Raw genomic sequence first — 114,814 nt, 5'->3', positions numbered from 1 at the left:
GCGAAGCCGGCATGGGGCATGTCGCGATCGTGTCGAAGGAACCCGAAGCGCTGCGGGGCTACTACCAGACGGTCTTCGACTCCCGGCTCAGCGACTACATCGACGAGAACGTCTCCGGCCTCACCCTCAAGATCCGGTTCCTGCGGGTGAACGAGCGGCACCACTCGATCGCCATCGCCAATATCCGCGGCGTCAAGATCGATCCCATCCGAACTCGGGTGCAGCACATCAACATCCAGTCGGGCACGCTCGACGACGTGCTGGCCGCGTACGGACGTGTCACCGATCTCGGTTTCCGGATGGCCTGGTCGGTCGGCCAGCACACCAATGATCGGGAGCTGTCCTTCTACTGCGTCACCCCGTCGGGCTTCGAACTCGAGGTCGGCTGGAACCCGATCGTGTTCGGTCCGGAACGCGAATCCACCTGGGAGCCGACCACTTACCAGGGCATCAGCATCTGGGGCCACACCCCGGTCGGCGAGACCGTGCTGGACAAGTTCGCTCAGTTCCGGCAGGTCGTCCGGACCTTGCGGACACCCGAGATCACTGTTCCCCAACTCACCGGAGGCATGGCGCGATGACATCGTTCGACTACGACGTGGTAGTCGTCGGGCTGGGGCCCACCGGCCTGACGTTGGCGAATCTGCTCGGCCGTCGCGGCGTGCGGGTACTGGTGCTCGAGCGTGAGCCGGAGTTCTACGGCCTGGCGCGGGCGGTCTACACCGACGACGAAGGCATGCGGATCTTCCAGACCGCCGGCGTCGCCGACGAAGCCTCGGCCCAGATGAACCTCGACTGCACCGTGCAGTGGGTACGCAGCGACGGCTCGGTGCTCGCCCAGTTCAACCAGGCCTCGCGCCCGCTGGGGTGGCCGGTGGCCAACTTCCTGTACCAGCCCTACCTGGAGAACACGCTCGAAAACGCCCTGGAGCGCTATGCGCACGTGACGGTGCGCCGCGGGCGGGAGGTCCTCAGCTTCGACCAGGACGCCGACGGTGTCCTCGTCCGGCATGCCGAATGCCGCGGCACCGGGTACGGCAAACACGACGTCGACACCGACCCGGCGACCGCCGAGGAGGTGCGCGCGAAGTTCCTCGTCGGCTGCGACGGCGGCCGCAGCGTGGTGCGCACGCAGCTGGGCATCGACATGACCGGCACCAGCTTCCCCGAACGCTGGCTCGTGGTCGACCTGCTCGCCAACGACGGCGTCGACGCCTTCCGGCATCTGCCGTACTTCAACTTCGTCTGTGATCCCGAGCTGCCGACGGTGTCGTGTCCGCAACCCGGTGGACACCACCGGTTCGAGTTCATGCTCAACGACGAGCAGAGCAAAGAAGAGATGGAGGACCCCGACCGGGTCCGCGATCTCATCGGCCGCTACGTCGACCCCGACGAAGTGACGGTGCTGCGCAAACTGGTCTACACCTTCAATGCCGTGGTCGCCGACCGGTGGCGAGCGGGACGCATCCTGCTCGCCGGTGACGCCGCGCACATGACCCCGCAATTCATCGGCCAGGGCATGAACTCCGGTGTTCGCGACGCCGACAACCTCTCCTGGAAGCTCGGCGCGATCATCCAGCACGGCGCCGATCTCGACCTTCTCGACACCTACGAGACCGAGCGACGGCCGCACGCGAAGGCGATGATCGATCTGTCGGTTTTCAACAAGAGCCTCGTCTCGATCGACAACCGGTTCGCCGCGGGCGCTCGCGACGTCGCCTTGGCCACCGCGCTGAAGGTTCCCGGGCTGAACACCTGGATCCGGGAAGCCAAGATGAAGCCGTCCCCGCGGTTCAAGCGTGGTGCGTACTTCGGGCTCCCCCGCAATGTGTTGCGCGGGGTGGAAGGCACCCTGGCACCGCAGCCCGACGTCCGCACCTTCGACGGACGCCACCAGCGCCTCGACGACGCGCTCGGCCTCGGCTTCGCTGTCGTCGGTTACGGTGTCGATCCGCGCGACGGTCTCAGCGTCGCCCAGCGCAACGCCTTGCAGATCCTCGGTACGCGGTTCGTCACCGTGTATCCGACCGGTGGCCGCCCGCAGGGTGAGCCGGGCGACGCGCGCGTTCCCGCCACCGACTACGCCGACGTCGAGGACCACACCGGCGAACTGGCCCGCTGGTTCGCCAAAGCCGGTGTCGCCCAAGGTGGCACGGTGCTGCTCCGCCCGGACAGGTACGTGTTCGGCACCAGCGCGAAATCCGGCGCCACCGAACTGGTCACCGCGCTGCTCGTCCGCCTCGCCGTCACCCCCGCGATGCTGACCGCCGATCACAACCCCCTGCGCGTCGTGGCGTCCGCAGCGCCGAACACCCTGGAGGAAGCACGATGACCACGACCATCGAAGGACGGTCCGCCGTCCGCGCCGCGGCCGACCGCCTCGCGACCGCCACCGACTTGGGCGTGCCCGTGGCAGCGGTGCGCGACCTCATCGGCGCCGACGACGTGGACCTGGCGTACGCGGTGCAGAGCTTGGGCACTCGTCGGCGCCTCGACACGGGCGCTCGCATCGTCGGGCACAAGATCGGGTTGACCTCCACGGCCGTGCAGCGGCAACTCGGTGTCGACCAGCCCGATTTCGGTGTGCTCTTCCACGACATGGACGCCGGTGCGACGCCGCGGTCCGAGCGGCCCCGGCTGCTGCAGCCCAAGATCGAGGCCGAACTCGCCTTCGTCCTCGGCGCCGACCTGACCGGCGACGACCTCGACCCCATCACCGTGCGCGGCGCGGTCGACTACGCCGCCCCCGCGCTCGAGATCGTGGACAGCCGCATCGCGGGCTGGGACATCACCTTCGGCGACACCGTCGCCGACAACGCTTCGAGTGGCTGGTTCGTACTGGGCGAACAGCGGCTCTCGCTCGATGATTTCGAGCCGCGGGAGATCACGATGGCCATGCGTGTCGACGGCGAGATCGTCTCGCGCGGAAAGGGCGTGGACTGCCTCGGCGACCCGCTGCTGGCACTGGCCTGGCTGGCCCGCACCGCCCAGGCCCTGGGCGACCCGCTGCGCGCGGGCGAGATCGTGCTCTCCGGCGCGCTGGGGCCGATGGCACCACTGGCGCCCGGCGCGCGGGTGCACGCCGAACTGTCACAGCGCTCGGGGCCGCTCGGCACCGTCGACTTCACCCTGGAGGAGGAGCAATGAGCCGCACCAAAGTCGCCGTCATCGGCTCGGGCAACATCGGCACCGACCTGATGATCAAGGTGTTGCGCCTGTCCGACACCCTCGAGATGGCCGCCATGGTCGGTATCGACCCGGAGTCCGACGGGCTCGCCCGGGCCGGCCGGCTCGGGGTGCAAACCACCGCCCGCGGTGTCGCCGGTCTGATCGCCCTGCCGGATTTCGACGACATCGACATCGTCTTCGACGCCACCTCGGCCGGCGCGCACAAGGCCAATGCCGCCGCTCTCGCGCCCTACGGCAAACGCCTGATCGACCTGACCCCCGCCGCGGTCGGCCCGTTCGTCGTTCCGGCGGTGAACCTGGAACAGCACCTGGCGGCCGACAACGTCAACATGGTCACCTGCGGTGGCCAGGCGACGATCCCGGTGGTCGCGGCCATCGCGCGGGTCACCGCGGTGCCCTATGCCGAGATCGTCGCGTCGATCGCGTCGAAATCGGCGGGCCCCGGCACCCGCGCCAATATCGACGAGTTCACCGAGACCACGTCGAACGCGATCGCCGCGGTGGGCGGCGCTCAGCGCGGCCGGGCGATCATCGTGCTCAACCCCGCCGAGCCGCCGCTGATCATGCGCGACACCGTGCTGGCGCTCATCGATTCCGCCGACGCGGAGGTCCACGCGCGGATCAAGGAATCGATCCTGGCCATGGTGGCCGATGTCGCCGCCTACGTGCCGGGCTACCGGTTGAAGCAGGACGTGCAGATCACGCCGGTCGAGGCCGGAGCTCCGCTGCGCACACTCGTCGGCGACGCCCCGGTCACCCACCAGGTCAGCGTCTTCCTCGAGGTGGAAGGCGCCGCGCACTACCTGCCCGCCTACGCGGGCAACCTCGACATCATGACCTCGGCCGCGGTGCAGGTCGCCGAACGGATCGCCGCAGCCACCAAGGAGAGCGTCCGATGACCACCGAAGTCTTCCTGCAGGACGTCACCCTGCGCGACGGCATGCATGCCCTGCGGCACCGCATCGAACCCGACACGGTCGCCCGGATCGCCGCCGCGCTCGACGCCGCCGGCGTGGACGCGATCGAGGTCGCCCACGGCGACGGGCTGCACGGTGGCAGCCTCAACTACGGACCGGGCAGCCACACCGACTGGGAATGGATCGAAGCCGCCGCGGGCGCGCTGCAATTCGCCCGGCTGACGACCCTGCTGCTGCCCGGCATCGGCACCATCGAGGACCTGCGCCGCGCGTTCGACCTCGGCGTCCGCTCGGTCCGGGTGGCCACCCACTGCACCGAGGCCGACATCGCCGCCCAGCACATCTCCTACGCGCGCGAACTCGGCATGGACGTGTCCGGCTTCTTGATGATGAGCCACATGAACAGCCCGGAAGGTCTCGCCGGCCAGGCGAAACTCATGGAAAGCTATGGCGCGCACTGCGTCTACGTCACCGACTCCGGCGGGCGGCTCACCATGAACGGTGTCCGAGAACGCGTCCGCGCCTACCGTGACGTGCTCGAACCGGGCACCGAGATCGGCATCCACGCCCACCAGAACCTCTCGCTGTCCGTCGCGAACAGTGTGGTCGCGGTGGAGGAGGGCGTGACCCGCGTCGACGCCTCCCTGGCCGGCCTCGGCGCCGGCGCGGGCAACACGCCACTCGAAGCGTTCGTCGCGGTCGCCGACCTGACCGGCTGGGAACACGGAGCGAATCTCGACCAGCTGACCGACGCCGCCGACGACCTGATCCGGCCGTTGATGGATCGTCCCGTCCAGGTCGACCGCGAGACGCTGACCCTCGGCTACGCCGGCGTCTACTCGAGCTTCCTGCGCCACGCCGAGAACGCCTCGGCCACCTACGGTGTCGACGTGCGCACGTTGCTCACCGCCGCCGGTCGGCGCGGTCTGGTGGGCGGACAGGAAGACATGATCGCCGATATCGCGCTCGACCTGGTCGGCGATCACTGAGACTTCCGGCCTGCGCGGGCCGGAAGGTGACGCGGTCCCAGCCTTTGTCACAGGAGGCTGGGGCCGCCGTCCCGACGAGCCGGAGGACGGTGCGCGATGATCGCCGGTGCCAGGCGGTACGCAGGCCAGAGTGTCGCGCAGCGCAAAGCGCGCCGGCGACAGCAGTTCCTGGACGCCGCGACCCGGATCTGCGCCGAGCGCGGCCACCTCGCCTGCTCGCTCCTCGACCTCTGCGAATCCGCGTCCCTGTCGAAGCGGCAGTTCTACGAGGAATTCCGAACCCTCGACGAAGCACTCGTCACGGCCTATTTCCAGGTCCAGGACGACGCGGCCGTCGCGGTGGCCCGCGCACTGGCCGACCCGACTGTTCGCACCGACCCACATATGGCGGTGCGCGCGGCCCTGACCGCCTATTTCGTGTCGATCGACAGCGCGCCCCATCGCGCAGCCTTTGCCGTACTCCCAGTGAGCGGTGCCGGTGGACTCGTCGAACGGCAGTGCGGGGCCCGCGCCCAGCAATGGGCGGGCCACATCCAGAGTTTCCTGGAGACGGAAGGCACGCGCCTGGACGGCGACACCGCCCGGCTGCTCACCGCGGCGGTCAACGCACTCGCACGCGAATGGATGACCCGCGAGCCCGAGCTCCCTTTGTCGAGCTCGGTCGAGTTGCTGGCAGACATTGCGATGCTGTTGGTGACGCGAGGGGTTTCGTCGGATTGCGTGGCAGCGAATCAGCGTGCGTAGTGCGACTTCGCAGAGAATCCCGATGTCTCGGGCAGGTGGATGTGCCGGTCGATATCGGCGCGGCACGACCGATCAGGCTGTGGGTTTGTCCCGGCACAGCTCCGAACTCGGAGGATCGGTGGAAACCCAATCCTTCCAGTCCTCGTCGCTGGGGTTCGAGGTGAGTTTGTCGCAGATCGCGTCCCGCCACGCGGCGGGTCCCGGTATCTGCCAGATCCCGCCGCCTTCGAATGCAGAGGTTTTGTTCAAGGCGATCTTCTGGGAAAGGACGAAGACGCGACGCCCATCCGTGCTGAAGTCCAGAAGTGGGGTCGGGCCGAGCCGGGCGGTGACGATCGGTTCGCCGATCTGACGTCCGGTGTCGGCATCCCAGAACCGCACTGTGTAGTCCGAGGACGTGGAGACCAGGTACCGGCCGTCGGGACTGTAGTTGACGGATTCGAGAGGCTCGTCGTGGCCCTCGAGAGGCTCGCCGACGGCCTCGCCGCTTTCGGCGTCCCATTGGCGGATCGTGACACCGTCAGCGACCGCGATGCGCCGGTTGTCGTCTCGGAGCTCCATTGCCGTGGCGAAGCCCTCGATGATCTTGCCGACCGGTTGCCATGTCTTCCCATCCCAGATCCGCACGGAATCGTAGCTGCGGGAATAGAGCCGTTGCCCATCCTCGCTGAATACGAGCTCTTCCACGCCGTTCGTGTGTCCTGTCAACGGCTCCCTGATCTGATGCCCCGATGCCCAGTCCCAGAGCCTGATCGTCTTGTCACCACTTCCCGTCGCGAGTGTCGTCCCATCCGGGCTGAACGCCACCGCGCTCAGCGTACCGATGTGCCCCTTCATCGGTGCGCCGCGCTGCCGACCGTCCTGCAGATCGAGGACGCGAACGTCGTTGTCTCGGCCCACGACTGCGAGCCAGCGACCATCCGGGCTGAAAGAGATCTGCATTGCGCCGCGGAGCGCCTCGGAAACGAGAACCGCCCCAATCCGTTCTCCGGTGTCGGCATCCAACCGTTGCAGCTCACCGTCGCGGTAGATGACGATCTGGGGGCGCTCGGTTTCGGTGTCTATCGACAGGCGGGTATCCGTCATCGCCTGTTCGACCACCCGGCTACTGCCTACCTTGGCGGGCAACCCCATGGTGGGATCGGCGTGGAATATCTGGCCGGTATCGTCGGCAACCGCAACGATCCGATTGCCGTCGGGGGTGAAAGCGACGTCCTGGACAGCAGCATTGAGGCTGAGTGGATCGCCCACCTGCCGACCGGTGTCCGGGTCCCACAGGCGCACAGTCTTGTCGTCGCCGCCGGTGACGATACGGCCCCCGTCCGGGCTGAAGGCCACCGATACGACGGCACCGAAGTTGCCGGTCTCGGGGTCGGGGATTGCTGTGCCGGTCTCGGTGTTCCAGATTCGCAGTGGTGTACCCGCGTTCGCCAAAGGGCCGACGCCGACGGTATTGCCACCGGCGGCGACGAGACGGCCGTCGGGACTGAAGCTCAGACTCCATATCGCTTCGGCCTCGCCGATGCGCGGGTCGCCGGAAGGTACCGTTTCGCCGAGTGCCGCGCCGCTGTGGGCGTCCCAGAGCTCGACAGTCTTCGTGGAACCGGCTGAAGCCAGGCGATTGCCATCCGGACTGAACGCCAGCGCACGCACCTGTGTATCAGCCGCGCCCATCGCAGGCCCGATCTGCCGCCCGGTCCGGGCGTCCCACAACCGTGTGTGATCCCCGTAGCTCGCGGCGACCCGGTTACCATCCGGACTGACGACAACGGCTGTCGTCCGGCCCGCACTGTCCGTCAGCGGCTGCCCGATCGGCTTGCCCGTCGCCGAGTCCCACACCCGAATGATTCTGTCGGGGTCGCTCAATACCAGATACCGTCCGTCCGCGCTCACCGCCTCGACTGTGCCGTCGACGACCAACGGCTCTCCGATCGGTTTTCCCGCCTCCGTGTCCACCAGCACGATTCCGGACGGTGCGCGAGTGACGATCCGCCGACCGTCGGTACTGAGCACACCACCCTCCGCGTCCAGGCCGATGATCTTGTGTAAACGGGCTTCGTTCCGCAAGGTGGTCAAGAGCGCACCGAGGTCGGGAGTCGTCGAGATATCCTGTGCGGCGAGCAGTTTGTTGAGAGCCGCCAACTCGCTGCCGGGCTGGCCGCCGGCCAGCATCGACTGCGCCTGCGAGGTCAGACGACCAGCGAGCGCTTCTTTGCTGCGATCAGCCGCGTCGTTGCGGGCATCGGTGGCTGACCGCCAATTGATCACGGCCAGGACAGCCAGGACGACCGAGACCACGCACACAACGGCCAGCACAGCGGACAGCCGCCGGAATCGCCGTCCGGCCCGCCGCTCACCCTCCAGTTCGACCTCGCGTCGGGCGGCAGCGTCCAGGAGGGCCTGCTTCTCCCGTTCCACCCGGGCCGCGTGCGCCGTGCGCTCTGTTTCCGAGCGTCGCCGGTCGCGATGTTCCCGCACGACGCCGGTGAGCACATCGTGGGTCAGTTCTATCCGTTGCGCTCCGTGGTATTCCTCCAGTCGCACCAGGCGTGAGCGGATCAGCCGATCGAGTTCGTCGCCGGTCAGCCGCGACGGCACCGCGTCCTCACGGGGGTAGCTGTCGCGAAAGCCCTTCTCGGTGATCAGTTCCGACTCGATGAATTCGGCGACCTGCGGTGACAGATCACGCACACACGACAGGTAGTAGTTCGACAGAATGTCGCGCTGGGCCTCCTTCACCAGCTGTTCGTCGAAGTGCGCCCGTCCACTCCGCTTCCGCTCTTCGTTGAGTTCGCGACAGAACAGGCTCAACAGCGCAGGTTCCACATCTGAAGCCGCGAGGTCGTCGGCCTCGGCTGCCGGCACCTCCCGGCCGAGGTGCAGATCCTCACCGGCGATGATGCCGACAACCCGGTGCGCGAGAGCATCGGTGATCAGGTGACCGGACGGTTTGCGGACCGCCTCGAACGCCGCGTCGGCGCGAAAGGGAAGCAGCCGCATCCGGGACCGTCCCAGCGCGGGGATCAACGGGCACCACTCTTCGAGGTTGGGAAGGAAATCCTCCCGCAAGGTGATCAGTAGCTTGAAGTTCTGCGCCCGTAGCCGGAACCGGCCTGCCTCGGCTTCATCACTGTCGATCCGGGCGGCCACTTCGTCGGAAATCCGGTTCTCGGCGAGGTCGCCGAGGTCGTGCATGAATTCCCGCACGGCTTCGGGAACACGCTCACCGCGGGTGAACAGCTCCTCGAACTGGTCGAGAACGATCACCGGCGTGAGCGGATAATTCTGCGCACTCCAGAGTTCGAAGTCTGTGCGATGCAGGTACTCCCAGAGTGACTCGTCATCGCGAGGTAGCACCGCATCGGGTGCGTGGGCCCGGATCGAACCGCGCACCGCTCGGTGCAGCTGGCGAGACAGCGCCGCCGCGTTCCGGGTGAGATCCAATCGGATGTAGATCGGCAGGTAGTTCTCGTCGCGGAGGGCGGGAAACAGGCCGGCGCGCAGCAGCGACGTCTTCCCGAGTCCGGATCGCCCGTACAGGACCGTCACCGGAGCATCGCGGACGTGCCTGAGCAAGGACGCTGCTTCGCGGTCGCGCCCGAAGAAGAACGCCTGCCCGTTCTCCTCGAACGACGCCAGCCCCGGCCACGGGTTCTCGTCGTCGAGTTGTCCGTCTCTCGTTCCGGGAGTCATGCCGCTGCCCGTCGCATCGCGCGAATCTCGTCCTGCAGCATGGCGATGAGCCCCGCGTCCGGCTCGCCGCCGGGCGCGCTACCGAAGTGCAGGCGCCCGAAGGAATCCGGTACCTGCCGGTAGTGGCTCGGGTCGTTGTCGTAGTTGTCGTCGATGATCACGGGCACGATGAAGCGGCGGCTCGGAATGGAGCGTGCACGGTCTGCCGCCTCGTACCATTCTCTGAACACGTACCCCTCGTCCGCGTGCTCGGTGTTCGCCGAGATGATCGGGACGAACAGCCGGACCGATCGGCGGATACGGCTCAGCACCTCGTGTTCCCACGCATCTCCTGGACTGATCCGGCGCTCGTCGAACCACACATCCCCGCCCAGGTTCGTGATGGCGTCGCACACCCGCCGGGCCGCGTCCGCATCCTCCCGCATGTAACTGATGAAGATCGTGGGTGCGTCCGGAAGCGAAGAATCGGCAGAACCGACCGCGTCGCGTTGCCTCGTCGTGGTCTGCCGGAGCCAGCGCGCGTGTAATTCGTCGACGAATTCCGCCGGTTCGATGTCCAGCTGCTGGACCAGCGTCTTACGGCAATACGTGGTGAAGAAGCTCGACAGCGTAGGTTCCCGGGACGCCGAGCAGCCGGCGAGAAAGAACGGAATGCGTTCCAGGGACAGCCGGGTGCTGGAGGACATCCGCAGGAGGAAACGCCCGAGCCAGTCGGGGATCTCACAGCCGATGAAAAGCAGGGGATGCTCCTTCAGCTGAAAGCTGACCCAGTCGGGCAGGCTCGCCTTTTCGCTGAGCAATGCGTGCAGCCACTCGAGCCGATCCTCTTCGTGGATCGCGAATTGCGGCGTCGAAGCGGCTTGACCGTACAGATTCACGACGACGGTGTCGGTGGCCGCGGCCGGTTGCGCGTTGCGCGATTGTTCGTTGGTGGACTGATTAGGGGAGAAGGAGATCTCCCGTGCGCTCGGCCTACCTTGGTACCGGACCGAGTTCACGGCCTTCGCGAGCACCCGGTCGGGCGTCGTGCTCACGAACAGGCGCAGATCATCGATCGCGGCGAGGTTGCGCAGCGCGTCACCGGGCTCGGGATCGACCTCGACGATGATGTCGTTGATGACTCGATACAGCCGCTCGATCTCGTCTTGGCCCCGCTCGCGCACGAACGCCGCCACCGCGTCATCCATGCTGGTCGGTCCGGGCGGCACGGTGAGGTTCCAGCGTCGCGCGAGTCGTCGGCCGATGAGCGAGGAGAACGATTGATCGACATCGTCGATACGGACCCTGGTCGCGTGCGGCCCCACGACCGGAACCAGAACTCGCTGCCGGATATGCGCGAGAAGGTCATCCCAGAAATCGTCGTTCATGCCCACAACACTCGATCCGGATTCCGCCGTCAACACCTGGCACGCCGGGGCTCGAAACCGCCGTGACCAGCATCAGAACGCGTCTAGCAGCGAATTCAGAATAGGGTTCGGGTGGTGCCGCGGCGTAGAGTAGCCGGCTACTCGAACTTTCCCCCGCATCGTTTTCGGCGCTCAGGTTGTGCCGCACCCACAGGATTCGCCTCGTTGCACGGTGACGGGCATCGGGGTCGGGATATCGGTTTCCGCCGGATCGGGGGCGGTGAGAAGAAGACGGTCCAGTGCCAGCTGGGTGATCGCATCGATCGGTTGCTGCACCGCGGTCAGTGTGATCTGGCCGAAGAGCTGGGCAGGGCTGGCGTCGAATCCCACCACGCGGATCCGGTCCGGGACGTCGAGCCCCGCGTCCGTGATCGCGCGGAGGGCGGCGGCGGCCTGAGCGTTGGTCGCGACGACCATGCCGTGCGGAGGCTCGTCACAGGTTCGCAGGTACTCGGTGACCCGGCGATACGCGCCGTCGGCGGTGAGGTCGGTGCGGATGAGCGGCGCGGATTCGCCCGCGACGCCGGTGAATCCGCGATACCGCTGAATGACGGTCTCCCGGTCGCCATAGCGGACGTCTTCGGCGGTCGTCCCGCCGACGAACGCGATGTCGCGGCAGCCGTGCACCTCGGTGAGATGCTCGGCGGCCAGCCTTCCCGCCGCCACGTGGTCGGCGCCGACGATGGGGGAATCGACGGCGTTGCGGGTGTTGTGCACCCAGACCACCGGCATCCGCGCGCGGGCGCAGATCGCGCTGGTCGCGCTCGGATCCACCGCGCCGACGACGATCAGCCCGTCGATACCGACGTCGGCGAACGCCGTCACGAACTCGCGCTCGCGTTCGGGGTCGTATCCGGTGTTGCCGATCATGGTGAGGTGGTCGCGAGCCCTGGCATGGATCTCCGTCCGGCCGACCAGTGCCGCGTAGAGCGGCATCGTCAGATCCGGAACCAGCAGGCCGACCTGACGCCAGCGGCGGGGTCGCCGCAGGGCTCGGGCCAGTCGGTCGGGGCGATACTGCAATTCGTCCGCCGCTTCGATCACCTTGGCGCGTGAGGCTTCCGAGACCGGGCGTGGACCGTCGTTCAGGACATAGCTCACGACGGCGGTGGAGACGCCCGCGCGGGCGGCCACGTCGGCGAGCGTGGGACGTTTAGCGGTCACGATCGGGCCCACTCTGCCGGGCCGCGCGGCCGGATCGAAGGTTTTCGTTCATGGCGATTCCTACCCTGTGCTGTGCCGTGATCATCCCTACGCTAATCGATTAGACCGTTACCGGTACGACCCACACCCGCAACAACCGACAGGTGAAGTAGACGACATGTCCTACGCACGACTCACGGGAGTCACCCATTACGAGCCCGGCTCGGCGCACGACAGCCTGGTGCTGTTCACCGGCGCCGATTCGATCACCCGCCTCGTCGACCTGAACGGCTCGGTCGTCAACGAATGGCCCTACGCCGGCGTGCCGCCCCGGATCCTCGATCCCGCGCTCACCGGCGGCAGGCTCGGCGACATCGGGGTGCAACTGAGCGAAAGCGGCGACGGCCGCGGCGGGATCTACGCCAACGGCACTGTCGGACAGCTCGATTGGGAGGGTGCGCCGGTGTGGGAATGGGGCCGCCAGGCGCCCGGTGGCGCGGCCCGCCAGAACCACGACTGGCAGCTGCTGCCCAACGGCAACCGGCTGTTGCTGGTCACCGTCCCGCGTGTGGTGGCGCAGCTCGGCATCGCGGACGTGGTCGGTGACCAAGGCCTGTACGAGGTGGCACCGGACGGCGAGATCGTGTGGCAATGGCTGGCCGGCGATCACCTCGACGAATTCGGTTTCTCCGAGCCAGGCCGGACGGCGCTGCGTGACACCGCCGCGCGGGATCCCGAGGACCCGTGGGGCTACCTCGAGATGAACAGCGCGACCCCACTCGGCCCGAACAAATGGTTCGACCAGGACCCGGGCAGCGTGTTCCATCCCGACAACATCCTGGTCAGCTTCCGCAAGGCGAACGTGATCGCGGTGGTCGACAGAGCCACCGGCGCCGTGGTGTGGCGATTGGGCCCGTACTTCGACGAGGCGCCCGGGTCCCAGCACCAGCGCATCAACGCGCATTCCGTGCCCCGGCCGGTCGACCAGATCTCCGGACAGCACAATCCGCACCTGATCGCCGCCGGCCTGCCCGGCGCGGGCAACATCCTCGTCTTCGACAATCAGGGCGGTGCGGGTTACCCGCCGGCGCCGCTGGGCATCTACGCGGGCTCGCGGGTGCTCGAGATCGATCCCACCACCCGCCAGATCGTCTGGCAGTACACCGCGGAGGATTCGGGCCGGCCGTCGTGGACGTTCTTCAGTTCCTTCGTCAGCAACGCCCAGCGGCTGCCGAACGGCAACACCCTGGTCACCGAGGGCATGCGAGGCCGGATCTTCCAGGTCACGGCGCACGGTGCGGTGGTCTGGGAGTACCACAGCCCGTACGAGGGCTACGGCGTCGCGGGTGAGCCCGAGGTGCGCGAGCCCCGGGTGCCCGGTGTCGACCGGCTCACGCTGACACCGCTGATCTACCGCGCGCAGGCGGTGCCCCACGACTGGGTCCCCACCCGCGCGGTTTCGGCGTCCGGCACGGAAGGCGCGGGCTCGTGACGAGTACCGTGCGCACCACCGACCCGCCGGCGAGCACGGTGGCCCGGCGGCGACAACCGGTGGCGCGGCGGCTGCAGTCCTGGATCACGCGCGCGAGCCCGGTCGGCTGGACGATCGCCGGGCTCACACTCGCCGCGCTGGCCTGGACCCTGCTCGTGGCGTCGAATCGGTTCCCTGACGAACTGCTGCCCAGCGTGTCCGAAATTATCGGCGCCGCCGACGATCTCCGGCGAACGGGGCTGCTCGCCGACGACATTCTGGCCAGCCTGCGGCGGGCGCTGGGCGGGTTCGCGCTCGGCGCGCTGACCGGGGTCGGCGCCGCGATCGTCACCGCGAGCACCATGCTCGGCCGACGCCTGCTGCAACCGGTCCTTCGCCTGCTCGCGCCGATCCCGACAATCGGGCTGGTCCCGCTGGCCATCCTGTGGTTCGGACTCGGGGAGGAGAGCAAGGCGCTGGTTGTCGCGCTCGGCGTGTTCGTGCCGGTCTGGATCAACAGCCACGCCGGGTTGTCGACCACGCCCAGCGACTACCTGCAGGCCGCACGCTGCCTGGGGGCCGGGCGATGGCAGACGCTGCGCGAGATCGTGCTTCCGGAAGCCGCGCCCGACATCGTCGCGGGGCTGCGGGTAGGTGCCGCCATGGCGTTCGTTCTCATCGTCGTCGCCGAAATGTCGGGCACCACAGCGGGTATCGGCTATCGGCTCTATCAGGCGCAGCTCTTCTCCCAGGCCGACCGGCTGATCGCCTGCTTGATTCTGCTCGGCGTCATCGGCGCGCTCGTGGACTGGGTCCTGGCCGCGGTCACCGCGCCGTTGACCCGCTGGGCCGTGAAGGAACACTGACATGACCATTCGGACCGACAACCTCGTCGTGCACTACCCGGGAAACCCGGCCGCGACTTTGCGCGGGATCAGCCTCACCATCCCGGACGGGGCGTTCACCGTCCTCGTCGGCGCGTCGGGATCGGGGAAGTCGACGCTGCTGCACTGCCTGGCCGGACTGATCACCCCGACGGCGGGAACAGTGACCGACAACGGCGTCCCGGTGCTGGCGCCCGAACCGCGCCGCGGCGTCGCCTTCCAGCGCGATGTCCTGTTTCCCTGGATGAGCGTGACCGACAACATCGGCTTCGCGCTGCGCGCACGCGGGGTCGCACCCGCCGAGCGGTCATCGCGGATCGCCGCACTCCTCGACGACGTGGAACTGTCCCGTGCGGTCGGCGCCCGGCGGCCCGGCGAACTCTCGGGTGGAATGCGGCAACGCGTGAGTATCGCGCGGCTCCTGGCGGGCGAACCCGCCGTGATGCTGATGGACGAGCCCTTCGCCGCCCTCGACGCGCTGACACGATTGAAGATGCAGGATCTGCTCACCGACCTCTGGGCGCGATCGCGCCGCACGATCGTGTTCGTCACCCACGATGTCGACGAGGCGATTCGGCTCGCCGACACCGTCGAAGTCCTCGACGACGGCCTGCTCGCCGATCGCCTCACGAACCCGCTCGAACGTCCCCGCCACGCGGACGACCTCGCCGACCGGCCCGGTTACAGCGACCTGCGCAAACAGCTGCATCAGCGGCTCGGAATCACCCACACCACCGTCTGACCCACCAGAGCTCTAGGACCACTTCATGCGAACATCACTCACCCGAATCGCCGTCGCGGCGATCACCGCGACCGTTCTGGCGATCACCGGCGCGGCCTGCGGTGACGCCGAATCCACCGATTCCACCACGCTCACTGTCGGTTTCGTGGTCGACCCGTCCTGGGCGCAGATCCCGGTCGCGGAAGCGGCAGGCTACTTCGGCAAACACAATGTCACGGTCAAGGTGGTGAACTTCCCCTCGGGAATCGAGGCGTTGCAGGCAGTCGCGGCCGGCCAGCTCGACGTGGCGACCGCGGCCGATGTACCCAGCGCCGCGGTGCTGACCAGGTCACCGACGCTGCGCGTGGTCGGTGACGGCGCGCGCTGGGAAGGCTCGCGCATCATCGCGCGCCGTAGCGCGGGCATCAGCTCCGTGGGCGATCTGGCCGGCAAGGCCATCGGCACGCCGATCGGTACGAGCGCCGCCTACTTCGCCGCGAATACATTGGCGCACAATAATATCCAAGCCGAGCTCGTTCAGGTGGCGCCGTCCGCGACGGTGACGGCGGCGACCCAGGGCAATGTCGACGCCGTCTCGATCTTCCAGCCGTATCAGGCTCAGGTTGTCCGGGCACTCGGCGCCGACGCGGTGGAGCTCACCGGCGGCACGTATCACCAGCACAGCCTGTACCTGGCCTCTCAGCACGCTGTCACCGCGAAATCCGCGGCGCTGTCGGGATTCTTCGCGGCGCTGGAGGACGCCGGACTGGACCTGCGGAATCTCGCGGACCCGGCGCTGCGGTCGGTGGCGAAAGCCACCCAGTTGGAGCCCGATCTGCTGCGGACGGTGCTGCCGCAGTTCGACTTCACCCTGCAGCTCACCCCCGACCTCGCCACCAAACTCGGCGAGCTCGGCGCCTGGGGCAAGGCGCAGGGCAAGATCAGCGCCGGCACCGAACTCCCGCCCTACGCATCGTTCCTCGACACCCGATTCCTGCCACCGACTCCTTGACGCGCAGCGATCTCCGGCCCCGGACTCGCGAGATGCCGGTACTCAGAGTAGTTCTGGTGGGAGGGCCAACGACGGTACCAGTGTGGACAGATCGACGATTGAATTCGGCTATCCGGCGGTCTGTTTCGAGGTCGAGCGGCCGTGAGGGGTTGTGCGCTGCGCCGAGTGAAGGCCGTCATACGACGCGTTCTCCGGGTTCGACGATGACGGGCAGGACGCGCGTGATGACTGTCGCATCGATGACGTCGTTGAGGCGGCCGATGTCTTCGGCCGAAGCAAGGTGCGGTGTGAGGTCGCGGTCGGTCAGGAACCGGACGAGGGTCGCGAAAGACTCGGTGAGCGAATCGGGTTGGCCGGGCGCATCGGGATCGTCCGCGGTGGCACCGGAGGAGCGTGGTGGTGTGTAGGCGCTTGTCTTCAGTCCCAATTTCCGTAGTTCGGTGAGAGCTCGGTGTGATGTCGAGCGTCGTTACCGGCATCGTTGCCTGCGGGTCCATGTCCGGTACTTGCGGGATTATTGCGAGGCTGACTGCTGATGATGGAACGAAGCCTCGGTCACATCTACCCGATCGGTCATCGTCCCAGTTTGACCGATATGCGGGCGCGCCATGCCGGTGGACCGGGAATCGATTAGCTGAAAGTGTGCTGTGTGTACTGTTTGCCCGTCCTGGTCGACAGAGGCGAGCGCGTGGTCGTTCGCCTCATGAGGGTCGGAGGTTTGTGCACACATGGTTCGGCATGGCTCGGTTCCGCGTCCGGCGGTACTCACACCCGACGCTGCGACATCGCAGTTCTGTCCCGTGCTTCTCGATGCGTCGAGCCCGGAAGGCTTGCGCGATCTGCAAGCGCTGGCGGCGTCGAGATCCGTCACTGCCGTGTACGACACGATCGAGGATCAGCTCGACGAACTGATCCGCAGCGAAGATCCCGCCGTCTCGCATACCGCGGACACCCTGGCGGCGTCCCGACGCCGGATCTGCGGCGAGACCGCGATGTGGCGGTGGGGAACGTGGGTGTTCTATCCGTGGAGCGGCCGGCTGGTGCATGTGCTGCCACGCGAGGAATTCCAGCGGGTGCGCACCGATCGGAACCGCAACAAGATCGATCGCGCGCAGCAGCGGGCACTGCGCGCGCGGCGGGTCGGTGTGATCGGGCTGTCGGTGGGCAGTAGCGCGGCGGTGACGCTGGCGATGGAAGGGGTCGGCGGATCGTTCCGGCTGGCCGACTTCGACACCGTCGGGCTGTCGAACCTGAACCGGCTGCGGGCAGGGGTAGCCGACCTCGGGGTGTCCAAGGCGGTGCTGGCGGCGCGCCAGATGTTCGAGATCGACCCCTATCTCGACATCGAGGTGTTCACCGACGGGTTGACCGAGGAGTCGATCGAGTCGTTCTTCGGCGGAACGGGCACGACGCTCGACCTTCTGGTGGAGGAATGCGACACGGTGTGGGCGAAAGTCGTCGCCCGGGAGTACGCGCGGCGCCGCGGCATCCCCGTCCTGATGGACACCAACGACCGTGGCCTGCTGGATGTGGAACGGTTCGACCTCGAACCCCATCGCCCGCTGTTCCACGGCCGCACCGGCGAGTCGACCGCCTCCGATGTCGCGACGATGGACCGGGGTGAGCAGCTGTCGTATCTCATGACGGTGGTCGACGAGCCGCGGCTGAGCCCGGCGATGCGCGACGCTGTCGGTGAGATCGGCCGGACCCTGTCCAGCTGGCCGCAGCTGGCCTCCGGGGTGATGCTCGGCGGCGCTCTGGTGGCGGACACGGCCCGCCGGATCCTGCTCGGAGAGCTGATCCCGTCGGGGCGCAGCTATATCGACCTCGACGAGCTCATCCCCGCGGTGGGTCCACAGCTCGACGCGGAGCTCGCGCTGGTGATGGAGGCGGTCCGTTGACGATCGACCTGGCCGATGTGGAACTGGTCGGCGCGCGCCTGCGGCTGCGGGATCTGCGTGCCGGTGATCTGGGCGTCTACCAGCGGATCTTCACCGACCCGCACCTGACCCGGTACATGGGCACCGACAGCATGGGAGTCCCCGCCGCCGCGACGGCGTTCGAATCCGCCCTGCGCGCCCGGGGCGAGAGCCCGCGGCGCAAGTACACGCTGGCGATCACGGCGCCGGGGGAGGACACGATGGTCGGCACGATCGGGTTGCTGGTCGAGGATTTCGGCAGCAACGCGATGATCGGCGGATTGGTCGTGATCCCGGAAGGGGCGCTGCGCGCGGGCGGAATCGAGGCGGGTCGGCTCGTGGCGGCCTTCGCCTTCGGGCCGCTCGGGATTCACCGGGTCTGGGCGGGGCACCGGCACGATCATCCGGTGATGGACACGGTGATGGCGGGAGTGGGCTTGACACCGGAAGCGCGGCTGCGGCAGCTGTACCGAACCCAGGGCCGGTGGCGCGACGTGTGCACCTACGCGGCGTTGCGGCCGGAATGGGCTGCGACGGCGACCGCCGCCGAACGCCGGATCCTCGCGTTACGGCCAACCGCGACAAGGGAACACGCCACCGCGGGCCGGTGAAGCCGGGGCACAACCCTGCCGAATCGGGCTCCCGGCGCGCCACCGCGCGATAGCATCGCCGACTACAGGCCCCCGTGCAATCACCCTTTGCTCGAATCGCCACCCCCGAAACGCGCAGTGGCCGGCGACGGGAGGGACTCCACCGCCGGCGAACATCCGAAGTGGAGATCACCGATGGCAGTGCTGATCGACTCCGACTACTTCACGCCGGCCGACCGCCGGGAGGCGGTCACCGCGATCCTGCAGGAGGCCGACATCGGCGCGAACCTGCAGATGTGGGACGCGCCGGCGGAAGTGGTCAGCAGGCATCAGGCCTGGATGCTGGGTCCGATCGCGCTCACCCGCTCGGAGGTGTCCGGGCATCAGGTCTGGCGAACCAGACGCCACGAGCGGACCACGCCCAGCGACACCCTGACGGTCACCGTGCAGAACGGCCAGGTCCGCAGGCACGAACAGTTCGGTGGGCAGACCCTGATCGAACCGGGTGCCTGCGAGGTGATCGACCTGGCCACCACCTTCGCCTCCGGCTGGCACGGTCTCGGCGGAACGCTGTGCGTGCAGCTGTCCAGGGAGCGCCTCGGTATCTCGGCGGAAACGGTCGTCGCGGCGCACGGGCGGCTGGCGGCGTCGCCGCTGTATCCGATGGTCACGGCCCAGATCCAGCATCTCGTCCGGATCGCCGACCAGCTCGAAGCCGATCCAGCAGCCGCGTCGGTGGGCGAGTCGTGCCTGGAAATGGTTCGGGCGCTGCTGATCTCGGCGGCGGGCCGCGGACCCGGTGACGGCGCCGCCATCCCGGACCAGCTGCTGATCGAGCAGATCCTCGGGTATGTGCGGACACACCTGTCGGATTCGGCCTTGAAGATCCCCGGGATCGCCGCCGCCAACAACATCTCCGTGCGGCACCTGTACAAGGTGTGCGCGCAGTCGGGGATCAGTCTCGAGCAGTGGATCATCGAACAGCGCCTGGTCCGGGCTCGCGACATGCTGATCGACCGCGGCTACGCGCACCGATCCATCGCCGCTGTGGCCGGTGCCGTGGGTTTCCGCGACGCCGCCCACTTCGCCCGGCGATTCCGCGAGGCGTTCGGTATGACACCCCGCGACTGGCGCCGCAGCGCCGCCGATGCGGACAACTCTCCGTCGTAGCCGGGAGTCCACGCAGCGGTGCGAGTGCACGTTCATTTGTGCGTGCACAGTCAGTTGCCGTGCAGCCACAGCCTCCTTCGAAGGCGAATTCGCCCTTATCGTTCGAATGTGGCTGCGCGAGATCGCTTCAGGGGTGTGAGTGTTCGCCGACGGGCACCCGCGCCGATGCAGTCCACGCCGAGGGCATCGAGAGAGAGGGGAGACCATGTCCACGATCGGCAAAGCCATTCGGGCGGCGAGGATGGCCTCCGGATTCACGCAGGCGGAGTTGGCCGACTGGATCGGAATCAGGGACGGAAATCAGATCAGCCGTTGGGAGCGTGATGTGGTGACACCGAGTCCAGACAGTGTCGGCGAGTTGAAGAGGGTGTTGGGGGTGCGCCTCGACAACACGTCCGGAGGCGTGATGTCGTGCTGAGTTGAATGCCGCGTCTCCCAGGGGCTGCCGCCGGATCCATCGACATCTGGTCCGTGAAAGTCCTTGGGAGACTGAGCATTTGCCCCGGCGACCCGCAATCGGTCGAGCAGGCGGGTGATGCAGCGGCAGGGTGGCTGATCGGGGAACTGGTGACGAACCCGGTGACGGAACTCGTGCCGCGGCTGATTTGCTCCGGAGTGAGTGGGTACCCCGTGGTCGTGGGCGATTCGGCGTCCACGCGAACGGGCGGTCGACGAAAGCGATCGCTGCGGGAGGTTTCTCATGGTCACCACGACGATCGACAGGCGTTCCGAAGAGATCGCCGTCCACGGCACTGTGCCGTCGTGGCGGCTAGGCGCCGAGGGGGCCGAAGAAGGCGAGCTGGCGCCCCTGGGAGTCCCGGCGGTGGTGCTGTCCGGCCTGCTGGTCCTGGGTGGTGCGGCGGCGCTGCCCTGGCTGCCGGCGTTGGCCGCCGATTACGGTGGCTGGGTCCCGGTTGCCAGCATCGTGGCGGTCTACTTGACGCTGTCGGTGGCTCTGGGCTCGTGGGGCCTCGGCCAGCGCCGACGCTCCTGACCTGGACATGAGGGGGCCAAGCGGTCCCGACGGGTTGTCGCGCCGGGCGGGCCGGTCCGCAGGCACTCGGCGTCGCTGCGGTCCACGTCAGGGCGGGCGCGCGAGCAGGCAGATCCGTATGCCGCTACCGATTGCGCGTGTTCCGGCGGAGTGTCAGAGCTCGGACCAGGGGACCTCGGACCAAGGTGAGGTCCGGCCGGCCAGCAGTTGGAGGTGGAAGTCGGGGCCGTCGTGGGTGCGATCTTCTTCGGGGTCGGTGAGTTGACTGACGGTGCAGGTGTAGTCGCCGTTCGGGAGTTCGATCCGCGACCCGTAGATGTCCTTGTCGTCGTCCACGGCGGAATCCGCGTACTGGGCGGCCATGGTGATCGTGTCGAGGTTGACGACGATCAACTCACCACGGGTCACGGTGATGGGGCCGGTGATTCGCCGGAAGATCGGCAGTTGCGGATCGACCGGCGAATCCGAAAGGTCGATCCGCCATTGCTCCTCACCGCCCGTTCCCCACAGCAGGATCGATCGCTGCCGCATCTCTGCTTCGATGTGTGCGAGCAGTGATTCCAGGGTCCAGTCCTCGCCCACGAACGATGTGTATGCGTGTGGGTCGACGAGTCCGAGAAACCCTGAGTCATCGGTCATTTCGTCGATGCGATGTAGCAGCGGCGCCGTCAAATCATCCTCCCCGGAGTGCTCACCGCACCCTACCCTCTCCGTGCGCGCCGGCTGTCAGCGAAGGGCGCCGCCGATGCCCCTGGCATCAGGGTGCCGCGACGTCCGAGACGGCCCACAGAACCTCGTGCAATTCTCGGCGCGACCGGCTCGTACTCGTCCCGGTCGTCTCGGTGGGCGCGTGCGCCGGAAGGCCGACCGCGGCCAGCGTCGCGATCTCCCAATGGTCCGGGACCGCGAATTCGCGGTGCAGGCCGTCTCGATCGAAGGCGCGGAACTGGTGGACCTGCAGGCCGAGCTCATGGGCTTGGACGGTCAGGTGCGCGACCGCCTGGCCTAGGTCGTAATGGGCGAATTCGGAGTACTCGAAGTCGCTGTCCTCGATACGCCGCTGGACGAGGTTGGCCACGAGCAGACTCGCCTGCGGTGCCCAGGTGCCGGAGCTGCGCGCCAGGTGGCCGACCATGCGCCGGTGCACCGCGTCGCCCCGAGCGGCGACGAGGAAACTCCACGGCTGCGAATTGCCCGCCGAGGGCGCGCGACGGGCTGCCTCGATCAGCGTGGTGATCTCGGCGGGCGTGATCCGGTGATCGGGCTGGAAACGGGTGGGGCTGAAGCGCTCGACGACGAACGGGTGCAGCGTGGGGGCATGGGTGCTCACAGGGAAGGCAACCGCGCGCGGTCGGCGGGGATTCCTCCCGGCACTACCACCGGAAACGAGCCCGAAGGCCTCCATCATCCCCGGTGAAGGCCTTCGGCTCCGTCCGGCCGCGGGACACCTTGCCCGCTGTCGGACGGGAAGCGAGCGTGCGGGCTACACCTCCTGAACCGGCGCGCTCTGGGGTCACCGAGGCTGCCCGGGCGCCAGGTGACCCTGTCCCTGGCCCTACCCGCAGCCTCGGTGGGTAAACAGCCCGAGATCACGATCCCGGACTTATTTCGGTCCCTGACCGGCCGCGGCAGGACCAATAGGGTCACGTTCGATGACAGAACCGGTTCGACGTGATGAGATGGAGGTATCAGTTGGCCTTGAGGACCATCAGGTCCGGCTGTGCACTTGTCGAGGCGTGCCCCACTGCTTCGAGAATGCCGAGCCTTCGATGAAGCCTCGTTCCCGCCGCAACGAGCTGTTCGGTCCGGTCGCCGGTGAACCCGCCGAACTCTGCGAACGTCTACAAGCCGAGCTAGAACCCCGCGCCGAAGCGGTGATCCTGCACGTCTACGGCGAGGCCGACGCCTACACCCAGCCCCGCTGGCGCCGCGTCCTCGACACCGCACTGGCCGAAGCCGGCCCCAACCGCCGCTTGGTGGTTGACCTGTCCGGCATCCAGTTCCTCGGCTGCCGCCCGATCCTGGACCTGGCCGAACGCGCCCAACAAGGGGCCGCCCGTGGCGTGCAGATCTCGGTGTTCAACCCGCTGCCCGGCGTGGTGGACCGGGTCGTCGGCATCGCCGGGCTCAGCGCCTGGCTGCCGGTACACGCCACCCTGACCGAAGCGCTGGCCGTCTCGTCGGCGGTCGCGCCGACCCGAACGGTCGTGCCGGTCCCGGGAGCTCGTTGACGGTTCCTCGAACGTGCCGCGTCATCCTGCCGGAGTTCACACGCTTTCGAGGTAACCGCTCATGTATCACGATCTCGACCCACGAATCACCGAACTGACCGAGATGGACACCGCCCCCGTGCGCTGGCCGGATCCCAGTCCGCTGCAAGCCTGGTGGAACGACATCATGGCAGGCACCGGCACGGACCTGGCCGCCCGCCGTGCCGGGCACCGGGCGCCGCGACTGCGCCCGGCCTGAGCGCCCGACGCCCGAAGATCCGGCGGACAGCCGGCCCCGCGCGCTCGGATCGCGGGCGAGCGGCCGAGGCGCCGATGGCCGGCTACACGAGACCGCGCACGTCCCACACCCACACGCCGCCCACCTGCTCGGCCGGAATGCCGAACAGATCGTCCACGGTGCGACGCAGCGTATCGCTGGTCTCGGACGGCGGCAGTACCACCACGTCGGCGCCCCAGAAGCGCAGGTCCGCGATGGCTTGCTCACGCACGGCACGGTCGATGACCGGCATCGTGTCGAGCCACCGGACCAGCATGAGCAGCACCGCGGTGGGCCGAGGGTCGGCGCCGTAGCCGGAACCGTGGTCCGCGCCGCTCGGGCCGACGAAATAGCCGCCGACGAGCGGGAAGGCGAAGTCGGCGTCGATCTGCCACCGTAGCGCGATGGCGTCGCCCGAGGTCGGCGGCGGCACGATCACCACCGACCCGTCCGAAACGTAGTGCCGCACAGTGCCGTCGGCGAAGAACGCGGGAGTCGCGGGGCGTTCGGTGACAGGCAGCATCGTCGGCGCGATGGGCAGCAGTGCCACGGCCAGAGCGCCGAACCAGGCGACCGGCCGACGGCGCAGGGCCGCCGAGGAGCGCCACGCTTCGATCGCGCGCTGGGTGCCCAGCGCCAGGACGATCGCGATGGCCGGTACGGCCACCATGGCGAACCGCGATTCGATGATGCCGTTCAGCGGCGGAATCCACCCGAGGGCCATCCACGGCATCGGCACCATGGCCCAACCGCCCTCACCGAAACGCACGACGCCGTCGAAGGACAGCACGATGCCGAGCGACAGCGTCGTGAACAGCACACCGGCGATCACGGCGGCGCGCACGATACGCTCGCGCCGCAGGAAATACACGGACACGGCGACCAGCAGCAGCAGCGGCCACCCGAAATAGGTGTTCTCCTCGGTCGGATTGATCGCCACATCGGGGCCGAAGGAAAACATGCTGCCCGCCGCTTCCGGCGAGAACTGGACCAGCGACAGAATATCGTTGCCGACCCGGCCGACTCCCAGGAAGCTGTACGACTGGGGCCCGGTGAACTGCCACCACAGCCCGAAACCGGTGAGGGTCAGCGTGACCAGCGCCGCGAGCAGGATCGACGGGGCGGTCGCGCGCACCGTGCGAACGATCTCGCGCCAGTTTCCCAGGTAGGCGAGGGCGAAGACCGCGAAACCGAGCGCGAAGATCAGCAGCGGTTCCTCACCCAGCGTGAGCTGCGCCGCGACCATCAAGCCGAGTACGACGGCGGCACGGGGTTGCCACACCGGGCGCGTCCCGTCGCCGTTCTCCGCGCGCCGCGCCATCTTGACGACCTGCAACGCGATGAACGGAAGCAATACGAGGAAGACGAAATTCGCGTGCCCGTTGGTGTGGGCGATCATCGCCGGCGCGAAGCCGCAGAACAATCCGCCGATGGCGGCGGCGAATTTCTCGGTGACCAGCTCACGCGAAAACACCCAGTACCAGGCGAACGCCGTGCCGAACAGGCCGAAGGTCAGTGCCGACACGAATGTGACGGTCGGCCCGAACAGCAGGGTGACGGGCGCGAACGGTACACCCCAGCCGTACATGAGGGTGTTGGCCATCATGTTCATGCCATCGGGGTAGTTCTGCAACTGGGTGCTGAGCGGGCTCGCCAGGTGGGTGATGTTGTGCGCGGTGACGGCGTAGAACCACTCGTACAGCGTCTGGTCCTGATCGCTCTTGCTCAGGTAGCCGCTCTCGAGGTTCGACCACAGCCCGGCGAGGACGAAGAACGCGAGCGACAGATAACATCCGGCGACCAGCAGATCGGTGCGCGCCGAGCGCAGCCAGCGCGCCGGACCGCGGCGAGATTCGGCCGTTTCCGGCGCGGTTCGATCGATTGCTTCTACTGCGGATCGGCCCTCATCGGCCCGGTCCGTTCCCCACCCTGATACCACGCGTAAATCTCTCTAACCCTCAGAGCCACAATCGGCTTCGCTCACGATAGTCGAGCGCGCGACCGATACCGAACCAGACCGGTATCCGCCGGCAAACCCCTGGCGTCTGGACCGATCCAGCCCTCCGTCCGGATCGAGTCCGGGATGGCTACAGTCGGTGCCGGTGTCCCGAGAAACCGAAAGGTACGGCGCATGGCGGACTTCGACGCGAAACTCGACGTCTTCCGGCAATGGCAGGCCACCCCGTGGGGTCGCCTGCGCTATGCCGTCGCGGCCGCCAACCTGGCCCGCCACCTGCCGACCGGATCATCGTTGCGGGTACTCGACGTCGGGGGAGGGAACGGCCTCGACGCGCTCGGACTCGCCGCCCAAGGGCATCACGTCACGATCGCCGACATCTCCGAGCCCGCGTTGCGCGCGGCCCGTGCCCTCGCGCGTGAGCACGATGTCGCCGACCGGATCCTCACTCGGCAGGTCGCCGCCGACGCGTTGGTGGACGCGTTCGGTGCGGGCACCTTCGATGTGGTGCTCTGCCACAATGTGGTCCAGTACGTCGCGGAACCTGGGGCACTGCTCCGGAATTCGAGGGGCGTCGTGTCCCGGGCGGGCATCGTCTCGGTGATCGCGCCCAATGCCGACGCCGACCCCTTGATCACGGCGGTCCGCAGCCACAACCTGGATCTGGCACTCGATCAGCTCGGCAGCCCGACTCGCCATACGGCCACCTACGACACCCTCGTCCGCGCCTGCTACGCCGATCGCACCGAAGACGACATGCGCGAAGCAGGGCTGAAGAATTTGGCGCACTATGGGATTCGCAGTGTGTGCGATCTGATCGTCGAAGACGAGCTCAAAGCCGACCCCCGGTTCTACGACCGGCTCGAGCGGCTCGAAACGGTGCTGGCCGTGCGGCCGGCGTACCGGGCCACCGCTCGGTTCTTCCACCTCATCGCCGTACCTGCTCGGGGTGAGCCGGCTGCCGGGTGATCAGGACGACGGCCGGCCCCGATTCAGGTGCCGGGACCCGGACGACACCTCGTCGGTGACGACGGGTGGCAGTAGGTCGCTCACGCTGACGGTGTAGGTCAGAGGAGGGTAGCGGAAGTCCGATTCGTCGTTCTCGCGTCGTCGGAGCCGGTAGAACTCGGCGCGCTGGTCGTCGTCGGCCAGGGTGAGGCGTGAGCCGGGGCCGAGGTGCGGGTGTCCGTCGCGGAATCGGATGAGAGTCTTCGAGGTCCGGAATGTGACGCCGAGCCACTCGTTGTCTGTACCCCGGGCCGCCCCGTCCAGAACGATCTTGTGTTTGAGCAGCCGATTCGTGGCGACGGAGAACACGACGACGCTGTGATGATTCAGCGGAATGTCGAACTTCGCGCCGGACGCTTTCGCTTCGAAGATCAGCCTGCGGGGTGAATCGGCTACCGGGTCTCGATAGCAGGAATACACGGCGATGGACGATTCCTCGGACAGGTCGAGGGCCTGATCGGAATGGGCGCCCATCGTGGCGTAGGCGTTGGTGTAGCGCTCGATGAGCGCAGTGTTGAAGCCGACCGCGAGTCCCGCTCGCTCCTGAATCCGCTGGGAGAGATTCTCGTGCACCGGCTGGAAGAGCTGCGCCGGGTGGCCGTATCGGGTCGTGGTGCGGACGAGCGGCACCCCGCCCGTCTCGTCGGGCTTGGTGAGTGTGGCGCCGCGCCTGCCCTTTCCCAGCTCCTCCCAGCGGACCGACGTGGAGAGTTCCGCGAAAAAGTCCCCCGTCCCGGGCAGCGCGAAAACCCTAGGGACGGGGCGCACGGTAATCTCCGGCGTTCATGCTGAAACGGAATCGATCGCCGTAGTCGATGAAGGCCGCGGTCTTGTTCTCCTCGGCATAGAGGCTGCGCAGCTCGGCCATACCCGCCGGTGTCGGCGGCTCCAGCTGGGTCAGATTCCCGTTCTTGGCCAGGAAAGTCCGGCCGTCTCTGTGCACGGCTTCGGTATTCGAGCAGCGCACCACGTAACCCAGCCGGGTCGGCAGCACCGCGGCGTCCAGGGAAGAGGGCCGGATCTCGTGGGTGTAGCGACGGTTGGTGGACAAGGGCATGAAGAAGACGGAGCCGGGATACAGGGTGACGCTGAATGCGGCCGGGGATACGTCCCGGTTCTGTTCGTCGACCGAATCCTTCAGGCGAAAGCGCAGACTGGTCGATCCGCTCGTGCGTTGCACGCCGAAGTCGAAGGCGTCGTCGGGCAGGGGCTGAAGGTCGTCGAGCCCGTCGTAGAAGGTGCAGAAGGCCATGATGCCGTTGACGGGCATGTCCTTGGTCTTGTCGGCATGGGCCGAGATCTTGGCCTTGGACTGCTTGCGCTCGGCAGTGGCGGGGGTGTTGTGATAGATCTGGGCGAGCACGTGGTTGAGTGGGGCCTGGGCCCGGAAGATGGTGTCGGCCTCGCGATTCAGTGCCGACACGATGCTCGTGTCGGTCGGGCCGAAACCCTCGGTCGGGCCCGAGAGGTTCGTGGAGCACCGCAGCAGCCGGAAGTGCAGTTCTTCGCCGTGTCGGGTGACCGGCGTCAGATAGATTCCGCTGCGATGAGCGGTGCCGGCCTTGGTGGACTCGGTCAGGGACTGGAACGTGTGTTCGGCGCGAATCTTGGCGAAATGGCCGGCGGCGGGTTCGAAGAAGCGGCGATACAGCACACCCGCGTCGTGCACACGGACAGGAACGCGGCCGAGGCCGACCTCGCGCCACTGCTCGTTTCCGCGGAAACCGTGCGACAGCTCCCGCACGACGAACACGCGTCCGGCCGACCGCAACGATGGACCGCTGATCACCGACAGATCGCCACAGAGGTAGACGTTCTTACCGGTGATATCGGCAGACCCGGACGCCAGGTCAGGCACGGTGCGCGTGGTGCCGAAGAAGTCCCTGATCAGGCTGTTGTCACGCAGGTCCGCTGAGGTGACCAGCACGTTGCCCGTATCGTCGAGGTGAGCCTCGGCGGGAGCGGTCGGCTCGATCGTCTGTTCGGTCGCCACACAATCCCCTCGCGCACAGCCTTTCCCGGCAAGGCCAACCATAGCGGTCCGCACGAGCTCGGCGCTCCTGTCGTGGCTACCGGGGCTTCATCCGGATCGAGCGGTGTGGCGACCCGGGTGATGAAGGAATTCCCAGTGTGCGGGATTGCGTCGGTCAATTGTCCAATTCCGCGGGTGGCGGGACCGCGCGGCAACTACGGTGCCGCGCATGTCTCGCACACACCGCATCGTCGCGGCCGCCGTCCTGGCCGCTGCCCCACTCGCCGCAGCGGCGCCGGCGCCGGCGGCCCCGGTTGTGAACAAGGTCGTGGTCATCGGCATCGATGGCACGCTGTGGAGTGAGGTGGCGGCGGCCGATGCGCCGAACCTCGACCGCTTGGCCGCGGAGGGCACCCTGTCCCGCACTTCCATCGCCCCGCACACCACGATGTCGTGCGTGTCGTGGGCGACGGCGCTGACCGGCGTATGGGACACCAAGCACGGGATCCAGGACAACGGAGCCACCTGCAACGCGGGCGCCTTCGCGCCGTATTCGACGGTGTTCACGCAGGTGGAGCGGGAACGTCCGGCGCTGTCGACGGCGTCCATCGGGACCTGGGACAAGATCGGCATGATCGCGCGCACCGGCAGCCCGCAGGCCGACCGGGTGACGGTCACCCAGCTCGACCCCACCGGCGCGGGCCTCTGTGAGACCACCGCCGACGCCAATGCCACCGCGGACGTCGTCTCGGCCATCACCGAGGACGGAACCGATCTGCTGTTCACCCACCTCGACCAGGTGGACATCGTGGGACACACGCTGCGCGGAGTCTGGCCGCAGGCGTATCGCGACGCCATCGGGCGCGTGGACGGCCTGGTCGGGAAGATCACCGCCGCGGTCGACGCGCGGGCGGCCGCGCACACGAACGAGCGGTGGACCATCCTGGTCACCACCGATCACGGACACAAACCCGACGGCGGGCACGGCGGGCAGAGCGCCTACGAGACAGCCAGTTTCGTGATCGCGCGTGGCGCGGGATTCGCGGCGGGAGCCCAGCACAACGGCTACACCCTCGCCGACGTCACCCCGACCGTGCTGGACCTGCTCGATGTCGCGGCTCCCGCGAACCTGGACGGCGAGTCGATGGTGACCGGCGGCTCGGGCGACCCGGCGGCACCGGTGCCGAACACGCCGCCGGTCGACTCCGGGATCACCGGTTCGTCGTCCGGTTCCGCGCAGGGAGCCATGGTGGCCAATCCGCTGTGCGTCCTGGGTAGCGGATCGGCGGGTGGATCCTCGGACCGATGATCGATTGATCCGGTCCCGCTCCTCGGCTTCCGTCGTCGGCTTCTAGGAAGCGACCTGGGAGCTGAGGTAGCTCAGGAGGACCTGGACGTCCTCGTCGTAGTCGATGTGGGCCGCCGAGGCGTAGAAGTTGGCCATGTCCATGCCTTGGCGGCCCAGTTGGACGAGCTCGTCGACGGTGGCGGGGTCGGTGATGCTGAGCAGGCTGCGGGTGGTCGCGCGGAGGTCGGCTCGGATGCCGGCGGCGACAGGACCGAGTACGGCGCCGGTGAGACCTGCGCCGGTGGTCGCCAGCGTCGCCAGCTCGGCCGCGGCGCCGAGCGCGTCGTTGCGGTCGAGAAATTCGACCGCGCGCCACAGGATTTCCTGCATCTGTCCGACGCTGTCGGCGATGCTCAGCAGGTCGATGTGCTGGAGGGCGTCGGCGATGACGCTGACACCCGCGATCCGGCCGGAGGGGTCGACGGCCGCGGCTGAGCGGATGACCTGGGCGATCAGGGTGCGGTCCACCCCGGCGGCCGCCTCGACCAACGGGGCGAGGGCGACGTTGAGGGCATTGGCGGTCCGGTGCGCACCGCGAATATCGCCCGCCGCGACGAACTCCGGAAGGCGGGTGAGGTTGTCGAGAATGGTGGGCAGGTTCGCCGCGGTGGCGGTCCAGCCCGCGCCCATGGTGACGGCTTGCGCGATCAGGCTGCTGGTATCGGTGGTGGCGGGGACGAAGTCCGCGATCGGTGCGGGATCACCACTCAGCACCCGGCCCAGCACGGCGAGGAACGGGGAGGTGGCGGCGTCGAGGGAGCAGTACAGGTCGCCGTCGGCGCACAGCGTGCGAACCCGATCGGTCAGCGCACCGAAATCCCGGCCCCGTGTGCCGGCGATGCCGCGACCCGGCTGTGGATTGCCGAGGGACAGCGTGACATTCGGATCGCGATGGGGATCGGCCAGCAGCCCGACCGCGACCACCCGATCGGCCTCGATGGGGCCCTCGCCCTGGCCGATCTCGGTCGCGAGATCGCCGATGCCGTCCGCGCCCTGGCTGTATCCGGCGAGGAGCACCCGCGTCGAACTGCACAGGCCGTGCAACATCCGGCGCAATTGGGATTCCAGGGTGCTCAGGGATTCCGCGTAGGTCAGGCCCTGATCGAAAGCGCTCGCGGCATAGGGGGCGTAGCGGATCGTGATGTCACGGCCGAACTGCCGCTGTAGGCCGTCGCCGACGGGCCGGAGCATGCCGACGGGCACCTCGGGATCGGCGTCCGGCGTGGTCTCCCATGTTCCCGGCCCGAAGATGGCGGTGTACGGGGTGCAGGACTGCGCGCCGTGTGTCTCGGCCCGCGCGACGCCGACCGCCGCGGTACCGGCCACGACAGCCGCGACCACTGTCGCCGTGGCCGATCTCGACAACCTGTTCATCATCCAATTCCTCTGTTGCCGAAGGGGGTTCGTGACATCGCGGCAGATGGCCGGACCGTCGTGGTCAATTCTCTCGACTCGCCAGGGGATTGACCGGCACTTTTAGACACAGTTTCATTTCAGAATCTGTCGCGGGGGTACCTCGGTTCGTTGGAGCCCGCGACATGCTCCTCGCGGGGACGGGACCGCCGGTGCCGCGCGACCGGCATCCGCGACCTCGAAGCGACCGTCCGGTTGTAATCCGATGGGGTGGAAGGGATTCGGTGTGCCATCCGTCGGGTCCGCGGTCGCGAATACCGTGTGATCGCTTCCACCTCAGCGGAAACGGAGTCGCGGCATGCTTGGAATTCTGTTGCAGCTGGCGGTACTGGTGCTCTTCGTGGGTGTCGCGGTGGGGATCCTCGTCCTGGGGGATCGGGTGCGGCCCGAATCATGGCGCCACGACGACGATTCCGGTGCCGGTTCGATGACGCTGGACATGGTCAATATGTTCTTCGCCGCCATCGTGGCCTTCGTGGTGGTGATCCTGTGGCAGCAGTACGACACCTCGCACGCGCACACCGTGTCGGAGGGTAAAGCACTCGTCAGCGTCTACGAGTCCGTGAGCGGCATGCCCGAACCGGATCGTGAACAGATCCGGACCTTGGTGACCGCCTACACCCGGCAGGTGATCGACGAGGAGTGGCAGGTCATGGACGAACAGCGGCGGCTGAGCCCGTCCACGCAGGCCACGCTGGACGAGTTGCGGGAAGCGGTGGACGCCGTGCCGACCGCGACTCCGGAAGCGAAAGCGGAACAGGACGAGACCGCCGCCGCCGTCGCGGCGATCGTCGACGCGCGGTTCGACCGGGGCCTGGATGCCGGCTATCGGCTGCCCGGGTTCCTCTACATCGCGCTGTGGTTCGCCACCGCCATGTTGTTGTTCGGCACCGTCTTCTCCGGTGTGGTGGTCACCAGGCGCAGCATCCTCATGACCGGGTTGTTCGGGCTGGTGATCGGCGCGGTCATTCTGGCCGTCTATCAACTGGATCAGCCCTTCGCCGGTGGGAATCACGTCGCCAAGGACGCCTATGAGCTCGCGCTGGCAAGGTTCCATGACCTTGCCTCGGAAGCGTCGTCGAGCGGCGACATTCCGCGTTGACCGGATCGAAGAACGACCTAGCGGGCTTTCGGAGGCACTGTGGGCGGGAAACGAAGCGCAGTACGAGGATTCGCGACGGTAGCGGCGGCAGCGGCGGTATTCGCCGTCGAGCCTTCGCTCGCGGCGGCTGACCCGGGACTGCCGACGATCGACCAGATCGTCAGTGGCAGTGCGGCTCCGGGACCCTCGGCGGCTCCCGCCGGCGCACCGGGTGGCGGCGAGGAACTGGCACTCGGCACAGGTAGCGGCGCGAGTGGGCCGGGCTGGTCGGCGCCGGCCGGCAGCTCGGCGGGAATTGTCCCGATTCCGAGTGCGGCGCAAGGTCTCGGGCTCGGCCCGAGCGGCGTCGACGCCGCCGACTCAGCGGATCACCGGCCCTTCGACCTCGCAATCGCCACGGAGCCGACCCCGATCGACGGTCCCGGCACACTCGGCGGCCTGTTGCTCCCCGACACCGACCTAGTGCTTCCCGCCTGTGTCGGCAGTGCGGCAGTAGGCAGTGCCGCACTGGGATCCGGCATCCTCACCGGCAGTGGCCTGGGCTCGAGCCTGGTCGGCGTCGGGTCCAGTGGCATCGTGGGCTCGGGTTCGGCCGGTGCGGGCAGTGTGGCGGTCGGCAGCGCGGCGGCCGGCAGTGCTGTCCTGACCTGCATGCTGTTGCTGCCGGTCCCGTCCCTGCCGGAACTCGCTTTTCCCCTGAGTATTCCGCCGACACCGGTGGTCCCTGCGGTCGTGCCCACCCCGGTGCCCCCACTCGAGGCAGCCCCCGTGTTCCCCGTGGCAATCCCGCCCGCGCCGGATCCCGTCAAGCCGCCCCCGATCGAGTACGCCGCACCGGCGCAGTCGTCCCCGTCACCTCCGCTCACCGCACTGCAGATCATGACGGTCATGATCATCACGATCATCGCGGGCGCGCGTGCTCGCCTGCGCGGTCGGCGTTAGCCGTCACTGTCGAGCGATAGGGCGAACCGGGCGGTGAGTTCGGCCGAGATCTCGTAGTGGCGCACGAGGAACGAGCGCTCGTCGAGCTTCTTGCGCCGCAACCAGGTCGTCACCTCGACATTGCACTTGCTGGAATTGCACGACCCGCACGCGGGCACCACGTTGCCGAGCGTGTAGCGGCCGCCACGCGAGATGGCCTGCACGCAATCCTTCTGCAGCGCGGCGGCGGGGGAGCCGCAGTAGGCGCATCCGGCCCAAGCCGTCCGGAGTGCGTCCCACTGCGCGTCGGTGAGATCGTGGGTGACGCGCGCCATGCGCTTCTTGCGCTTACGCGCGGCGCGAACCTGTTTGCTACCGCCGGTCGGCACGCGACTACCGCAGTTCTTCAGCGAGCCCGATGAGCAGACCTTCGGGGCCCCGGATGTAGCAGAGCCGATAGATGTCCTCGTACCGGACCACTTCGCTGCTGACGAGCTGCGCCCCGTGCTTGCCGAGACGAGCGAGCGTCTCGTCGATGTCGTCCACGGCGAACATGACACGCAGGTAGCCCACCGTGTTCACCGGGGCGTTCTGCGGAGGAACGATCACCTCCGGCTCGAGGAAGCGGGAGAGCTCGAGCCGGCTGTGGCCGTCGGGGGTGCGCATCATGGCGATCTCGACGTGCTGGTCGCCGAGCCCGGTGACGCGTCCGGCCCACTCGCCTTCCACCATGGCTCGACCCTCGAGTTCGAGGCCGAGTTCACCGAAGAACTCGATCGCGGCCGTGAGGTCGCGGACGACGATGCCGACATTGTTCATGGTGACTGGCATGGCGCAATCCTAGAGACCCACCAGGCCTATCATCGGCAAATATGCGGCTACAGGTGAACGACCTCTACGGCGGGGTGGTGGGCACGGTGCTCGCCAGCGTCATGCTGGCGGTCGTCCCTGCCGATCGCTCTCCCGGGTACGCGGCGCAGTGGATCGTGGTCGGCGTCGCCATCGCGGCGATCACCCGCAGCTATGGGCAGCATGTGTCGACGCATCAGGCCGAGTCGGAGTCGGGGTTCTGGGCCGATCTCGGTCGCAGCATGCTCACCGGGATCCCGTTGATCGTCGCGTGCGTGCCGACGCTGATCGTGCTGCTGCTCGCGCATGTCGCCGGATGGAGCGACGACGTGGTGCACCCCGACGGGTCGGTGACGCCCGGTTACACCACGCTCGCGCTGGGTCTCAATGCGGTGATCCTGTTCGGCTGGGGTGTGGTGGCGGCCCGGGTGGGCGGCTACTCCCGGTGGGGTGCCTGCGGGGTCGGCATCGTCAACACGACCCTCGGGCTGGTGATCGTGGTCGTCAATATTCTCCTGGAATAGCTTGTGCGGCACTTTTTTACACGTGCAGCGGAGCGTGGTCGGGGGAGCGGTTACCATTCACGACCCCGGTCGACGTTGCAGGTCACCCAGGTGTCGGCGGGGTGAGTCGGAAGGCGGGATGATGCGTATCGCGGTGTCGGGAACACACGGGGTCGGCAAGACGACCTTGGCCGAGGAGCTGTGCGCTCACCTGCCCGGTCACGAGCTGATCCCCGAGCCGTACTTCCTGCTGGAGGAACAGGACTACGAGTTCGGTCACCCGCCCTCGCCCGCCGACTACGCAGTCCAACTGCGGTATTCGACGCGATTACTTCCCGCTGCCGGACCGGCGGTGGTGTTCGACCGCTCACCGCTGGACTTCCTGGCCTATCTGAATACATTCGGCGCCGATCCCGAGGCGACGATCGACCTCGCCGCTGTGCGGTCCGCGCTGGCTACCCTGGACCTGCTGGTTCTCCTACCGGTGACCGAGACCGTCGACCGAGTGCTCCCGGCAGCCGAGATGCCTGGCCTTCGCGCCGAGATGGACGCGGCGCTGGCCGATCTGGTCTTCGCGGACCCCTTCGACCTGGTGGGTGAACTGCAGGTGGTCGAGTTGAACATTCCTCTCGAGCATAGGGTCTCGACTGTGCTCGGTGCTCTCGGATAGCCCGCGTTGTTTCTTATCCGGTCGACATCGCTCCGCCTGGAAATGCCCGTTTCCGTCGGGTTCACCGCACGGCGGACGCTGAGGAGTTGTCGCAGACGGATGGGCCCATGTCTGCGACAACTCCTCGGGGCGCCTTCGCGGATGTCGCGTGTTCCCGGCGACTGACTCCGTTGCCGCACAGTGCATTCGGCAACGTCGGGGCGGCCATCGGTGGTGGATGCCGCTACCCGGCCGGCTGGATCGACGGCCCTGACAACGCGGTCACCGGGTCGGCCTGGCCGGCGTGGGCGGGAACCCCGGGCTCGGCGTCGACGAGGTTGGTGACGGCGGCCCATTCGTCGAGTTCGGCCAGGCGGGCCGTGAGCGCGGAGCGCATATTGTCGGCGCCCGCGATGCCCAGCGCGAGGCGGCGAGGCGGATTGTCCGCGGCCACGGCGGTGCGGATGCCCGCGGCCACGCGCTCGACCTCGGAGAACGCCGACGCCGGCAGGGCTTGGATCGCCTGCAGCAGGGCGCGCACCGTCTGGTCGTAATCGGTATGAGTTGCCGCGGCGGCTTCGAGGTTGGCCAGGAACGGCGTCGCGGTGAGGCCGGGCTGGACGAGCGTCACGTGGATGCCGAGCGGCGCGACTTCGGCGGCGAGCGCGTCGGAGAGGCCTTCCACGGCGTACTTGGTCGCGGCGAGCAGCCCGACACCGGGGTCCGCGGTCTGGCCGTAGTACGACGACCCCTGCAGTATGTGCCCGGATCGCTGGCGCCGCAGCACCGGCAGGGTCGCGCGCAGCACGTTGAGGACGCCGAAGACGTTGGTGTCGAAGATCGCGCGGGCCTGCGCGTCGGCCGATTCCTCGACCGCTCCGAAGAGCCCGTAGCCGGCGAGGTTGGCGACGACATCGAGCCGGCCGAACCGGGCCACGCTCTGTTCGACCGCCCGCGCGACGGCAGCCTCGTCACGCACGTCCGTCTCGATGGTGAGCAGTCGTTCGTGTTGTCCCAGGTCCGTGAGCTTTTCGGTGTGTCGGGCGAGCGCGATCACGGCTTCTCCGGCGGCCAGCGCCTGTCCTGCGAGCTCGCGTCCGATGCCGGAGGAGGCGCCGGTGATGAACCAGATCGATGGGGTGTTCTCGGTGATTGTCATGTTGTGACCGTAAGTGATTAGAACGCAACAGTTCAAGTTCTCTGGTCGAAATGGTTGCGATCAATCGTGCTATCCGCTGGTTGCCTTGGTAAGGTGAAACGGTGGAGGCGACGCGTGGGAAACCGAAAGGGAACGACGATCCGACGGCTCTCTTGCTGCATTTCGTCAACACCCGAGCCGACGGCGCCGGGCGGATCGAGGTCTTCGGCACCGCTTCGGGATTCGCGGACTGGGCGATCGAGCAGGGACTGCTCGACCCCGGAATCGTGGTGACCGACTCCGACGCTGCCGCCGCGCGGGAGCTGCGCGACGCACTGGTGACAGTGCTGTTGACGCACTCGGGCGATCCGGACATCGGGGATGTCCAGGTCGCCGCGGCGGAACGGTATCTGCTCCAAGCGGGTATCCGCTATCCGCTCACCACCGTCGTCACCGCGGAAACCGCGCAGCTGCGCACCGGATCCACCGGGGTCCCAGGCGCTTTGGGCGCGGTTCTGGCGGCAGTCACCGAGGTGGCACAGAGCGGCGACTGGATACGGGTCAAAGCGTGCTGTAACCCGCCGTGCCACTTCGGCTTCCTCGACCGCACCCGCAACCGGGCGGCACGCTACTGCAGCCCGGGATGCGGATCGCAGGTGTCGATGCGCGCTCTGCGCCTACGCCGCAAACTGGCCGACTCCTGAAACGCCGTCCATAGCGGCCCATCGATGTTGGCGCTGAGCCGACCGGCGCGGATTCACGTCGCCTCGGCGTCGTCCGGGCCTGAGGCTGATCAACTGTTCCACGATCGGCCCGCAATCAGCCGAGTACGGGGCGATCTGGCGGCGCGATGTCAGTGCACCAGTACCGGATCGAGGTTCAGACGTGGCCAGTCGGCCAGGTCCGCGCGTAGCTGACGGTCGTGGGTGGCGATCACGACCGCCGCCTCGGTGCCGGTGACGGCGGCGGTGAAGTCGTCGACCAGCGCGACCGACAGGTGATTGGTCGGCTCGTCGCACGGCAGCAGCTGCGGGCGGGTCGCGAGGTGCACGGCGAGCTGGAGTCTGCGCTGTTGTCCCTGCGACAGCCTGCCCACCGGGGTGTGCCGGGCCTGCCGCTCGAGCAGGCCGGTGGCGGCGAGGGACACCGGTTCGGCATCGCCGAGGTACCGGTCGTAGAGCTGCTGTGCGGTCAGCGCGGGATCCCAGTCGGGGGCTTCCTGGCCGATGAGGGCGATCCGGGCTGTCGGTGACCGGTCGACGGTGCCCGTGGTCGGAGCGAGCAGGCCCGCGAGCACGGACAGCAACGTCGACTTGCCCGCGCCGTTGGCGCCCGTCACGAGCAAACGGTCGCCAGTCGACACCGAGACTGCCGTCGGCAGGTGGAGCCGACCGGTCACCGTGACACCCTCCGCGCGCACCAGCGTGACTCCCGCTCGCACGCGCGGCTCCGGAAAGCGCAGGCGCAGTGGCGGTTCCGGCACGGTGACCGCATGCGCCGCCAGCGCGTCGGTACGGCGGTTCAGCGCCTGGACCAGGCCGGGCGCGCGGGACTGACGCTCGTGCCTGCCGTGTCCCTTGTCGGGCCGCCACCCGGTGCTGAGCCGATCCCGCGCCTCGTCGACGGCCGCACGCAGTCGCGCGTGCTCGGCCGTCTGCTCGGCACAGGTCTGCTCCCACTGCGCTCGCGCCCGGTGCCTGCCGGTCTGCCAGCCGGCGTAGCCGCCGCTGAACAGTTGCGGGCGGCCGTCGAGGCTGGGGTCGAGGTCGAGGAACTCGGTGCCGACAGCGCGCAACAGGGCCCGATCGTGACTCACCACCGCCACCCCGCCCGGATGGGCTCGCAGCCGTTCGGTGAGGAAGTCGAGACCGTCGCGGTCCAGGTGGTTCGTCGGCTCGTCGAGCAGCATGATGTCCGGAGCGGCGCCGAGCAGGCAGGCCAACCGGACGCGGGAGCGTTGCCCCACCGACAGCGTCGCGAGCGTGCGCTCGCGGTCGGCGCAGGCGCCGAGGGCAGCCAGAGCGATGTCGACGCGGCGTTCGGCGTCCCAGGCGTCGAGCCGGGTAGCGGTGTCGAGCGCGGTGGCGTAGGCGTCATCCGCGCCCGGCGCGCCGCCGGCGAGGGCGAGTGTCGCCGCGTCGAGGGCCCGCAGCGCCCGCAACGCGGAGCCGATGGTCTCCGCGACCAGCGTGCCCACCGTCTCATCGGCGCGGAAGGGAATGGACTGGCGCGCGATGCCGAGCGTGCCCACCCGGGTGACGGATCCGGAATCGGGCCGGATCAGCCCGGCGAGGATATGCAGCAGAGTGGACTTGCCCCGCCCGTTCTCGCCGACGATCGCCAGCTGCGACCGGGCGCCTACGGTAATGGCGGTATCGGCCAGGACCGGACGATCACCGAGAGTGTGGTGGATACCGGCCGCCTTGATCTGCGCAGCCGCGCCCGCGGGGAGGTCGTCAGCGGAGATGTGTTGTGATGCAGAGAAATTCGACATGGAGTGGCTCCGTCGTTCGAGGAGGGAGCCGGGCCGGCACACGAGAGACACCGCCCGGCAGGACTGCTCGGACGGCGGCGAGAGTGAAAGGTCGGAAAGTGCTGGCCGCCGCCGTCAGCGGAACGACCAGGGCTTCATCATCGCGGTGCCACACATGCGATCGACCATAACGGCAGCGTCGGGGACCGGCAATCGAATAACCGGCGCGACGGCGTAGTCCTGGCGACGGTGGCAGACTTCGCACCTTGCCCGACGTGATGGGTCGGTGTCTCGGTTTCGTGAGGACATCGAACAGTCCTGTGACCGCGCAGATGACGTGGGCGGTTGTGCCGCTGTTCGGGGCGGAGGATCCTGAAGTGGTCGGGTAGTCGGAGGCTGTTCGATGACACCTCGCGGGATCGCGCTCATCGGTGGTGTGACGGCCTGTGCCGCCGCGCTGAGCATCGCCGTGACACTGACGGTGGACTGGTCGGAGACCGCGCTCTACGACCCTGCCCGGATCCTGCTGTTCGGTCCGCGCGAGGCGTTCGCGGCGGCCCAGAACTCGCCCAAGTTCGGGCCGGTGGAGCTTACGTTGTTCCTGCTGGCCGGGGCGTCGTTCGTGGCGTCGGGGCTGTTCACCTGGATCAATCGACCGCACGAGCTGGCGGGGCCGCTGTTCGTGCTCGCCGGTATGGTCTGGCTGGCATGCGGGGTACGCCGATCCAGCGAACCCGGGCTGTTCACCGCGGGCGCGGTCCTGACCAACATCTATCTGCCGGTGATCATCCCGGTGCTGCTCGGGTTCCCGTCGGGCCGGCTGCGGCAGCCCTGGGAACGCTGGTGCGTGCGGGCCTGCTGGGCCCTCGCCGTGTTCGGGGTGTCGGCCGAATGGATGTTCTTCGACCCGCGGCTGGTGCCCGCCCCGCACCCGTCGACCTCGGTGAACCTGCTGCTGATCCACCACGATCCGGTGCTCGCCGACCGCATCCAGCTCACCGTCGGCGCGTGCACCTTCCTCATCGGCGTCGTGCTCATCGCGGTGGTGATTCGGCGCTGGCGTACCGGGACCGCGGCCTATCGGTCGGGCTTCGCGCCGGTGATGGTGTTCGCGACCATCGCGGGCCTGATCATCCTGTGGATTCTGGCCACGGCCGTCCGGTTCCCCGGCTCCCTGCACAGCTGGACCCTGAATCTGCGCTATATCCCGATCGTGCTGCTGCCGCTGGCGATCGCGTACGGACAGGTGCGCTACCGCATGGCGCGCGCCGCGGTGGGGGACGCGATGGTCGAGATCGGCGCGGCCCCGATCAGCTCCGGTTTCGTCGAGGCACTGCGCCGCGCGCTGCACGATCCCACCCTGGCGCTGTGGACGTTCGACGCCGAACGCGGCGGCTACGTCGACGGCCACGGAAAACTCCGCGAACTGCCGCGCGGGACGGGCAGCCGGGTGGCGACCGTCCTCGAACGCGACGGCGCCGCGACCGCCGCGCTCGTCTACGACCGGCATCTGCAGTCCGAACCCGAACTGCTCGCCGCGGTGCGCGGCGCGACCGAACTCGCCCTCGACCATGAACGCCTGCGCACCGATCTGCAGACCCAGCTCGCCGAGGTGCGCCGCTCCCGGGAACGCATCGTGGCCGCCGGGGACGCCGAGCGCCGCCGGGTCGAGCGGGATCTGCACGACGGGGCGCAGCAGCGTCTCGTCGCCGCTGCCCTGCTGCTGCGCCGAGCGCAGCGGACAACGGACACCGCGATCCGTGGCGAGCTGGTCACGCGGGGCGCCGACGAACTGGACACCGCACTGGGCGAGCTCCGCGAGCTGGCCCGCGGCGTGTTCCCGCCGATCCTCGCCGAACGCGGACTCACCGCCGCGCTGACCGCGCTCGCCGAACGGTCGGTCATCCCCGTGCGGATCCGCGGCACGCTGACGCCCCGGCCACCACCGGGCGTGGAGCTGGCCGCGTACTTCATCGCCGCGGAGGCGGTGACCAACGCGGCCAAGCATTCCGGCGGCACGCACGTCGAGATCGACGTGGCTGTCGTCGACGACGCGGTGCGGCTGGTGATCACCGACGACGGCCGCGGTGGCGCGCGGGTCGGACCCGGTGGCGGGCTCAGCGGGCTGGGCGATCGCGCCGCGGCGCTCGGCGGCCTGCTGCGGGTGGACAGCGCCCCCGGTGCGGGCACCGTTCTCACCGCGACCCTGCCCCTGCGGGGGAAGGAGACGACATGACCGGCGACGGAGGTGGTGACGGATGAGCGGCGACTCCCTCGAACCAGGAACCCGATTCGCGGGGTACACGATCGAGGGGACGCTCGGCTCTGGCGGCATGGGAACGGTCTATGCCGCCCGGCACCCGACGCTGCCCCGCACGGTCGCGCTCAAAGTGCTGCATCCCGCACTCACCGGCGACGACGACGTCCGCACCCGGTTCGAGCTGGAGGCCGACCACGCCGCTCGCCTCGACCATCCGGCCATCGTGGCGGTCTACGACCGCGGGCGCGAAGGCAACCGGCTCTGGATCGCCATGCAGCTGGTGCCTGGTACCGATGCCGCGCGACTGCTGCGGGACGGTCCCGTGGAGCCCGATCGGGCGGTGCGGATCATCGAATCCGTCGCCGCGGCACTCGATTACGCCCATCGAGCCGAGGTTTTCCACCGCGATGTCAACCCGGCGAACATCCTGCTGGCCGCACCCGCCGCACCGGACGAACCCGAACGTGTCCTGCTGACCGACTTCGGCATCGCCAAGGCCCTCGACGACACCGTGCACCTGACGGCGGCGGGGACGCTGGTCGCCACGCTCCGGTACGCGGCCCCCGAGCAGATCGAAGGCCGAACCGTCGATTACCGGGCGGACCAGTATTCGCTGGGCTGCACCCTGTTCCATCTGCTCACCGGCGCCCCTCCCTACCCGGGTCCGAGCCGGGCCGCCATCATGAACGGCCATCTCAACGGGCCGATTCCGCGACCGGGCGACCACCTGCCGACCCTGCCGCGTGGTCTGGAGCCGGTACTCGCGCGGGCCATGGCCAAGCGGCCCGACGATCGCTATCCGACCTGCGCCGAGTTCGCGTCCGCCGCCCGGTCCGCGCTCGCGGCGGCCGATCGATCGACCGCCGAATACCCAGCGCCCCAGCGTAGTACGGGCCAGTGCTCGTTGCGCGTGGTCCTCGCCGACGACTCGGCGCTGTTGCGTCAGGGGATCGCTCGCCTGCTCGAAGACGAGGGCATGGAGGTGGCCGGTCAGGCGAGCGACGCCATGGCCCTGCTGCGGCTGGTTCGCGCGCACCGACCCGATGTGGCGGTGATCGACATCCGGATGCCGCCGACCTGCACCACCGAAGGCATCGACGCCGCGGTCGCCATCCGGCGCGACTATCCCGGCACCGCGGTCCTGCTGCTGTCGCAGTACATCGAGACCGAGAACGTGCTGGACCTGTTGTCCGGCGGTGCGCGCAGCCTCGGCTATCTGCTCAAGGACCGCGTCGCCGACATCGACGAGTTCGTGACGGCACTGCGCCGCGTCGCCGCGGGCGGCTCGGCGATCGACCCCGATCTGGTCGGCCGCCTGGTCTCCCGCCCGCATCACGGCGCCCTGCCGCTCGACGATCTCTCACCGCGCGAACGGGAAGTGTTGCGGCTCATGGCCGAAGGGCGGTCCAACCGGGCGATCGGCGCCGCCCTGTTCCTCGGCGAACGCACGATCGAAACCCATGTGCGTGGCATCTTCGCCAAGCTCGGGCTCCAACCCGAACCCGACGACCACCGCCGCGTGCTCGCGGTGCTCACCCACCTGCGACTCGGCAACTGAACCGGGTGACAGCGGCCGCGGGACGCTCGAGGCGGCATGCGGGTGCGCCCCGGCGAGGTGCTGACCGCGGCGATGCGGACCGCCCGGTGGATCCAGGCCACCGGCTGACCGGGTGTGTGGCGCGTTCGGTGGGAGGTTGGCGCGTTCTGTTCTTGTCGTGGTTCCGGCGGGATTCCAGACTTACGGTTCAGATGGTCGGGACGTGAAAGAGGGGAGCGGTGTCGGTGACGAAGGAGAGTGCCACCGCGTATGTGATTTCTGCGCTGGAGGCCAAAGGAACCGCGACCAGGGACGACTTCGACGTGGCCGGTATCGTCGCCGCGTTCCGCGACATCGTCGACAGCTGGGATTTCCAGCTGATGGAACGCGAGACCTTCTGGCGGATCGCGTCGACCTATTTGCGGGTGTGAGCACCCGACCAGCGCCGGGCTGCCCGGCGTAACGAGCCCGCGTCGGAGTACCCGAGGAGTTCGGCCTGTCTGCTGCCGCTGAGCGAGCCCGCCGCCACCGCCTGTGACAGGCGGGCGCTGCGGGCGCGGTCCAATTCGGCTCGCCAGGTCGTGCCCGCCTCGGTCAGCCGTCGCTGCAAGGTGCGTGGACTGATGGCGAGAATCCGGGCGACGCGGTCCAGGGAGACCTCGCCGTCGCTGATCGCCTGATCCACCGCGTCGGCGACCCGTTCGGGCCAGGCCGAGGCGAGTGTCGGCGGGGGCGCCAGCGCGGCGGCCAGCGGTTGCAGTACCTCGGCCAGCACCGGATCGGCCGTGGTCAGCGGGAGATCCAGGTCCGCGGCGCGGAAGGTGATCGAATCGGCGGGAGCGTCGAATTCCAGCGTCGCGTCACCGAAGACGGCGCGGAAGCCGTCCAGATCGGCGGGAGCGGACTGCCGCAGCGAGACGCGCACGAGATTCAGCGGATCGTCGACGACCCGGCGGGCGCGGCTCAGGACGGCCGACAGGCCCCACAGCTGGGTGTGGTCGCGGCCACGGCCGTCCCCGTCGAGCATCTCCAGGTAGAGGGTGGCTTCCTGCTCGGTCTCGGTGACCAGATCGAACCGGTGATTGGTGGTGACCGCGGTGATGTAGGGCCCGCAGGTGGCCAGCCCGGCGCCGAGAGTGGGCGCGGACGCGAACAGGTAGTCGTACAGGCCCAGGCTGGACAGCTTGTACCGCCGGGCGACCTGCAACGCGACATCCGAACCCAAGCGGTGCTCGCCGATCTCCCACAGGCGGGAGAACACGGCGCTGGGCAGGTGCACGTCCTGCCCGGTCATCGACCAGTCCGGGACCCCGGCGTCCCGGATCAGCTGCGCCCGGTCCAGCCCCGCCGCGTCGAACTGCGCGATGACGAAACGGTGCAGCAAACTCTGGTCGGTAGCCATGACACCTCCGGATCGGCACGTCAGTGTGTGCTCTGGTCTACCAGTTTCCACCCAGGTGATGAGTGCTTTTCGACGGGATGCGGCAGCGCCGGACCGACCCTACGGCTGCGGTCTCCGACCGCGATCGGGACCGGTCGATTCGTGACGGCACAACACGGTCACGATCGGTGGCGGACACCAGGGTGACGTGCTGGAATGTGTACATCGGTCGGTCTCGAGAACCAGCAGGGCCGGCTGCGCAGTGTCGAAGCACGCCCCTGCTTCGGGATGTCGAGGAACTTCGATGACACCTCGCCCGCACCGCGACGAGCTCTTCCCGCCGGTGGCCGGTGAACCTGCCGACGTGTGCCTGCGACTGCCGGCCGACCTGGATCGCCGCGCGGACGCGGTGATACTGCGCGTGTACGGAGAAGCCGACGCCCACACCCTGACCCGCTGGCGGCGGATGCTCGACACCGCGCTGGCCGCGGCGGGGGACTGCGGTCGCCTGGTCGTCGATCTCAGCGGGACCCAGTTCATCGGTTGCCGGCCCATCCTGGATCTCGCCGAGCGTGCCCAGCAAGGCCTGGCCCGGGGTATCCAGGTCGCGGTGTTCAATCCGGTTCCCAATGCCGTGGAACGCGTCATCAGTCTCGCGGGCCTGCACGCCTGGCTGCCCGTGCACGCCACCCTGGTCGAAGCGATGACCACCCGCAGGCCCCGGGTCGCCGCCCCGGCCCGGGCGGTCGTCCCGGTACCCGGCTCCCGATAACGACCTCGAACGTGCCGCTGGATCCTGCCGTCGTTCAACGCATTCGAGGTATCGGCTGATGAATCACGAACTCGACCCCCGCCTGACCGAGTCGGCGGAGGCAGAGGACACCGCGCCCGTCTGCTGGCCGGACCCCAGCCCGTTGCAGGCCTGGTGGAACGACATCATGGCGGGCGGTGACCCCGCCCAGGTGACCCGGACCAGCGGTCAGCGGGCGCCGCGGTTGCGCTCTGCCTGATCGTCAGCCGGTGACAGCGCCGTGCGCGGCGGAGCTGACGAGCTTGCGGTACTTGGCCAGGACACCGGAGGTGTACTTGGGCGGCAGCGGCTCCCAGCCGACCTTGCGCGCCGCGAGCTCGTCCTCGTCGATCTCCACATCGAGGAGGTGGTTGGCGACGTCGAGGACGATCGGGTCGCCGTCGCGGACGAAAGCGATCGGGCCGCCGTCGACGGCTTCGGGCGCCACGTGGCCCACACACAGTCCGGTGGTGCCGCCAGAGAACCGGCCGTCGGTGAGCAGCAGAACGTCCTTGCCCAGGCCCGCGCCCTTGATCGCACCGGTGATGGCGAGCATCTCGCGCATGCCCGGGCCGCCCTTGGGGCCCTCGTAGCGGATGACGACCACGTCGCCGGCCACGATCGTGCCGTTCTCGAGCGCGTCCATCGCGGCGCGTTCCCCGTCGAAGACGCGTGCTGTTCCCCGGAACACGTCGGAGTCGAAACCGGCGCTCTTCACGACGGCGCCTTCGGGGGCCAGCGAACCGTGCAGGATGGTGAGCCCACCGGTCCGGTGGATGGGCCGGTCCAGGCGCCGGATGACGTCACCGTCGAGGCCGAGCTCGATGGAGGCCAGGTTCTCGGCCATGGTCTTACCGGTGACGGTCATGACGTCGCCGTGCAGCAGGCCCGCGTCCAGCAGTGCTTTGAGCACCACCGGGATGCCGCCGACCTTGTCGACATCGTTCATGACGTAGCGGCCGAACGGCTTGAGATCGCCGAGGTGCGGCACCTTCTCGCCGACCCTGTTGAAGTCGGCGAGGGTCAGATCGACCCCGGCTTCGCGGGCGATGGCCAGCAGATGCAGCACCGCGTTGGTGGACCCGCCGAGTGCCATGACGATCGTGATGGCGTTCTCGAACGCCTCCATCGTCATGATGTCGCGCGCGGTGATTCCCCGGCGCAGCATCCCGACCACGGCCTCGCCCGACTTGCGGGCGTACTCGTCGCGGCGCCGGTCGGGCGCGGGCGGGGCCGCCGAACCGGGCAGGCTCATCCCCAGCGCCTCGGCGACCGAGGCCATGGTGTTGGCCGTGTACATGCCGCCGCACGCACCCTCGCCGGGACAGATCGCCCGCTCGATCCGGTCGACCTCCTCGCGGGTGATCAGGCCCTTGATGCAGGCACCGACCGCCTCGAAGGCGTCGATGATCGTGACGTCGCGGCCGTCCACATTGCCCGGCATGATCGAGCCCGCGTAGAGGAACACACTCGCCAGATCCAGCCGCGCGGCCGCCATCAGCATGCCCGGCAGGCTCTTGTCGCACCCGGCCAGCAGCACCGACCCGTCGAGCCGCTCGGCCATCATCACCGTCTCCACCGAGTCCGCGATGATCTCCCGGCTGACCAGCGAGAAATGCATGCCCTCGTGGCCCATCGAGATACCGTCGGAGACCGAGATGGTGCCGAACTCGAGCGGATACCCGCCCCCGGCGTGCACACCTTCCTTGACCGCCTTGGCCAGCCGGTCGAGCGACAGATTGCAGGGCGTGATCTCGTTCCAGCTGGACGCGACACCGATCTGCGGTTTCTCCCAGTCCTCGTCCCCCATCCCGACCGCGCGGAGCATGCCGCGCGCGGCGGTCTTCTCGAGTCCGTCGGTGACATCGCGCGAACGCGGCTTGATGTCGATCGACCGATCGGTGTCCTCTGTCATCACCCGAGCCTCCGAATCTACGGTTGCGTCGATGGCGACCTGGTTCTGTCGCACCGCGGCGCGGTCTCCCGCCAGGAAGCTACGCCTGTTGCCGACAGTCTAGGCCGCGCAGTGCGCACCAGGTGATCACCCGGTGATCGACACGACCGGGACTCACGCCTCGTCGGAGGTTCCTTTCGGCTGTCGAAACAAGTGGTCGAGGTCTGGCCGAGTCTGCAGGCGCGCGCTGCTGCTCGGCGGCACGCAGGCGGAGGCGAATCCGTGGGTGCCGGGGCTATCCGGCCGAGTACGCGGCGCAATACCATGTCGACGACCAGGCGAGGTGAAGGTCGGAAAGCGTTGGTGCAGTGAAGAGCAGCCGTGGTTTCGTGCCTGTGTCGGTCCTGGCCTCTGCTGCCGGCCGTCGTCGGCCATCATGGGGATGCCGGTTGCCGGGGCGGGTGTTGGCGGGACGTGGCGTTCGTTGGTGGGTCCGCGGTATCTGGCGGTGTCCGCGGTGCTGGCCGGTGGGGTGGGGCTGTACGCGACCAACGAGTTCCTGACGGTGAGCTTGTTGCCGAGTGCGGTGGGTGAGATCGGTGGTCAGCGGTTGTACGCGTGGGTGACCACCGTGTATCTGGTCGCCTCCGTCGTGGCCTCTACCGCCGTGAACGTGACGCTGGGCCGGCTCGGGATGCGACGGTCGTATCTGGCGGGGTTGAGTGCGTTCGGGCTGGCCGGTGTGCTGTGCGCGGTGGCGCCGACGATGGAGTTCCTGCTGGTGGGGCGTGTCGTTCAGGGTGCGGCGGGTGGGTTGATCGCGGGCCTGGGGTACGCGGTGATCAATGCGGTACTGCCGCAAGTGTTGTGGACCAAGGCTTCGGCGCTGGTCTCGGCGATGTGGGGAGTCGGCACGCTTGTCGGGCCCGCGGTGGGTGGTCTTTTCGCCCAGTATGGTTCGTGGCGTTGGGCTTTCGGGTCCCTGGCGATTGCGACCGGGACCATCGCCGCGCTGGTGCCGTTCGCGCTACCGGCGCGCCCGGTCGGGGCAGGGACGACGACGGACCGGATTCCGGTGTGGTCGCTGGTGCTGCTCGCCTCGGCGGCGTCGGCGGTCAGCGTCGCGGCCATCTCGCGGCACCTCGGCACGACGGTTCTGCTGGTCATGCTGGCAGGGGTCTCGGTTCTGGCGTTCGTTGTGGTCGACCGCCGTGCGGTGGCGGCCGTGCTGCCCGCCAACGTATTTCGGCCGGGTCCGCTGAAGTGGATCTACCCGACGCTCGGCGTTCTCATGGCCACCACCATGGTCGACCTGTACGTGCCCTATTTCGGGCAGCGGCTCGCGCAGCTCACGCCGGTGGCGGCGGGTTTCCTCGGCGTCGCGCTGGCCGTCGGCTGGACGGTGAGCGAGATCGTCAGCGCCTCTCTGACCCGTCGACGGGTGATCACGGCGGCCGTCGCCTCGGCACCGCTGGTCATGGCCGCAGGGCTGGTCGTGGCGGCGATCGCCCCGGTCGCCGACGCCCGGGCCTGGGCCGTCGCCTGGGCAATGGCGTTGCTGCTCACCGGCGCCGGGATCGGCATGGCGTGGCCACATCTGACGGCGGCGGCGATGAGCAGCGTCGACGATCCCGGCGAGGGCGGCCGGGCCGCCGCGGCGATCAGTACCGTGCAGCTGGTCTGCGGCGCCTTCGGTGCGGGCCTGGCCGGAGCGGTCGTGAACGCGACCGAGACGGGCGGTGCCGCGCCCGCTCGCCGGCTGTTCGCGACTTTCGCGGTGCTCGCCGTCCTCGGCGTGGTCGCGTCCGTCCGAAGTGCCCGCTCGATCCCGGCGCACTACCGGCCCAGTGCGCGACTGCCGGATTGAGGACATCTTCACATCGGGCGGAATCGCGGCGTGTCGAGGTGTGGAGTCGCGGTGGCTGGGTATGGATTACGGCGGGAAAGCGCTGACTCCGGGGCCGGTCGAACACAAAGATGCTGGTCGGTAGCTGGCGGGTGTTCCGCGACGCCGTTCCCGAAGTGTTCTCCGCGTGAGGAAGGCCTGCTGCGTGGTGGTTCCGGCGGTGGGGAATCTCTGTACGGGTCGGTGGCTATGCGATAGCGTCGCCGCTGGCATTCGCCAATCGGTATCCGTACGAAAGGGTTTGTGGGATGGCATTCGAAGTCAAGGGCACGATCGGCGACCACTACAACGAGGCCGGTGGCGCGTCGAGCCCGCTGGGTGAGCCGATCTCGGAGGAGCTGGACGCCGCCAAGGGCGGCAAGTACCAGGAGTTTGCCGGCGGCGTCATCTACTTCAACCTCGCCACGGGCACCAAGACCGTCTACGGCGCGATCCGTCAGGCCTGGGAGGCCGAGGGCGGCGCCGGCGGCCGCCTGGGCTACCCGACCTCCGACGAGCTCGGCATCGACGGCGGCAAGATCAGTCACTTCGAGAACGGCTCGATCAGCTACTCGATCGCCGACGACGCGGTGACGGTCAACGCGAACTGACCTCGCGCGACCACCATGGTGGGCACCGGCCTTTCGCGTCGGTGCCCACCGTGCTGTCGCGACACCTTCGCGGAGGATCGCCCAGGACGCTGCGACCGTCTTGTGCTGGGTGCGGGCCTCGATCGATTGAGTCGAAGGCCGCTCCTCGTCGGGTGGGCTCGTGACCAACTCGGCGGTGGTCGCGTTGTCGGGTCACCGAGCGGTCCAGCGCCCCGGTGCGGTGGTGATTCTTGGAGGCTCGTCTCCTCAGGCGACGAAGACGGCGCGGACGGCGGCCTCGTCGCCGTCGACCTCGACCAGTCCGAGTGCACGGGCCTCATCGAGGGTCAAGGCCCCGGCCGCGAGACCCAGCACGCAGGCCGGTTCGGCGCGGACGGTGGCGTCGAGGTCGCTGCCCGTCGGGCAGGCCGACGGTGAAGCCGGAGCTGGCGGACGCAGGACCGAGCCGAGAGGGTGCGCGTCATGTCCGATACCACGGAGAGTGCGCGACCCGCCTGGGTCGACGACCGCCTGTTTCCCTTCGACAGCCGGTTCATCGAAATCGACGGGAACACGGTGCATTACCTCGACGAGGGGCACGGCCCCACGCTGCTGTTCCTGCACGGCAATCCGACCTGGTCGTTCCTGTGGCGCGAGGTGGTCACGGCGTTCGTCGACGCGCTGGACCTCGAACGGACCACCCTGGTCGGGCAGGACTGGGGTGGCCTGATCCTGGGCGGACCCGCGGCGCGCTTTCTCGTGCGGCGGCTCAATCTGCTGGTCACCGCGTTCATCCCGACCGGTCGAGTCCGACGCACCTGAGGAATTCGTCGCGGCGCTGCGCGGCTGGTGGGCGAAGCGCGGCGACTAGGCCCCGCCGGTCAGCTCACCGGAGCGGGAAGCAGCCCCGCGGCGATGAATCCGTCCACATAGCGGGTGAGGACGGTGTCGTCGATGCGCGGGCACTGCACGCCGATGTCGGCGAGGACGGCGCGGGTGCCGGTGTCGTCGACCAGCAGGGCGTCGCCGCCGCCGGTGAGGTAGTTCTCGGCGATCAGGGCAGCGCGCATCAGGTCGGCGTGCTGGGCCAGGCGGCCGGTCAAACGTTCGGCGGCGACCTCGACCGGGACGATCTCGATCGGGAAACCACTGCGGCGCAGGGTGTTCAGGATGTCGCCGACGCCGGTCGGCGCGCTGTTGACGAGGTGGTAGACCTCCCCGCGCGGCTGCCGGTGGGTGGCCAGGGCGACCAGGGCGCGGGCCACGTAGTCCACCGGCGCCAGGGTGACATCGGCACCCTCGATGTCGGGCGCGACACCCAGGTGCGCGGCCGACCGGATGAGGGTCCAGAACGCGTCGTCGGTGCTGTTCGCGCCGCTGCCGGTGGCGCCGGCGACCAGGCCGGGCCGGTGCACGGCGACCGGAAGGCCGCGTTCGGCCGCGGCCACGACGAGCTGTTCGGCCACCCACTTGGTGGCCAGGTATCCGTTGCGTGGCACCTCGTCCACGGTGATCGCGGTGTCTTCGGTGACCACGCCGGTGTGTCCGGCGGCAACCGCGGCCGACACCGTGGACACGTAGTGCAGGGTCTTGACCCGGGTGTCCACCGCCAGCCGCAGAATGTCCACGGTCCCGGCGATATTCGCCGCGCGCAGGGTCGCGTAGGACTCGAGATGGTTGACGCGGGCACCGTTGTGGTAGATCACCTCGATGTGCTCGGCCAGCTCGGTCCACGCCTCGTCGGTGAGGCCGAACCGGGGCGCGGCCAGGTCACCGGGGACGGCGACGACCCGGTCGAGCCCGTCGCGGTCGAGTCCGTAGCGTTCCAGTGTCGCGCCGAGCCTGCGGTAGACGCCCTCGGCGCCGTCGGCGCGCACCAGGCACCAGATGTGCGCGGAGGTGCGGTCGAGCAGTTCGCGCAGCAGGTGGATGCCGACGAAACCGGTGGCGCCGGTGAGCAGGATCGCGCCCGGGTCGGTCGGGGCTGGGGTGAACCCGGCGGGCACGGTGATGGCCGGATCCAGTGCCGCGTCGGCGGTGAGCGTCGCGATCCACTGCGCCTCGTCGGCGGCCAGCGACTCCACCGAGACCGCCGCGGTCACCGCGCGCGGTGTCGGGGCCTCGAACAGGGTGCGCGGGTCGGCGTCGATGCCGAGCTGGTCGCGCAGTTCGGCGCGCAGGGTGAACACCAGCAGCGAGGTGCCGCCGAGGGTGAAGAAGTTCTCGTCGACCCCGACCGAGTCGCGGTCGAGCACTTCGGCGAACACGCGGGCAACGGCGAGTTCGCGCACAGTGGCGGGTTCGGTGGATTCGGCCGTCGGGGCCACGGTCTGAGTGGTGTGGTCGATGGCCCGTTCCGGTGCGTCGAAGCCGGCGCACAGTTGTTCGAGTGTGGCCTCCGGACGCGTGACGATCGCGGCGAGGATGTCGTGGAACCGGGTCGCGAAGCCCTGCACCGTGGCCGGGTCGTAGAGGTCGGTGGCGTACTGGAAGCTCGCTGCCAGACCACCCGTCTCCGGCTGTTCACGCAAGGTGAGCGTGAGGTCGAAATGGGTTGTCTGCCAAGGGATGTCGAGGGTGCTCACGTCGAGCTCGCCCAGGCGCAGCGAGGGCACGGCGGGCAGGTTCTCGTAGGAGAACACGGCCTCGAACAGTGGGTGCGCGGTGTCGTCGCGCGGCGGGTTGACCGCCTCCACGATGTGGTCGAACGGCACGTCGGCATTGCCGAGGGCGGCGAGGGTGACCTCCCGCGCGCGTGCCAGGACGGCGGTGAAGCTCTCCCGCGCGTCGACGCTCAGCCGCAGCGGCAGCGTGTTGACGAACATGCCGACCAGGCGGTCCAGCGCGGGATGACCGCGACCGGCCACCGGCGTGCCGATCGTGACGTCGGCGGACCCGGCGAGGTGACCGAGGAGCACGGTGAAGGCGGCGTAACCGGCCATGAACGGTGTCGCGTCGTGCTGCCGGGCCAGCCCGGCGAGTGCGGCGGCGGTTTCGGCGCCGATCGCGAAATCCACCCGCCCGCCTTCGCCGCCGCCGGGTCGTCCGGCACCGCGAGCACGGGTCCGGTCGGTCGGCAGGGGGACCCGGGCGGGTGCGTCCCCGAGGGCCCGCACCCAGTGCGCGAGCTGGCGCGCGGCCGGTGACCGCGGGTCGCGCCGGTCACCGAGGCGGGTGTGCTGCCACACGGTGTAGTCGGCGTATTGCAGCGGCAGCGCGTCCCACTGCGGCGCCCGGCCCGCGGCCCGCGCGGTGTAGGCGGCGGACAGGTCGGCGACGAGCGGGCCGTGCGAGAGGCCGTCGGCGGCGATGTGATGGGCCACCAGCGCCAGCACATGCTCGTCGTCGCCGAGCCGCCACAGCGCGAGCCGGATGGGCGCGTCGGTGGTGACGTCGAAGGGCGCGCCGATGGCTACCGCGAGTTCGGCGTCGAGTTCGGCCTGCGTGAGGGGGATCGCGACGAGCGGGGTGTCCGCCAGGGCGTCGTCGGCCGGGAGGATGCGCAGCTGAGGTCCGCTTCCACTGTCGGGATAGACCGTGCGCAGGACTTCGTGGCGCTCCAGCACATCCCGGGCCGCGGCGGCCAGCGCCGCCTCGTCGAGCGGGCCCGACAGGCGCAGCGCGATCGGCAGGTGATAGGCCGAGGAGTCCCGGTACAGCTGATTCAGCAGCCACATCCGCAGCTGGGCGGGCGCGGGCGCCAGCTGGTCGGGCCGCGGTCCCGCCACCGGGTCGGCGATGCCGGCACGGTCGGGATCGCCCAGTCGTCCGGCCAGCGCCGCGATCGTCGGCGCGTCGAAAACCGTGCGGACATCGACGCCGAGGCGAGCCGCCAGCGCGGTGGCGGTGAGCGAGGTGCCGCCCAGATCGAAGAAGTCGTCGTCGGCGCAGGGCGCGTCGATCGCGAGCACCTCGGCCACGGCCGCCGCGACGGTCAGCTCCGCCGGTGTGGTGGCGGCGCGGGCACCGTTGTTGCCGAACACCGGCGCGGGCAGCCGACGGCTATCGAGCTTGCCGTTCGGCGTCAACGGCAGCGTGTCCAGGACGAGATAGGCGGCCGGGCGCAGATACGGCGGCAGGGTGTCGGCGATCTGGGCGCGCACCGATGCCACATCCAGGGGCCCGTCCGGGACCAGATAGGCCACCAGGTGGGTGCCGCGCGCGTCCTCGTGCGCGGTGACGGCGGCACGGTCGACGCCGGGCAGCCCGGTGAGCGCGGTCTCGATCTCGCCCGGCTCGATGCGATGCCCACGCACCTTGATCTGGAAGTCGCTGCGGCCGTGGTAGATCAGTTCGGGCTGGGGGCCCGCGGTGATGGTGACCAGGTCACCGGTGCGGTACACCCGGCCGTTGGGCGGACCGAACGGGTCGGCGACGAACCGGGCCGCGGTGAGCGCGCGCTTGCCGTGATAGCCGCGAGCCAGCGCGGGTCCACCGATGTAGAGCTCGCCGATCACCCCGGGCGGCACCGGCCGCAACCGGGCGTCCAGGACCAGCGCGTGGAACCCGCGCAGGGGCGCGCCGATCGTGACGGCACGGTCCGGCTCGAGCTCGGCGATGGTCGCGATGTCGGTGGCCTCGGTGGGGCCGTATCCGTTGCGCATCAACCGGGTTCGCGACCACGCGGAGACCAGGTCGGGACGGATCGCCTCCCCGCCGACGCCGAGGACCTTCAGGTCCGGCAGTGTCTCGGGATCCAGGGTCGCGAGCACCGCCGGGGTGATGATGGCGTTGGTGAGCCGTTCGCGCCGGATCAGCTGGGCCAGATCGGGTCCGGCCATCACATACCGCGGCGCCACGACCAGCGTCGCCGCCCCGGCCAGGCCGCACAGGATCTCGCCGACCGCCATGTCGAAGCCGGGGGAGGCGTGGTGCAGGGTGCGTGCGCCCGGACGCAGCGCGTAGCGGTCACGGCGTTCGGCAGCCAGGTTCGCCAGGCCGCCGTGGGTCACCAGCACGCCCTTGGGCACACCGGTCGAGCCGGAGGTGTAGATGAGGTAGGCCGGGTTTTCGGGGCGGATAGCGGCCCGGGGCAACGGGGCACGCGGCGCGGTGGCCTCGGCGGCGGGCCCGGCGACGTCGACGAACGTCCAGTCCACCGAGTCCGGCAGATCCGAGCGCTGCGCGAGCGTGGTGACACCCACCGTGGCGCCGCAGTCGCCCAGGATGTGGGCGATGCGCTCGGCCGGGTAGGCGGCGTCGATCGGCACGAACCCGGCGCCGGTCTTGGCGATGGCCCAGACGGCGCCCACCGACGCGGCCGAGCGTTCCATGACCATCGCGACCAGCGTCTCCGGGCCGGCGCCCGCCGCCTGCAACGTGTCGGCGAGGTGGTCGGTCCACGCGTCGAATTCGCGGTAGGTCCAGCGCTTGTCGTCGTAGACGACGGCCGTGCCGTCGGGATTCTCGGCGACCGCGGCCGCGATCAGCTCGCTCAGCGTCGCCGCGGTCCGCGCCTGCGGGCCGCGCCACGGCACCAGCAGTTCCCGTTCGGCGGGGGTGAGCACCGGCAGGTCGGCGATCGGGACCTCGTCGGCCGCCGCGGCGAAGGCGGTGAGGAAGCCGACGAACCGGTCCAGATGCCCGGTGACCTCCGCCTCGGTGTAGCGATGGCGATTGGCCTCGAACTCGACGCGCAGCCGGGAATCGTCGACCGGGTACACATTGAGCGCGAGATCCTCGACCGGTCCGGTCGAGAGCAGGTGGATGCGGCCGCGCGCCGGACCCAGCACCTGCTCGGCGTGGAAGTTCATGATGTTGACCGCGGGACCGAAGCTCAGCGACCGTGCCTGCCGCCCGCTGTCGCGGACCATGTCGGCGCCGCGATAGCGCTGATGACGCAGCGCGCCGCTCATCCCGGCGCGGGCGCTGGCGACGATGCCGCCGACGGTGTCGCCCGCGCAGGTCAACGGCACGATATTGGAGGTCATGCCGCCGCAGGCGCGCAGCGCGGCCACGGTGCGCCCGGTGACCGGCAAGCTCAGCGTCACCGGATCGGCGTCGGTGAGCCTGCCGAGGAACGCCGCGAACGCAGCGACGAGCACGACGGTGTTGCCCGGAAAGTCGCCGCGCTCGCGCAGCCGGGCGACCAGCGCGTCGGGGAGTTCGGCACGGGCGTGGATCGGCAGCGGGTCCGGATCGCCGGCGCGTGTCGCCAGGCTCACCGGTGCGGCGAGGTCGGCGAGCTGCCCGCGCCAGTACTCCTGATCGGTCGCGTAGCGCCGCGACGCCCGATACGTCTGCTCCGCCTCGGCCAGGACGGCCGTGGAATCCACCGCCGTCGAGGACAGTTCGGTCCCGGCCAGCGCGGCCTCGTAGTGCTGAGCCAGCAGCTGCTGCAACCGGATCGCGCCGTAGCCGTCGAGCGCCAGGTGATGGGCGCGCGTGTACACCAGATGCCGCTGGTCGCTCAGCCGCAGCACGGTGGTCACGATGGGTGAATCGACGGCCAGGTCGAACGGCGTGCACTGATCGGCGCGCATCCATGCCAGCGCCGCGGCCGCCGGATCGGGTTCGCCCGAGCAGTCCCGGACCGCGATCCGGTCGTCGAGGCCGGGATCGGCGATCTGCCCCGGCTCGCCGTCGACGGTGGTGAACCGCAGGTAGGCGCCGAGATCGTGGGCGGCGGCGCGGGCCGCGCGCTGGTAGATCTCCAGGTCGAGGGGCCCGCGCAGGTCCACGTACTGGGCCACGGTCAGCGGCACCGGTCCGAGCAGCTGCTGCGCGAACCACACCTCACGTTGGGCTGCGGTGAGCGGTCGGAGAGCAGGGGCCGGATCAGGGTGCGTCATGGTGCCTCGGGAACTCGGGGTAGGACGAACTGGTGGCCACCGCTGCGGGTGGCCACCTGCGGGTGTTGCGGACTCAGGCCGGGTCGACGGTCAGATAGCCACCGCGGCCGAAGAACTCCGCGCCCTCGTGCTCGGTGCCGTCGGCGGTCCGGACCCGGGTGACGACCAGCGCGTAGTTGCCACCGCGGTGCGGCTGCGGGCCGCAGACCACGGCGCCGCCGCCCTCCTGAACGATGACCCGCCCGGCGGTGCCGCCGTAGCGCGCTTCGGAGATCCGCGCCTCGAGCACCTCGACGCGCTGCCCGCGGTAGTGCGAGTAGGCGCGCGGGTACGGCGCCGACAGCGCCCGCACGAAGCGTTCCAGGTCGACCGCGTCCCAGGACCAGTCGATGCTGCTGTCGCGGTCGGAGCGCTTGTGGAAGTAGGTGCGCTCGGCCTTGTCCTGCGGCGTCCACACGGCGGTGCCGTCGGTCAGCGCGGCGAGGGCCTCGTGCACCGCGCCCGGGATCAGCTCCATGCCGGCCAGGACGAGTTCGGTGCCGGTGGCGCCGGCGGGGATGGGCAGGCGCTTCTGCACCAGGATGTCGCCGGTGTCGAGCTGCTCGTCCATGCGGTGCACGGTCAGGCCGAACTCCTCGGCGCCGCTGATCAGTGCCCACAGCACCGGGGAGAAACCGGTGAACTTGGGCAGCAGCGAATCGTGCAGGTTCAAGGTGCCGTGCGGCGGCAGGTCGTACAGCTCGGCGGGCATCCAGGTGTACCAGCTGTTCACCACGATCACGTCGGGTTCGGCGCGCTTGACCAGCTCGATCGTCTCGGCGTCGGCGCGCTCGGTCAGATGGACCGGGATGCCGTGCTCGCGGGCCAGCTCCTCGACCGAATCGTTCCAGATCGCCTTGTAGGACGATTCCGCGGCCGGATGGGTGACCGACAGAACCACCTCATGCTCGGAGTCGATGAGTGCCTGCAGGGTCTTGCGGCCCCAGGTCTGAAAGCCGAACGAGACGATGCGCATGGACTAGCCCTCTCAGATTTGCGTAGGCTTACCTTACATTGCGGTGCGTGGGTCAGAACCGGGTGGGTGATCCCGGCTGCCCGCCCGCTCGTGCGATCAGCGCTTAACATCGGCAATCCGGTCTGTTTCAATAGATATATGTGCAGGTGGATGGCCTATTCGGGGGAGCCGATTCTTGCCGGGGAATTACTGTTCACCCCGCGGCACTCCTTGATCGACCAGAGTCTGCATTCCCGCCTCGGCGCCACCACCACCAATGGGGACGGTTTCGGGATCGGCTGGTACGGGGAGGGCGACGAGCCCGCGGTGTTCAAGAGTATCGAGCCGGCGTGGAACGACCGGAATCTGCGTGAGGTCGCCGGTCAGATTCGCACCCCGCTGTTCTTCGCGCATATTCGCGCCTCCACCGGAACGCCCGTGCAACGCAGCAATTGCCATCCGTTCCGGCACGGACACTGGCTGTGGATGCACAATGGCGCGCTGCGCGGATTCCACGACGTCCGCCGCGATCTCGTGACCGCCATCGATCCGGCCCTGTTTCCCGATCTCGAAGGGTCGACGGATTCGGAAACTCTGTTCTATCTGGCACTGACATTCGGGCTCGTCGACGATCCGCTCGGCGCCGTCGCCCGCGCGGTCGGATTCGTCGAGGATGTCGGCCGCGCGCATGACGTGGAATATCCGGTCCAGATGACGGTGGCGACCACCGACGGGAAATCCCTGTACGTCTTCCGGTATTCGAGTGAGCGACAGTCGCGTTCGCTGTTCTTCTCGACGAAGATCGCCGCCCTGCGCGCCCTGCATCCCGAGGTGGAGGTATTGCACCGCCTCGGCGACGAAACCCGTTTCGTCGTCTCGGAACCGCTGGGTGATCTGCCCGGCGCGTGGAACGAAGTGCCGGAGTCCTGTGCCGGTGTGGTTCGCGCGGGCGACGACGCGGTCGTGGAGTTCCGTCCCGTCGCGCCGGTCTGAGTGCGTTGTGGCCGAACCGAACTGAACGCCGGTGACACGGCGCCGGTGCGGGCATCGCGATGCCTCGCTGTGCTTGCCCGCAGACCGTGGCCACGACGGCTCGTCGTAGCCTGACAGACACGTGGGCGTTTCGCTACCCGCGATCGTTCGTGTTCCACCTCGCGTCAGGAGTCACACCTTTGGCCAGCTCGCGCCTGTCCGAACCATCGGCCGCCATGCCCTGGACGATCGGTCCGACCGACACCTTCGAGGGACCCCGGTTCCCGATGTACACCGACGAATTCGCCGCCGATCCACACCGCAGCTACCGCGAATTACGCCGCCGCTACGGCGCGTTCGCGCCGGTGGAACTGGCGCCCGGGGTGCCGGCGACCTTGGTGATCGGCTATCGCGAGGCAGTGCGGATCCTGAACGACCCGGACAACTTCCCGGCCGACCCGCGCGCGTGGGAGGTCACGGTGCCCGACGACTGCCCGGTGAAGCCGATGATGATGTGGTACCCGAACGTGTTGCGCAACACCGGTGTCGCGCACGCGCGCTATCGGCAGGCCAATGTCGGCGCCATCGACGGTGTCGACCTGCACGGTCTGCACGCCATCGTGGAACGCGAAGCCATTCCGCTGATCAACACCTTCTGCGAGAGCGGCGCGGCGGATCTGGTCTCGCAGTACGCCTTTCCGCTGGTCTTCGCCGGGCTCAACCACATGCTGGGCTGCCCGGGCGAGATCGGCCAGCGCGTGACCACCGGCATGGCCATGCTGTTCGACTCGGTCGACGACGGCGCCGTGCAGGGCATGACCATGCTCAGCGCGGCCCTGATGGACCTGATCGAACTGAAGCGGCGCGAACCCGGCGACGACATGGTGACCCGCCTGCTGCAGCACCACGCCGGACTCGACGACACCGAGATGCTCTACAACATCATCAGCATCTACGGCGCCGGTCTCGAACCGCAGCAGAATCTCATCGTCAACACCCTGCGGCTGATCCTGACCGACGAACGTTTCGCCGGCAGCGTCATCGGTGGCAGCCTCTCGGCCCGCGACGCGTTGGACGAGGTGCTGTTCGACGATCCGCCGATGGCGAACTTCGCCATCTCCTACCCGCGTCATCCCACGCCCGTCGGCGATCTGTGGCTGCCCGCGAATCAGCCGGTGATGATCAGTTTCGCGGCGTGCAACAACGATCCCGCGATCGGCGGCGAGCGCACCGGCAACCGCTCGCATCTGGCGTGGAGCAGCGGCCCGCACGCCTGCCCCGCCAAATCGGTGGCGTCGCTGGTGGCGCAGGAAGCCGTGGATCAGCTCCTGGACGCGCTGCCGGAGTTGCGCTTGGCGGTGCGAGAGGATGAACTGTCTTGGCGCCCTGGGCCTTTCCATCGGGCGTTGGCGGCCCTGCCGGTGGTCTTCCCGGCCAGTCCGCCATTGAATGTGATGTAGGAGAACACCTGTGAGTAATCAACCACTGGCGCTTGATCTGACCGGTATCGATATTCAGGGCGAGAACGAGCGAATTCGCGCGCGTGGGCCGGTGGCGCCGGTCGAATTGATGGGTGTGCCCGCGTGGTCGGTGACCGACGCCGAGCTGCTGAAACAACTCCTCGCCGACCCACGGGTATCCAAAGACGCCGCCCAGCACTGGGGGTCGTTCATCAACGGTGAGGTCAGCGCCGAATGGCCGCTGTTTCCCTGGGTCGCGGTCGACAACATGTTCACGGCCTACGGCGCCGATCACCGGCGGCTGCGCAAGCTGGTCTCGCCCGCCTTCACCCACCGCCGGACCGCCGCGTTGCGGCCGCGCGTCGAAGAGCTGGTGACCACGCTGCTCGACGACATCGCGCAGACCCCGGCGGGCGAGAGCGTCGATCTGCGCGAGACCTTCGCCTACCCGGTGCCGATCCAGGTGATCTGCGAGCTGATGGGTGTGCCCGACGAGATGGAGCCGGCGCTGCGCACCTGCGTCGCCCGCTTCTTCGACACCGAGATCTCCCCGGAAGCCGCGCAGGCCAACTACGTCGAGATGTTCGGCCTGATCGGTGACCTGGTCGCGTTGCGCCGTGACCATCCCGGCGACGACATGACCAGCGTCCTGATCTCCACGCGCGACGAGGACGGGGAGCGACTGACCGAGAAGGAGATGGTCGACACCCTGATGCTGGTCATCAACGCCGGCCACGAGACCACCGTCAACCTGCTCGATCAGGCCATCTTCAACCTGCTCACCCATCCCGAGCAGCTCGCCGCCGTCCGCGAGGGCCGCGCCACCTGGGACGATGTCATCGAGGAGACGCTGCGTTACGAATCGCCCGTCGCGCACCTGCCGCTGCGCTACGCGGTCGACGACATCGAGATCGGCGACATCCGTATCGCCAAGGGCGAAGCCATCCTCGCCTCCTACGCCGCGGCGGGCCGTGACCCCCGGGTGCACGGCGCGAGCGCGGCCACCTTCGACGTCACCCGGATCAAGAAGGACCACGTGGCCTTCGGTCACGGCGCCCACCACTGCATCGGCGCCCCGCTGGCCCGCCTCGAGGCCGCGATCGCCCTGCCCGCCCTGTTCGACCGCTTCCCGGCCCTGCGCTTCGCGGTCGATCCGGCGGCGGTGCCACCGGTCATCGGGTTCATCTCCAACGGACACCGCGAACTCCCGGTGTTCGTCGGCGCGTCGTAACGTCGCGTCAGCTGTCGCCGGTCGCGTTCGGCGGTGCGCCCGGACGCGACCGCGGCAGGCCCAGCTGAGCGCAGACGCGCAGGGCCACTTCGAGATCGAGCCTGCGGTCGGTGAGCGGATGGCCGAGCAGTTCCTCGGCCTTGCGCACGCGGTAGTGCACGGTGTTCTTGTGGACGTGCAGGCGGGCGGCGGCGTCGGTGTAGCTGCCGCGGGCGTCGAGGAAGGCGCGGACCGTCTCGCGCAGGCGGGCCGCGGTCTCGTCCGCCCCCATCAGCCCGCCGAGGATCCGGCTCGCCCACGCCTGGACGTCGGGGACACGGTCGGTGAACAGGGCCGACAGCGCCACCTCGGCATAGTCGGTGAGGCCGCGGGCGCGTGTCGCCAGGGCGATAGCGCGGGCCCGCTGCGCGTCGCGGAAGGTCTGGCGGAAACCCTCCAGGCCGGTGGCCGGATCGCCCAGGGCCACCGAGAGATTCGGGTGGGCGCGCAGAGCGTGGGCGAGCCGTCCGGTGTCGGGAGCGGCGCGCCCCGCCGAGGCGATCCACACCCAGCGGCTGTGGTCGTCCACTTCGATGGTCATCGGGGTCCGGCCGGTCGCGTCGGCGAGCAGCCCGGTTCCGGCGCGCAGCTCGGCGCCGGGGTCGGGGGTGCCCGGCAGTGTCCACAGCACCGCCATCTGGTGCCAGCCGCGCAGTGACACCGACAGCATCTGCTCGGCCGAGGCGAGGTCGAGATCGTCGGCGTCGAGCACCGCGCGCACCTGGGCCGCGCGCGCCGCGTCGGTGCGCGCGTCCCAGCGGCGTCGCTCGTCCTCGTAGATGTCGATCAGGCCCTCGATCACCCGGTCGATGTAGCCGTTGACCACGTCGGCGATGCGGGCCGCGGTGGCCAGCGCGACCTCGGTGGGCGGGTTCAGCTCGGCCAGCAGCGCCATCGTCCATTGCACGAACATGTTCTCGCCGAGCCGGTAGGCGCGCAGCAGTCCCTCGAGCGACAGGTCGTGCTGGGCGAAACGGCGCGCGTACTCGGCGGCGGCGGGCGGCACGGTGATGTCGTCCACCCCGATCGCCAGGGTGAGCATGTCCAGAATCGCGACCAGGTTGGATTCGGTGCTGGCCACCATCAGCCGCAGCACCTCGTCGTCGTGCCGGAACTCAGGGATGATGTCGACGAACATGGCGGTCATCGTCGTCGTGCGCCGGTCCAGGTCGGCCTTGATCCGGCTCGCCACCGCGCGCACCAGCGGCTCGTTGTCCAGGGGCATGGCCGCAGACAGTACCCGCGCCGCGGGCGGGGACGGCGCCGTTTGTGCCCGTGGCACAAGACGAGCGCGCAACGCTGGGCTGCGGGCCCGTAGTCGGCGGAGAAGCCGCGCCCTACCTTGAGGTATGTAACCCAGATCACAGACGAACCCGGTGAGGAATCATGCGACACATCGCCGAATTGCCCCAGGTCAGAGCCGCCGCCGACCCCGCGGGGCCCAGCGTGGGCGATGACGCGGGCACGCTGTCGAACGCGGAGTTCGACGCCAGGGTCGGCGCCGCCGCGTCGGTGCTGCACCGGGCCGGAGTCCGCGCCGGCGACGTCGTCGCGGTGGTGCTGCCCAACCGGGTGGAGCTGGTGGTCGCCCTGTTCGCCGCGTGGCGGCTCGGCGCCGCGGTCACCCCGGTCAACCCGGGACTCACCGACGACGACATCCGCTACCAGATCGAGGATTCCGCGGCCCGGGTCGTGATCGGTGATCCCGGGCGCGCGGCGGTGACCCTCGACGTCGCCGCCCTGGCGACACCCGCCGGCCCGGTGGCCGTCGCGCCGCCGGAGCCCGACGGTCTGGCGTTGATCATCTACACCAGCGGGACCACCGGCAGGCCCAAAGGCGTGCTCCTCGGTCACGACAACCTCGCCGCCATGTGCGCGATGGTCATCAGCGCGCTCGGCCTGAACCGGACCGATCACAGCCTGCTGATCCTGCCGCTGTTCCACGTCAACGGGATCGTGGTGAGCGTGCTGTCGCCCCTGCTGGCCGGCGGCCGCACCACCATCGCGGGCCGGTTCTCCGCGTCCGGATTCTTCGACACCGTCGCCCGGGTCCGGCCGACGTACTTCTCGGCGGTACCCGCCATCTACGCCATGCTGGTCGCCCGCCCGCAGGATCAGCCGGCCGACACCTCCTCGCTGCGCGTGGCGATCTGCGGCGCCGCCCCGATGGCGGCCGAACTCATCGGCCGGTTCGAACGCCGCTACGGCGTCCCGATCGTCGAGGGCTACGGCCTGTCGGAGGGCACCTGCGCCTCCACCCTCAATCCGATTGCGGGACCACGCAAACCGGGCACAGTCGGCCTGCCGCTGCCCGGTCAGACGGTGACGATCTCCGCACCCGACGGCACCGCGTGCGAGCCGGGCGAACCCGGCGAGGTCGTGATCAGCGGACCCACCGTCATGCGCGGCTACCTCGGCAGACCCGAGGAAACCGCGAGCACGGTGGTCGAGGGCCGCCTGCGTACCGGCGACGTCGGCTATCTCGACCACGACGGCTACCTGGTCCTGGTCGACCGGATCAAGGACATGATCATCCGGGGCGGGGAGAACCTCTACCCCAAGGAGATCGAGAACGCGCTCTACCGGCACCCCGCGGTCCACGAAGCCGCCGTCGTCGGCGTGCCGGACGCGGTGCTCGGCGAGGTCCCGGTCGCCCACGTGGTGGCCGCGCCCGACACCACGGTCACCGTCGCGGAACTGGCCGAGCACTGCCGGGCCGAACTCGCCGCGTTCAAGGTGCCCGCGGCGATCGTGCTCACCGCGGAGATGCCGCGCAACCCCGTCGGCAAGATCGACAAGAAGCAGCTGCGCCTGCTCGCCGCGCGGGCCTGAGCGACCGCACATCACACCACATTCCGAACGAAAGACATCCTTTCGGTCGCGGTCGCGCGCGCCCGGAGGCAGGAGAGAAAGGGATCGGGTCATGGGATTCAAGACGGGAGACTTCCCGCCGGTGGACACCGGGACATTTCTGGATCTACCACTGCGCGAACGGGTCCGGACGCTGGCACTGCACTGGGCGGAATACGGATTCGGCTCGCCGAAGATGATCCACACCGTCTACATCGCCAAACTGCTCGTCGTCTACATCCTCGGCGGCGTCCTGGTGGCGACCGCCACCTCCGGCACCGGGCCGTTCTGGGACATCGGGCAATGGTGGAACGAGCCGATCGTCTACCAGAAGCTGGTGCTGTGGACGGTGCTGCTCGAGGCGATCGGTGTTGCCGGCTCGTGGGGACCGCTGGCGGGCAAGTTCAAGCCGATGACCGGCGGCGCGCTGTACTTCGCTCGGCGCGGCAGCATCCGGCTGCGGCCCTGGCGGCGGGTGCCGTTCACCGCCGGTGACTCGCGCACCACGCTCGACGTGGCGCTCTACCTGGGTTTCCTGGCCTCGCTCGCGGTCGCGTTGCTCGCACCAGGCCGGACCACCGCGTCGCTGCTGGAAGCCTTGCCGGACAACACGTCCGGGCTGGTGCGGCCCGCCCTGCTGGTGGCCCCGATCGTGCTCTATGTGCTGTGCGGCCTGCGTGACAAGACGATCTTCCTCGCCGCTCGCGGCGAGCAGTACCTGCCCGCGCTGTTGTTCTTCGCGGTCCTGCCCTTCACCGACATGATCATCGCGGCGAAGCTGCTGATCGTGATCGTGTGGGTCGGTGCCGGGGTGTCCAAGTTCGGCAAGCACTTCACCAATGTGGTGCCGCCGATGGTGTCCAACAGCCCGTCCCTGCCGTTCCGGTCGGTCAAGCGCGCCCACTATCGGGACTTCCCACACGACATCCGCCCGTCCGGCGTCGCGTCGTTCATGGCCCATGTCGGCGGTACCACCGTCGAGGTGATCACCCCGATCGTCCTGCTGTTCTCCACGAATTACTGGCTGACGCTGGCCGGCGTGGTGATGATGGTGGTGTTCCACCTGTTCATCACCTCGACCTTCCCGCTGGCGGTACCGCTGGAATGGAACATCCTGTTCGCCTACCTGACCGTGTTCCTGTTCCTCGGCTTCCCCAACACCGACGGCTACGGCGTCTTCGACATGTCTTCGCCGTGGCTCACGATCGCGATCGTCGCCGGGCTGGCCTTCTTCCCGGTGCTGGGCAATCTGCGCCCGGACCTGGTGTCGTTCCTGCCGTCCATGCGGCAGTACGCGGGCAACTGGGCCTCGGCGCTGTGGGCGTTCGCGCCCGGTGCCGAAGCCAAGCTGAACACCATCGCGCACCGGCCCGCCGACAACCAGATCGACCAGCTGCTGGCCATGGGGTACGAGCCCGCGGTCGCCGAGATCACCATGCAGCAGACCATCGCCTGGCGCTCGATGCACAGTCAGGGCCGCGGCCTGTTCTCGCTGCTGTACAAGCACATCCCCGAGCTGGACCGCTGGACCGTGCGCGAGGCCGAGTTCGCCTGCAACTCGCTGATCGGCTTCAACTTCGGCGACGGTCACCTGCACAACCGTGATCTGATCGACGCGGTGCAGGCCAGGGTCGGCTTCGAGCCGGGAGAATGGATCGTGGTGTGGGTGGAGTCGCAGCCGATCCACAAGACGACCCAGGAGTACATGGTGATCGATGCCGCGCTCGGTGTCGTCGAACGCGGCACCTGGGAGGTCGGCGACGCGGTCGCCGCGCTGCCCTGGCTACCGGACGGACCCATCCCGCACCGGGTGACCTGGCGGCGTCCCGATGTCGTCGGCACCGTGGCACTGCACCCGGACACCGTGGTCCAGCCCGCCGAGTAGGCGGAACCCGAGGAGAGGACGAGTGCGATGACAACGGCGACAGTGGTCGGCAGCGGCCCGAACGGACTGGCCGCGGCCGTCACCCTGGCCGGGGCGGGCGTCGAGGTGACGGTGCTCGAGGCCGCCGACACGATCGGCGGCGGCACCCGCTCGAGCGAGGCGATCGTGCCCGGGCTGCTGCACGACCACTGTTCGGCCATCCATCCGATGGCCGTCGGATCGCCGTTCCTGCGGCGGGTCGACCTGGAACGGTACGGATTGCGCTGGGCCTGGGCCGAACTCGACTGCGTGCATCCGCTCGACGACGGCACCGCCGGGGTGCTGCACCGCTCGGTCGCCGACACCGCGGCGGGGCTGGGCGCGGACGAGCGGCTGTGGCGTGCCTTGTTCGACGGCCCGGTCGCCGGCTACGAGGAGACCGGCGCCGACATCATGCGGCCCCTGCTGCGGGTGCCCCGGCATCCGATCCGGTTGGCGCGCTTCGGCATTCCGGCCACCGCGCCCGCCACCTGGCTGGCGCGCGCCTTCCGGACCGAACCCGGCCGGGCGCTGTTCGGTGGTGTCGCCGCACACGCCTTCGTCCCGCTCGAGCGGCCGCTGAGTGCCAGTGTCGGGCTCGGCATCCTCACCGCGGGGCACCGGTACGGCTGGGCGGTGGCCGTCGGCGGGTCCCAGCGGATCGCCGACGCCATGGCGGCCGCACTGGGCGATCGCGGCGGCAAGATCGAGACCGGGGTGCGGGTGCGCTCGCGCGCCGACCTGCCCCCGTCGGACATCACCGTCTGGGATGTCGCCCCGACCGCGGTCGCCGAGATCCTCGGCGACCGGCTCCCGGCCCGGATCGCCCGCGCCTACCGGCGATTCCGGTACGGACCCGGCGCGTTCAAGGTCGATTTCGCCGTCGAGGGCGGTGTCCCGTGGACCGCGGAGGCGGCCCGCCGGGCGGGAACGGTCCACCTCGGCGGCTCCTTCGCCGAGGTCGCGGCGGGGGAGCGTGACATCGCCGCCGGCCGGATGCCGCAGCGCCCGTTCGTTCTGGTGGGCCAGCAGTACCTCGCCGACCCTCAGCGCTCGGCGGGTTCGGTCCACCCGCTGTGGACCTACGCCCACGTGCCCCACGGCTACACCGGCGACGCGACCGCCGCGATCATCGACCGCATCGAACAGTTCGCACCCGGTTTCCGCGACCGCGTCGTCGGCCTGAACACCCGCACCACCACCGACTTCGCCGACTACAACCCCAACTACGTCGGCGGCAACATCATGACCGGCGCCAAGGACACCCCCCAGCTGGTCTTCGGCCCACGAAAGACCTTGCAGCCGTACGACATCGGCATCCCCGGCCACTACCTCTGCTCGGCAGCGACCCCGCCGGGCCCCGGAGCCCACGGAATGTGCGGAGTCAACGCGGCGGAGCGCGCGCTACGCCGGGCGCGATAGCCCGCACTCCACTCGTTGGAAGGTCAAGCGAGGTCTGTCGTCGAACCGCGAACCGACGGTCGCCGTGTTCGGCCGACCCAACGATTTGTCGGTCCACCAGCATGAACGAATCGGGGCGGGCATCGTCTGCGATCGCAGCACAGGTGATGTGGCTGGGTCTGGTTTCAGGGTGCGGCACGGAGCAGTCCGCCGCGGTCGTCGACAGGCCGGCCCTCTCGCGTTGTTTGGCGAACGTCAGGCCGGGCACCCCGGCCTTGCGAGCGGTGCGGTGAAATCGGTCGGGCGGAGAGCTCGCCCGCCGGGTTCGATGTTCGTGGCGTGGATGCGGTGGGTTGGTAGCGTGGCAGGTGCGTGATCGCACAGCAGAGGCGTGGAGGACGGTGGTGGGCCCGGTGGGGTCGGCCGCGTGGGGTCGGTGGAGTCGGTGTTCCGCAGACGAGAGGTCGTTCTATGCGTGCCCGGATCAGTGTGACCGTCGACGGGGAGCGGCGGGAGGTCGACGTCGATACCCGCGCCACCCTGCTGGATGTGCTGCGGGAGCAGCTCGAGGTGACCGCTCCCAAGAAGGGGTGTGACCACGGGCAGTGCGGGTCGTGCACCGTCCTGCTCGACGGGCGCAGGGCGACCGTCTGTCTCGCGCTCGCGGTGGCGCACGACGGCGCGACCGTCGTCACCGCCGACGGGCTCGCCGACGGCGAAGTCCTGCACCCGATCCAGCAGGCCTTTCTCGCCCACGATGCCTTCCAATGCGGATACTGCACGCCGGGCCAGGTCTGCTCGGCGATCGGCATGGTCGCCGAAGCCGAGGCGGGCGCACCCAGTCACGTGAGCGCCGATCTCACCGGCGAGATCGATCTGGACGCCGCGGAGATCCGGGAACGGATGAGCGGCAACCTGTGCCGGTGCGGCGCCTATCCCGCGATCGTCGCCGCGATCCAGGACACCCTGCGATGAGGGAATTCGACTACGAACGCGCTACCGACGCCGCACGCGCGGTGGCCGCGGTCCGCGCTGATCCGGACGCCGCGTTCCTGGGCGCAGGTACCAATCTGGTCGATCATTTGAAGCTCGGCATCACCGCACCGAGCCGGCTGGTCGATGTGAGCCGGTTGCCCTTCGACGAGGTGACGGAACTGGCCGACGGCGGCGTGCGTGTCGGGTCGGCGGTGCGCAATGCCGACCTGGCCGCGCACCCGCTCATCCGCAGGCGGTACCGGATGCTGTCGGCGGCCCTGCTGGCCGGCGCGTCACCGCAGCTGCGCAACCTGGCCACCACCGCGGGCAACCTTCTGCAACGCACCCGCTGCCCGTACTTCCAGGACCCCACCACCCCGTGCAACAAGCGCGCCCCGGGCAGCGGCTGTTCGGCGATCGGCGGCTTCGACCGCGACCACGCGATCCTCGGCGCCTCGGACCAGTGCGTCGCCACCCACCCCTCGGACATGGCGGTCGCGCTGACCGCCCTGGACGCGGTGGTGCGGATACTCGGAGCCGAGGGCGAGCGCACCATCCCGGTGGTCGATTTGCACCGGCTCCCGGGCGAGGATCCCGACCGCGACACGGTTCTCGACCACGGCGACCTGATCACCGCGGTCGACATCCCCGCCCTCGGCTGGGCGGCCGGTTCCACCTACCGCAAAGTGCGCGACCGGGCGTCGTTCGCCTTCGCACTGGTGTCGGTGGCGGCCGCGGTCGACCTGGCCGACGGCGTCGTGCGCGACGCCCGCGTCGCCTTCGGCGGAGTCGCGCACAAACCGTGGCGCGCCTACGCCGCCGAGGACGCGCTGCGGGGACAACCGGCCACCGAGTCGGCCTTCGCCGACGCCGCGGACGCCGAACTCGCCGCCGCGCGGCCCCTGCGCGAGAACGGCTTCAAGATCCCCCTGGCCCGCCGGGTGCTCGTGTCGACCCTGCGCGAACTGACGGGAGCGTGATGGCCACCCCGCTGCGCATTCAGGCGATCGGCAGCTCACCCACCCGCGTCGACGGCCCGGCCAAACTGCGTGGCCGCGCTCCCTACGCGATGGAGCACCCGCAGCACGAGCCGCTGCACGCGTTCGCGGTGCAGGCGACGATCGCCCGCGGCCGCATCCGCGCGATCGACACGACCACCGCCGAGCGGATGGACGGTGTCGTCGCGGTCCTCACCCATCACAACGCGCCGCGATTGTCGGCCGACGACGACGCCGAGCTCTTCATCCTGCAGCACGACCGGATCGCCTTCCGCGGACAGCTGATCGGCGCCGTCGTCGCGACCAGCCCCGAGATCGCGCGCGAGGCGGCGGCCCGCATCGAGGTCGTCTACGACGAGCTCCCCGCCGACGTCACCTTGCGTGTGGACCACGAGGGCCTGTACACCCCGGACGGCCTCGACGGCGGCTTCGACTCCGACACCTCCGTCGGCGACGTGGACGCGGCGCTGGACATCGCGCCGGTCTCGATCGACCACACCTACACCACACCGATGCAGCACAACAACCCGATGGAACCGCACGCCACCGTGGCGCACTGGACCGGCGACACGCTGGTGCTGTTCGACTCCACCCAGGGCCCGCACGTGGTGCGCGCGACGATCGGTCCCCTGTTCGGCCTCGACCCGGAACAGGTGCGGGTGATCGCGCCCTATGTCGGCGGCGGATTCGGCTCCAAGGGCGAACCGCACGCCCACATCGTGCTGGCCGTGATGGCCGCGAAAATGGTCGGCGACCGGCCCGTGAAACTGCCACTGACCCGGCAGCAGCTGTTCTCGCTGGCCGGCTACCGCACCCCGACCATCCAGCGGATCCGGCTCGGCGCCCACCGCGACGGCACCCTGACCGCCATCGCCCACGAGGTGGTGGAGCAGGTGTCGACCGTCAAGGAATACGCCGAACAGACCGCGGTGTCCTCGCGGGTGATGTACGCGGCGGCCAACCGGTCCACCTCGCATCGGCTGGCGGCGCTGGACGTACCGGTCTCGTCGTGGATGCGCGCGCCCGGCCACTGCCCGGGCATGTACGCGGGGGAGACGGCGCTCGACGAACTCGCCGTCGCCCTCGGGATGGACCCGATCGCCCTGCGCGTCCACAACGAACCCGAGGTCGACCCGGAAACGGGTCGGCCCTTCTCCAGCCGCGGGCTGCTCGAGTGTCTGCGCGCCGGCGCCGAACGCTTCGGCTGGGACGACCGGGATCCGACGCCGCGGGCACGGCGCGACGGCCGGTGGCTGCGCGGTTCCGGCGTTGCGGCGGCCACCTACCCCGCGCAGGTCTCGCCGGGCAACAGCGCCCGCGTGCGGTACCGCGGCGGCCGCTACGAGGTGGCCATCGACGCCATGGACATCGGCACCGGCACCTGGACGACGCTCGGCCAGATCGCCGCCGACGCCCTCGCCGTCGACCCCGCCCGCATCGATCTGCGCATCGGTGACTCGACGCTGCCCACGGGCACGGTGGCCGGCGGGTCCAGCGGCATGTCGTCCTGGGGCTCGGCCGTCGTGACCGCCGGGCAGGCCTTCCGCGACCGGTTCGGCACCGAACCCGCCGACGGAGCGGAGATCACCGTGGACGCGGCGCAAGACCCGGAGCGCGAGAACTATTCGACCCACGCCTTCGGCGCGCACTTCGCCGAGGTGGCGGTGGACGCCGACACGGGCGAGATCAGGGTGCCGCGCATGGTGAGCGTCTTCGCCGCGGGCCGCATCGTCAATCCGCGCACCGCGCGTTCCCAATTCGTCGGCGGCATCACCATGGGCGTGTCGATGGCGCTGTTCGAGGAGAGCCGGTTCGATCCCCGCTTCGCCACCGTCGTCAACCACGACCTCGCCGGCTACCACATCCCGGCGAACGCCGACATCGGCGAGATCGACGTGAGCTGGATCGACGAAACCGATCCGCACGTGAACCCCTTGGGCACCAAGGGAATCGGCGAGATCGGCATCGTCGGATCCGCCGCCGCCGTGGGCAATGCCGTCTACCACGCGACCGGAATCCGGGTCCGCGATCTGCCGATCCACCTCGAGGACCTGCTCGACGAACTGTGACGCCCCTGGACACGGCGCGAACTCCCCGAAGGGGGAGCCACTGCCCGCGAGCGGTGAAACGTGGCGCGACACGCGACCTGCGCGGGTATCGCGGCCGTCGCGTTGGCGCATCATTGCTGCGACAGCTCATCGTGTGGGTGTGGCCTGGAACCCAGGCCCTGTCCCGACGATCGTGTCCGACCGAGGAGGATGGTGGATATGCCCAAGTACATGTGGCGGGTCAGCTATTTCCAGGAGGGGGCGCAGGGTCTGCTCGCGCAGGGCGGGAGTGCGCGACAGGCGGCGATCACGGAGATGGTCGAGAGCGTCGGCGGATCGGTGGAGACGTGCTACTTCGCCTTCGGCGAGGACGACCTGTTCGTCATCGGTGACGTCCCCGACGACGTCGCCGCCGCGGCGCTCGCCATCCGCACCGCGGCCGTCGGCGCGGCCGTCTCGCACACGGTCCGCCTGCTGACACCGGCGCAGATCGACGAAGCCGTCGCCTTGGACGTCACCTACCGCCCACCGGCCTAGGCCGCAGCTGACCGCCGGTACCCGGCCGGGCGGTGGCAGACTGCTCGGCATGGTCGGCGGTGCGGAATCACCCGAGGTGGCGGAGCTGATGGGAGCCGTCGCCGAAGTGATGCTGGGCGAGGTCGACGAGCTCGTCGCCGAGATGGACGCCGCCGAGCTCGCCGCGAATCCGTCGATGAACGCCGATGCCGCGTTCATCGCCGACATGTCGGCGAGCAACCGGGCCAATACCGCGCGGGTGCTCACGGTGTTCGCGCGGCGGGAGACGCCGACCGTGTTCGACATCCCGCCGGAGGCCCTCGACGTCGCGCGCACGGTGGCCCGGCGCGGCTTCGAGCTGAACGCGATCTTCCAGTCCTATCGGCGCGGCCAGAACATCGTGTGGCGGCGGTACATGGCGCACGCCATCCGGCTGGCGCCGTCGGGGCCCGTGCTCGCGCAGGTGCTGGACCTGGCCTCGGAGAGCATGGGCGAGTTCATCGATCAGGTGATCGGTCAGGTCATCGCGGCGGCGCAGCGGGAGCGGGAGGAGCTGCTCGGCGGCGTTCTCGCCCGGCGCGGTGAGACCGTGCGGCTGATCCTCGACGGCGCGCCGATCGACAGCAGGCGTGCCGGTGAACGGCTGGGGTACGAGCTGTCGCGCAGGCACACCGCGCTGGTGGTGTGGTCCCAGGGGGCGGCCGGGCAGGGTGTCCTCGAATCGACCGCGCATCTGGTGGCCCGGTCCCTCGGGGCGCGGCAACCGCTGACCCTGGCCGTCGGCGCGTCGACGCTGTGGGCGTGGCTGGGTACCGACACCGATCCGGACACCACCGGATTGCCTGCCGTGCTGGACGCGGTGCCGCCGGAAGTCCGGGTGGCCGTCGGACCCACCGCGCCGGGTATCGCCGGGTTCCGGCGCACGCACGCCGCCGCGCTGGACGTGCACGGCCTGCTCGCCGGCCATCCCGGGGGAGCGCGGCTGGCGCTGCACCGGGATCTGGAAGTCACCGCGCTGGCCGCGCAGGACCACCGTCGCGCGGTCGAATTCGTCGCCGCGACCCTCGGCCCATTGGCGGAAGACACCGCGGCGGCGGCTCGCCTGCGCGATACCTTGCGGGTGTACCTCGACGAGGCCGAGAACGCGCCGCGCGCCGCGGCTCGGCTGCACACGCATCGGAACACGGTGCTGCAGCGCGTCACCCGGGCCACGGCGCTGCTGGGCCATCCGCCCGGTGAGCATCGGCTCGCGGTCGAACTCGCCCTCGAACTGGCGCATCAGCTGAGCCCCTGGGTGCTCACGCCGCAGGCTGGTCGAGACTGACCGGAGTTATGTGCCTGCGCACATCTGCCCTGTCACATCCTGTGCCGATGTCCATAGCCGAGTAGTCCATCGCGCCCTATCGTGAACGCGTCACCGACGTGGTGGCCGGTATGTCTTCCGAAAAGTGCTCCACGACAACGGATTACGGGCAGGAGCTGCCGCCGCCACCGACCACCGGCCGGCCTCCACCGGCAGAAAGCGACGGACATGTCCCGATCGGATCTCACCGGCCGCACCGCCATCGTCACCGGCGCCTCGCGCGGCATCGGACTCGCGACCGCACAGGCGATCGCCGCGGCGGGCGGCAATGTCGTCCTCACCTCGCGCAGTCAGGAATCCGCGGACGCGGCCGCCGCCGAGGTGGGCGGCACCGCCCTCGGCGTCGCGGCGCACGCCACCGACGAGGACGCTGCCCGGCGCTGCATCGACACCGCGCTCGAACGGTTCGGCAGCATCGACATCCTGGTCAACAACGCGGGCACCAACCCCGCCTACGGGCCGGTCGTCGACCAGGACTACAACCGGTTCACCAAGACCTTCGGCGTGAACCTGTGGGCCCCGATTCTGTGGACCTCGCTGGCCACGCGCGCCTGGATGGGCGAACACGGCGGCTCGGTGATCAATATCGCCTCCATCGGCGGCATGGGGTTCGAACCCGACCTCGGCCTCTACAACGCCTCGAAGGCGGCGCTGATCCACCTCACCAAGCAGCTGGCACTGGAACTCTCGCCGGCCGTGCGGGTCAACGCGGTGGCGCCGGGCGTGGTGCGCACGCGACTGGCCGAGGCGCTGTGGAAGGCCCACGAGACCGCCCTGAACTCCGCCACCGCGCTGGGGCGCATCGGCGAACCCGGCGATGTCGCCGACGCGGTCGCCTTCCTGGCCTCGGACGCGGCGAGCTGGGTGACCGGCGAGACCTTCGTCATCGACGGCGGGCAGCGCCTCGGCGACGCGAGCCTGTTCCGGAAAGGTGCCCCGCGTGCCTGAACAGACGATCGCGGTCGACGCCGGCGCGGTCCGGACCTGGCTGGCCGACCTCGGTATCCCGGCGGTGGCACCGCTGCGGTTCCAGCGGATCGGACTCGGCCAGTCCAACCTGACCTACCTGGTCACCGATGCCGCCGACGCGCGCTGGGTACTGCGCAGACCGCCGCTCGGGCACATTCTCGCCTCCGCCCACGACGTCGTCCGGGAGGCCCGCATCCTGTCGGCGCTGGCAGGCACCGGTGTTCCCGTGCCCCGCGTGCACGGCAGCACCACCGACGCCCGCTACGCCGAGGTGCCGCTGGTGCTGATGGACTACGTCGACGGCCGCACTGTCGACACCATGCAGGTCGCCGAAGCGCTCACTCCGTCGGAGCGCGGCGAGATCGCCGCGGCCATGCCCGACGCGCTCGCCGCCGTGCACGCCGTCGACCTGGAACGCCACGGCCTGCACGAGCTCGCGGGCCGGAAACCCTATGCGCCACGCCAGCTCACCCGATGGGCGCGGCAGCTCGAGCAATCCAAGACCCGGGAGCTGCCCCGCCTCGACGATCTCACCCGGCGGCTGTCCGCCGCGATCCCCGAGCAGCGCGAGGTGACGCTCGTGCACGGCGACTTCCACCTGCGCAACCTGATGTTCCACCGGGATCGGCCGGAGATCGTGGCGGTCCTGGACTGGGAGCTGTCCACCCTGGGCGACCCCCTCGCGGACATGGGCACCCTGCTCACCTACTGGCCCGAACCGGGGGAGACCTCCGGCGGTGACTTCGCCCCGTCGACCCTGCCCGGCTTCCCGAACCGCGCCGATATGGCGAAGCGCTACCTGGACGTGACGGGCCGTGACCCGGCCGCCCTCGCCTTCTGGCATGTTCTCGGCCTCTGGAAGCTCGCCATCATCGGCGAAGGCGTTCGCCGACGCGCGCTGGACCGCCCCGACAACGCCGGCGCCGCGGGCATTCCCACCGCGGCCCGTATCGACGCGGTGATCGAGCAGGCCGTCGACCTCGCCCACGTCGCCGGAATCTAGCTGAGCCCGCTCGACGTCCACCGGCTCGGCGCTCCCGGGCCGGTGGAAGCGGAAGGGCTAGGAGCCGAGCTGCTCCCGCACGAAGGTCGCCGCCTGACCGCGGTAGTCGTTGACGAAGTACGCGAAATGGCCGTAGCTCAGGGCATTGCCGAAGCCGGCGGCCGGGTCGCCGCCCTGGCAGACGCGGTCGGCGGCATGGCAGTAGGAGCGGGTGCGGTCGGTGAACTCGCCGATCGCACCGAGCGGCAGGGGACCGGTGCCCGAGAGGGCGGGATCGTAGTTGCCGCGGTTGTACGGCTCGGCGCCGTTGAACAGCGGGCTGCCGAAGAGTGCGACGGCGTCGATCCGCGTGGCCGCGGCATCCGTCAACGCGGCGCGGGCGCTGAGCGTATTGCCGATGACGCGGGCGCCCTGCGAATAACCGAGCAGCACGAGCTGCTGATCCGGGCACTCGGTCGCCGCCTGGTTCACCAGGGCGGTCAGGTTCTCGACGCCCCGGACGGCACTGTCGGGAGCCATCGAGGCGGGGTACTCGAGTTCGGTCACCGTGGCGGCGCGGCCGGACTCCTGGGCGATCTGTTTCGCGAGCGGCGTCAGCAGCAGGCTGCCGCTCTGCGGTTCGAGCGTGCCGCGGACCGTGACGACGCGGACCTGCGCGCAACCGGGAGACGGCTCGGCGGCCGCGGCCTGATGGACCGGCAGGGCCAGCGCCGCGGCGACGGTTGCGGTCGAGCACAGCAGGATTCGGGATCGTCCACGCATGCGCCCACTGTATTGGCCCCGTCGGCCGCAGCGCCAGCCATTGTGCACCGGGTGCGGGTCAGGCCAGCTCGCCGATGTCGCCGATGACGCTGCGCAGGTGGGCACGTCCGTCGTCGAGGCTGTAGGTCACACAGGCGATGGCGAGTTCGCCCGCCTCGACGCGCTCGGCGATGGTCGAGGAACGCTGGGTGAGCAGGCGCGCGGTCTCCTCGACGTGGCGGGCCTCGAGATCGTCGACATTGGCCAGGCCCTCGCGGCGGCCCAGCAGGATCGACGGCGTCACGCGTTCGACGACGCTGCGGATGAACCCGCCCGGCACCGTTCCGTTGTCGAGGGCGTCGATGGTGGCGGCGACCGCGCCGCAGGAGTCGTGGCCCAGGACCACGATCAGCGGCACCTGGAGCACCGCGACGCCGTACTCGATCGAGCCGAGCACGGAGCTGTCGACCACGTGCCCGGCGGTGCGCACGACGAACATGTCGCCGAGGCCGCGGTCGAAGATGATCTCGGCGGCGACGCGGGAGTCACCACACCCGAACAGGATCGCCGAGGGCTGCTGCCCGCCGGCCAGTTCGGCGCGGTGCGCGGCGTCCTGGCTGGGGTGCTGCAGGGTACCGGCGACGAAGCGGTCATTTCCCTCGCGGAGGGACTTCCAGGCGGAGACAGGATTCGAATGCGGCATATCACCCATATTGCACGGAACGGGGCGGGCCGGGGCAAGTGCCCCCCGCGGGGTGTCGTCGCCGTGGGCGAAGGTGGTCGACGCGCGCGGGGGCAACGTTGTCGCCGTCGGAAGCGCGTTGCGGTTGAGTATCGGGAATGAATGCTCGGTATTTCCCATGATGCAACAGCTCTCGCCGACGGCGGGCTGTATTTCGCCCACTTGCAGTGAGTTGTGGAAACAATTTGGCAGTTGCTGCAAAATCGCCGCGGGTGTCAAAGGGGTTTGCCGAAGAATGTCACTTCCGCGCCGCAAGGGTGGCGAACAGCTATGTTTGCCCGCATGAGCGCGTCAGACACAGTGCTGCCCATCACGCCGAATCGCCGGAGCCTGTCCTACCCGCTGTTCGCGGTGGTCGTGATCGTCTACCTCGCGATCATCCAGCTCGGCGGCCTGCTGATGACGGCGCTCACCGGTGCGGAGGACATGCTCACCACCCGCGCGGTGTTCTTCGGCATGATCATCCCGCTGGGCGTGGCGCTGGCGTTCACCTACGGCGTGATCGCCTACCTGGGGTGGCTGCGGCCGGTGCTGCACGACGACCACCCGACCCGGTCCTGGGTGCGGATCGTGCCGATCCTGTTCCTCGTCGCGATCGTCTTCGGCATCAACTACGCCGCGCTCGCCGACAAGGGCCTGGTCTATGTGCTGGTGCTGCTGCTCGCCACACAGTTCGTCGGCTGGGGCGAGGAAGGCATGTTCCGCGGTATCGGCGTGCTGGTGCTGCGCGAGCACGGACTGACCGAGGGCCGCGTCGCACTGTGGTCGAGCGTCGTCTTCGGCGCCGTGCACCTGACCAACGGCATCACCCACGGTGCCAGTGCGCTGCCCCAGGCGATCATGGTCAGCCTCGCGGGCTACTTCTTCTATCTGATCCGCCGGGTCAGCCACGGCAACGTGCTCAATTCCGTGCTGCACGGCCTGTTCGACTTCACCCTGATCACCGGCACGATGATCCTGGCCGAGCAGACCTTCTACCTCGGGACGCTGCTGCCGATCCTGGTCTACCCGGTGCTGGCGATCATCCTGCTGGTCAAGCGCCACCGCATCGAGCCGGCCCCCGCCCCGGCGGCCTGACCGCGACACATCCGAGCATTCCGGCTCGCCCAGCCCGGCGTGCCGGCGTCCCCGATCGATGAGGAGAGGTACGTGGGAACGCATCAACGGGAGGCCGACAGTGCCTTGTCCGAGCGCTATTTCGACCCCGGCGACCGCTGGGTGCCGGTGGACCGGCGCTGGCTCGGCATGGACAAGCGCACCATCGCGCCCGCGCTGATCGTGCTCGCCCTGGCGCTCCTCCAGGGTGTCCTGTTGCCGCGGATCGACGCCGCGGTGCCGGAAAAGGACGTCACCGTCGCCGGCGATGTGATCGCGCTCCAAGGCGGGGTGGGGTTCACCGCGGCGGCGGGTTGGTCGCTCGTCGCCGGGGAACGCCGCAGCGACGAACCCACCGGCGAGGGCTACCCGACGGAGGCGGTACTCACCCGCGGCGGAACACAGTTCGTAGTCCGCGTCGGCACCTATGACGGCGACGCGTCGGCACTGCTCGCCCAGATCGAACGCACCGACGCACTTCTCGGCGGCGCGCTGAAGGCCGGCGGCGACCCGGTCGCCATCAGTACCCGCTCGGGACTGGACGGCGTCATCACCCGCTACGCGGCCGCCACCGTCGACGGTGTGCTCGCCGCGTTCGTCCTCGACGGCAAGGGCATCGAGGTCGTCGCGATCGGCCCGGCCGAGCCGGGACAGGACATCCTCGGCGAGGTCGCCGAGATGATCGCCGGAATCGGCCGGATCGGAGACGTAGGATGACCGGCACCGACACCACCCGGGCCAGATTCCTGGCCATCGAGAACTCCGGCTGGGGCCGCGGATTCACCTTCTACCAGCCGCGCAATCTCGCGTTCTGGGTGTATGTACTGCTCGTCGGTTCCGGCGTGCTGCTGTTCGTCTCGCGGATCGCGACCAGCTATCCCGCCTACGGCCGCGCGATCCTGGTGACCGCGGCGGTGTTCGCCGTGTACGGCGCGCTGTTCTGGTGGTTCGTCGCCCACATCGACCGCTACGCCCGCCAGCCCACGGCACTGCTGGTCGCCGCGTTCTGCTGGGGCGGATTCGCCGCCACCTGGGCGATGGCTTCCTACGCGAACACCGCCGTGCTCAGCATCTACGGCAAGGTCTTCGGGCACGCCTGGGCCCAGGACTGGGGCGCCGCCCTGACCGCGCCGTTCACCGAGGAGACCGCCAAGGGCTTCGGGCTGCTGCTGTTCATCGCCCTGGCGCCGCGGCTGATCCGGACCGCGTTCGACGGGTTCATCGTCGGCGCGTTCCTGGGCCTGGGGTTCGAGATCATCGAGGACATCGCCTACGGAATGAACTCCGGCGCCGCGCAATTCGGGGCGAATCAGGTCGAGGCCTCGATGGGCACCGTCGTTCTGCGGGTGGCCACCGGCGCCACCGGGCACCTGCTGTACACGGCGCTGTTCTGCGCGGGCCTGGTGTATCTGCTGGGCAGGCCGGCCGAACCGCGCCGGGTGGGGCGGGGCCTGGGGCTGATGGCCGTCGCGATGCTGCTGCACGGATGCTGGGACGCGATGGGCAATGTCGGGTCCAGCGCCGTGGCCGCGATCGGGGTCATCCTCGCGATCACCGTGGTCGCGCTGACAATCGCCGCGGTGGTGTTCCGGACCACCGTGCCGAGGGAACGCGAATTCCTGGCGCAGATCCTGGCTCCCGAGGTCGAGGCGGGCACCGTCACCGAGCAGGAGGCCGAGGCCGCCTGCGCCGACGCCAAGGGCCGGCGTGCCTTCCGCAAGTCCGAAACGGGCCGGGCCGGGCGCCGGCGCAACGAGCGGGTCCTGGACGCGATCTTCGATCTGGCCGACGCTCTGGCCGCGGATCGGGGTGCGGAAACGCCGCGCGTCGAGTTCGCCCGCTCGGAGGTCGCCCGCCTCCGCGACGGCCGACCGGTCACCGAAGCCCAGCTGCCGGTCCCCGTGGGCTAACCGAGGGTGCCGCGGGCGGATCGGTGTGATTGCCTCCGGCGACAGTGGCTATGTCCCCTGTATCCACCCGCGGCACCACTTCACACGAGGACTGATGATCATGGATGTACGAAAAACTGTCGCCGCTTCGGGCATCGCCCTGCTGCTGCTCGGCGGGTCCGTGGGCTGTAGCGAGGCGGAGAAGGCGCTGAACAAGGGTGGCGACACCCGGTGCAGTGAATACACCGCGCAGGACGCGGCCAAGAAAGAGGTGACGGTGACCAAGTTCCTCGAAGAGGAACGCGGCGACGACGCCTCGATCGACCAGAACACCAAGGATCTGGCCGTCGCCGCCATCGACCTCATGTGCGGCGCTCAAGCCAATCCCGACACTCCGATCCGGGAAGCCGACCTGACCGGCATCCTGGTACCGAAGTAGCTATTTCGCGGGCTGTTTGCGGGCCCGGGTACGGCGCGCGGTCTTGGCCGGGGCCGGGCGGGGAGCCGGCTCGGGTTCCGCGGCCGGCTTGTCGCGCCAGCTGATCTCGAACTCGATCTCGGTCTCGTCCCCGTCGACCTCGATCTCCAGCTTCCACCGGACCCGGTCCGCGACCTGGATTTCCAGGGTGTCGCCGCCGGATCCCATCTCCACTTCGGAACCGCTCGCGAGGGCATGCCCGATCGCGATCAACTGCTCGGACGCCTCTTTCCGGGTGAGCTCGGACCTGCGGGTGAACTCGAGCTTCGGCACGACGACTCCTGACCTAGGCGCAGCGTGATTCGGGTAACTACACCATAGCCAACATGACCCGCAATGGCGTCTGCCGACGATATCGACTCGGAGTCGGTGAATTCCCGGTCACGCGCCGAGCAGCGGGGGTAAGGCCCGTTCAGGCACCGGCTTCGGCCACCGGCGGTGGACTCGGTTGCGCGTCCTCGTCGGCCTCGGGTTCCGGTGCGGGTGGCGGTGGGCCGGTGACCGCGTCGATCTGTTCGCCGATGTAGCGGACGACGACCGCGACCATCGCGACCACCGGCACCGCGAGGAACGCGCCGGTGATGCCGTAGAGCGAGCCGCCCGCGGTCACCGCGAGCAGGACGACGACGGCGTGCAGTTCCATGCTGCGGCTCTGCAGGACCGGTTGCAGCACATTGCCTTCCAGCTGCTGCACCGCGATGACGACGCCGAGCACGATCAGCGCGGTCGTGAACCCGTTGCCGACCAGCGCCACCAGCACCGCCAGCGCGCCGGCGACGAACGCGCCGACCATGGGGACGAATCCGGCGATGAAGGTGATCACCGACAGCACCATCGCCAGCGGCACGTCCAGCAGGAACAGCGCCGCACCGATGAACACGGCGTCGACCAGGCTGACGAGGGCCTGGGTGCGGATGAAGCCGCCCAGCGTCGCCCACACCCGTTGCAGCACCGCTTCGACATGGCGACCGCTACGGCTACCGAACACCTGGTGCATCCACGGCAGCAGCCGGGGGCCGTCCTTCAGGAAGAAGAACACCAGCACCAGGACCAGGAAGATGGTGATCAGGACCGTGGTCGCCGTGGACACACCGGTGAACACGCCGTTGGCGATCTGCGCGCCGCTGGACTGCAGGCGCGCCACGATCGCGTCGACCGCGGAATCGAGCTGCTCGTCCCGGATCCGCAACGGGGGACCCTGGATCCAGTCCCGGACCTGGTTCACGCCTTCGGTGGACTTGTCGGCGAGTTCGGGTGCCTGATCGGCCACCGACGGCACGATCGAGGCGACGATGCCCGCCACGACGGCCAGGAATCCCAGCAGCGTGATCGTGGCGGCGAGTGCGGGCTTGACTTTGTGCCGGGTCAGCCAGCGGACCGGCGGCCACAGGATCGTGCTCACCACGATCGCCAGCGCGACCGGCAGGATCACCACCCACAGCCGGGCGGCGACCGACCCGAGCACCCACGCTCCCGCCGCGATCGCGACGATGCACAGCGACCATTTGGCCAGCCAGAGCAGTCCGCTCCCGATCACATCCCCTCGGTCACGCCATTTCCCGTTCGCTTGCGCATCACTGGTTGTCTTCACCGGCCCGCTCACGTCGCCAGTCTGGCACGCCCCCGGTGTTCCCGGCGCGCGGACATGTCGGCGAGGTGCCGGGATTGCGTGGATCGACCGATCTGCTCGGCTATCGTGACCGGGGTGTGCGCGCCCGAGATCGTTCGTCTGGCCCACGCCGCTGCGCCGCGGCCCAGCCGGCGGGCCGTATTCGGGCTGGCGGGACTGACCGCGCTGGCGGCGGTGGCCGCGCCCGCCCAGGCCGCGCCGGGGTCGCGCGTCGTCGATCTGACGTACACGCTGACGCCGCAGCTGCCGGTCTGGCCGGGGAACGCGCCGTTCACCATGGTTCCGGTGGCCTGGCACGCGAGCGGTGGGTTCGGGCAGTACGCGCTCGGATATTGGGAGCACACCGGCACCCATGTCGACGCGCCCGCGCACCGGATCCTCGGCGGTGCCACCACCGAAGACCTTCCGGCGCAGGATCTGATCGCGCCGCTGGTCGTGCTCGACATCAGTGCCAGGGCGGCCACCGACAACGACGCGGTCGTGACCGTCGCCGATATCGATCGGTGGCGCGCGACTTACGGCGAGATTCCGGAGCGGGCGTTCGTGGCCATGTATTCCGGGTGGGAACGACGGGTGACGCGGCCGTCGACCTTCCTCAATCTCGACGACCGCGGACTGCCGCACGCGCCGGGGTTCTCCGGCGAGGCCGTGGAGTATCTGGTCGGCCGATTCGGGATCGTCGGCGCCGGGGTCGACACGCTCAGCCTGGACTGCGGCGCAGACCCTGACTACGGCGCGCACACCGCCCTGCTCGGCGCCGGTCGCTACGGGGTGGAGATGCTGGCCAATCTCGAGGCGGTGCCGCCGTCGGGCGCCACGATCATCGTCGGCGCGCCCAAACACGCGGGCGGCACCGGCGGACCGTGCCGGGTGCTCGCCCTCGTCTGACCGCCGTCACCAGTCGGGGCGGCCGATCGAGAGGCGATGCTGGAACACATTTCCCGGATCGACGGACTGTTTGATCCGGAGCAGTCGCGGATAGTTGGCGCCGTAGTAGAAGGCGTGCCAGGGCAGGCCGGAGGTGTTCCACGCGGCGTCGGCCAGATCGGGGTCCGGGTAGTTGATGTAACTCCCGCCGTAGTTCTCGTTCGGGATCGGGACGCCCTCGGTGTCGGCGTGCACGTCGCGGTACATCTCGCGGGCCCAGCGCACGTACCGCTCGTCGTCGGAGGGCAGCCGCCAGGAGGCGTGGATGAGCATCTTCATGAACGAATCCCGGGCCGGCATGGCCGTCGCGTCCGGGGCGACGGCATTGATCGCGCCGCCGAACGGCAGGAATTCGAGCTGGGATTCGCCGAGGAAGCGCAGATCGGTGAGGTAGCGGTAGAAGATCCGGAGCTGGTCGGGGGAGTAGGCCTGGCGCAGGTAGGCGGCCTTCACCTTGACCCGCGTGGTGTTCGCGCCCTTCGCGTAGTACACCCGGTCCACCGTGTCGGGATAGGACAGCCGGGTGGCCGGAGCGACGGCGGGCGGCGGGAAGACGCCGTCGCTCACGGTCGCGACGAATGCGTCGAATCGGGCTTGCGCGTCGGGGGAGTCGGCGTCGAGCAGGATCAGCAGTTCGGCCGCGCCGGTGCCGCTGGTCCGGAACATCAGCGGGGCGTAGAGCCCGGCGAAATCGTTGCCGGGCGCCCGATGCCGCTCGAAGAACGCGAGATAGTTGCCCAGGAACCGGACGAACGAATCCTCCGTCGTGACGGGCAGGATCACCCGCGCACTCAGTATGGCACCCGGCGGCTTCGGCAGCGCGGTCGCGGGGTCGCCACCGTCGGCGCCGGTCGAACGGAACAGGAATCGGGTGACCACACCGAAATTCCCGCCCCCGCCGCCGGTGTGCGCCCACCACAGATCGTGGTGCGGGCCGTCTTTCGTCGCGACGACGACCTTCGCGTTCCCCGTCGCGTCGACCGTGACGACCTCCACGCCTACGAGATGATCGGCGACGAGCCCGAACCGCCGCGACAGCGGACCGTACCCACCGCCGGTCACGTGCCCGCCCATCCCGACGCCCAGGCAGATGCCGCCCGGCACCGTGACACCCCACCGGTGCAGGGCCCGGTACATCGTGCCGATGTCAGCGCCGGCGCCGACCGAGAACGCGCGGTACTCCTCGTCCCAGAACACCGTGTCGAGTCGGGCGAGGTCGATGATCGAGCGGGTCTGGTCGTTGTCGACGAAGTCGTCGAAGCAGTGACCACCCGACCGCGCCGCGATCCGCGAGTTCTCCGCCACCGCCCTGGCGACCGCGCCGCGGACCTCCTCGGTGCCGGTGGGCGCGTAGATCTTCGCCGGGCGGGCCTGGAATCGCCGGTTGTAGCCGCGTGCGGCGAGCGCCTCGAACTCGGCGGGACCCACCGCCCCGTCCTGCGCGCGGCCCACCGGCATCCCGAGCGCGGCCAGCGAACCACCGACCGCGGCCGCGGTGAGCAGCCGGCGACGAGAAAGCGACATCGGAATCCTTCCGGGCGGCGTCCAGGCAGACGAATCTGCACGGGACCCTAGCGGAACCGAGGGCTGGTCGAGGGCAGGCTGACCGAGGCCGGGCATTCGCACACGGTCTCCACATTCTCCGCGCGAACTCACCATTCCGGCGGGTTAGGTTGCGGTGGTGTCGAAACGGCGTTCGGCGATCCCGCCTCTGGTGGCCGCCACGGTGATGGTGCTGTCGGTGGTGATCGCGTTGCATCGCGGGGTGATCCTGACCTATCTGTGGCTGCTGGCCTTGCCGCTGCTGGCGCTGGCCTTCGCGGCGGTGATCGCCGGGTCCGGGCTCGCGGTGTGGCAGGCGAGCCCGCACGCCTCCCGGGGCCCGCTGGTGGCGACGGCCGGGCTCGCGCTGATCGCGATCGGCGCGCCCGTGCTGTTCGTCGTCCGCCCGGAGCTCGGCGTGTGGCTCCGGTTCCAGCTCGCGCGGCCGGGTTTCGCTGCGGTGGCGGCCATGGACGCGCCGAGCGCAGACGACGGCTACTACGGGAAATCGCTACCGGGACATCTGTGCTGGGTCTCGGCGAATTGCAAAGTGGCCGACATCGGCACTCCGGAGCAGCCGGTTCCGTTCGTTCCCGATTATGTCGGAATCCCCGACGGCGCAACGGGATACGGCTACTTCACCGACGCGCCCAGCGCGGGTCCCTACGACGGTTTCGGTGATCCGATCTGCCCGCGCATCGAACTGCCCGGCGGCTGGTGGTGGCTCGGCGGCTGCCCTTAGCCCGCAGGATGCTCCAGGAAGTGGACGTCCTGCGCGGCGGCGATCACGTGCAGACCGTCGGCCCTGGCGTCGATCGCGGTGAGCCGCGCGCCGAGTGGCAACTGGCGCAGGGGAACGACGAATGTCAGCGTCCGGCGCAGCATCGCCAGAGGAACGGTCGGACCGCCCGCAGCCGACTGCACCGACACCGGCGTGACCTCGATCCCGGTCTCGGCCGGGGCGACAGTGACGTACACGACCGCGGGCACATCGATACCGGCCACCGGGAAGGTTCCGGTGACGCGCAGTCCCTCCGCGCTGTGTGAAATCGACTCCACACCCGAAGGCGCGAACCGCTGCACGGCGTCGTAGGGCACCACGGCCGTCGCGGTCGCCGTCGCCGCGACGATATCGGCGGTGCGCTGGTTCATCAGGTCGCTCAGCGGCGCCGACACGTCGGTCAGGGTGACGTCGAGATCCTGGACGGTGATGTCCTGTCCGCTCCAGTCGCCCACCCGGATATCGATCTCGGCGTAGGTGCCGTCGAAAGCCTGGGTGAGGAACGGGAATCCGTCGATCGCGACCTCCGGGTCGTGGGGCAGATCGTATTCGGCGGCGACCCGGCGGCCGATCTCGTTCTGCGCCATCACCACGGCCACCCGGTCGCCCGCGATCACCGCGATCACCAGCACCACGATCAGTATCAGCACCGCGCGCATGCGTACACCCTCTCCGACATCCCACCATCATGCTGCCGAACACCGACGTTCCGCGCCGGCGACCATCCTCGACATGCCGGGTTTCCGAACCGGAGGTGTACAGTCAGTCCAGACTGACTGTACGGTGGCGCCATGACCACCACCGCTGTCCCGCCCGCCTGGGCGAGCGCATCCGACACCGTGGCGTTGCGTGCCGTCGCGCGCGCCTTCCTGGCCGCCGAGGCCGTACCGAACCGGGCGCGCTGGGCCGAACAGCGGTGCGTGGACCGCGAGTTCTGGTCGCGCGCGGGCGAACTCGGACTGTTGTGTGTCGCGGTGCCGGAGGAATACGGGGGCGGCGGCGGGACCTTCGCCCAGGAAATGGTGATCCTCGAGGAACAGGGCCGCATCGACGAACCGGGCTGGGGCAACCACGTCCACAGCGGGATCGTGGCCCCGTACCTGGTGGCCTACGGCACCGAGGAACAGAAGCGGCGGTGGCTGCCGCCGATGGCGTCGGGCGAGGTCGTCGCCGCGATCGCGATGACCGAACCCGGCGGCGGTTCCGACCTGGCGAACATGACCACCCGCGCGGTCCACACCGGCGACGACTACCTGCTCACCGGCGCCAAGACCTTCATCACCAACGGCGGCTCCGCCGACCTGATCGTGCTGGCCGCCAAGACCGATCCGGGCGCGGGCGCCCACGGCGTCTCGCTGTTCCTCGTCGACGCCACGCTTCCCGGCGTGCGCCGCGGCCGCATCCTGGACAAACTCGGCCAGCACAGCGGCGACACCGCCGAACTGTTCTTCGACGACGTGCGGGTCCCTGCCACGGCACTGCTCGGCGGCACCGCGGGGCAGGGTTTCGTCCAGCTCATGACCCAGCTGCCGCAGGAGCGGCTGATCCTCGCGCTGGGCGCCGTGGTCGCCACCGAGAGCGCGGTCGAGCTGGCGCTGGCCTACACCAAGGAGCGCGCCGCCTTCGGCAGGCCCCTGTTCGCCAAGCAGCACATCAAGTTCGAGCTCGCCGAATGCGCGACGCTGGCCCGGGTGGCCCGCACCTTCGTCGACGACTGCGTGACGCGCCACGACGCCGGAACCCTGGATGTGGCGACCGCGTCGATGGCCAAGTACTGGGCCACCGATGTCCAGTGCCAGGTCGTGGACCGTTGCCTGCAGCTGTTCGGCGGCTACGGCTATATGCGCGAATACCCGATCGCGGACATGTACGTCAACGCCCGTGCGCAGCGGATCTACGGCGGGACCAACGAAATCATGAAAGAAATCATCGCGAGGTCGCTCTGATGACTGTTTCCGACACCACCGCATCGGTGCTCGTCCGCAAGGACGGACCGGTGACCATCGTCGCCATCGCCCGGCCACACGTCCGCAACGCGGTCGACCGGCACACCGCGGAAGCGCTGGCCGAGGCGTTCCGCGCCTTCGACGCCGACCCCGGCGCGGCGGTCGCGATCCTCACCGGCGAGGGCGGAACCTTCTGCGCCGGAGCCGATCTGAAAGCCGTCGCCGCCGGTGACCCGAACCGCTTCGCCCCCGACGGTGACGCGCCCATGGGCGTCTCGCGACTGCGGCTGTCCAAGCCGGTCGTCGCCGCCATCAGCGGGCACGCTGTGGCGGGCGGGCTGGAGCTGGCGTTGTGGGCCGACCTGCGCGTCGCCGACGAGGACGCGGTGCTCGGCGTGTTCTGCCGCCGCTGGGGCGTGCCCCTGATCGACGGCGGCACTGTGCGGCTGCCCCGGCTCATCGGCGGGGGACACGCCATGGACCTGATCCTCACCGGCAGACCGGTTTACGCCGAGGAGGCCCTGCGGATCGGCCTGATCAACCGGATCGCGCCACCCGGGCAGGCCCTCGATCACGCCCTGACCCTGGCCCACGAACTGACCCGGTTCCCGCAGACCTGCCTGCGCCACGACCGGCTCTCCGCCCTGGAGCAGGAGGGACTCACCGAAACCGCCGCGCTGGCCAACGAACACGAACACGGCGCCATCTCCCTGATCGCCGACACTGTCGCGGGCGCGACGCGCTTCGCCGACGGCGCGGGCCGCCACGGCAGCTTCGCCGACCTCGGCACGACCACCACGGAAGAGGACACTTCCCGATGAACACACTCGACGGAAAAGCGGCGATCGTCAGCGGCTCGGGCCGCGGGATCGGGGCGGCCGTGGCCCGCAAGCTGGCCGCGCACGGCGCGCGGGTCGTGGTCAACGATCTCGATGCCGCGGTGGCGGACAGTGTGGTCGCCGAGATCGTCGCGGCCGGGGGCACCGCGGTCGCGTGCCCAGGCAACGTCACCGAGGACGGCTTCGCCCAGCGGTTCGTCGACACCGCCGTCGACCGGTTCGGCGGGCTCGACATCATCGTCAACAACGCCGGCTACACCTGGGACAGCGTCGTGCAGAAGATGGGCGACGAGCAGTGGGACGCCATCCTCGACGTCCATCTCAAAGCGCCGTTCCAGATCCTGCGCGCCGCGCAGCCCGTGATCGGCGCCGCCGCCAAGCGGGAACGCGAGACGGGAGAGCCGGTGACCCGCAAGGTCGTCAACGTCTCGTCGCTGGCCGGGCTCTACGGCAATGCGGGACAGGCCAACTACTCGGCGGGCAAGGCCGGCATCATCGGCCTGACCAAGGCGATCGCCAAGGAATGGGGCCGCTACCGGGTCACCGTGAACGCCGTCGCCTACGGGCTGATCGAGACCCGCCTCACCGGCTCCGCCGCCGACGGCGACGCCACCATCGACATCGAGGGCCGCGAGATCAAGGTCGGGGTGAATCCGATGATCCGCCAGGCCGCCCAGCACATCGCGCCGCTCGGGCGGCTGGGCACCCCGGAGGAGGCGGCGGGCGCGGTGTATCTGCTGTGCCTGCCCGAGTCCGACTACGTCACCGGCGAAGTACTGGCCTGCAGCGGCGGCCTGGTCGGCTGAGCGCCGGGTGGCGGTGCGGACACCCGGGCGGGCCATGACACGATGTGCACCGAGCTTGCGAAAGGGCGGTGACACCATGGCGGTCCGCAGAACCAACCCGGTCGAAATGCGCCGCCGCCTGATCGATGCCACGGTCACCTGCCTGATGGAGCACGGCTACGCCGGGACCACCACGCTGCGCGTGCAGCAGGTCGCCGGGGTGTCGCGCGGCGCGCTGCTGCACCATTTCCCCAGCAAGGCGGACATGTTCGTGGCCGCGGTGCAGCGCGTCGCCGAGCAGCAGGCCGACGACATTCGCAGCGCCCTCGCCGACCCGCCGCCCGCCACCGGCCGCATCGAGTTCGCGATCGGGGTCCTGCGCGAGGCGATGTCGGGCCCGCTGTACCTGGCGGGCTACGAGCTCTGGATGGCCGCGCGCACCGACCCCCAGCTGCGCACGGTCCTGGCCCCCTACGAACGGGAGGTCGGCCGGGCCATCCGGCAGCTCGGCGCCGAGGCGTTCGGCCCCGGCTACGCGGAGCTGCCGGGCTTCCCGGTCGCCTTCGAGTCCCTCCTCGAACTCCTGCGCGGCCAAGCCATCACCAGCGTCCTGCGCACCGACCCCGCCACCGCGGACAAGGTCCTCGCCGCCTGGGCCGTCACCTTCCCGACTCTGTGCGCCCTCACCCCGGCCGGTACTCCCGACCCCGGCTGACCCGGTTCGATGCCGGGCTGTCGGTGCGGATCGGTAGGTTCTGGGGCTGTGGAAACAGGGGAACGTATTCGTGAGCTGGCGGACCGGATCGTCGTGTTGCGCGAGGCCTACTATCAGGGCTCGCCGCTGGTCGCGGACGCCGAGTACGACGCGGTCGAGGACGAGCTGCGCGGCCTGATCGAGGCGCATCCGGAGCACACGCCCGACCCGAATCCGCTCGAGCAGGTCGGGGCGCCGGGCGTGCTGCACGCGCCGGTCCGGCACTCGCGGCCGATGCTGTCGCTGGAGAAGGCGACGAAACCGGAGCAGGTCGAGGCGTTCTTCCAGCGCTTTCCCGGACAGCCGGTGGTGGTGATGCCCAAGCTCGACGGGTTGTCGCTGGCGCTGGTCTTCGAGAACGGGCGCTTCGCGCGCGCGGTCACCCGGGGTGACGGGACGACCGGCGACGACGTCACCGTGCTGGTCCGCGCCCTGGTCGACGGCATCCCCGACCGGATCGAGGTCGCGGGCCGGGTGGAGGTGCGCGGCGAGGCCGTCATGCTGCGCTCCACCTTCACCGCCTACAACCTCGCGCACCCGGACAAGCCGCTCATCAATCCGCGCAACGCCGCGGCGGGCACGCTGCGCGCGAAGGACCCCGCCACCGTCGCCGAACGCCGTCTGCAGTTCTTCGGCTTCGATCTGGACACCGCGGGCGACGACACCGCCGTCGACCTGGCCGAAGGCCTGCGCGCACTCGGCATCGCCGGCGCCCAGATGCGGCTGTGCGCCGACGCCGCCCAGGCGCAGACCGCGATCACCGCGATCGAACAGGACCGCAACACCCTCGACTACGACCTCGACGGCGCCGTCCTGCGCCTGGCCGACCGCAACGCCTACGCCGCGGCCGGCACCCGCTCGAACTCCCCGCGCGGCGCGCTGGCGTTCAAGTTCGCCGCCGAGGAGAAGACCACGCTGCTCAACGAGGTGGTCTGGGACGTCGGCAAGACGGGCAAGATCGTCCCGGTGGCCTGGCTCGAACCCGTCTTCGTCGGCGGCACCACCGTCACCAAGGCGACCCTGGCCAACCAGGAAGTGATCCGCGCCCGCGACATCAAGGTCGGCGACACGGTGCTGGTGCGCCGCGCCGGCGATGTGATCCCGTTCGTGGCGGGGGTACTCGACGCGTCCCGGCGCACCGGTCAGGAACGCGAGATCGTCGCGCCCACCGTCTGCCCGTCCTGCGCGCAGCCGGTCACCGAGCAGGGCAACAGCCGGGAACTGTTCTGCACCAACGTGTCCTGTCCCGCGCAGACCGTGCGCAGGCTCATCCACTGGGCCTCGCGATCGGCGGCCGACATCGACGCGGTCGGGCCGGTCTGGATCGAGCGCCTCGCCGAGGCGGGCATCCTGGAACACCCGTCGGACTTCTACACGCTGACCAAGGAACGCCTGCTCGAGTTCGACCGCGTCGGCGAGGTGTCCGCGGCCCGGATGATCGACTCGATCGATGCCAGCAGGCAGGTCGGCCTGCGGCGGGCGCTGATCGGCCTGGCGATCCCGATGGCCTCCGACGGCACCGCCGCCCGGCTGGCCCGCGCGGGGTTCGGCTCCCTGGAAGAGGTCGCCGACGCGGGCGAGGAGCGGCTCGTCGCCGTCGAGGACATCGGGCCCAAGGTGGCCGCCTCGCTCACCGAACACCTGTCCAGGCTGCGCCCGGAACTGGAACGGCTGCGCGCCGCCGGTGTCTCGCTGGACGTGCGCGCCGAGGACCTGCCGCCCGTCATCGCCGCGGGTGCGCCGCTGGCGGGCAAGACCGTGGTCGTCACCGGCGCCATCAGCGACCCGCGTTCCGGCGAGAAGGTCGCCCGGCCCACCTTCCAGCGGCTGTGCGAGCAGGCGGGCGCCACCGCGGCGTCCTCGGTCTCGGCCAACACCGACCTGCTCATCACCGGCGCCGGCGTCGGCGACAGCAAGCTGAGCAAGGCGGAGAAGCTCGGCGTCGAGGTGGTCGACCAGGGCGACATCTGGACGCTGCTGATCGAGGCCAAGATCACCTAGCCGCGCGGCTCAGGCGATGCGGATCTCCGGCTCGACGGCGGCCTGGTCGTGCAGGCGGTCGAGCAGTGCCGACAGTTTGCGGGACACGCTCATCTGCGACATGCCGAGCCGCTCGGCGATCTCGGACTGGGTCAGCGAGTCGAAGAACCGCCACGTCAGCAGCTGCCGCTCGGCGTCGGACAGCTGCGCGAGCAGCGGGGCGACGGTGAGCGCGTCCTCGGTGAACTCGAACAGCGGGTCCTCGTCGCCGACACTGTCGGCGATCGACATCCGCGGCCCGTCCTCGGCGTCCTGGCTCGGGGTGTCGAGGCTGCGGGTGTGGTGCGCCTCGACGGCGGTCATCGCGCGGGTGATGTCGGTGATCTCGACACCGAGCTCGTCGGCCAGCTCGTAGGCGGTCGGGGAGCGGTCCAGCTCGCGGGTCAGCTTCTCGGTGGCCGGGGCCAGGCGCACCGACAGCTCCTTGTCGCGCCGCGGCACGTGCAGGGCCCAGGTGCGGTCCCGGAAGTGCCTGCGCACCTCGCCCATGACCGTCGGGATGGCGAAACCGAGGAACGGGGCGCCCTGCCCGACGTTGTAGCGGTCGACCGCGACGACCAGCCCGACCCGGGCCGTCTGCAGCAGATCGTCGAAGGCTTCGCCACGGTTGGCGAAGCGCTTGGCGATGTTCTCCGCCAGCGGCAGGCAGGTCTGGATGATCAGTTCGCGCAGCTCCTGGTGCTCGGGCGACTGCGGATCGGTCAGGGACCAGTGCGCGAACAGCGGTTCGGGGTGTTCGTAGGTCGGTAGGTCGGTGGGGTGAACGGCGTTGTGGGACATCGGATCAGCTCCTGGCCTTCGACTGTTTCTCTCCGGGTGCGGGCCTCACTGCCGAATGGGTTTACCGATTCGGGTGCCCGGTAAACCTCGCGCTGGTGAACGACTGCGGCGCCTTGCCCGGGGCCGAGGTGTGGCACTACGGTCGGGAATCGACGCAGCCCCCGGTGATCGACGGTTGGTGATGCCGGTAGCCGGGTATTCGCCCGTCGACACGCCGCATTCACGACGGGAGGCACCATGACACACCCACCCGACCGGTCGATGGCGGCCAGACAGGTCCGCACCACCGCTGTCGGGATGGATGTGAAAGCCGAGATCGGCCAGCTGTCGATGCTGCGCGCCATCGCCGAGACGGCCGCGATGGTGGCCGGGTTCCGGATCGACGAGGTCACCGACCTGCGGGTGACGGTCGACGAGATCGCGACCTGCCTGATGCGCCACGCCGTCCCCGACACCCTCATCCGCTGCGAATTCACCGCGGACCGGCAGCGCATGCTGGTGCGGCTGCGCGCGGTGTCGGCGTCCCCGGACCCCATCGACGAGTCCGGGTTCGGCTGGCAGCTGCTGCAGGCCAACACCGACCGCATCGAGATCGAGACGGGCGTCTTCGACGCCGAGGTCTCGGGCTATCCGGTGGAAGTCGTGTTCGAACGCGCCCGGTTGGGCGCGCGCTCCTGAACCGCGGATCTCAGGCATCGGCGCGGTAGGCGTCGGCGGCGTCGAGGGCCGCGGCGAGGTCACGGTGGACGGGCAGGCGTGGGCTCATCCCGATGGCGGTGAGGATGCGCTCGACGGCGCAGCACGGGTGCGGGTTGGCCAGGTGCAGCGTGATGTCGCGGCGGCGCAGGGCGTCGGCCAGTTCGGCCAGGTCGACGACCGCGCGGGCGGACAGGAACGTGACCTGGCCCAGATCGAGGACGAGATGTCCGCCCGCCGCGCCCGCCGCGGTGTCGAGCAGCTCGCGCCAGCGGGCGAAGGTGTAGGCGTCGACCTCACCCCAGGCGTGCAGGACGAGCGCACCGCCGCGCTGCTCGACGACGGCACCTACCCGGCGGCCTGCCTCGACGGCGGCAGGGCGAGGGTGGTCCTGGGGGCTGCTCACGCGGACTCGTTTCTTCGGCACCGGTGCTCGGGTGCGGAGGCCGACAGTCCTGTGTTCTCAAGCCCAGCCGGTCCCACCATTCCACCACGTCGCGGTGTCGGTACCCCGGTCTCGTCACGGACCCGACGCGGAGTGCTTCGCTTTCTGTCCCGGGACAGGGCCCGACGAGGTTCGCATCGCGTACCGTAGCGGAGGCAGAAGGGAGTGCCGTGCGGAATCTCGTCTTCGAGAGCGACGACCTGGGCGCCACCGAGGAATTCCTCAACAGCGCCTACACCCGCATGCGCATCGGCAGCAACGGCCCCGAGAAGATCCGCACCCGGATCCGCCGCGACGTCCTCGGCGCGGTCAATTTCGACCAGCTCGCCCTCGGCTTCGACATGGCCTACGACGCGCAGCCACTGGGCCGGGTGTGCCTGGTCACCGTGCACACCGGCCGGATCGACGAGAACTATCACGGTGCGGGCACCGACACCTTCACCTCCGGGCAGACCGGCCTGCTCACCCCGCACGATCTGCCCTATTCCGGGACCATCCGCAACAGCCGCTACGACATCACCATGTTCGATCCGGCGGTGCTGGACCGCGTGGCGATCGCGGGCGACGGGCCGGTCCGGGTCACCGGGCACCGGCCGGTCAATGCCGCGGCAGGGCACCGGCTGCGGCGCACGATCGCCCACCTGCAGCAGGTCGCCGCGGATCCGCACTCCTCGGCGAGTGCCCTCGTCGCCGCCACGGCGGCGGACTATCTGGCCGCCACCGTGCTGGCGACCATGCCCACCACCGCCGTGCGCGAACCGGATGCGGTCGACCGGCACGACGCCCATCCCGAGACCGTCCGGCGGGCCGTGGCCTATCTGGAATCGCATCTCGCCGAGAACATCGCGGTCACCGATGTCGCCGCGGCGGCCTTCGTGACGCCGCGCGCCCTGCAACTGGCCTTCCGGCGTCACCTGCGCACCACACCGCTCGAGTACCTGCGGAGGTTGCGGCTGGCCGCCGCCCACGAGGAACTCGTGGGCGGGTCGGCCGGCGACGGGCTGACCGTCGCGGCGGTGGCACGCCGCTGGGGGTTCAGCCACCCCGGGCGGTTCGCCGTCGCCTATCGCGCCGCGTACGGGTGTGCGCCGGGCGAGACCCTGCGCCGCTGACTCTCCCTCCGTCGCGGAAGCTCTGTCGGCGACGGTTCTCGCCGTGCTGTGCCCGGGTCGACCCCACCCGGCGCACATGGTGCGCCGCAATCGGATTCATCGCTGTTCTCTTGCCGCGCCCCGACACCGGTGATACTGTCCAGACACATGTCCAGCTGAGTGTCCATCCGGCGGCGGGGACCGCCCGCCATCACCGGGAACACGGCGCCGCTGGGCGGACCGAGTGTGGAAGGCGGACGGCGGGTGTGGTGTGCGAATCGTCGTTGATCGGGATCTGTGCCAGGGGCACGCGGCCTGTCAGGCCGAGGCGCCGGAGGTGTTCCGGGTTCCCAAACGCGGAAAAGTCGAGGTCCTCGTCGAATCCCCGGAGGCGGCGCAGCGCGCCGCCGTCGGCGACGCGGTGACCTATTGCCCCACGCGGGCGCTGTCGATCGTCGAGGACGGCGCCCCGCACGACGAAGGAGAACGACGATGACCGGATTCACCCGCGCCGAACTCGAGGAGATGGTCGAGCGCTGGCTGGCGGAGAACAAGCGCTGCGAGAGCATCGGTGACTGGCGCCCGCTGGCCGACATGTACACCGAGGACGCCACCTACGGCTGGAACTACGGCCCGAAGCAGGAATTCATGGCCGTGGGCCGCGAGGAGATCCGCGAGATCGCCGTCGGCCAGGAGATGGACGGCCTCGACGGCTGGACCTACCCCTACCAGCACATCGTGATCGACGAGAAGTCCGGCGACGTGGTGGGCTTCTGGAAGCAGACCTCGAGCGCCACCCGCGCCGACGGCAGCCACTACGCGGTGGAGGGCATCGGCGGCAGCTGGTTCCGCTACGGCGGCGACTTCCAGTGGAGCTGGCAGCGCGACTTCTTCGACTTCGGCAATGTCTCGGCCCTGTTCCTGGAGATGCTCACGAACAAGGCCATGACCCCCGGCATGCTGGCGCGGATCGAGAAGGCGACCACCCAGCAGCCGCTGCCCGGCTGGTATCCGATCGGCAAGTCCCCGGTGCCGCTGTGGTGACACCTGATTCGCCGTTCGCGGCGCTGACCCGCGACCAGCTGGCCGTGCTCGTCCCCGAACTGCTGCTGTGCGGGCACCTGATCGACCGCTCGGGGATGCCGCACACCATCGGCGCGTTCGGCCGCGAGGGCATGACCGCGGTGGCCATCGAGGAATGGCAGGTCGCGAGCCCGGTCTACACCCGCCGCATGCAGACCGCGCTGGGCTTCACCGGCGACAGCGTGGAGACCATCTTCAAGGGCCTGCAGCTCGACATCGGTGCGCCACCGCAGTTCCTGGACTTCCGGTTCCGGGTCGAGGACCACGACCACGGGGAGTTCTGGCTCGACCACTGCGGCGCGCTCGCCGACGTGGAGCCGCTGGGCGACCAGTTCGTCCGCGCCATGTGCCACGACATCGAGGACCCCACCTTCGACGCCACCGCGCTGGCCACCAATCCGCACGCCCAGGTGCGGCCCGTGCACCGGCCGCCACGCGTGCCCGCGGACCGGCGGCCGGTGTGCGCGTGGCGGGTGACCATCGACCCGGCCAACGAACCGCCGCCGGTGCCGGCTGGCGCCGCGGTCATCGCGGGTTCCGCGGCGGCGTCGGTGCGGCTCTCGCCCATCGACCCGGCCGACGAGGGCGCGGGTGACTACCGGGGCCCGCTGCTGAGCGATCTGCGATTCGCCGACTTCTCGCGGTCGGCGCTGGTCCGGATCGCCGAAGAGGTGTGCCTGCAACAGCATCTGCTGGCCGCCGGGTTCCTGCTGGCCGTGCGAGGCCGGGTCGACCGTGAACGAGCCGACGAGATCGGCCGTAAGCAGTTCGCGGGCGTGGCCGGAGTGGCGTCGGACCGGATCCGCGCGGCGCTCGGCCTGGGCACGGACCCGGCCGCGCTCGCCCGGATCCTCGCCCTGCATCCGGCGCTGAATCCGGTGCAGTACATCGGCCGCCGGATCGAGGTCACCGGCGACGGGGTGCGCCTGGTCCTCGACCGGGAGTGCGCAGGCGTGCGCGACGACGTGTGGCCCGCCCTGCTGACCCCGCAGCACCTGGCACCCCTCGACGCCCTGGTGCGCGGGGTGGACCCGCACTACACCTGCCGCAGCACCGCCTCCACCGAGCGGACGCTGGTGGTCGACATCGTGCGCGCCGCCGAACCCACGGCCGAGGCCGTGGAGGTGGCGCTGACCCGGATCAGCACCGGCGCGACGTTCGCGTTCACCGATCGGGGCATCCCGCTGCCGCTCACCGTGGTGTGAGCGGACGGATACGGAAGGACATGGGCACCATGGCAATTCGCAATTCTGGTGAGGGAGTGGCGTCGTGACCGCCGAGACGCTCATCCCGTTCGACCCCTACGACTACGCGTTCCACGAGGACCCGTACCCCACCTACGCGCGGCTGCGCGCCGAAGCGCCGGTCTTCCGCAACACCACGCTGGACTTCTGGGCGCTGTCGCGGCACGCCGACGTGCGGGCGGCGCTGCGTGACAGCGCGCGCCTGTCCAACAGCTGGGGCGTGTCGCTCGATCCCACGTCGTACGGGCCGAACGCGCATCTGGCCATGTCGTTCCTGGCGATGGACGATCCGCGGCACGCGCGTATCCGCAAGCTGGTGTCGAAGGGGTTCACCCCGCGCAGGCTGGTGGAGATGACCGACCGGATCGGGGAACTGACCCGGCAGCACTGGGACCGGTGCCTGCAGCTCGAGCAGTTCGACTTCATCCGCGATTTCGCCGGCCTGCTGCCGATGGACGTGGTGTCGGAACTGCTCGGGGTGCCCGAGGCCGACCGCGCCCACCTGCGCACCCAGTCGGATCTGCTGCTGCATCGCGAGGAAGGCGTGCTGGACGTGCCCGAGGGCGCGATCTTCGCCTACATCGAATTGACCAGGTACTACCGGGAACTGATCGCCGAGCGGCGGACCCACCGCGGCGAGGATCTGGTCTCGGTGCTGCTCGACGCGGAGGTCCCCGACGAGGAGGGCGGATCGACCCGCCTGTCGGAGGAGGAGATCATCGGCTTCCTGGTGCTGATGGTCGTGGCGGGCAACGAGACCACCACCAAACTGCTCGGCAACGCGATGTACTGGGGCTCCCGGTTCCCGGACCAGGTCGCGCTACCGTTGCGGGATCCGAGCGCCGTGCCGGAGTGGACCGAGGAGACCCTGCGCTACGACAATTCCACCCAGATGCTGGTCCGCCGCGTGCTGGCCGACGTGCGCTTCGGCGAGCACCTGATCCCGGCCGGTGACCGGGTCCTGCTGCTGCTGGGTTCGGCCAATCGCGACGAGGACGTCTTCGCCGACGCCGCCGACTACCGGATCGGCCGCGACAGCTCGCAGACCCTGGTGAGTTTCGGTCTGGGCGTGCACTTCTGCCTCGGCGCGCACCTGGCCCGGATGGAAGCCAATATCGGGCTCACCGCCATCGCCGAGTCGATCTCCGGCTACGAGATCGATGTGGCGGCCGCCGAGCGGGTGCATTCGGTGAACGTGCGCGGCTTCGCCGGGCTGCCGATGCGCGTGCGGGCCAGGTAGCGCGGGCCCGGCGATGAAGACCAAGGGCGCACTGCTGTGGGACTTCGGGCAGCCGTGGTCGGTGGAGGAGATCGAGATCGGCGACCCGCGCGCCCACGAGGTGAAGATCCGGATGGAGGCGGCCGGCATGTGCCACTCCGACCATCACCTGGTGACCGGCGGCATCCCGATGGCCGGATTCCCGGTACTCGGCGGGCACGAGGGCGCCGGGGTGATCGTCGAGGTCGGGCCGCTGGTCGAGGACCTCGCCGTCGGCGACCACGTGGTCCTGTCCTTCATCCCCTCCTGCGGGAAATGCCCGTCCTGTCAGGCGGGGCTGCGCAATCTGTGCGATCTCGGCGCGCTGCTGCTGTCGGGGACCTCGGTCACCGACGGCTCCTACCGGGTGCGGGCCAAGGGCCACAACGTGTTCCCGATGACCCTGCTCGGTACCTTCGCGCCCTACCTCGTGGTGCACGAGAGCTCGGTGGTCAAGATCGATCCGGCGGTCCCGTTCGAGGTCGCCTGCCTGGTCGGTTGCGGGGTGACCACCGGATACGGCTCGGCCACCCGGATCGCCGATGTCCGGCCCGGGGAGGACGTGGCGATCATCGGGCTCGGGGGAGTGGGCATCGCCGCGCTGCAGGGGGCCGTGCACGCCGGTGCCCGCTACGTGTTCGGTGTCGACCCGGTGGCGTGGAAACGGGAGCAGGCGTTGCTGTTCGGCGCCACCCACGTGTACGCGACCATCGAGGAGGCCACGGCGGCCGCGGCCGAGATCACCGCAGGCGGGATGCCGAAGAAGGTGATCGTGGCGGTGGGTGCCGTGCGCGGCGAGGACGTCGACAGCTGGCTCGGGATCACCGCCAAGGCAGGCACCTGCGTGCTGGCCGCCATGGGTCACCTCACCGAGAACGCCGCGACGGTCAACCTCGCCATGCTCGCCCTGCTGCAGAAGAACCTGCAGGGCGCGCTGTTCGGCGGCGGCAACCCGCACTACGACATCCCGCGGCTGCTGTCGCTGTATCAGGTCGGCAGGCTCAATCTCGACGACATGGTGACCCGCACCTACCGGCTCGACCAGATCAACGACGGCTATCGGGACATGCTGGAGGGCCGCACGATTCGCGGCGTCATCCGGTTCACCGACGACGACCGCTAGGCGGGCGTGGCGGCCCGGCACCCGGTCTCCGGGGCCGGGCCGACCGCTATTTCACCGGGACCGCGTTCTGCAAACCACCGACATCGGTGATCCGCCACCCCGCGTCGCGGTCGATGGTCAGCGAGTAGGCGACCGTGGTGCGCGTGCCCGCGGGGTTCTGCACGCTGGTGGAGTTCACCGTGAGATAGGCGTTGACCTTGTAGATGCCCGCCGTTTCGGAGAGCACGTCGGCGGACAGCGGGGCCGCGGTGGAGGTCCATTGCAGTGGCAACAGGATCTGCTCGAGCTGCGGGGCGGTCGCGTCGAACTTGGCCGCGAGTTGCGGGCTGGTGCCGGTTTTCAGCTTGCCGAGCCAGGCTTGCACGTCGCGGTAGTCGATGGTGGAGGCACCAAGGGCGTAGTCGCCGGCGATGCGTTCGGCGTGCGCGTCGTCGGCGGCGCGGCGATCACTCGCGGACAGCTCGGCTTTCGTCGAGCCGTAGAGCACGGCCAGGGTTGCCGTGGCGGCGAGCAGGAGAGCCAGCGCGGCCCCGGTACATACTGTGGACAGCCGGATCGCGATCGTGCGTGGCGGGTTACTGGATGGAGTGACCGCTGCCGGCGCGGGCTCGGATGTGTCGGCAGCGGTGTCTGCGGGGGTGCGGGTGTCGGTGCTCAATCGGGGGTCCTTCCGCCTGGGCTGAGGGGTCGGGTCAGCGAATACCTATGCGCAGGCGCACGGCGCCGTCGGCGTCGAAGCCGTGCACGGCCTGTGCGAGCAGCGCGCCGAGGTCGAGGTCGGGTGCGCGCCCCGCCGCGTCGGTCACCACCGGCTCCAGGACCGGGGCGAGCAGCGCGACGTCCGGGCCGATCTTCGCCAGCAGCGCGTCGACCTCGGCGAGGAACGGCAGTACCCCCGTGCCGGTGAAGTACTGCTCGGTGGGCCTGCTCTCCACCAGTGCCGACCCCGACTGCACGATGTCGCTCAGCGTGATGCCGAACTCGCCGAACAGCGGTCCCGCGGTGGCCAGCGACGGCCCCATCCAGTCGATGTCGGCGCCGAGGAACTGCAGGTCCGCGAACAGTTGCCGCAGCACGTCGGTGCGGCTGAGCAGGGTGGCCGCGAGCAGGGTGGTCGAGCGTTGCAGGGTGTCCATGGTGGCCCCTGTACCGGCGAGCGCGCGGTCGAAGGTGTCGACCAGGCCCGCGACGACCTCGGGCCGGATACCGTCGAGCAGGCCGACCAGGCGGGTGGACAGTTCGCTGATCGTCATGGGCTCACGGATTCGGCCGACCGGAATCACCTGGCCGTCCTCGAGATACGGGCCGCTGTCGTGGTCGGGATCGAAGCCTAGATAGGGCTCGCCGAGCGCGGAGAGCTGCTCGATCCGCAGCGTGCTCGCCGCCGGGATGCGGTACCGGTCGTCCACGGCGAACCGGACGAGCACGCCGCCGGGCCGGGTCCGGACCTCCTCGATGCGCCCGACGGTGACGCCGTTGAGCAGCACCGGCGCGTTCGGCGCGAGCCCGCCCGAGCCGCGCAGTTCCAGCCCGATCGTGGTGTGGTCCCGTCGCGGATCCATGTCGAGCACCCCGAGGCACAGGTAGGACACCCCGAGGACGAGGACCGCCAGGATCGCCGAGAGCGACACGGCCGCACGGGTGTTCACCGCACCGCTCCGATCACCCGCAGCAGGTCGATGATCCGCCGGGTCTGTTCGTCGACCGCCGGGCCCTCGGCGCCGGCCACCCCGATCCGCGTCAGGTCGACCTTGGGACCGCTTTCGGCGAACGGCAGCACCTTCGTGTGGATGAGGTCGACCAGCGTCTTCAGGTTCGAGGGGGCCGTGGTGTCGAACGGGCTGTCGCCGAACAGCATCGGCACCACCCCGGCGACGGCGGCGTCCAGGGAACCGAGCAGCGGACCCAGCCAGGTGGTGCTGGGCGCGACCGGCCCGAGTGCGGTGAGCACGAAGATCACCCCGATCTGGGCGTCGATGGCGGCAGTGGTCTGCTGCACGCCGTAGGGGGTGAGCAGTTCCTCGACGACGCCCACATTCGCGAGCACCCCCTGATCGAGCGTGGCCTCCAGACCGTCGAGCAGGCTGTCCACCGCGCCGAGATCGGTGGCGAGATCGGTGAGGTCGCCGCCGAGAGTGGCCGACAGGCGGGCGGTGTCGCGCGGATCGGCGGGCAGGACGCCGTTGACGGTGCGGATGATGTCCTGCAGGTCGGTGACCGCGCCGGTGCCGACGAACACCGACAGCGCCGCCAGGATGTCCTCGATCGCCGGGGCGCGGGTGGTGTCGGTGAGCGGGATCGTGTCGCCGGGTGCCAGGTCGGTGCCGGTGCTGCCGGTCGGCTCGGTCAGCGCGATGTGGATGTCGCCGAGCGGCGTGTCCTGCCGGAGTTCGGCGGTGGTGCCGTGCGGCAGCCGCACCGACCGGTCGACCGCGATCTCGACGGTGACGTGACCACCGCCGGGCGTCCCGGATCGGTCGGTCAGGCGGACGTCGGTGAGTCGTCCGACCCGCACGCCGTCGGCCGTCACCGCCGCGCCCTGCGGCAGATTCAGCACATCGGCGAACTCGATGCGCAGCGGATAGGTCGACTCGCCCGCGCCGAGCCCGGGGACCGCGGAGCAGCCACCGGCGGCCGCCACCGCCAGCGCGGTCAGCACCGCGGCGAACCCCCGCGCCGCCGTCATCGCGCACTCACCGCCGCCAGCAGAACAGGCAGCGCGGGCACGACGGCGGTCCCGTCCGGTGCGATCGGGCAGGACTGCCCGGTGAGGAGCAGGATGGCGCCGCAGACCGCGGGCGAATCCGGCGGGGATACCGCGAGTTTCGGCGGTGCGTACAGCACGGTCGGTTGCCCGGTCGCCGGGTCCAGCGAAGCCGCGAACCCGGCGGCGACGGCCGGGGTCATCGCCATGATCTCCCCGAGTGAGCCCACGCCCGCCGAGAGCAGGGCAGGCAGATCGGTCATCGCGTCCACGGTGCGCACGGCGGGCGTGCCCAGCAGCATGAACACGTCGTTGAGCTGGGGGAGGACTTGTACCAGATAGGTGACGATGTCGACGATCGGCGGGAACGCGATCGTGACGATGTCGTGGAAGGTCCGCGGCAGCTCGGCCGTCATGGATTCGACAGTGTCCCAGCCGTTCCGGGCCCGATGTGCCAGCGCGGCGAGGGCGTCGAGCAGGTCACCCAGGTGACCGATGGCGGCGTCGGGCGCGGTGAGGGCCTGGCCGAGCCGGGTGATCACGGCGTTGATCTGCTCGCCGGTCCCCGCGGTCGCCCGGTCCAGCGCGGCCAGGCCGGACCCGGTGGCGGGATCGCCGGTGAGTTCGGTGGCCAGGCCCGCCAGTGCGTCGAAGGTCTCGGTGAGGCTCCGCGGGGTGAGGGTCTTGGTGATGCAGGTGCCCGGATCCCACCCGCCGGTCGCCGGTTCGTCGCCGACCAGGGCCAGCTGCCGGTCGGCGACCAAGGTGTCGTCCACGGTGACGGCCCCGACATCGGCGGGCAGCCGCCGGTCGGCACGCACGGTGAAACGGACTCGCGCCCACGATCCCACGGGTTCGATCCCGGTGACCGTACCCACCCGGATGCCCAGGATGGTCACCGCGCTGCCGGGGTAGAGGCCGATGCTGTCGGGCAGATCGGCACAGTAGGCGCGAGTGTCGGGCGTCGGCCGGGCCAGCTGGACGGCGGCCACGCCACCGAGCGCCACGCTGACCACCACCGCGGCGGAGAGAACGCCGCGCGAGCCGAGGATCCGGTGCAGCATCGTCATCGACAACCACCTCCCGGCACGGGGACACAGATCCGGTCGGGGACGACGGTCACCCCCGAGTGGTCCACCCGCGCGCCCGTCCCGTCCGCCAGCAGCGGCAGCAGGCGTTCCTCGAGTCCGCGCACCGCGTCGAACAGCGCACCGAGTCGCGCGACCAGGCTCTGCAATCCGCCGATGCTGTCGATCAGCGGCTGGACCCGCTGGTGCAGGTCGCGGTCCCAGGCGCGGCCCAGCGGCGAGAGACGGCGCAGCACATCGGACAGGTCGTCGAGTGCCTGGGCGACGCTGGCCTTGTGGGTCTGCACCAGTGTTTCCAAGGCGCGCAGCATGCGGACCAGCTGGGCCAGGGACTCGGAGGCGCCGTTCAGGGCCGAGAGGTACTCGTCGGCCACCGTGAGCGCCCGGGAGATGTCGGCGTTCTGGGTGTTCATCAGCGACACCAGGTCGTCGGTGGCGCGCAGGGCCGAGCGCAGCGCCTCGGGGCCCGCCTCGATCGAGCCGGCCAGCGCGGCGAGATCGTCGCGGACGGTGGTGCCGTCGATCGCCCGTACCGGCGCGACGGCGTCCTGGAAGATCTGGGTGAGGTTGTAGGGCAACACGACCCGGTCGCGGGGGATGACCGTCTGCCTGAGGGCGACGGTGCCCGCGGGGCGCAGTGCGACGTAGTAGCCGCCCACGACGGTGAGCATGCGGATGTCCAGGCCGGTCGCGTCCCCGAGGAACACGTCGTCGCGGACGGTGAAGGTCATGCGCACCCGGTCGGCCAGCAGGGTCAGCGACCGCACCCGGCCGACGGGAACACCCGCGAGCCGGATGTCGTCACCGGTCCGCAACGCGCCCGCCTGGCTCAGCTCCGCGGTATAGGTGCGGTCGTCGGTGGTCCCGACCACGCCGACCACCCCCAGCGCGACCGTCAGCAGCACCGCCCCGAGCAGACCGGCGACACCCCAGCGCAGATCCCCGGCACGATCGCCGGAACCGGTGCCGCGCAGCCGCGCGCCGGCAGCGCGCAGCCGGGTCATCGTGCGTGACACAGTGTGACCCCCTGTCCGGCGATCAGGACCTGCAGTGGTTCGGGCGCGGTGGCCGTGCCCGAGGAGCAGGCACCGGTTTGCTCGCCTCCGGTCGCCGGTACCGCGGCCGCCATGGACTGGATCAGCCCGGGCAACCGCCCGAACACCGCCACGGCGACCCGCGGATCGGGAAAGGCGTTGCGCAGCACGGCATCCAGATCCGCGCCCTCGTCGCCGGTGATCCCCGCGACCTGGAGCATGTGCCGGATCGGCTGGAGCACCGGCGGGATCGCCACGGCGAAATCCACCAGGCCGGGCAGCTTCTCGGCGATGGCGGTGAACAGCGCCGTGAGATTGGTCAGCAGCTGCACCGCCTGCCCGGACTTGCCGCCGAGCCGATCCCCGATCTGGGCCAGATTCCGCACCAGGGTCGACAGCACCGCCTGCCGGTCGGAGGCGTAGCGGCTCAGCGTGTCCACCGCGTCCAGTGCCGGCCCGAGCCCGGCACCGTCCCCGTCGATCAGGGCGAGCATGCTGGTGGTGAACCGGTTGATCTCCTCGGGCGACAACTGGGCCAGCACCGGTTGCAGCCCTTTGAACAGGGTGGTGATGTCGAAGGCGGGCACCGTGTCGGCGGTACCGAACTGCGAGCCGGGCGTGCGGCGTTCCCCCGGCACGTCCGGCTGGTCGAGATCGAGATAGCGGAAACCGGTGAGATTCTGGAATCGCACGGCCAGCGTGCTCCCGGCATACAGCGGTCGATCGCGCAGGACGGTGAACTCCACCCGGGCGAGCACGCCGTCGAGATCGATCCCGGTCACCTTCCCGACCGGGACACCGTGCAGCCGCACGTCGTCGCCGATGCGCAGCCCGTTCGCGTCGGTGAACAGCGCGGAATAGGAGTCGGTGGCACCGCGCACCGGACGGTCGATGAGCCGGAACACCGCGGCCAGCGCGACGACGGCCAGGGCCGCGGCCACCGTCACCCGCAGCAGCAGGGTTCGCGTCGTCATCAGCGTGCCCCCGGTTGAGCGGGTGCGCCGAGCGCGGCCCGCAACGGCACGGCCAGGCCGGGCACCACGTCGAGTTCCACCGCGACCCGCAGGACGGGCCCGCCGGGGGTGTCGACGAACGCGGCGCCCGCCCGGGCCAGCAGGGTGGCGAGCAGTTCGGCCGAACGGCCGGGCGGACCGACCGCGGCGGCGACCTCGTCCAGGACGGTTCCGGCGAGTGGCGTCAGACCGGCGAAGTGGGTGCGGGCGGTGGTCATGGTCTGGGTGACCATGGGCAGGAGCTGATATTGCATGTCGTCCCAGAAGGCGGCGAAACGGGCGAGATTGTCGGGGGAGCGCAGGTATTCGTTGGTGTAGGCGGCGTCGAGGACGTCCACCGCGCCGGTCAGCATGGGCGGTGCGCCCGCCAGCACCGACCCGAACGCGGCCGCCAGCTCGGTGGGCGGCAGCTGCCGGGTCTCGGCGTAGGCACGCACGGTCGCGCCGATCGCCTCCAGCAGCGGGGTGAAGGCGCGCAGGTCGCCGGAGATCGTGTGCAGCAGGCCGGCGAGTTTCGTCGTGAGCACGTCACCGGTGAGTTCGCCGGTGGAGCGCAGCAGCGCCGCGAGCGTGGCATCCGCGACGCGGCCCGCGTCGGCGCCACCCAGATCGACGGTGACACCGTCGGTGAGCGCGGTGCCACCCTCGGCCGGGACGAGGTTCAGCGCGGTGATACCGAACAGGTTGTCGGGAGCGAACTCGAGGCGCAGTTGGTCGGTGAGGCCGTACAGCTCGGCCGCGCGCAGCGTCAGCGCGAGGTCTTCACGACCGTCACCCGCCGCGGTGATGCCGGCGACCGAGCCGACCCGGACCCCGCCCAGCCGCACATCGGTACCGGGCCGCACCCCCGCGCCGACATGGTCGGTGCGCAACACCACCCCGATCTCGCCGTCGGCGAGCGAATCCGGGCGCACCTGCCAGGCGACGGCGCCGGCGAGCACCACCAGAGCGGTACAGGCGCCGAGCAGACGGGCACGCCACGGGCCGACCTCGGTACCGGGCAGCGAATACGGCGGCATGTGATCACCCGGTGAACGTGATGGGGGAGCGGAAGCCCCACAGCAGAATGGTGGCCACCATGTCCAGGGCGATGATCGCGACCAGGCTGGCCCGGATCGCCCGGCCCGACCCGATCCCCACACCCTCGGGGCCACCGGTGGCGAAATAGCCCTGATAGCAATGGATCAGCACCACGGCGATCGCGAAGACCACCACCTTGACCGTCGCGGCGAAGACATCCCAGCCGAGCACGAACTGATCGAAGTAGTGGGCATAGGTGCCGGCCGGTACATCGTGCACGGTGGTGACCACGAGCTGACACGACAGATAGCTCAGGATCAAGGCGACCACGAAAGCCGGTGCCACCGCGACGATCCCGGCGATCACCCGGGTGGTCACCACGAACGGCACCGACCGGATCCCCAGTGACTCGAGCGCGTCGATCTCCTCGGAGATCCGCATGGACCCGATCTCGGCGGTCATCCGGCAGCCCGCCTGCGCCGCGAAACCCACGCCCGCGGCGATCGGCGCCAGCTCCCTGGTCACCCCGAACGCGGAGATCAGGCCGCTGAGCCTGCCGAGCGCGAGCGCGTCGAGCGCGTGATAGGCCTCGATCCCGATCGAGGCGCCCATCGCCACCCCCATCAGCAGCATCAGCGGAACGACACCGCCACCGACCACCACCGACCCACGGCCCCAGGTCATGTCGGTGACCGCGATGAGCGTCTGTCTCCGATATCGCCGCAGTGTGAACGGCACCGAGGCGAGCACCTGCCAGGCGAAACCGAGGGCGAAGCCGGTGGACTCCACCGGCGCGAGCGGACGCACCCGCCGCGTCCAGCGCAGCCCGAACGGCCGGTAGCCCGCCGCGGTCATCAGGCCGCCCGCATCGGCACGAACATCGTGACCACCTGGGTGACCACGGTATTGAGCACGGTGATCGCCGCGACCGACATGACGACGGCGGCGTTGACCCCGTCGGCGACGCCGCGCGGACCGCCCCCGGCCTCCAGCCCGCGTTGACAGGCGATGATCACCACCAGGAACCCGAAGAGCAGCGATTTCACCAGCGAGACCCACACGTCGAACGAGGTGGTGAACGCGCCGAAGGAATCCCAGTAGCTGCCCGGTGTCACCTCCAGCGCCGCCACCGCGACGGCATAGCCCGCCCCGATCCCGACGACGATGATGAGCACGTTCAGCAGCGGCGCCACCAGCATCATCGCCGCCACCCGCGGTACGACCAGCCGCTGGACCGGATCGACCCCCATCACGCGCAGCGCGTCGACTTCCTCGCGCACGGTGCGCGCGCCGAGATCCGCCGCGATCGCGGCCGCCCCCGCACCGCCGAGCAGGATGCCGGCCGCCATGGGCGCGCCCTGCTTGATCACGCCGAGCCCACCGGCCGCGCCGATCATCGAGTTCGCCCCGAGCTGGGACACGATATTGCCGACCTGGGCCGACAGGATCACCCCGAACGGGATCGCCATCAGCACGCTCGGCACCGCGGTCACCTTCAGCAGGAACCAGGCCTGTTCGAGGCTTTCGCGCACCCGGAAGCGGCCGAGCGCCGCGTCCCGCAGCCCGATCCGCACAGCCTGCGCGCCCATCCGCAGCGCCCGGCCGAAGGTGGCGAGCGCGGCCAGGATCGTCTCACTCGCAGTGCGGCGCAGCACGGCGCTCGCGGTGAGAACGTCCCGCTCCGGCGACTCCGGCGGACGCCCGGATCCGTCCGGCGTCATGGCCTACCCCTCGGTGATCGATGTCCGATCAGCTATCTGGACACAAGTCTGGACGGTACTACATGGCGCGGATCGGCACGGCGAATTTCGGCCACGAAGCGGCGAACCTGCGTATGGTGGACACCTGTCCGGACATGTATTCAATCTTGCCGGGCGGAAGACGAGGTGTGGGAAACAGTGACATTCACGTTGTCGAACGTCTTCGCGACCGTGGCCGCCGCGATACCGGATCGGGAGTTCGTCGTCTGGGGCGAACGCCGGGTGACCTATGCCGAATCCGACCGGCGCAGTACCGGTTTCGCGCGGTTCCTGGCCGGCCGCGGGATCGGCTGCCGGACCGAGCGGTCCGCGCTGGCCGCCCACGCGTCCGGGCAGGACCATGTGGGGATCTACCTGCGCAATTGCACCGAATACCCGGAGGTCCTGATCGGCTCGTATCGGGCGCGGGCGGTGCCGTTCAACATCAACTATCGCTATGTCGACGAGGAACTGCGCTACCTGCTGACCGATGCCCAGGTGCGGGTCCTGGTGTACCAGGACGAGTTCGCGCCCCGGGTGGCGGCGGTGCTGCCGGCCCTGACGGACGCGGTGCTGCTGGTCCAGGTCGCCGACGGCAGCGGAAACCCGTTGCTGCCCGGCGCGATTCGCTACGAGGACGTGGTGGCCACCACGGCGCCGGACCTGCCCGAGACCCGGTGCGAGGACCTGTATCTGCTCTACACCGGCGGCACCACCGGCATGCCCAAGGGAGTGCTGTGGCGCCAGGAGGACATCTACCTCGCGGCCATGGGCGGCACCCGCTTCGGCACCGGTGAGGAGATCGGCTCCTACGCCGCACTGGCCGCCTCGGCCGCCGGGACGGGCGGCGCCTATCGCCTGGTGGTGGCCGCGCCGTTCATGCACGGCGCCGCGCAGTGGCTGCTGTTCCAGGCCGTCACCAACGGCGGCACGCTCGTCCTGCCCACGGTCGTGGACCGTTTCGACGCCGCCGCGGTGCTCGACGCGGTGGCGCGCGAACGGGTGATCGCCCTGCCGCTGGTGGGTGACGCGATGGCCAGGCCGGTCGCCGCGGAACTCGAACGCCGTCCCTACGACCTGGAATTCCTGGCGGCGGTGCACAATGCGGGTGCCCCGCTGTCCCCGGCGGTGCGGCAGCGCCTCGTCGCCGCGTTCGGCAAGCCGGTGCTGGTGGTCGATTCGGTCGGTTCCTCGGAAGCGGGCATCCAGATGACGCAGGTCTTCGACGCCGCCGACGGCACGCCGGGCGCCTATCTGCCGGCCGGCGGTGACACCGCCGTGCTCGACGACGCGCTGAGCCGGACACTGGACGAGCCCGGCGCGCAGGGCTGGCTGGGCCGCAAGGGCCGGATTCCGCTGGGCTACCTGGGCGACGCGGACAAGACCGCCCGCACCTTCCCGGTCGTGGACGGCGTGCGCTGGTCCATCGCCGGCGACCGTGCCACGGTGCTGGCGGACGGGCGCGTCGCCCTGCTCGGTCGCGACAATCTCACCGTCAACTCCGGTGGCGAGAAGATCTTCGTCGAAGAGGTGGAGCGCGCGGTCGCCGCGCACCCCGAAGTGCTGGACGTGGTGGTGGTCGGGCGACCCTCGGAGCAGTGGGGCAGCGAGGTGGTGGCCATCGTGCACGTGCGCGACGCGGCGGTCACCGACGCCGACCTGCTCGCCGAATGTGCCGCGCACATCGCCCGCTACAAGCTGCCGAAGGCGATCATCCGCTGTAGCGAGATCCGGCGTTCGCCCGCGGGCAAGGCCGACTACCGGTGGGCGCGCGATCTCGCCGTCGAAGGCTGAGGAGTCCGCCCGTGTTCGACACTGTCACCGCACAACTCACCGCCCGCGCCGACGACCCGAATCCGGCGATCCGCACCGCGGAACGGACCTGGAGCTGGCGCGACTACATCGCCCGAGCCCGCCGGGTCGCGGCCGCGGTGCTCGCGCTCGCCGACCCGGCGCGACCCGTGCATGTCGGCCTGCTGCTGGGTAACACCCCCGACATGCTCGTCGCCCTGGCCGCGGGCGCGCTGGGCGGCTACGTCGTCGTGGGGATCAACGACACCCGGCGCGGTGCGGGGCTCGCCCGCGACATCGCGCGCGCCGACATCCAGATCCTGCTCGTCGACCCCGAACACCGTGAACTCCTGAACGGGCTCGACCTGCCCGGGGTGCGGGTGGTCGAGACCGGGACCGAGGCATGGTCGGCCCGGATCGCCACGGCGGGGCCGCTGACCCCGCACACCGTGCCCACCGCCGCCGACACCTTCCTGCTGATCTTCACCTCCGGCACCAGCGGCGACCCCAAGCCGGTCCGGTTGGCGCACATGATGGTTCCCTTCGCCGGGCCGCCCCTGGTCGACCGGTTCGGCCTCGGCCCCGACGACGTGTGCTACCTGTCGATGCCGCTGTTCCACTCCGCGGCCATCCTCGGCGGATTCAGTGTCGCGCTGGCGAGTGGCGCGACCATGGTGCCCGCCCGCTTCTCGGCGTCGACCTTCCTGTCCGACCTGCGCCGGTACGGGATCACCTATCTCAACTACGTGGGCAAGCCGCTGGCGTATGTCCTCGCCACCCCGGAACGTCCCGACGACGCCGACAACCCGCTGCGCGTGGCGTTCGGCAACGAGGCCTCCGATCGCGACATCGCCGACTTCGCGCGGCGTTTCGGCTGCACGGTGTGGGACGGTTTCGGCTCGACCGAACTCGCCGTCATCATCACCAGGGAACCGGGCACCCCGCCCGGCTCGGTCGGCAAGGGCTATCCCGGCGTCGCCGTCTACGACCCGGACACCGTCACCGAATGCGCCCCGGCCGAATTCGACGCCGACGGCACGCTGACCAACCCGGCCGCGGCCATTGGCGAACTGGTCAACACCACCGGCGCCGGCCTGTTCGGCGGCTACTACAACGACGACGCCGCCACCGCCGAACGCCTCCGGCACGGCTGCTACTGGACCGGGGACCTCGCCTACCGCGACACCGAGGGCTGGCTGTACCTGGCCGGACGCACCGCCGACTGGCTGCGCGTGGACGGCGAGAACCTCGCCGCGGGCCCGATCGAACGGGTCCTGCAACGCCTGCCCGCACTGAGCCGGGTGGCCGTCTACGGCGTGCCCGACGGCCGGGTCGGCGACGCGGTCATGGCGGCCCTCGTCCTGCGCGACGACGCGACACTCACCCCGGCCGAACTCACGGAATTCCTCGCCGCGCAACGGGACCTCTCGCCGAAGGCCTGGCCCCGCTATGTGCGCCTGGCCGCCGACCTGCCCGCCACCGCGACGAACAAGATCCTCAAACGGGTCCTCAAAGCCGAGGGTCCCACCGCCGGTGACGGCGTGCTGTGGCACCGGCCGGACCGAGCGGCCGAGTACCACGCGGTCGCCGACCCGTCCTCGCATTCCCTCGACCGACCGCCCGCGTCCCGGGCCCAGGAGGTACCCGTGTCATCCCCGACCGCGCTGCCCGCCGGACTGGACTTCTCCGATCCGGCCCTGTGGGCCGACCGCACCCCCGCCGCCGAATTCGCCCTCCTGCGCAAGACTGCCCCGGTGTGGTGGAACAGCCAGACCGACGATCGCTGCGTCCCGCACGCCGACGGCGGATTCTGGGTCGTGTCCCGGCACGAGGACGTGCGCGCCGTCTCCCGCGACCCGCGTCTGTTCTCCGCCGAGACGAAGGGCTCGGTGGTGCGCTTCCCCGGCACCGTCACCGGCGACGCCTTCGAGTCGACCAAGGCGCTGCTGCTGAACATGGACCCGCCCAAGCACTCTCAGCTGCGGCGCATCATCTCCCGTGGCTTCACCCCGCGCGCGGTCGAGGCGCTGCGTGGGGCCCTGGCCGACCGGGCCGAGGCGATCGTGCGGGCGGCCAGGGCCAGCGGGGGCGGCGACTTCGTCGACCAGGTGGCGCGGGAACTGCCGCTGCAGGCGATCGCCGAACTGTTCGGTGTCCCGCAGGCCGACCGGCATCGCCTGTTCGACTGGTCGAACCAGATGCTCAACTTCGACGACCCGGAGTACGGCGACCCGATCGAAGCGACCGCGGGCCTGCTCGGCTACGCCTGGCAGCTGGCCGAGACCCGCCGCCTCGACCCGGGCGACGACCTGGTCTCGACCCTGGTCACCGCCGACATCGACGGCGAAGCCCTCACCTCCGACGAATTCGGCTTCTTCGTCATCCTGCTGACCATCGCGGGCAACGAGACCGCCCGCAATGCCACCACCCACGGCATGAAGGCCTTCCTCGACCACCCCGACCAGTGGGCGCTGTTCAAGGAGACGCGGCCCCGCACCGCCGCCGACGAGATCGTGCGCTGGGCCACGCCGGTCATCGCCTTCCAGCGCACCGCCACCGAGGACACCGAACTCGGCGGTCGGCCGATCCGGGCCGGTGACCGGGTCGCCATGTTCTACAGCTCCGCCAACTACGACGAAACGGCCTTCGCCGACCCGTTCACCTTCGACATCCTGCGCGATCCCAACCCGCACCTGGGGTTCGGTGGCACCGGCCCGCACTACTGCCTGGGCGCCAATCTCGCCCGCCTGCAACTGGAACTGATCTTCGGCGCCATCGCCGATGTCATGCCGCACCTGCGCCAGGTCGGCGAACCGCAGCGCCTGCGGTCGAGCTTCATCAACGGGATCAAGCACTGGCCGGTCCGCTACGAGTGAGAAACCCCCTGAGAAAGGTACGACCATGCCACGATTCGACCCGCACCCGCCGATCCGGCCCGCGGTGATCACCGGTGCCTCGTCCGGGATCGGCGCGGCCACCGCCGTCGCCCTCGCCGACCTGGGACATCCGGTGGCGCTGGGCGCGCGCCGCGTCGACCGCTGCGAGGCGCTGGCCACCGCGATCCGGGACAAGGGCGGTGTCGCGTTCGTGTATCCGCTCGACGTCACCGACGACGAGTCGGTGGCCGAGTTCGCCGACGCCGCGGAGAAGGAACTCGGCGACATCGAGATCCTGGTCTCCGCGGCCGGTGTGGTGCGCTTCGGCGCCGCCCACGAGATGGCCTCGGCGGAGTTCGTGCGCCAGCTCGACGTGCACCTGGCCGGACCGCACCGCATGATGCAGCGCCTGGTACCGGGCATGGTGGCCAGGCAGCGCGGTGACGTGGTGCTCATCGGCTCGGACTGCTCGGTGACGCCGCGGCCCCGGATGGGGGCCTACAACGCCGCCAAGGCCGGGCTCGAGGCGTTGTCGATCCAGATGCGCAAAGAGCTCGAGGGCACCGGGGTCCGGGTGTCGATGGTGCGGCCCGGTCCCACCCAGACCGAGATGGGCACCGACGCCACCGTCGAGGATGTCGGTCCGCTGCTGGAGGACTGGTCGCGCTGGGGCTTCACCCGGCACCCCTACATGCTGCGGGCCTCGGACATGGCGGCGGCGGTGAGCGCGGTGGTGAGTACCCCGCGCGGCGCGCACATCATCGTCAGCGAGGTCCAGCCCGAAGCGCCGCTGCGTCACCCGCGCACGGCCGCACCGCCGCAGTGAGACGAATGGCCGGGTCCCTGGGGCCCGGCCATTCCGGTTTCAGTCCCGCGTGCGGCGCCGGTAACGCACCAGGCAGGGTTGCTGGAGCTGCACCACCATCTTGGAATGGTCGTTGCGGTAGCTGTCGGCGGGCTGGGCCATCTCGAACTCCCAGTCGCGCAACAGGATCGAGAAGATCGCCTTCATCTGCATGAGCGCGAACGCGGCGCCGACACAGCGGTGCCTGCCCGCCCCGAACGGAATCCAGGTCCAGCGGTTGACGATATCGGCCTGCTCGGGATCGAGGTAGCGGCCGGGATCGAAGGTGTCGGGATCCGGGAAGTCCTCCGCGAGCCGGTTGGAGATCGCCGGGGTGGCGGCGACGAGGTCGCCCGGTTCGATCCGGTGCCCGCACACCTCGAATTCCCCGCGCGCCACCCGCATCAGGATGATCAGCGGCGGATGCAACCGCAGGGCCTCCTTCAAGGCCGCCTCCAGGCGCGGAATCTGGCGCAGCGCACGGAAACTCACCTCCGCGTCGTCGGCGAACAGCTCGTCGAGCTCGGTGACCACGCCGTCGAGGTGTTCCGGATGGCGCAGCAGCTCGATGAGGGTCCAGGCCGAGGTGCCCGAGGTGGTGTGGTGGCCGGCGAACATCATCGAGATGAAGATGCCGGTGATCACCGAGGCGGAGAAGCGCAGCTCGCCGTTCTCGTCGCGCACCGACACCAGCACGTCGAGCAGGTCGCGATCGTCCTTGTCCTGCGGCGGATTCGCGATCCGGCCCGCCATGATCTCCTCGACCAGGCCCACCAGCTTCGCCCGCGACTCGTCGCGCTTGCGGAAACTCTCGATCGGCATGTACGGGTCGACGTAGGCCAGGGCGTCGGTGCCGCGTTCCAGGTCGTGGTAGAGCTGGGCGAACCGGCTGTCGAGCTCGTCGCGGAATTTCGGGCCGATCAGGCACGCCGAGGACGTGTAGATGGTCAGCTCGGCGAAGAAGTCGAGCAGATCGATCTCGCCGGAATCGCCCCAGCCCGCGATCATCCGGTCCACCTCCCGGGAGATGGTGGCGGCGTGGCCGCGCATGAAGTCCGCGCGCAGTGCCTGGTTGTGCAGCATCTCCTTGCGGCGTTCGGGGCTGGCGTCGAAGACCACGCCCTCGCCGAAGATCGGTTTCATGAACGGATAGGCGGCCTGTTGGTCGAGGTCGTCGTCGGCGGCGCGGAAGAAGAACTCGTTGGCCTCGGATCCGGAGAGCAGCACCACATCCCGGCCCGCGAGTTCGAAGACACCGACGTCGCCGCATTCCTCGCGGACCCGGCGCATGAGCGCGATCGGGTCGGCGCGCATCTCCTCGAGGTGCCCGTGCTCGTGTTCGCCGCCGGAAACCCGCCGGGGCTTCAGAAGTGTCATCGAAGACCTCTCAATCCTGTCGGTCGCGTGTATAGACACGTGTCCAGACGGTACTACAGTTCGTCTCGGCACCGCAATGAGATCGCCTGGTCGGGCATAAGAAAAACCGCCCCGAACGGGGGCGGTTTCGCTGTGCCGGAATTGTCAGCCGAGAATCAGGTGCACGGTCTTCTCGATTCGATCGGCCATTTCGCTGTAGCTGCCGTAGCCCATTCCCGCGCGCACCAGCGCGCCCGCGTAGAGCATTTCGAAGGATTCCAATACCGCGACATCGGGTTCGGGACCCAGGGCGCTCTCGATGCGCTGGCGGATCTCGAGACCGATCCGCAGGCGCAGATGCGCGACGTCGGGATCCTGGCCGAGCAGCGCGCTGGTGACCGCGCCGGCCAGTTCGGCTTCGTCGCCGACGATGAGCGAGACCTGGCGCAGCGTTGTCACCACCCGTTCGGCGGCGGTCTGGCCCTCGGTGAACTCGACTGCGGGCAACTGCAGCAGCCGGCGCCAGAACACCTCGGCGACCAGGTGCTCCTTGGAGGAGAAGTAGGTGTAGGCCGTCGCGGTGCCCACGCCCGCGGCCGCGGCGACCATCCGCACGGTGGTCGCGGCGTATCCCTCCCGGGTGATCACCTCGACCGCGGCCCTGGTCAGCCGGTCGACGGTGTCGGCCTGCTTCTCGGTCAGGCGCCGGCGGGTGGCTTCCAGAATCGCGGAATCAGAATTCTTTTCGGACACCAGTCTATGTTAGTCGGCCTGCGGAGAATACAGCAACAAGGTGCGATTGTGTGTCGAATGGCCGGAAAAGTCGACGCGCGACGGCGGCGGCTGTCCGGTTTCCGCGGGGAATCCGGACAGCCACCGCAATCGGACCATCGCGCCGGGCTTCTCGGCTATTTCAGCCTGCGCATGC

General features: G+C 69.6%; 105 protein-coding genes and 1 pseudogene (2 of these 106 cut by a window edge). 67 read left to right on the top strand and 39 right to left on the bottom strand.

Going from position 1 to position 114,814, the window contains the following annotated elements; translation table 11 throughout:
• From EL493_RS21050 to EL493_RS21025, 6 genes are all read left to right on the top strand, one after another.
• Window positions 1–581, top strand: the 3' portion of a protein-coding gene (locus tag EL493_RS21050; RefSeq protein WP_019047307.1) for a VOC family protein. 445 nt of this gene lie to the left of the window's left edge; only the last 581 of its 1,026 coding nucleotides appear in the window; its start codon lies beyond the left edge, outside the window; it ends in the stop codon at window positions 579–581.
• Window positions 578–2,332 (top strand): bifunctional 3-(3-hydroxy-phenyl)propionate/3-hydroxycinnamic acid hydroxylase MhpA, encoded by a 1,755-nt coding sequence (gene mhpA, locus EL493_RS21045; RefSeq protein WP_019047306.1) that lies wholly within the window; start codon window positions 578–580, stop codon window positions 2,330–2,332. Before EL493_RS21050 ends, mhpA begins: the two co-directional genes overlap by 4 nt.
• Window positions 2,329–3,147 (top strand): 2-keto-4-pentenoate hydratase, encoded by an 819-nt coding sequence (locus EL493_RS21040; RefSeq protein WP_019047305.1) that lies wholly within the window; start codon window positions 2,329–2,331, stop codon window positions 3,145–3,147. The genes mhpA and EL493_RS21040 overlap by 4 nt, the downstream gene beginning before the upstream one ends.
• Window positions 3,144–4,088, top strand: a complete 945-nt coding sequence (locus tag EL493_RS21035; protein ID WP_019047304.1) for an acetaldehyde dehydrogenase (acetylating) — start codon at window positions 3,144–3,146, stop codon at window positions 4,086–4,088. The genes EL493_RS21040 and EL493_RS21035 overlap by 4 nt, the downstream gene beginning before the upstream one ends.
• The gene (gene dmpG / locus EL493_RS21030) at window positions 4,085–5,095 is read left to right on the top strand and encodes a 4-hydroxy-2-oxovalerate aldolase (RefSeq protein ID WP_019047303.1); all 1,011 of its coding nucleotides are present in this window, start codon (window positions 4,085–4,087) and stop codon (window positions 5,093–5,095) included. The genes EL493_RS21035 and dmpG overlap by 4 nt, the downstream gene beginning before the upstream one ends.
• Window positions 5,096–5,191: 96 nt before the next feature.
• The gene (locus EL493_RS21025) at window positions 5,192–5,839 is read left to right on the top strand and encodes a TetR/AcrR family transcriptional regulator (protein WP_019047302.1); all 648 of its coding nucleotides are present in this window, start codon (window positions 5,192–5,194) and stop codon (window positions 5,837–5,839) included.
• A gap of 72 nt (window positions 5,840–5,911) precedes the next feature.
• Here the strand turns inward: EL493_RS21025 and EL493_RS21020 are convergent, their stop codons facing one another.
• The 3 genes from EL493_RS21020 to EL493_RS21010 all read right to left on the bottom strand — a co-directional run bounded on the left by EL493_RS21020 (window position 5,912) and on the right by EL493_RS21010 (window position 12,102).
• Complete coding sequence (locus EL493_RS21020; protein WP_019047301.1) at window positions 5,912–9,532, bottom strand: WD40 repeat domain-containing protein; 3,621 nt, start codon at window positions 9,530–9,532, stop codon at window positions 5,912–5,914.
• Window positions 9,529–10,899, bottom strand: coding sequence for a toll/interleukin-1 receptor domain-containing protein (locus EL493_RS21015; RefSeq protein WP_019047300.1), 1,371 nt, complete (start codon window positions 10,897–10,899; stop codon window positions 9,529–9,531). The genes EL493_RS21020 and EL493_RS21015 overlap by 4 nt, the downstream gene beginning before the upstream one ends.
• 171 nt (window positions 10,900–11,070) lie before the next feature.
• Window positions 11,071–12,102, bottom strand: a complete 1,032-nt coding sequence (locus tag EL493_RS21010; protein WP_198040972.1) for a LacI family DNA-binding transcriptional regulator — start codon at window positions 12,100–12,102, stop codon at window positions 11,071–11,073.
• Between the two features lie 157 nt (window positions 12,103–12,259).
• On the opposite strand from EL493_RS21010, the gene EL493_RS21005 reads away from it, so the two are divergent.
• Genes EL493_RS21005 through EL493_RS20990 form a run of 4 tightly spaced genes read left to right on the top strand, consistent with a single transcriptional unit; the run spans window position 12,260 to window position 16,169 of the window.
• Window positions 12,260–13,573 (top strand): aryl-sulfate sulfotransferase, encoded by a 1,314-nt coding sequence (locus EL493_RS21005; protein ID WP_019047298.1) that lies wholly within the window; start codon window positions 12,260–12,262, stop codon window positions 13,571–13,573.
• Window positions 13,570–14,418, top strand: coding sequence for an ABC transporter permease (locus tag EL493_RS21000; RefSeq protein ID WP_019047297.1), 849 nt, complete (start codon window positions 13,570–13,572; stop codon window positions 14,416–14,418). The genes EL493_RS21005 and EL493_RS21000 overlap by 4 nt, the downstream gene beginning before the upstream one ends.
• 1 nt (window position 14,419) lies before the next feature.
• Window positions 14,420–15,178, top strand: coding sequence for an ABC transporter ATP-binding protein (locus EL493_RS20995; RefSeq protein ID WP_019047296.1), 759 nt, complete (start codon window positions 14,420–14,422; stop codon window positions 15,176–15,178).
• A 25-nt stretch (window positions 15,179–15,203) separates the two neighbouring features.
• On the top strand, window positions 15,204–16,169 hold the full coding sequence (locus EL493_RS20990; protein WP_019047295.1) for an ABC transporter substrate-binding protein: 966 nt from the start codon (window positions 15,204–15,206) through the stop codon (window positions 16,167–16,169).
• A gap of 175 nt (window positions 16,170–16,344) precedes the next feature.
• Here the strand turns inward: EL493_RS20990 and EL493_RS20985 are convergent, their stop codons facing one another.
• A complete protein-coding gene (locus tag EL493_RS20985) occupies window positions 16,345–16,596 on the bottom strand; it encodes a hypothetical protein (RefSeq protein WP_019047294.1) in 252 nt (83 codons plus the stop codon).
• Window positions 16,597–17,044: 448 nt separating this feature from the next.
• Between EL493_RS20985 and EL493_RS20980 the strand changes: the two genes are divergently transcribed.
• The 5 genes from EL493_RS20980 (at window position 17,045) to EL493_RS20960 (ending at window position 20,842) form a co-directional block, all read left to right on the top strand.
• On the top strand, window positions 17,045–18,070 hold the full coding sequence (locus EL493_RS20980; protein WP_019047293.1) for a ThiF family adenylyltransferase: 1,026 nt from the start codon (window positions 17,045–17,047) through the stop codon (window positions 18,068–18,070).
• Window positions 18,067–18,699, top strand: a complete 633-nt coding sequence (locus EL493_RS20975) for a GNAT family N-acetyltransferase (protein ID WP_019047292.1) — start codon at window positions 18,067–18,069, stop codon at window positions 18,697–18,699. The genes EL493_RS20980 and EL493_RS20975 overlap by 4 nt, the downstream gene beginning before the upstream one ends.
• Before the next feature lie 174 nt (window positions 18,700–18,873).
• Window positions 18,874–19,848, top strand: coding sequence for a helix-turn-helix domain-containing protein (locus EL493_RS20970; RefSeq protein WP_019047291.1), 975 nt, complete (start codon window positions 18,874–18,876; stop codon window positions 19,846–19,848).
• Window positions 19,849–20,053: 205 nt separating this feature from the next.
• On the top strand, window positions 20,054–20,266 hold the full coding sequence (locus EL493_RS20965; RefSeq protein ID WP_019047290.1) for a helix-turn-helix domain-containing protein: 213 nt from the start codon (window positions 20,054–20,056) through the stop codon (window positions 20,264–20,266).
• A gap of 282 nt (window positions 20,267–20,548) precedes the next feature.
• On the top strand, window positions 20,549–20,842 hold the full coding sequence (locus EL493_RS20960) for a hypothetical protein (protein WP_019047289.1): 294 nt from the start codon (window positions 20,549–20,551) through the stop codon (window positions 20,840–20,842).
• 153 nt (window positions 20,843–20,995) lie between these two features.
• Here EL493_RS20960 and EL493_RS20955 read toward each other — a convergent pair whose 3' ends face one another.
• Entirely contained in the window at window positions 20,996–21,514 is a 519-nt protein-coding gene (locus EL493_RS20955; RefSeq protein ID WP_022566834.1) for a hypothetical protein, read from the bottom strand.
• Window positions 21,515–21,599: 85 nt separating this feature from the next.
• The gene (locus EL493_RS20950) at window positions 21,600–22,172 is read right to left on the bottom strand and encodes a nitroreductase family protein (protein ID WP_019047287.1); all 573 of its coding nucleotides are present in this window, start codon (window positions 22,170–22,172) and stop codon (window positions 21,600–21,602) included.
• Window positions 22,173–22,611: 439 nt separating this feature from the next.
• Here EL493_RS20950 and EL493_RS20945 point away from each other — a divergent pair, with 439 nt between their 5' ends.
• Both EL493_RS20945 and EL493_RS32445 read left to right on the top strand, forming a co-directional pair.
• Window positions 22,612–23,073, top strand: coding sequence for an anti-sigma factor antagonist (locus EL493_RS20945; RefSeq protein WP_019047286.1), 462 nt, complete (start codon window positions 22,612–22,614; stop codon window positions 23,071–23,073).
• A gap of 61 nt (window positions 23,074–23,134) precedes the next feature.
• A complete protein-coding gene (locus EL493_RS32445; protein WP_019047285.1) occupies window positions 23,135–23,311 on the top strand; it encodes a hypothetical protein in 177 nt (58 codons plus the stop codon).
• A gap of 82 nt (window positions 23,312–23,393) precedes the next feature.
• On the opposite strand, the gene EL493_RS20940 is transcribed toward EL493_RS32445, so the two are convergent.
• The gene (locus EL493_RS20940) at window positions 23,394–25,268 is read right to left on the bottom strand and encodes a hypothetical protein (protein ID WP_019047284.1); all 1,875 of its coding nucleotides are present in this window, start codon (window positions 25,266–25,268) and stop codon (window positions 23,394–23,396) included.
• Window positions 25,269–25,460: 192 nt separating this feature from the next.
• Between EL493_RS20940 and EL493_RS20935 the strand changes: the two genes are divergently transcribed.
• Window positions 25,461–26,255, top strand: coding sequence for a methyltransferase domain-containing protein (locus EL493_RS20935; RefSeq protein WP_019047283.1), 795 nt, complete (start codon window positions 25,461–25,463; stop codon window positions 26,253–26,255).
• On the opposite strand, the gene EL493_RS20930 is transcribed toward EL493_RS20935, so the two are convergent.
• Both EL493_RS20930 and EL493_RS20925 read right to left on the bottom strand, forming a co-directional pair.
• Window positions 26,256–27,062, bottom strand: coding sequence for a 2OG-Fe(II) oxygenase family protein (locus EL493_RS20930; RefSeq protein WP_019047282.1), 807 nt, complete (start codon window positions 27,060–27,062; stop codon window positions 26,256–26,258).
• A complete protein-coding gene (locus EL493_RS20925) occupies window positions 27,046–28,287 on the bottom strand; it encodes a hypothetical protein (protein ID WP_019047281.1) in 1,242 nt (413 codons plus the stop codon). Before EL493_RS20925 ends, EL493_RS20930 begins: the two co-directional genes overlap by 17 nt.
• A gap of 208 nt (window positions 28,288–28,495) precedes the next feature.
• Here EL493_RS20925 and EL493_RS20920 point away from each other — a divergent pair, with 208 nt between their 5' ends.
• Complete coding sequence (locus EL493_RS20920; protein ID WP_022566836.1) at window positions 28,496–29,575, top strand: alkaline phosphatase family protein; 1,080 nt, start codon at window positions 28,496–28,498, stop codon at window positions 29,573–29,575.
• Between the two features lie 42 nt (window positions 29,576–29,617).
• On the opposite strand, the gene EL493_RS20915 is transcribed toward EL493_RS20920, so the two are convergent.
• Entirely contained in the window at window positions 29,618–30,991 is a 1,374-nt protein-coding gene (locus EL493_RS20915) for a cutinase family protein (RefSeq protein WP_081723193.1), read from the bottom strand.
• Between the two features lie 334 nt (window positions 30,992–31,325).
• Between EL493_RS20915 and EL493_RS20910 the strand changes: the two genes are divergently transcribed.
• Window positions 31,326–32,129, top strand: a complete 804-nt coding sequence (locus tag EL493_RS20910) for a bestrophin-like domain (protein ID WP_022566838.1) — start codon at window positions 31,326–31,328, stop codon at window positions 32,127–32,129.
• Between the two features lie 441 nt (window positions 32,130–32,570).
• Window positions 32,571–33,071 carry a hypothetical protein gene (locus EL493_RS20905; protein WP_040872777.1) on the top strand — a complete coding sequence of 167 codons (501 nt, stop codon included), beginning with the start codon at window positions 32,571–32,573 and terminating at the stop codon, window positions 33,069–33,071.
• Here EL493_RS20905 and EL493_RS20900 read toward each other — a convergent pair.
• On the bottom strand, window positions 33,068–33,439 hold the full coding sequence (locus EL493_RS20900; protein WP_019047276.1) for an HNH endonuclease: 372 nt from the start codon (window positions 33,437–33,439) through the stop codon (window positions 33,068–33,070). The two genes, EL493_RS20905 and EL493_RS20900, sit on opposite strands and share 4 nt — an antisense overlap.
• A gap of 4 nt (window positions 33,440–33,443) precedes the next feature.
• On the bottom strand, window positions 33,444–33,881 hold the full coding sequence (locus tag EL493_RS20895; RefSeq protein ID WP_019047275.1) for a VOC family protein: 438 nt from the start codon (window positions 33,879–33,881) through the stop codon (window positions 33,444–33,446).
• A gap of 41 nt (window positions 33,882–33,922) precedes the next feature.
• Between EL493_RS20895 and EL493_RS20890 the strand changes: the two genes are divergently transcribed.
• A complete protein-coding gene (locus EL493_RS20890; RefSeq protein WP_019047274.1) occupies window positions 33,923–34,423 on the top strand; it encodes a hypothetical protein in 501 nt (166 codons plus the stop codon).
• Window positions 34,424–34,541: 118 nt separating this feature from the next.
• Window positions 34,542–35,072, top strand: a complete 531-nt coding sequence (locus EL493_RS20885) for an AAA family ATPase (RefSeq protein WP_019047273.1) — start codon at window positions 34,542–34,544, stop codon at window positions 35,070–35,072.
• Between the two features lie 223 nt (window positions 35,073–35,295).
• Here EL493_RS20885 and EL493_RS20880 read toward each other — a convergent pair whose 3' ends face one another.
• On the bottom strand, window positions 35,296–36,210 hold the full coding sequence (locus EL493_RS20880; RefSeq protein ID WP_019047272.1) for an SDR family NAD(P)-dependent oxidoreductase: 915 nt from the start codon (window positions 36,208–36,210) through the stop codon (window positions 35,296–35,298).
• A 101-nt stretch (window positions 36,211–36,311) separates the two neighbouring features.
• Here EL493_RS20880 and EL493_RS20875 point away from each other — a divergent pair, with 101 nt between their 5' ends.
• The gene (locus tag EL493_RS20875) at window positions 36,312–36,893 is read left to right on the top strand and encodes a CGNR zinc finger domain-containing protein (protein ID WP_074965482.1); all 582 of its coding nucleotides are present in this window, start codon (window positions 36,312–36,314) and stop codon (window positions 36,891–36,893) included.
• Window positions 36,894–37,042: 149 nt separating this feature from the next.
• On the opposite strand, the gene EL493_RS20870 is transcribed toward EL493_RS20875, so the two are convergent.
• Complete coding sequence (locus tag EL493_RS20870; RefSeq protein ID WP_019047270.1) at window positions 37,043–38,683, bottom strand: ATP-binding cassette domain-containing protein; 1,641 nt, start codon at window positions 38,681–38,683, stop codon at window positions 37,043–37,045.
• Window positions 38,684–39,065: 382 nt separating this feature from the next.
• Between EL493_RS20870 and EL493_RS20865 the strand changes: the two genes are divergently transcribed.
• The 3 genes from EL493_RS20865 to EL493_RS20855 all read left to right on the top strand — a co-directional run bounded on the left by EL493_RS20865 (window position 39,066) and on the right by EL493_RS20855 (window position 42,890).
• Entirely contained in the window at window positions 39,066–40,898 is a 1,833-nt protein-coding gene (locus EL493_RS20865; protein WP_022566841.1) for a sensor histidine kinase, read from the top strand.
• Between the two features lie 22 nt (window positions 40,899–40,920).
• The gene (locus EL493_RS20860; RefSeq protein WP_022566842.1) at window positions 40,921–42,480 is read left to right on the top strand and encodes a protein kinase domain-containing protein; all 1,560 of its coding nucleotides are present in this window, start codon (window positions 40,921–40,923) and stop codon (window positions 42,478–42,480) included.
• Window positions 42,481–42,704: 224 nt separating this feature from the next.
• Window positions 42,705–42,890: a hypothetical protein gene (locus tag EL493_RS20855; protein ID WP_198040971.1), complete on the top strand. Its 186-nt coding sequence runs from the start codon at window positions 42,705–42,707 to the stop codon at window positions 42,888–42,890.
• On the opposite strand, the gene EL493_RS20850 is transcribed toward EL493_RS20855, so the two are convergent.
• Window positions 42,875–43,861, bottom strand: coding sequence for an AraC family transcriptional regulator (locus tag EL493_RS20850; protein WP_019047266.1), 987 nt, complete (start codon window positions 43,859–43,861; stop codon window positions 42,875–42,877). The genes EL493_RS20855 and EL493_RS20850 overlap by 16 nt on opposite strands.
• A 283-nt stretch (window positions 43,862–44,144) precedes the next feature.
• On the opposite strand from EL493_RS20850, the gene EL493_RS20845 reads away from it, so the two are divergent.
• Window positions 44,145–44,612, top strand: a complete 468-nt coding sequence (locus EL493_RS20845) for an anti-sigma factor antagonist (protein ID WP_019047265.1) — start codon at window positions 44,145–44,147, stop codon at window positions 44,610–44,612.
• Between the two features lie 58 nt (window positions 44,613–44,670).
• Window positions 44,671–44,850 (top strand): hypothetical protein, encoded by a 180-nt coding sequence (locus EL493_RS20840; RefSeq protein WP_019047264.1) that lies wholly within the window; start codon window positions 44,671–44,673, stop codon window positions 44,848–44,850.
• Window positions 44,851–44,853: 3 nt separating this feature from the next.
• On the opposite strand, the gene ilvD is transcribed toward EL493_RS20840, so the two are convergent.
• Window positions 44,854–46,545, bottom strand: a complete 1,692-nt coding sequence (gene ilvD / locus EL493_RS20835; RefSeq protein WP_019047263.1) for a dihydroxy-acid dehydratase — start codon at window positions 46,543–46,545, stop codon at window positions 44,854–44,856.
• A gap of 421 nt (window positions 46,546–46,966) precedes the next feature.
• On the opposite strand from ilvD, the gene EL493_RS20830 reads away from it, so the two are divergent.
• The 3 genes from EL493_RS20830 (at window position 46,967) to EL493_RS33225 (ending at window position 49,821) form a co-directional block, all read left to right on the top strand.
• Entirely contained in the window at window positions 46,967–48,391 is a 1,425-nt protein-coding gene (locus EL493_RS20830) for an MFS transporter (protein ID WP_051719501.1), read from the top strand.
• 287 nt (window positions 48,392–48,678) lie between these two features.
• On the top strand, window positions 48,679–49,020 hold the full coding sequence (locus EL493_RS20825) for an LGFP repeat-containing protein (RefSeq protein ID WP_019047261.1): 342 nt from the start codon (window positions 48,679–48,681) through the stop codon (window positions 49,018–49,020).
• A gap of 462 nt (window positions 49,021–49,482) precedes the next feature.
• Window positions 49,483–49,821: a hypothetical protein gene (locus EL493_RS33225; protein ID WP_019047259.1), complete on the top strand. Its 339-nt coding sequence runs from the start codon at window positions 49,483–49,485 to the stop codon at window positions 49,819–49,821.
• Window positions 49,822–49,880: 59 nt separating this feature from the next.
• On the opposite strand, the gene EL493_RS20810 is transcribed toward EL493_RS33225, so the two are convergent.
• Window positions 49,881–55,733: a non-ribosomal peptide synthetase gene (locus EL493_RS20810; protein ID WP_019047258.1), complete on the bottom strand. Its 5,853-nt coding sequence runs from the start codon at window positions 55,731–55,733 to the stop codon at window positions 49,881–49,883.
• Between the two features lie 130 nt (window positions 55,734–55,863).
• Window positions 55,864–56,805: a methionyl-tRNA formyltransferase gene (locus EL493_RS20805; RefSeq protein WP_019047257.1), complete on the bottom strand. Its 942-nt coding sequence runs from the start codon at window positions 56,803–56,805 to the stop codon at window positions 55,864–55,866.
• A 150-nt stretch (window positions 56,806–56,955) separates the two neighbouring features.
• Here EL493_RS20805 and EL493_RS20800 point away from each other — a divergent pair, with 150 nt between their 5' ends.
• The 3 genes from EL493_RS20800 (at window position 56,956) to EL493_RS20790 (ending at window position 60,447) form a co-directional block, all read left to right on the top strand.
• Window positions 56,956–57,777: a class II glutamine amidotransferase gene (locus tag EL493_RS20800; RefSeq protein ID WP_019047256.1), complete on the top strand. Its 822-nt coding sequence runs from the start codon at window positions 56,956–56,958 to the stop codon at window positions 57,775–57,777.
• Between the two features lie 215 nt (window positions 57,778–57,992).
• Window positions 57,993–59,216 (top strand): cytochrome P450, encoded by a 1,224-nt coding sequence (locus tag EL493_RS20795; protein WP_051719500.1) that lies wholly within the window; start codon window positions 57,993–57,995, stop codon window positions 59,214–59,216.
• A gap of 10 nt (window positions 59,217–59,226) precedes the next feature.
• On the top strand, window positions 59,227–60,447 hold the full coding sequence (locus EL493_RS20790; protein ID WP_022566845.1) for a cytochrome P450 family protein: 1,221 nt from the start codon (window positions 59,227–59,229) through the stop codon (window positions 60,445–60,447).
• Between the two features lie 7 nt (window positions 60,448–60,454).
• Here EL493_RS20790 and EL493_RS20785 read toward each other — a convergent pair whose 3' ends face one another.
• The gene (locus tag EL493_RS20785) at window positions 60,455–61,711 is read right to left on the bottom strand and encodes a PucR family transcriptional regulator (RefSeq protein ID WP_019047253.1); all 1,257 of its coding nucleotides are present in this window, start codon (window positions 61,709–61,711) and stop codon (window positions 60,455–60,457) included.
• 161 nt (window positions 61,712–61,872) lie between these two features.
• Here EL493_RS20785 and EL493_RS20780 point away from each other — a divergent pair, with 161 nt between their 5' ends.
• The 10 genes from EL493_RS20780 to EL493_RS20735 all read left to right on the top strand — a co-directional run bounded on the left by EL493_RS20780 (window position 61,873) and on the right by EL493_RS20735 (window position 74,512).
• Entirely contained in the window at window positions 61,873–63,318 is a 1,446-nt protein-coding gene (locus tag EL493_RS20780; RefSeq protein WP_019047252.1) for a class I adenylate-forming enzyme family protein, read from the top strand.
• 91 nt (window positions 63,319–63,409) lie between these two features.
• A complete protein-coding gene (locus tag EL493_RS20775; RefSeq protein WP_019047251.1) occupies window positions 63,410–65,221 on the top strand; it encodes a DUF3556 domain-containing protein in 1,812 nt (603 codons plus the stop codon).
• A gap of 27 nt (window positions 65,222–65,248) precedes the next feature.
• Window positions 65,249–66,661, top strand: a complete 1,413-nt coding sequence (locus EL493_RS20770) for a phytoene desaturase family protein (protein WP_022566846.1) — start codon at window positions 65,249–65,251, stop codon at window positions 66,659–66,661.
• A gap of 450 nt (window positions 66,662–67,111) precedes the next feature.
• Window positions 67,112–67,615 carry a 2Fe-2S iron-sulfur cluster-binding protein gene (locus EL493_RS20765; protein WP_019047249.1) on the top strand — a complete coding sequence of 168 codons (504 nt, stop codon included), beginning with the start codon at window positions 67,112–67,114 and terminating at the stop codon, window positions 67,613–67,615.
• A complete protein-coding gene (locus tag EL493_RS20760; protein WP_019047248.1) occupies window positions 67,612–68,595 on the top strand; it encodes an FAD binding domain-containing protein in 984 nt (327 codons plus the stop codon). The genes EL493_RS20765 and EL493_RS20760 overlap by 4 nt, the downstream gene beginning before the upstream one ends.
• The gene (locus EL493_RS20755; RefSeq protein ID WP_019047247.1) at window positions 68,595–70,682 is read left to right on the top strand and encodes a xanthine dehydrogenase family protein molybdopterin-binding subunit; all 2,088 of its coding nucleotides are present in this window, start codon (window positions 68,595–68,597) and stop codon (window positions 70,680–70,682) included. Before EL493_RS20760 ends, EL493_RS20755 begins: the two co-directional genes overlap by 1 nt.
• Window positions 70,683–70,880: 198 nt before the next feature.
• The gene (locus tag EL493_RS20750) at window positions 70,881–71,198 is read left to right on the top strand and encodes a GYD domain-containing protein (RefSeq protein ID WP_030202263.1); all 318 of its coding nucleotides are present in this window, start codon (window positions 70,881–70,883) and stop codon (window positions 71,196–71,198) included.
• Between the two features lie 49 nt (window positions 71,199–71,247).
• On the top strand, window positions 71,248–72,501 hold the full coding sequence (locus tag EL493_RS20745; protein ID WP_019047245.1) for a PucR family transcriptional regulator: 1,254 nt from the start codon (window positions 71,248–71,250) through the stop codon (window positions 72,499–72,501).
• A gap of 207 nt (window positions 72,502–72,708) precedes the next feature.
• On the top strand, window positions 72,709–73,488 hold the full coding sequence (locus EL493_RS20740; protein WP_019047244.1) for an SDR family oxidoreductase: 780 nt from the start codon (window positions 72,709–72,711) through the stop codon (window positions 73,486–73,488).
• Window positions 73,481–74,512 (top strand): phosphotransferase family protein, encoded by a 1,032-nt coding sequence (locus EL493_RS20735; RefSeq protein ID WP_022566848.1) that lies wholly within the window; start codon window positions 73,481–73,483, stop codon window positions 74,510–74,512. The genes EL493_RS20740 and EL493_RS20735 overlap by 8 nt, the downstream gene beginning before the upstream one ends.
• Window positions 74,513–74,569: 57 nt before the next feature.
• Here the strand turns inward: EL493_RS20735 and EL493_RS20730 are convergent, their stop codons facing one another.
• A complete protein-coding gene (locus EL493_RS20730; RefSeq protein ID WP_019047242.1) occupies window positions 74,570–75,274 on the bottom strand; it encodes a cutinase family protein in 705 nt (234 codons plus the stop codon).
• 58 nt (window positions 75,275–75,332) lie between these two features.
• Window positions 75,333–75,956 carry a carbonic anhydrase gene (locus tag EL493_RS20725; protein WP_019047241.1) on the bottom strand — a complete coding sequence of 208 codons (624 nt, stop codon included), beginning with the start codon at window positions 75,954–75,956 and terminating at the stop codon, window positions 75,333–75,335.
• A 321-nt stretch (window positions 75,957–76,277) separates the two neighbouring features.
• Between EL493_RS20725 and EL493_RS20720 the strand changes: the two genes are divergently transcribed.
• The 4 genes from EL493_RS20720 to EL493_RS20705 all read left to right on the top strand — a co-directional run bounded on the left by EL493_RS20720 (window position 76,278) and on the right by EL493_RS20705 (window position 79,418).
• A complete protein-coding gene (locus tag EL493_RS20720) occupies window positions 76,278–77,072 on the top strand; it encodes a CPBP family glutamic-type intramembrane protease (protein ID WP_036835730.1) in 795 nt (264 codons plus the stop codon).
• A 72-nt stretch (window positions 77,073–77,144) separates the two neighbouring features.
• Complete coding sequence (locus tag EL493_RS20715) at window positions 77,145–77,807, top strand: hypothetical protein (RefSeq protein WP_019047239.1); 663 nt, start codon at window positions 77,145–77,147, stop codon at window positions 77,805–77,807.
• Window positions 77,804–79,000: a PrsW family intramembrane metalloprotease gene (locus tag EL493_RS20710; protein ID WP_019047238.1), complete on the top strand. Its 1,197-nt coding sequence runs from the start codon at window positions 77,804–77,806 to the stop codon at window positions 78,998–79,000. The genes EL493_RS20715 and EL493_RS20710 overlap by 4 nt, the downstream gene beginning before the upstream one ends.
• Window positions 79,001–79,100: 100 nt before the next feature.
• Entirely contained in the window at window positions 79,101–79,418 is a 318-nt protein-coding gene (locus EL493_RS20705; protein ID WP_019047237.1) for a hypothetical protein, read from the top strand.
• Here the strand turns inward: EL493_RS20705 and EL493_RS20700 are convergent, their stop codons facing one another.
• Window positions 79,419–79,730 carry an amphi-Trp domain-containing protein gene (locus EL493_RS20700; protein ID WP_019047236.1) on the bottom strand — a complete coding sequence of 104 codons (312 nt, stop codon included), beginning with the start codon at window positions 79,728–79,730 and terminating at the stop codon, window positions 79,419–79,421. It abuts the gene before it with no gap.
• Window positions 79,731–79,869: 139 nt separating this feature from the next.
• Complete coding sequence (locus EL493_RS20695; RefSeq protein WP_019047235.1) at window positions 79,870–80,994, bottom strand: AI-2E family transporter; 1,125 nt, start codon at window positions 80,992–80,994, stop codon at window positions 79,870–79,872.
• A 168-nt stretch (window positions 80,995–81,162) separates the two neighbouring features.
• Between EL493_RS20695 and EL493_RS20690 the strand changes: the two genes are divergently transcribed.
• Window positions 81,163–81,975: a cyclase family protein gene (locus EL493_RS20690; protein ID WP_036835954.1), complete on the top strand. Its 813-nt coding sequence runs from the start codon at window positions 81,163–81,165 to the stop codon at window positions 81,973–81,975.
• 6 nt (window positions 81,976–81,981) lie between these two features.
• On the opposite strand, the gene EL493_RS20685 is transcribed toward EL493_RS20690, so the two are convergent.
• Window positions 81,982–83,538 (bottom strand): FAD-binding oxidoreductase, encoded by a 1,557-nt coding sequence (locus tag EL493_RS20685; protein WP_019047233.1) that lies wholly within the window; start codon window positions 83,536–83,538, stop codon window positions 81,982–81,984.
• 157 nt (window positions 83,539–83,695) lie between these two features.
• On the opposite strand from EL493_RS20685, the gene EL493_RS20680 reads away from it, so the two are divergent.
• Window positions 83,696–84,298, top strand: a complete 603-nt coding sequence (locus EL493_RS20680) for a hypothetical protein (RefSeq protein ID WP_126405819.1) — start codon at window positions 83,696–83,698, stop codon at window positions 84,296–84,298.
• On the opposite strand, the gene EL493_RS20675 is transcribed toward EL493_RS20680, so the two are convergent.
• Window positions 84,295–84,996, bottom strand: a complete 702-nt coding sequence (locus EL493_RS20675) for an LmeA family phospholipid-binding protein (protein WP_019047231.1) — start codon at window positions 84,994–84,996, stop codon at window positions 84,295–84,297. The genes EL493_RS20680 and EL493_RS20675 overlap by 4 nt on opposite strands.
• 132 nt (window positions 84,997–85,128) lie before the next feature.
• On the opposite strand from EL493_RS20675, the gene EL493_RS20670 reads away from it, so the two are divergent.
• The 5 genes from EL493_RS20670 to ligA all read left to right on the top strand — a co-directional run bounded on the left by EL493_RS20670 (window position 85,129) and on the right by ligA (window position 90,662).
• On the top strand, window positions 85,129–86,283 hold the full coding sequence (locus EL493_RS20670; RefSeq protein WP_019047230.1) for an acyl-CoA dehydrogenase family protein: 1,155 nt from the start codon (window positions 85,129–85,131) through the stop codon (window positions 86,281–86,283).
• Window positions 86,283–87,104, top strand: coding sequence for a crotonase/enoyl-CoA hydratase family protein (locus tag EL493_RS20665; RefSeq protein WP_019047229.1), 822 nt, complete (start codon window positions 86,283–86,285; stop codon window positions 87,102–87,104). The genes EL493_RS20670 and EL493_RS20665 overlap by 1 nt, the downstream gene beginning before the upstream one ends.
• Window positions 87,101–87,928, top strand: a complete 828-nt coding sequence (locus EL493_RS20660; RefSeq protein WP_019047228.1) for an SDR family NAD(P)-dependent oxidoreductase — start codon at window positions 87,101–87,103, stop codon at window positions 87,926–87,928. The genes EL493_RS20665 and EL493_RS20660 overlap by 4 nt, the downstream gene beginning before the upstream one ends.
• 76 nt (window positions 87,929–88,004) lie before the next feature.
• A complete protein-coding gene (locus tag EL493_RS20655) occupies window positions 88,005–88,622 on the top strand; it encodes a TetR/AcrR family transcriptional regulator (protein ID WP_019047227.1) in 618 nt (205 codons plus the stop codon).
• Between the two features lie 48 nt (window positions 88,623–88,670).
• On the top strand, window positions 88,671–90,662 hold the full coding sequence (gene ligA / locus EL493_RS20650; protein ID WP_019047226.1) for an NAD-dependent DNA ligase LigA: 1,992 nt from the start codon (window positions 88,671–88,673) through the stop codon (window positions 90,660–90,662).
• Window positions 90,663–90,671: 9 nt separating this feature from the next.
• Here ligA and EL493_RS20645 read toward each other — a convergent pair whose 3' ends face one another.
• Complete coding sequence (locus EL493_RS20645) at window positions 90,672–91,481, bottom strand: SigB/SigF/SigG family RNA polymerase sigma factor (protein ID WP_019047225.1); 810 nt, start codon at window positions 91,479–91,481, stop codon at window positions 90,672–90,674.
• A gap of 237 nt (window positions 91,482–91,718) precedes the next feature.
• Between EL493_RS20645 and EL493_RS20640 the strand changes: the two genes are divergently transcribed.
• On the top strand, window positions 91,719–92,159 hold the full coding sequence (locus tag EL493_RS20640) for an ATP-binding protein (RefSeq protein WP_022566853.1): 441 nt from the start codon (window positions 91,719–91,721) through the stop codon (window positions 92,157–92,159).
• A gap of 10 nt (window positions 92,160–92,169) precedes the next feature.
• Here EL493_RS20640 and EL493_RS20635 read toward each other — a convergent pair whose 3' ends face one another.
• Complete coding sequence (locus tag EL493_RS20635; protein WP_019047223.1) at window positions 92,170–92,583, bottom strand: STAS domain-containing protein; 414 nt, start codon at window positions 92,581–92,583, stop codon at window positions 92,170–92,172.
• Between the two features lie 209 nt (window positions 92,584–92,792).
• Between EL493_RS20635 and EL493_RS20630 the strand changes: the two genes are divergently transcribed.
• From EL493_RS20630 to EL493_RS20605, 6 genes are all read left to right on the top strand, one after another.
• A complete protein-coding gene (locus EL493_RS20630; protein WP_019047222.1) occupies window positions 92,793–93,734 on the top strand; it encodes a helix-turn-helix transcriptional regulator in 942 nt (313 codons plus the stop codon).
• A gap of 250 nt (window positions 93,735–93,984) precedes the next feature.
• Window positions 93,985–94,209, top strand: coding sequence for a ferredoxin (locus EL493_RS20625; RefSeq protein WP_019047221.1), 225 nt, complete (start codon window positions 93,985–93,987; stop codon window positions 94,207–94,209).
• Entirely contained in the window at window positions 94,206–94,757 is a 552-nt protein-coding gene (locus EL493_RS20620) for a Cif family virulence factor (RefSeq protein WP_019047220.1), read from the top strand. Before EL493_RS20625 ends, EL493_RS20620 begins: the two co-directional genes overlap by 4 nt.
• Window positions 94,754–96,001: a hypothetical protein gene (locus EL493_RS20615; RefSeq protein WP_174436003.1), complete on the top strand. Its 1,248-nt coding sequence runs from the start codon at window positions 94,754–94,756 to the stop codon at window positions 95,999–96,001. Before EL493_RS20620 ends, EL493_RS20615 begins: the two co-directional genes overlap by 4 nt.
• A gap of 64 nt (window positions 96,002–96,065) precedes the next feature.
• Window positions 96,066–97,280 (top strand): cytochrome P450, encoded by a 1,215-nt coding sequence (locus tag EL493_RS20610; protein ID WP_019047218.1) that lies wholly within the window; start codon window positions 96,066–96,068, stop codon window positions 97,278–97,280.
• Between the two features lie 13 nt (window positions 97,281–97,293).
• Entirely contained in the window at window positions 97,294–98,421 is a 1,128-nt protein-coding gene (locus EL493_RS20605) for an NDMA-dependent alcohol dehydrogenase (protein WP_019047217.1), read from the top strand.
• A 46-nt stretch (window positions 98,422–98,467) separates the two neighbouring features.
• On the opposite strand, the gene EL493_RS20600 is transcribed toward EL493_RS20605, so the two are convergent.
• From EL493_RS20600 to EL493_RS20560, 9 genes are read right to left on the bottom strand one after another with little or no spacing between them, the layout of a single operon-like run.
• The gene (locus EL493_RS20600) at window positions 98,468–99,079 is read right to left on the bottom strand and encodes a hypothetical protein (protein ID WP_022566855.1); all 612 of its coding nucleotides are present in this window, start codon (window positions 99,077–99,079) and stop codon (window positions 98,468–98,470) included.
• Window positions 99,080–99,113: 34 nt separating this feature from the next.
• A complete protein-coding gene (locus tag EL493_RS20595; RefSeq protein ID WP_019047215.1) occupies window positions 99,114–100,070 on the bottom strand; it encodes an MlaD family protein in 957 nt (318 codons plus the stop codon).
• Window positions 100,067–101,107 carry an MlaD family protein gene (locus tag EL493_RS20590; RefSeq protein WP_019047214.1) on the bottom strand — a complete coding sequence of 347 codons (1,041 nt, stop codon included), beginning with the start codon at window positions 101,105–101,107 and terminating at the stop codon, window positions 100,067–100,069. Before EL493_RS20590 ends, EL493_RS20595 begins: the two co-directional genes overlap by 4 nt.
• The gene (locus tag EL493_RS20585) at window positions 101,104–102,195 is read right to left on the bottom strand and encodes an MlaD family protein (protein ID WP_019047213.1); all 1,092 of its coding nucleotides are present in this window, start codon (window positions 102,193–102,195) and stop codon (window positions 101,104–101,106) included. Before EL493_RS20585 ends, EL493_RS20590 begins: the two co-directional genes overlap by 4 nt.
• Window positions 102,192–103,229 (bottom strand): MlaD family protein, encoded by a 1,038-nt coding sequence (locus EL493_RS20580; RefSeq protein WP_022566856.1) that lies wholly within the window; start codon window positions 103,227–103,229, stop codon window positions 102,192–102,194. The genes EL493_RS20585 and EL493_RS20580 overlap by 4 nt, the downstream gene beginning before the upstream one ends.
• Window positions 103,214–104,221: an MlaD family protein gene (locus EL493_RS20575; RefSeq protein ID WP_019047211.1), complete on the bottom strand. Its 1,008-nt coding sequence runs from the start codon at window positions 104,219–104,221 to the stop codon at window positions 103,214–103,216. Before EL493_RS20575 ends, EL493_RS20580 begins: the two co-directional genes overlap by 16 nt.
• On the bottom strand, window positions 104,221–105,279 hold the full coding sequence (locus tag EL493_RS20570) for an MlaD family protein (protein WP_019047210.1): 1,059 nt from the start codon (window positions 105,277–105,279) through the stop codon (window positions 104,221–104,223). The genes EL493_RS20575 and EL493_RS20570 overlap by 1 nt, the downstream gene beginning before the upstream one ends.
• 4 nt (window positions 105,280–105,283) lie before the next feature.
• Window positions 105,284–106,135, bottom strand: coding sequence for an ABC transporter permease (locus EL493_RS20565; RefSeq protein WP_019047209.1), 852 nt, complete (start codon window positions 106,133–106,135; stop codon window positions 105,284–105,286).
• Window positions 106,135–107,001, bottom strand: a complete 867-nt coding sequence (locus tag EL493_RS20560) for an MlaE family ABC transporter permease (protein WP_019047208.1) — start codon at window positions 106,999–107,001, stop codon at window positions 106,135–106,137. Before EL493_RS20560 ends, EL493_RS20565 begins: the two co-directional genes overlap by 1 nt.
• A 177-nt stretch (window positions 107,002–107,178) precedes the next feature.
• Here EL493_RS20560 and EL493_RS20555 point away from each other — a divergent pair, with 177 nt between their 5' ends.
• The 4 genes and pseudogenes from EL493_RS20555 (at window position 107,179) to EL493_RS20545 (ending at window position 112,512) form a co-directional block, all read left to right on the top strand.
• The gene (locus EL493_RS20555) at window positions 107,179–108,813 is read left to right on the top strand and encodes an acyl-CoA synthetase (RefSeq protein ID WP_030202236.1); all 1,635 of its coding nucleotides are present in this window, start codon (window positions 107,179–107,181) and stop codon (window positions 108,811–108,813) included.
• A gap of 11 nt (window positions 108,814–108,824) precedes the next feature.
• Window positions 108,825–110,411, top strand: a pseudogene (fadD1, locus tag EL493_RS32440) (fatty-acid--CoA ligase FadD1); the annotation flags it as partial.
• A gap of 354 nt (window positions 110,412–110,765) precedes the next feature.
• A complete protein-coding gene (locus EL493_RS33765; protein WP_324615678.1) occupies window positions 110,766–111,686 on the top strand; it encodes a cytochrome P450 in 921 nt (306 codons plus the stop codon).
• Between the two features lie 25 nt (window positions 111,687–111,711).
• The gene (locus tag EL493_RS20545; protein WP_019047205.1) at window positions 111,712–112,512 is read left to right on the top strand and encodes an SDR family oxidoreductase; all 801 of its coding nucleotides are present in this window, start codon (window positions 111,712–111,714) and stop codon (window positions 112,510–112,512) included.
• 39 nt (window positions 112,513–112,551) lie between these two features.
• Here EL493_RS20545 and EL493_RS20540 read toward each other — a convergent pair whose 3' ends face one another.
• The 3 genes from EL493_RS20540 to EL493_RS20530 all read right to left on the bottom strand — a co-directional run.
• Window positions 112,552–113,907 (bottom strand): cytochrome P450, encoded by a 1,356-nt coding sequence (locus tag EL493_RS20540; protein ID WP_019047204.1) that lies wholly within the window; start codon window positions 113,905–113,907, stop codon window positions 112,552–112,554.
• 144 nt (window positions 113,908–114,051) lie between these two features.
• On the bottom strand, window positions 114,052–114,639 hold the full coding sequence (locus tag EL493_RS20535; RefSeq protein WP_019047203.1) for a TetR/AcrR family transcriptional regulator: 588 nt from the start codon (window positions 114,637–114,639) through the stop codon (window positions 114,052–114,054).
• A 155-nt stretch (window positions 114,640–114,794) separates the two neighbouring features.
• On the bottom strand, window positions 114,795–114,814 hold the final stretch of the coding sequence (locus EL493_RS20530) for a carboxymuconolactone decarboxylase family protein (RefSeq protein ID WP_019047202.1). It continues 367 nt past the right edge of the window; the window shows 20 of its 387 coding nt (coding positions 368–387); its start codon lies off the right edge, out of view; its stop codon occupies window positions 114,795–114,797.

The organism is Nocardia asteroides (genome assembly GCF_900637185.1).
In the GTDB taxonomy this organism is placed as follows: domain Bacteria; phylum Actinomycetota; class Actinomycetes; order Mycobacteriales; family Mycobacteriaceae; genus Nocardia; species Nocardia asteroides.
The sequence above is the reverse complement of the archived record's forward strand: the minus strand, read 5'-3'. Positions and strand labels throughout refer to the sequence as shown.

Coding starts and splice junctions, on each gene's coding strand:
- mhpA (WP_019047306.1), top strand. CDS start 578: ATGACATCGTTCGACTACGACGTGGTAGTCGTCGGGCTGGGGCCCACC.
- EL493_RS21040 (WP_019047305.1), top strand. CDS start 2,329: ATGACCACGACCATCGAAGGACGGTCCGCCGTCCGCGCCGCGGCCGAC.
- EL493_RS21035 (WP_019047304.1), top strand. CDS start 3,144: ATGAGCCGCACCAAAGTCGCCGTCATCGGCTCGGGCAACATCGGCACC.
- dmpG (WP_019047303.1), top strand. CDS start 4,085: ATGACCACCGAAGTCTTCCTGCAGGACGTCACCCTGCGCGACGGCATG.
- EL493_RS21025 (WP_019047302.1), top strand. CDS start 5,192: ATGATCGCCGGTGCCAGGCGGTACGCAGGCCAGAGTGTCGCGCAGCGC.
- EL493_RS21020 (WP_019047301.1), bottom strand. CDS start 9,532: ATGACTCCCGGAACGAGAGACGGACAACTCGACGACGAGAACCCGTGG.
- EL493_RS21015 (WP_019047300.1), bottom strand. CDS start 10,899: ATGAACGACGATTTCTGGGATGACCTTCTCGCGCATATCCGGCAGCGA.
- EL493_RS21005 (WP_019047298.1), top strand. CDS start 12,260: ATGTCCTACGCACGACTCACGGGAGTCACCCATTACGAGCCCGGCTCG.
- EL493_RS20995 (WP_019047296.1), top strand. CDS start 14,420: ATGACCATTCGGACCGACAACCTCGTCGTGCACTACCCGGGAAACCCG.
- EL493_RS20990 (WP_019047295.1), top strand. CDS start 15,204: ATGCGAACATCACTCACCCGAATCGCCGTCGCGGCGATCACCGCGACC.
- EL493_RS20970 (WP_019047291.1), top strand. CDS start 18,874: ATGGCAGTGCTGATCGACTCCGACTACTTCACGCCGGCCGACCGCCGG.
- EL493_RS20965 (WP_019047290.1), top strand. CDS start 20,054: ATGTCCACGATCGGCAAAGCCATTCGGGCGGCGAGGATGGCCTCCGGA.
- EL493_RS20960 (WP_019047289.1), top strand. CDS start 20,549: ATGGTCACCACGACGATCGACAGGCGTTCCGAAGAGATCGCCGTCCAC.
- EL493_RS20945 (WP_019047286.1), top strand. CDS start 22,612: ATGAAGCCTCGTTCCCGCCGCAACGAGCTGTTCGGTCCGGTCGCCGGT.
- EL493_RS32445 (WP_019047285.1), top strand. CDS start 23,135: ATGTATCACGATCTCGACCCACGAATCACCGAACTGACCGAGATGGAC.
- EL493_RS20935 (WP_019047283.1), top strand. CDS start 25,461: ATGGCGGACTTCGACGCGAAACTCGACGTCTTCCGGCAATGGCAGGCC.
- EL493_RS20920 (WP_022566836.1), top strand. CDS start 28,496: ATGTCTCGCACACACCGCATCGTCGCGGCCGCCGTCCTGGCCGCTGCC.
- EL493_RS20915 (WP_081723193.1), bottom strand. CDS start 30,991: ATGATGAACAGGTTGTCGAGATCGGCCACGGCGACAGTGGTCGCGGCT.
- EL493_RS20910 (WP_022566838.1), top strand. CDS start 31,326: ATGCTTGGAATTCTGTTGCAGCTGGCGGTACTGGTGCTCTTCGTGGGT.
- EL493_RS20895 (WP_019047275.1), bottom strand. CDS start 33,881: ATGCCAGTCACCATGAACAATGTCGGCATCGTCGTCCGCGACCTCACG.
- EL493_RS20890 (WP_019047274.1), top strand. CDS start 33,923: ATGCGGCTACAGGTGAACGACCTCTACGGCGGGGTGGTGGGCACGGTG.
- EL493_RS20885 (WP_019047273.1), top strand. CDS start 34,542: ATGATGCGTATCGCGGTGTCGGGAACACACGGGGTCGGCAAGACGACC.
- EL493_RS20880 (WP_019047272.1), bottom strand. CDS start 36,210: ATGACAATCACCGAGAACACCCCATCGATCTGGTTCATCACCGGCGCC.
- EL493_RS20870 (WP_019047270.1), bottom strand. CDS start 38,683: ATGTCGAATTTCTCTGCATCACAACACATCTCCGCTGACGACCTCCCC.
- EL493_RS20865 (WP_022566841.1), top strand. CDS start 39,066: ATGACACCTCGCGGGATCGCGCTCATCGGTGGTGTGACGGCCTGTGCC.
- EL493_RS20860 (WP_022566842.1), top strand. CDS start 40,921: ATGAGCGGCGACTCCCTCGAACCAGGAACCCGATTCGCGGGGTACACG.
- EL493_RS20850 (WP_019047266.1), bottom strand. CDS start 43,861: ATGGCTACCGACCAGAGTTTGCTGCACCGTTTCGTCATCGCGCAGTTC.
- EL493_RS20845 (WP_019047265.1), top strand. CDS start 44,145: ATGACACCTCGCCCGCACCGCGACGAGCTCTTCCCGCCGGTGGCCGGT.
- EL493_RS20840 (WP_019047264.1), top strand. CDS start 44,671: ATGAATCACGAACTCGACCCCCGCCTGACCGAGTCGGCGGAGGCAGAG.
- ilvD (WP_019047263.1), bottom strand. CDS start 46,545: ATGACAGAGGACACCGATCGGTCGATCGACATCAAGCCGCGTTCGCGC.
- EL493_RS20830 (WP_051719501.1), top strand. CDS start 46,967: ATGCCGGTTGCCGGGGCGGGTGTTGGCGGGACGTGGCGTTCGTTGGTG.
- EL493_RS20825 (WP_019047261.1), top strand. CDS start 48,679: ATGGCATTCGAAGTCAAGGGCACGATCGGCGACCACTACAACGAGGCC.
- EL493_RS33225 (WP_019047259.1), top strand. CDS start 49,483: ATGTCCGATACCACGGAGAGTGCGCGACCCGCCTGGGTCGACGACCGC.
- EL493_RS20805 (WP_019047257.1), bottom strand. CDS start 56,805: ATGCGCATCGTCTCGTTCGGCTTTCAGACCTGGGGCCGCAAGACCCTG.
- EL493_RS20800 (WP_019047256.1), top strand. CDS start 56,956: ATGGCCTATTCGGGGGAGCCGATTCTTGCCGGGGAATTACTGTTCACC.
- EL493_RS20795 (WP_051719500.1), top strand. CDS start 57,993: ATGCCCTGGACGATCGGTCCGACCGACACCTTCGAGGGACCCCGGTTC.
- EL493_RS20785 (WP_019047253.1), bottom strand. CDS start 61,711: ATGCCCCTGGACAACGAGCCGCTGGTGCGCGCGGTGGCGAGCCGGATC.
- EL493_RS20780 (WP_019047252.1), top strand. CDS start 61,873: ATGCGACACATCGCCGAATTGCCCCAGGTCAGAGCCGCCGCCGACCCC.
- EL493_RS20775 (WP_019047251.1), top strand. CDS start 63,410: ATGGGATTCAAGACGGGAGACTTCCCGCCGGTGGACACCGGGACATTT.
- EL493_RS20770 (WP_022566846.1), top strand. CDS start 65,249: ATGACAACGGCGACAGTGGTCGGCAGCGGCCCGAACGGACTGGCCGCG.
- EL493_RS20765 (WP_019047249.1), top strand. CDS start 67,112: ATGCGTGCCCGGATCAGTGTGACCGTCGACGGGGAGCGGCGGGAGGTC.
- EL493_RS20760 (WP_019047248.1), top strand. CDS start 67,612: ATGAGGGAATTCGACTACGAACGCGCTACCGACGCCGCACGCGCGGTG.
- EL493_RS20755 (WP_019047247.1), top strand. CDS start 68,595: ATGGCCACCCCGCTGCGCATTCAGGCGATCGGCAGCTCACCCACCCGC.
- EL493_RS20750 (WP_030202263.1), top strand. CDS start 70,881: ATGCCCAAGTACATGTGGCGGGTCAGCTATTTCCAGGAGGGGGCGCAG.
- EL493_RS20745 (WP_019047245.1), top strand. CDS start 71,248: ATGGTCGGCGGTGCGGAATCACCCGAGGTGGCGGAGCTGATGGGAGCC.
- EL493_RS20740 (WP_019047244.1), top strand. CDS start 72,709: ATGTCCCGATCGGATCTCACCGGCCGCACCGCCATCGTCACCGGCGCC.
- EL493_RS20730 (WP_019047242.1), bottom strand. CDS start 75,274: ATGCGTGGACGATCCCGAATCCTGCTGTGCTCGACCGCAACCGTCGCC.
- EL493_RS20725 (WP_019047241.1), bottom strand. CDS start 75,956: ATGCCGCATTCGAATCCTGTCTCCGCCTGGAAGTCCCTCCGCGAGGGA.
- EL493_RS20720 (WP_036835730.1), top strand. CDS start 76,278: ATGAGCGCGTCAGACACAGTGCTGCCCATCACGCCGAATCGCCGGAGC.
- EL493_RS20710 (WP_019047238.1), top strand. CDS start 77,804: ATGACCGGCACCGACACCACCCGGGCCAGATTCCTGGCCATCGAGAAC.
- EL493_RS20705 (WP_019047237.1), top strand. CDS start 79,101: ATGGATGTACGAAAAACTGTCGCCGCTTCGGGCATCGCCCTGCTGCTG.
- EL493_RS20685 (WP_019047233.1), bottom strand. CDS start 83,538: ATGTCGCTTTCTCGTCGCCGGCTGCTCACCGCGGCCGCGGTCGGTGGT.
- EL493_RS20675 (WP_019047231.1), bottom strand. CDS start 84,996: ATGCGCGCGGTGCTGATACTGATCGTGGTGCTGGTGATCGCGGTGATC.
- EL493_RS20670 (WP_019047230.1), top strand. CDS start 85,129: ATGACCACCACCGCTGTCCCGCCCGCCTGGGCGAGCGCATCCGACACC.
- EL493_RS20665 (WP_019047229.1), top strand. CDS start 86,283: ATGACTGTTTCCGACACCACCGCATCGGTGCTCGTCCGCAAGGACGGA.
- EL493_RS20660 (WP_019047228.1), top strand. CDS start 87,101: ATGAACACACTCGACGGAAAAGCGGCGATCGTCAGCGGCTCGGGCCGC.
- EL493_RS20655 (WP_019047227.1), top strand. CDS start 88,005: ATGGCGGTCCGCAGAACCAACCCGGTCGAAATGCGCCGCCGCCTGATC.
- EL493_RS20645 (WP_019047225.1), bottom strand. CDS start 91,481: ATGTCCCACAACGCCGTTCACCCCACCGACCTACCGACCTACGAACAC.
- EL493_RS20640 (WP_022566853.1), top strand. CDS start 91,719: ATGACACACCCACCCGACCGGTCGATGGCGGCCAGACAGGTCCGCACC.
- EL493_RS20620 (WP_019047220.1), top strand. CDS start 94,206: ATGACCGGATTCACCCGCGCCGAACTCGAGGAGATGGTCGAGCGCTGG.
- EL493_RS20605 (WP_019047217.1), top strand. CDS start 97,294: ATGAAGACCAAGGGCGCACTGCTGTGGGACTTCGGGCAGCCGTGGTCG.
- EL493_RS20590 (WP_019047214.1), bottom strand. CDS start 101,107: ATGACGGCGGCGCGGGGGTTCGCCGCGGTGCTGACCGCGCTGGCGGTG.
- EL493_RS20585 (WP_019047213.1), bottom strand. CDS start 102,195: ATGACGATGCTGCACCGGATCCTCGGCTCGCGCGGCGTTCTCTCCGCC.
- EL493_RS20575 (WP_019047211.1), bottom strand. CDS start 104,221: ATGACGACGCGAACCCTGCTGCTGCGGGTGACGGTGGCCGCGGCCCTG.
- EL493_RS20570 (WP_019047210.1), bottom strand. CDS start 105,279: ATGCCGCCGTATTCGCTGCCCGGTACCGAGGTCGGCCCGTGGCGTGCC.
- EL493_RS20565 (WP_019047209.1), bottom strand. CDS start 106,135: ATGACCGCGGCGGGCTACCGGCCGTTCGGGCTGCGCTGGACGCGGCGG.
- EL493_RS20560 (WP_019047208.1), bottom strand. CDS start 107,001: ATGACGCCGGACGGATCCGGGCGTCCGCCGGAGTCGCCGGAGCGGGAC.
- EL493_RS33765 (WP_324615678.1), top strand. CDS start 110,766: ATGGACCCGCCCAAGCACTCTCAGCTGCGGCGCATCATCTCCCGTGGC.
- EL493_RS20545 (WP_019047205.1), top strand. CDS start 111,712: ATGCCACGATTCGACCCGCACCCGCCGATCCGGCCCGCGGTGATCACC.
- EL493_RS20540 (WP_019047204.1), bottom strand. CDS start 113,907: ATGACACTTCTGAAGCCCCGGCGGGTTTCCGGCGGCGAACACGAGCAC.